The sequence below is a fragment of the [Mycobacterium] fortunisiensis genome, from assembly GCF_019050325.1.
GTDB lineage: Bacteria > Actinomycetota > Actinomycetes > Mycobacteriales > Mycobacteriaceae > Mycobacterium > Mycobacterium fortunisiensis.
Map to the genome: position 1 here is coordinate 398022 of NZ_VOMB01000016.1, position 109499 is coordinate 507520.

A 109499-nucleotide genomic window follows, 5' to 3' on the forward strand; every position below is an offset into this window, starting at 1 on the left:
CGTGGGCTTGGCCTGCTCGAGTGCCACGGAGGTGGTGACTGCCTGCGCGGAGATCAGGCTGGTGACCCGCCAGGTGGTGCCGGTCAGCGGACGGTCCGGATCGACGACCTTCTTGTCCCGCAACGTCACGGTGGCAGCGTCGGTCTGCAATGTCAGGGTGTCGCCGTCCAGTGACCAGGCCGGCTGGGCCGCGAAGAACCTCGACACCCAGGCATCCGAATCCCCGGCCGGGGGAGCGCAGGCCATCATCGTCATGGCCAACTGGGTGGCGATCCGGCCTTCGGACAGGTCAGCGGTGCCCGACCCGTGGTTACAGCCGGCGAAGGTGCTGATCTGTTTACCGTCGAAGCCGACGGTCAGTGGCCCACCGCCGGGTATCTGGTCGCCGTCGACCTGCTGTGAGACGAAAGTGCGACCGGACAGCTCAGCGGGACTGCTGCTCTCCGTACATCCCGTGGTCGCGATCACCGCGACGGCAACCGAGGTGAGAGTGATCAGACGCATGGTCCCACCGTAGATGCCGGACGCACCCGTGCCCGGGATACGCGCGATCAAGTTGGTTGACAGCCTGATTCGGTGGAATTCGGTGGACCAGGCGCGTCGCTCGGGTCCACATCGGTGAGGCCGACACAACCTGCCCCGACCGGCGTTGGATCGGCGTCGAGCGTGCGCAAATTGCTGACAATTGGCGGCGCGCCCACCGGCAGACACGCACGTTCGCGGTGCAGGGGGAGGGCGCAGGGGCTGGGCAGTAGGCTCCCCACCATGCGAGTTGGCGTTCTGGGAGCTAAGGGCAAAGTCGGCGCGACCATGGTGCACGCGGTCCAATCCGCGGAAGATCTGACGTTTTCGACCGGCGTCGACATGGGTGATCCGTTGACTCTGCTCACCGACACCAAGACCGACGTGGTGATCGACTTCACCCATCCCGACGTGGTGATGGACAACCTGAAGTTTCTCATCGACAACGGTATTCACGCCGTCGTCGGCACCACCGGATTCACCTGGGAGCGCATCGAGCAGGTGGAGTCCTGGTTGCAGGCCAAACCCGAGTCCGCGGTGCTGATCGCCCCGAACTTCGCCATCGGTGCGGTGTTGTCGATGCACTTCGCCCAGCAGGCGGCGCGGTACTTCGAATCCGTCGAGATCATCGAGCTGCACCATCCGCACAAGGCCGACGCCCCGTCGGGCACCGCGGCGCGCACCGCCAAGCTCATCGCCGAGGCGCGAAAAGGAATGCCGCCCAACCCGGATGCCACCAGCACGGGCCTGGAGGGCGCCCGCGGCGCCGACGTGGACGGTGTCCCGGTGCACTCGGTGCGGCTGGCGGGCCTGGTCGCCCATCAGGAGGTGTTGTTCGGCACGCAGGGGGAGACGTTGACGATCCGCCACGACAGCCTGGACCGGTCCTCGTTCGTGCCGGGGGTGCTGCTGGCCGTACGCAAGATCGCCGAGCGGCCGGGGTTGACCATCGGCATCGAACCGCTGCTCGATCTGTCGTGAGCGACGGCGCGCGCTCGCTGCGCATCCAACTGGTGATCGGCTTCATGTGTGTGGCGCTGATCGTCTACTTCGTGATGCTGGGCCGCGCCGCGTTCGTGTTCATCACCTCGGGCAAGCCGGCGGCGATCGGTCTCGGGCTCGCACTGCTGGTCTTCCCGCTGATCGGGATCTGGGTGCTGGTGACCACGCTGCGAGCCGGCCTGGCGCACCAGCGCCTGGCCGCACTGGCCCGCGAGCAGGGCATGGAACTCGACGTCAGCGCGCTGCCGACGCGCCCGTCGGGCCGAATCGAACGCGCGGCCGCCGACGAGCTGTTCGGCACGGTGAAGGCCGAACTGGAAGCCGATCCGGACAATTGGATTCGCTGGTACCGGTTGGCGCGTGCCTACGATTTCGCCGGTGACCGCGGCCGAGCGCGGGAAACCATGCGCACGGCGGTGCGGATGCAGGAGCAGTCGTCATGACCCGGACATTGCTGATCATCCATCACACGCCGTCACCGCACTGCCAGGAGATGTTCGAGGCGGTGATGGCCGGGGCAACCGATCCCGACATCGAGGGTGTCGAGGTGCTGCGCCGCCCGGCCTTGACGCTGTCGCCGGTCGACGCGCTCGACGCCGACGGCTACCTGATCGGAAGTCCCGTCAACCTCGGGTATCTCAGCGGTGCCGTAAAGCATGCGTTCGACCAGCTGTACTACCCGTGTCTCGATGCAACCCGGGGGCGACCCTTCGGGGCCTGGCTGCACGGAAACGAAGGCAGCGAGGGCGCGGTGCGAGCACTCGACGGAATCACCTCCGGGCTCGGTTGGGTACGGGCAGCAAAGACGGTGATCGTCTCGGGCAAGCCGACCAAGGCCGACGTGGAGGCGTGCTGGAACCTCGGCGCGACAGTGGCCGCGCAGCTGATGGAGGCGTGACGCTCGCCCACTGCGCACGGTCCTTCAGATCGCCGAGCCACTTGGTTCAACCCGCAGCAGTGAGCGGGCGAATGCGGTCGAGTTCAGCACCGCGCTCGGTGCGTGCCACATCCGCGTCGTAGCGAGCTTGGAGGTTGATCCAGAACATGTCCGAGAGGCCCAGCGCGCGGGACAGCCGTAGGCCGGTATCGGCGGTGATTGACCGGCGCCCTCGGATGACCTCGCTCAGCCGGGTCTGCGGCACGCCAATCTCCTGCGCGAGCCGGTAGGCGCTGATCCCCATCGGCGCGAGGAACTCCTCGGCGAGAATCTCGCCGGGATGGGTGGGGGCGAAGTCGGCCATTGGGTTCTCCTTTCAGTGGTAATCAGTGGTAATCGGTGAGCTCGACATCATCGGGACCGCCTTCGCGCCACGTGAAGCAGATGCGGTACTGGTCATTGACTCGGATGCTGTGCTGGCCCGCGCGGGGCGGTTGTAGCTTCTCCAGCCGATTACCCGGGGGGACGCGCAAGTCGTCGATGTTCTCCGCTGCGTCGAGAATCTGCATCTTGCGCCGCGCCGCCTTGGCAAGCTCGACGCTGATGCCTCTCGGACGCCGCAGTTCCCAGACCTTCTGGGTGTCACTGTCCCTGAACGACCGGATCATCCAGCCAATGCTAACGCGATACGTTAGTAACGTCGATCGAGAGGGGCTCGGTGAGTCCTCCGGTGAATCAGAGGCGGTCGGGCACTTCTTCGATACCGTTGGCACGGTCGGTGCTGCAGGCACGGTCGACGAAATCGATGGAGTGATGGAGGGACGTTATGCCGGGAATCGCCGATCTTGCGCTGGGAGCGGCGCCCATTGCTGGCGGGGCCCTGCTGGGCGCGGCCGCAGGCAATCTCAAACCGCCGGACGTGCGCGGCTTGATCGCCAAGGACATGGACCTGCTGGCCAAGATCCCGCCCGAGCAGACGGAGCGACGGGCCCGGTTCCAGGCCAGCATCGACCGACGCATCGATGACTTGATCGAGGCGGGGGAGCGCAGCCGTGAGATCCGCGAAGCCGCCCTGTCCTATCGGGGCAACTGGCGCGACATCCTGGTGTTCGTCTGCGCTCTGCTGTTCACGTTCATCTGGTGGAACGTCAGCCACGCCCGGCCGCACTGGACACTGACCTTCGTCGCGATGGTCATCGTCTCGGTGGCGGCAGCGATCTACGCGGGTCGCGGTGCGGCCCGCGCGATCAACACGTTCCTGCACCGCAACGACCCGTAGCAACGTTCGTCGGCGCCGCGGACTCAGCCGAGTTTGGCGCCGAAGAACTCTTCCATGGCTTCCCAGTGCCGTTTTGCGGCCGCCTCGTCGTACGGCGCGTTGTCCGGGACCGCGAAACCGTGTCCAGCCGCGTAGGTTTCGATGGTGTGCTCGACGCCGGCGGCGGTCAGCGCGTCGTCGAGGGTCTTGGCCTGCTCGGCGGTGAACGACGCGTCGCCCTGGGCGCCGCCGACATAGACCGCAGCCTGGATCTGGTCGGCGAGCAGGTGTGGGCTACCCGGATCGTCGGACGCCAGCCCGCCGCCGTGGAACGACATTGCCGCCGCGACGCGCTCGGGGACCCGCCCGGCGACCACCAGCGATGTCCGGCCGCCCATGCAGTAGCCGGTGGTGCCGAACCTTTCCCCACGGACCTCGGGCCGGGACTGCAAATAGTCGAAGAAGGCGCCGGCGTCGGCTGCCATGATCTCCGGGGTCACCTTCTGGATCATCGAGAACAACCGGGCCCGCTCGGACTTGTTGCCGAAGACCGTGGCCATCTCGAACGGCGCCCAACCGGCGTCGCGGTAGTACATATCCGGCACCAGCACGGCATAGCCGTACCCGGCGAGTTGTGTGGCCATCTGATCGAAAGTGGGACGTGCGCCGCCGGCGTCCGGATACATGACGATCCCCGGCCAGGGGCCCGCCCCCTCGGGCGTGGCGAAGGTGACCGGGCAGGTCCCGGCGGGTGTGACGATGGTGTCCTTTGTGGTCGGCATGGCTACCGTTCTACTCCGCGCCTCGACACGTAAGCTGGGCGCGTGCCGATCCAGACGCCCTACGAGGACCTGCTGCGGAAGGTGAGCGAGCACGGAGTCCCGAAATCCGATCGCACCGGCACCGGTACGCGCAGCCTGTTCGGCCATCAGATGCGTTATGACCTGGCGGCCGGCTTCCCGTTGATCACCACCAAGAAGGTGCACACCAAGTCGGTGATCTATGAGTTGCTGTGGTTTTTGCGCGGCGATTCCAACGTGCGCTGGCTGCAGGAGCGCGGTGTCACGATTTGGGACGAATGGGCTTCTGAGACAGGTGATCTCGGACCGGTTTACGGTGTGCAGTGGCGGTCGTGGCCGACACCGTCGGGCGAGCACATCGACCAGATCTCGGCTGCCCTGCAGTTGCTCAAGCACGATCCCGATTCGCGGCGCAACATCGTCTCGGCGTGGAATGTCGGTGCGATCCCGCAGATGGCGCTGCCGCCGTGTCATGCCTTTTTCCAGTTCTACGTGGCGGACGGAAAATTGTCCTGCCAGCTGTATCAGCGCAGCGCCGACCTGTTTCTCGGGGTGCCGTTCAACATTGCCAGCTACGCCCTGCTCACCCACATGATGGCCGCGCAGGCCGGTCTCGGTGTCGGGGAGTTCATCTGGACGGGCGGTGACTGCCACATCTACGACAACCATGTCGACCAGGTGGCCCTGCAACTCGGCCGCGATCCCCGTCCCTATCCGGAACTTGTTTTGGCGCAGCGTGATTCGATTTTCGATTACACGTATGAGGACATCGCGATCGTCAACTACGATCCGCACCCGGCGATCAAGGCTCCTGTCGCGGTATGACCCAGCCGCTTCGACAGCTGGCGATGATCTGGGCGCAGTCCACCTCCGGGGTCATCGGCCGGGACAACGACATTCCCTGGCATCTGCCCGAGGACCAGGCCCGGTTCAAGCAGCTCACTCTCGGGCAGACCGTGGTGATGGGCCGGTTGACGTGGGAATCGCTGCCGGCCAAGGTGCGGCCGCTGCCGGGGCGGCGCAACGTCGTCATCACCCGCAACCCCGGCTATGTGGCCGACGGCGCGGAGGTGCTGCCCGGAATCGGTGACGTGTTCCGGGGCTGGGTGATCGGCGGGGCCCAGATCTACGCGCAGGCTCTGCCGTACGCGGTGCGGTGCGAGGTGACCGAGATCGATGTCGACGTGGTTCCCCAGGCCGGGGACGCGTTGGCGCCGGTGCTCGACGACTCCTGGACCAAGACCACCGGGGAGTGGCTGACCAGTAGCTCGGGCTTGCGGTACCGGTACTGCAGCTACGTGCGGGGCAGCGCGGGCGGCTAACTGGGCCAACCGCGCTGACCGGAGATGTCGGTGCGGTGGGGCACCATGGCACGGTGGCCACTCTGACTGTTGACCAGGCCCGCCGGATCGCCGTCGCCGCGCAGGGGTTTTACGAGCGTAAGCCTCGCGGCCCGGTGACCCGTACGCACCTGCGCAGGCTGATCTCACGGATTCAGGTGCTGCAGCTGGACTCGGTGTCGGTGGCGGTGCGCGCGCACTACGCGCCGGTGTTCAGCCGCTTGGGGCCCTATGACCGCGACGTGCTGGACCGGGCGGCCTGGTCGCACAGTGCACGGTCCCCGCGGCTGCTGGTGGAGTACTGGGCACATGAGGCTGCGCTGATGGCCGTCGACGATTGGCCGTTGCTGCGCTGGCGGATGCGCGAGTACACCCACGGCCGCTGGGGCACCGAGATCGTCCGGAAGAACCCCAAGCTGGCCGAGGACATCGTGGCCGCGGTCGCCGAACTCGGCCCCTCGACCGCCGGGCAGATCGAGGCGCACCTGGAGGCCGAGCCGCGCGGACGCAAAGGGCCGTGGTGGGACCGCAGTGAGACCAAATGGGTGGCCGAGGCACTGTGGTCGTCGGGCACCTTGACGACGGCGACGCGCGTCGGCTTCGCCCGGCACTACGACCTGACCGAACGGGTGCTGCCATCGGAGGTGGTGGCCCGCGAAGTCGATGACGAGGAGGCCATCCGCGAACTGACGCTGCGGGCGGCCACCGCGCTGGGCATCGGCACCGAGGCGGACATCCGCGACTATTTCCGGCTGGCCGCCAAGCAGGTCAAACCAGCGCTGGCCAAGCTGGTGGCCGACGGGGAGCTGGAGCCGGTGGACGTCGCCGGGGTGCCGGCCTACCTGCGGGCCGGGCAGCGGGTGCCGAGCCGTGACCGTGGGACCGCGCTGCTGTGCCCGTTTGACCCACTGGTCTTCTTCCGGCCCAGGGTGCAGCGCTGGTTCGACTTTCACTACCGGATCGAGATCTACACCCCCGCGCATAAGCGCCAATACGGTTACTACGTATGGCCATTCCTGCTGGATGGCCGGCTGGTGGCGCGGGTGGACCTCAAACGCGCCGACGCCGCCCTGCAGGTGCTGGGCGCGTTCACCGAGGAGGGGCAGGACCCGGCGCGGGTGGCCCGGGCCCTGGCCGTCGAGCTTGAGACGATGGCGTCGTGGCTGGGGGCCGACGGGGTCGAGGTGGCAGACCGTGGGGACCTCGCCGGCCCGCTGCGGGCCGCGCTCACATCATGCTGAGTGTTTCGAGATGCACTGTGGTGGACGCGAACCCGTCCGTCGGTGAGGTGCGCTGGCACCACACGCCGTCCTGACGCTTCTCGGTCTGCACGACACGCCCGTCGACGTTGAACGTGACCTCCAACTCCATCGGCTGCCCGGTCTGTCCCGGGCAGGGGTGTTCCCAGACGATGGTTCTTCGGTCACTGTTCGGACCGCTGTCGAAGATCAGCTCCCAGTCGCGTTCGTTCGCGCGCTCGCGCACCAGGTCGATGACGTGGTAGCTCATGTGGTTTCCTCCTCGGTCGAATACTTCAAGGGTGGTCGAAGACGGGGTCTGGGGCCGTCCGCCGATCGGCCCACGGTGCAGGGGATTGGCATATCCGCCGATCGGGGGATACCCGGAATGGACGGAATGGTCGCTGCCCCTCGAAGCGACCATTCCGTCGGCCTCACCGACCGGCCAGCACCTGAGTGACGGTGGCCTGCAAGTCGGCGCCCTCCGGGCCGTCGATGCTCGTCTCACGGTCGAAGGTGGCCGTGCCGTCGGCGGCGATGGTGAAGTTGCCGATCTGGTCCTGCTCGCCGCCGGTGACGGTGAACACCACAGTCGTCTTGTCCGGTAAGGGTTTTGCACCGGTGTAACGAGGGTTGATCGTGTACTGGTAGCTGCAGCCGGCCGAGCCGAAGCACTTCTGCTCGGTGATGATCACGTCGACGTCGAAGTCGGCTGTGGTGGGCGGCAACACCGCCGACGGCGTCGAGGTTGACGACAGCCCGGCCCAGACCGGCGCATCGCTGGGCTTCGCCGAGACACGGTCGGGGGACACACATCCCGTAAGCAGCAACGCTGTGCCAACAGCGCACAGAGCCAGGGCATTCCGGCGCGCGGGGGCCAGGCAGGCGATTCTGCGTAGCATCGATAGACCTTCCTTGTCAGGCGGGTGGACCGGGTGGCGGGGCAGGGTCCAAGCTGTGAACCCGCCACCCGGTGTCCGGGGAACAGGACAGTAAAGACGACGGGTCCGACAAGTCGGGCTCGGGACGCGACGGCCGGTTCGTGCGGATCGTCGTCGGGTACGTCGGTCAATGCCGCCAGCGCGTCGGCCCGCAAGCGATTGCCTCGGTGACGATCTGAGCACCCTGCCCTGGCAAGGACGGTGTTTCGGCAGCGACTGTGGACGCTCCTGAACCGTCGGATCCCGGGGATTACCGCGGTGGCGGCGGTCTTCTGTGAGCGAGCCATTTCGGGAAGAGCGCAAGCCGGTCAGGATCCGCGGCAAGGCTTGGTAGGTCCACCGGTCAGGGTGGGCGGTGGGAGGGACCGCGTGTCATCGAGAGTGGCTATTCGCTGGAATAGAGAAGATCATATGCCTTCTCTGCGCAACGGCGAAGTTCTTTCTCGCCGATACCGCCGGTAGCCGCTCTCAATTGTGGATCTTTGACGTAATCGTCTACGTTCGCGAATAGCTCATCTAGGGTGTCGAATTCTTTGCTGGCGACTTGTTTCGTATCGGATTTGAAGTATTTCAGATATTCCGATTCGAATCGGTTAGCCGAAAGTTCACCGTTAACAAATCGTCTGAGTATGGGCTCGTACCCGGCTAGCATCGCTTTAACTGCTTCGCTTCTCGGCATCATCTACCACCAAGCGTTCCTTGATTCAAGATATTCCCTGCTTACCCAAGGCTAAGGAGCTACCCAGAAACGAATTCTCCTGTTTGGGATTGGACGAGTTAAGGCTATCGCTGCAAAGGTCGTGCCTGCGCACCAATTTGACGTCAATAAGGAGCCGCCGATTTCTACCTCTGGGTTGCTCGCACAGAAGATCAACCGCCCTGGTGTGGAAAACGGCGACCCGGCGCACCGGCCAGAAGCGCGCTGCCGCCCGGTCACCGACCCCCCACCACTAAGGTGAGTGCGTGGCCGAGATCGCCCCGCTGCGCGTGCAGCTGATCGCCAAGACGGAATTCCAGGCGCCACCGGAGGTGCCGTGGAGCACCGATGCCGACGGCGGGCCCGCGCTCACCGAGTTTGCCGGCCGGGCCTGTTACCAGAGTTGGTCGAAGCCGAATCCCAAGACTGCGACCAACGCGAGCTACATCCGCCACATCATCGACGTCGGGCACTTCTCGGTGCTCGAACACGCCTCGGTCACCTTCTACATCACCGGCATCTCGCGGTCGGCGACCCACGAGCTGATCCGGCACCGGCACTTCTCCTACTCGCAGCTTTCGCAGCGCTATGTCCCCGAGAACGATGCCGAGGTGGTGGTCCCGCCGGGGTTCGAAGACGATCCGGAGTTGGTGGAGATCTTCACCACGGCCGCCGACGCCAGCCGCGCCACCTACACCGAGCTGCTGGCCCGGCTGGAGGCCAAGTTCGCTGACCAACCCAACGCTGTTTTGCGTCGTAAGCAGGCCCGACAGGCCGCCCGCGCGGTGTTGCCCAACGCCACCGAAACCCGCATCGTGGTCACCGGCAACTACCGGGCTTGGCGGCACTTCATCGCGATGCGGGCCAGCGAACACGCCGATGTGGAGATCCGCCGGCTTGCCATCGCCTGTCTGCGTGAGCTCGTCGCGGCCGCCCCCGCAGTGTTCTCGGATTTCGAGATTTCCACGCTGGCGGATGGTAGTCAGGTGGCAACATCCCCTTTGGCCACGGAGGCTTGACAGAGTGGCCGGGGCACAGAGCCACGGAGGCTTGACGGAGCGGCCGGTCAACACGGCGACAAAGTTCCTATCGCCCCGGGGTAACCTTGGCGCGTGAGCACGAGCGGAATCGATGTAACAGCGCAGTTGGGCACGGTGTTGACCGCAATGGCAACCCCGTTCAAGCCCGACGGCTCGCTGGATCTCGATACCGCCGCCCGGCTGGCCACTCGCCTGATCGACTCCGGCTGCGATGGCCTGGTCCTGTCGGGCACCACCGGTGAATCACCCACCACCTCCGACGAGGAGAAAATCGCGCTGCTGCGCACCGTGCTGGAGGCGGTGGGGGACCGGGCCCGCATCATCGCCGGCGCCGGCAGCTACGACACCGCGCACAGCGTGCATCTGGCCAAGGCCTGCGCCGCCGAAGGTGCCCACGGGTTGCTGGTGGTGACGCCGTACTACTCGCGGCCGCCGCAGGCCGGTCTGCTCGCGCACTTCACCGCGGTCGCCGATGCCACCGATCTGCCGAACGTGCTCTACGACATCCCGCCGCGGTCATCCATCCCGATCGCCTGGGAAACCATTCGCACCCTGGCCGCTCATCCCAACATCGTGGCGGTCAAAGACGCCAAGGGCGATCTGCACGGGGGAGGGCAGATTCTCGCCGAGACCGGGTTGGCGTACTACTCGGGTGACGACACGCTGAACCTGCCATGGCTGGCCATGGGCGCGGTCGGATTCGTCAGCGTGTGGGGCCACCTGGCCGCCGGTCAGCTGCGAGATATGTTGACCGCGTTCAACTCTGGCGATATCGCCACCGCACGCAAAATCAACGTGTCGTTGGCCCCGCTGGCGCTGGCCCAGGCCTACCTCGGCGGGGTCACCATGTCCAAGGAAGGCCTGCGGTTGCAGGGATTTGACGCCGGTAACCCCCGGCTGCCCCAGATCCCGGCCACCCCGGCGGAGATCGAGGCGCTGGCCGCCGACATGCGTGCGGCGTCGGTGTTGCGATAGTGACCGCCGAACTCGCGCCCCCCAAGCCGCTGGCCCCCGGCGGCCTGCGAGTCACCGCACTGGGCGGGATCAGCGAAATCGGCCGCAACATGACGGTGTTTGAGCACCTCGGGCGGTTGCTCATCGTGGATTGTGGCGTGCTCTTCCCGGGGCACGACGAGCCCGGGGTCGACTTGATCCTGCCGGACCTGCGCCATGTCGAGGACCGTCTCGACGACGTCGAAGCGCTGGTGGTGACGCACGCCCATGAGGACCACATCGGGGCAATCCCGTTCCTGCTCAAGCTGCGTCCCGACATTCCGGTGGTCGGCTCCAAGTTCACTATCGCGCTGATCCGCGAGAAATGCCGCGAGCACCGCATCAAACCGGTGTTCGTCGAAGTTGCCGAGCGGCAGAGCAGCCGGCACGGCGTTTTCGAGTGCGAGTACTTCGCGGTCAACCACTCCATCCCGGGCTGCCTGGCGGTCGCCATCCACACCGGTGCCGGCACGGTGCTGCACACCGGTGACATCAAGCTCGACCAGCAGCCGCTGGACGGACGTCCTACCGACCTGCCGGGGATGTCGCGGCTCGGCGACGCGGGCGTGGACCTGTTCCTGTGCGATTCGACCAACTCCGAACATCCGGGCGTCAGCCCGTCCGAGAGTGAGGTCGGTCCGACGCTGCACCGGTTGATCCGTGGCGCCGAGGGCCGGGTGATCGTGGCCTGCTTTGCGTCGAATGTCGATCGCGTGCAGCAGATCGTCGATGCCGCGGTGGCGTTGGGGCGGCGGGTCTCGTTCGTCGGGCGCTCGATGGTGCGCAACATGGGCATCGCGCGCGAGCTGGGGTACCTGCGGGTCGCCGACAGCGACATCCTCGACATCGGTGCGGCCGAGATGATGCCGGCCGAGAAGGTCGTGCTGATCACCACCGGTACGCAGGGCGAGCCGATGGCCGCGCTGTCGCGGATGTCTCGCGGTGAGCACCGCAGCATCACGCTGACCGACGGGGACCTGATCATCCTGTCCTCGTCGCTGATCCCGGGAAACGAGGAAGCGGTCTACGGGGTGATCGACGCACTGGCCAAGATCGGTGCCCGAGTGGTCACCAATGCCCAAGCGCGCGTGCATGTTTCCGGTCACGCGTATGCGGGGGAGCTGCTGTTCCTCTATAACGGGGTGCGGCCCCGCAACGTGATGCCGGTGCACGGCACCTGGCGTCACATGCGTGCCAACGCGGCACTGGCCGCGAGCACCGGGGTGCCTCCCGAGAACATCGTGCTGGCCGAGAACGGTGTCAGCGTGGACCTGGTGGCCGGCCGAGCGTCGATCGCCGGGGCGGTGACCGTCGGCAAGATGTTCGTCGACGGGCTGATCACCGGTGACGTCGGTGACGCGACGCTGGGGGAACGCCTGATCCTGTCCTCGGGTTTCGTCGCGGTGACCGTGGTGGTGCACCGCGAGACCGGCAAGCCCGCCGCGCCGGCGCAGCTGCATTCGCGCGGATTCTCCGAGGACCCCAAGGCGCTGGAGCCGGCGGCCCGCAATGTCGAGCGGGAGCTGGAAAGCCTTGCCGCCGACAACATCACCGACCCGACCCGCATTGCCCAGGCAGTGCGACGCACCGTCGGCAAATGGGTCGGCGAAACGTATCGGCGTCAGCCGATGATCGTTCCCACCGTCATCGAGATTTAGCCCGCCAGCAGCAGGATCCCGGCCACCAACAGCCCGATGACCTTGGCGGCCTCCAGGCCCACGTAGTAGTAATGCGCGGTGGAGCGCGGCGCGTCGAGCCCGGCCAGTACCGCATCCGAGCGCTGGGTCAATTTCGGCCGCACGGCCAGCAATTGGATTGCCAGGGCGAGGATGGCCACCGCGAAGGCCACGGTGATCGGTGTCGACGGATGCTGTGTCAGCAGGATCACGAGAATGACTGCGGCAAAAAGGGATTCCACAGAGTTGAGGGCTCGGAACACCTTTCGCCCGATGCCCAGGCCGATCTGCAGGGTGACCCCGGGCGCCCGGAATTTCAGGGGTGCCTCGATGAACGAGATGGCAAGCACCATGCCCAGCCAGCAGAAGGCGACCGCCGCCGCGACCGCGAGAGTGGCGTTCATCTCATCACTCCGGCTTCCGGGCGAGCGGGCTTTGCCATCGGGGGGAACATGGCTAGAGTTTATACAACAAAGAGTTGTAAAAACTAGGGCATCCCGCCCAGGAGGTGTCGGTCCCGATGGCTGAAGACCTGGCCGGCCACGACGACGTCGAGCTGCTGCTGTGGCGTTTCTACAGCAAGGCGCTGTCCGACCCCATTCTGGCCGAGCCGTTCGCCGAGCTGCGGGCCAACGGGCTGCGCTCCCACCTCCCCGTGATGTGCGACTTCTGGGAGACCGCGCTGTTCCGCGCCGGGCTCTATCACCGCAATGCCCTGACCGTGCACCGTGAGCTGCACGCCCGGCATCCCCTCTCGGCCCGTCACTTCGTGCGGTGGCTGACCCTGTGGACCGAGACCATCGACGAACTGTACGAGGGGCCCTACGCCGAGCGGGCAAAGGCGCAGGGCGGCCGGATCGCCAAGGCGATGCACCGGCGGTTGGCCGGGGTCGACGCCGCCGAACTCGACGCCCTGGTTGCCTGCTGAACGGCGAATCGGGAGTGCCCCATCTCACAGCGGGGTAGCTGGGGAAAGTGAACCAAGACCCGCTGGATAGCATCTGTGTATCTACAGATCACGAAACTTGAGGGCTTGCGTTGACAACTGACCATCTTGACCGCTGGAACGCTCACGAGGCATCCGCGGAGGCGATGATTCCGATTATTGGCCACCTCTATCGGGACAAGGGGGTGACCATCCTCCTGCACAGCCGGTCACTGGTGAACAAGTCGGTGATCAGCATTCTGCGCACCCACCGGTTCGCTCGGCAGATCGAAGGGGAGGAGCTCTCGATCGAGCTGACCCTGCCCTTCCTGCAGGCGCTGGCCGGGATGGAGCTCGGGCCGAGCAAGATCGACCTCGGCCGGCTCGCGATGGCCTACCGGGCCGACGACCGCGGACTGAGCATCGAGGAGTTCACCGCCGAGGCACTCGCCGACGTGATCGGGGGCAACAAGGCCGAACCGCAGGGGCCGCGGGACGTCGTGCTCTACGGGTTCGGCCGGATCGGCCGGTTGGTGGCCCGCCTGCTCATCGAGAAGGTGGGCTCGGGCAACGGACTGAACCTGCGCGCCGTGGTGGTGCGCAAGGGTGGCGCCGAGGACCTGGCCAAGCGGGCGTCGCTGCTGCGCCGGGACTCGGTGCACGGGCAGTTCAACGGCACCATCAAGGTCAATCCGGAGAACAACACGATCATCGCCAACGGCAATGTGATCCGGTTCATCTACAGCGACGACCCGACCAACCTCGACTACACCGAGTACGGGATCAACAACGCGATCCTGATCGACAACACCGGCAAATGGCGCGACCGCACGGGCCTGGAGCAGCACCTGCGCCCGGGCATCGGGAAGGTGTTGCTGACCGCGCCGGGCAAGGGCGACGTGCCCAACATCGTGCACGGCGTCAACCACCTCGATCTGGACGCGTCCGAGCAGATCGTCTCGTGCGCGTCGTGCACGACGAACGCGATCGTCCCGCCGCTGAAGGCGATGGACGACGAGTTCGGCATCGTCCGCGGTCACGTGGAGACGGTGCACTCGTTCACCAACGACCAGAACCTGCTGGACAACTACCACAAGGCCGACCGTCGCGGCCGTTCCGCGCCGTTCAACCTGGTGCTGACCGAGACGGGTGCGGCCTCCGCGGTCGCCAAGGCCATGCCGGACTTCAAGGCCAAGATCACCGGTAACTCGATTCGCGTTCCCACCCCGGACGTCTCGGTGGCGATCTTGAACCTGCAATTGCAGCGGGAGGTGACCCGGGCGGAGGTGCTGGAGTACCTGCGGCGGGTGTCGCTGTCCGGGCCGTTGAGCCGCAACCTGGATTACACGGTGGCCACCGACGCGGTCTCCAGCGACTTCATCGGTTCGCGGGCCGCCTCGATCGTGGATGCCAACGCCACGATCGTCGACGGTGACACCGCGATCCTGTACCTCTGGTACGACAACGAGTTCGGCTACTCCTGCCAGGTGGTGCGCACGGTGCAGTACATCTCCGGCATCGAGTACCCGACGTATCCGCAGCTGAATGTTGAGCTGACCAGCCACGCGGTCTGATCCACGCGAAAACGTCTCGGCCGCCGCGGTTTTCCGCGGCGGCCGAAATGTTGTGGTGGTGTGGCTCAGCGCTTGTTGACGATGCCGGCATCCACCGGCAGCGTGACCCCGGTGATGTAGCGCGCCTGATCGGACACCAGCCAGGCGACCGCGTTCGCGATGTCCTCGGCCGCCAGCACCTGGACCGGCAACGCGTTGCCCATGTCGGTGGGCGTGTCGGACTCCTCGGCGACCTTTTTGAGCCAGGACCGGGTGAACTCGTTGTTGATCATCGGCGTGTCCACCCCGGTGGGGTGGATCGTGTTCACCCGGATACTGTGCGGGGCAAGGTGATTCGCGTAGGCCCGCATCAGTCCCACCACTCCGTGCTTGGCGGCGGTGTAACCCAGTGAGCCACGGTCGCCACCGCCGATGCCGATCAGGCCGGCCGCCGAGCTGATCAACACGATCGACCCACCGTCACCTTGGCCGACCATGATCGGGATGGCCGCCTCCACGGTGTTGTGTACCCCGGTCAGGTTCACGTCGATGACGTCACGCCAGCCGTCGGGACCCGACTGCATCGGTGCGATCCCGGCATTGGCGACGACGATGTCGAGCCGGCCCAGCGAGTCGACGCCGGCCTGCAGGGCGGCGCGCAGCGCGTCCTCGTCGCGGACGTCGGCGTGGCGTGCCACGATCCGGCGGCCGGTTTCCTCCACCAGCTTGACGGTCGCGGCCAGATCCTCGGGCGTGGCCAGCGGGTAGGGCACCGAGTCGATCTGGGCGCACAGATCGACCGCGATGATGTCGGCGCCGTCGGTGGCCAGGCGCAGCGCCTCGGCCCGGCCCTGGCCGCGTGCTGCGCCGGTGACGAACGCGACCTTGCCGGCCAGGGGAGTGGCGCTCATGATGGCCGCAGCTGGCCCTTGGCCGGGTCTCCCGCCACGACAGGTTGCAACATTTTGATATCGGGGGCGCCATCGAGCAGCTCTCCGACGGTGCCGAACAGCGCGCCGATCGCCGGAGCGGTGCTGTGGGTCTTGAGCGCCTCGGCGTCGGCCCACTGCTCGACGAAGACGAAGGTGCCGTCGGCCTCGTGCAGGGAATACAGCTGGCAGCCAGGCTCGTCGTGTACTGCGGCGACGGCCTTGGTGCAGGCCTCGCGCACGGCGTCGACGGACTCGGGCTTGGCCTTCATGGTGGCCACGACGACAACGGGCATGTGTGTAGAACTCCTCGATGAGTGCCGAAACTGGACGACTGTCCACCCTAGGTGATCGGCCGGCCGATTCGGTTCGTATGGCTAAGTTTCATTCGATACCGTTCTGTGACCCGTGTGGCAGATGGTGATTATGAGGCATGTGCGACTAGGCTTGCAGGCATGGCTAACAAGACCGCCGGCCGATCCGGAGCCCGTTCGAGCAGGTCGAACGCCAGCTCGCGAGGCGGTTCGCGGCGCCCGGCACCGGCGCGTTCGGGCCGGCCGGCCGCGCCGCGACGTAAGCCCGCCCGCCGCCCGCAGACCTCTTCGCCGGTGTCCGTCGCCGGTCAGAAACTGGGGCAGGGCGCCCGGGCCGGGTGGCTGATGCTGGCCAAGGGTGCCGGATCCACGGCCCGCTCGGTCGGCCGCGCCCGCGACATCGAACCCGGCCACCGCCGCGACGGCCTGGCGCTGGCGTTGCTCGGCATCGCCGTCGTCGTGGCCGCCAGCTCGTGGTTCCACGCCGCTGGGCCGGTGGGGCACTGGATCGACACCGCGCTGCGGACCCTCACCGGTGGACCGGTGGTGCTGGTTCCCGTCGTCGTCGGCGCCATCGCCGTGGTGCTGATGCGCACCGAACCCGACCCCGAATCCCGCCCCCGGCTGATCCTCGGCGGGGCCATGATCGTGCTGCCGCTGCTGGGCCTGTGGCACCTGTGGTCGGGCTCGCCGCAGGATCCCATCGCACGTCAGCACGCCGCCGGATTCGTCGGCTTCGCCATCGGTGGCCCGCTGTCGGATGGTTTGACCGAATGGATCGCCGCGCCCTTGCTGTTCATCGGCGTGCTGTTCGGGCTGCTGCTGGTCACCGGCACCACCATCCGCGAAGTGCCCGCCACGCTGCGCACCATGTTCAGCACCCGGGCGTTCCGCGATGACGACTACGACGACGAATACGACTACGACGGTGAGTACGGCGATTACGCCGACGACGATCTGTCCGACGGCTACTACGACGACGACACCGCCCGTGGCGATGCGCAGGCCCAGGCATGGCCGGCGGCGGCCATCGAAGCGCCCAAGGCGCCGACCGGCACGCCGATGGACAACTACCCGCTGCCGGAGGACGCCGACGCCCCGACCGTCCCGGAGCCCGCGGTCAAGCCGCGTCGCAAGAAGGCCGAGCCCAAACCCAAGCCCGAGGACACCCTGGTCATGGACCGGGTGGTGGAGGGGCCCTACACGCTGCCGTCGCTGGATCTGCTGATCGCCGGCGATCCGCCCAAGCTGCGCACCGCCGCCAACGACCAGATGACCGACGCCATCACCTCGGTGCTGGAGCAGTTCAAGGTCGATGCCGCCGTCACCGGCTGCACCCGCGGGCCGACCGTCACCCGCTACGAGGTCGAACTCGGACCCGGCGTCAAGGTCGAGAAGATCACCGCGCTGCACCGCAACATCGCCTACGCCGTCGCCACCGAGAGCGTGCGCATGCTGGCCCCGATCCCCGGCAAGTCCGCGGTCGGCATCGAGGTGCCCAACTCCGACCGCGAGATGGTCCGGCTGTCTGACGTGCTCACCGCGCCGTCGACGCGTCGCGACCACCACCCGTTGGTGATCGGCCTGGGCAAGGACATCGAAGGCGACTTCGTCTCGGCCAACCTGGCCAAGATGCCGCACCTGCTGGTGGCCGGTTCGACCGGCTCCGGTAAGTCCAGCTTCGTCAACTCCATGCTGGTCTCACTGCTGGCGCGGGCCACCCCGGAGGAGGTCAGGATGATCCTGATCGACCCCAAGATGGTGGAACTCACGCCGTACGAAGGCATTCCGCACCTGATCACGCCGATCATCACCGAACCGAAGAAGGCCGCCGCGGCACTGGCCTGGCTCGTCGAAGAGATGGAACAGCGCTACCAGGACATGAAGGCGTCCCGGGTCCGCCACATCGACGTGTTCAACGAGAAGGTGCGCTCCGGTGAGATCAGCACGCCGCTGGGAAGCGAGCGGGTCTACAAGCCCTACCCCTACATCCTGGCCATCGTCGACGAGCTCGCCGACCTGATGATGACCGCCCCACGTGATGTCGAAGATGCCATCGTGCGCATCACCCAGAAGGCCCGCGCCGCCGGCATCCACCTGGTGCTCGCCACCCAGCGGCCGTCGGTGGACGTCGTCACCGGTTTGATCAAGACCAACGTGCCGTCCCGGCTCGCGTTCGCGACCTCGTCGCTCACCGACAGCCGCGTCATCTTGGACCAACCGGGGGCCGAGAAGTTGATCGGCATGGGTGACGGCCTGTTCCTGCCGATGGGCGCCAACAAGCCGCTGCGCATGCAGGGCGCGTTCATCACCGACGAGGAGATCCACGCCGTCGTCGAGGCCACCAAGTCCCAGGCCGAACCGGAGTTCGTCGAAGGCGTCACTGCGGTCAAGGCCGGCGAGCGCAAGGATGTCGACCCCGACATCGGCGACGACATGGACGTCCTGCTGCAGGCCGTCGAGCTCGTGGTGTCCTCCCAGTTCGGCTCGACCTCGATGCTGCAGCGCAAACTGCGTGTCGGGTTCGCCAAGGCCGGCCGGCTGATGGACCTGATGGAGACCCGCGGCATCGTCGGCCCGTCGGAGGGCTCCAAGGCGCGGGAGGTGCTCGTCAAACCCGACGAGCTGGCCGGCACCCTGGCGCTGATCCGGGGTGGGGCCGACGCCAACGGCGCCGACGCCGACGACGCCGAGGAGTTCTGAGCTCTACCCTCCACCGCCGAAATGGCATTCCAGCAGAGTTTGTGCGAGTAGCGGCCTGCTGGAATGCCATTTCGGCGCAAAAAGGTCAGAGCGTCAACAACATTCGGGTGTTGCCCAGCGTGTTCGGTTTGACGTAGGACAGGTCGAGGAACTCGGCCACACCGGTGTCGTATGAGCGGCACATCTCCTCGTACACCTCGGCGGTCACCGGGGTGCCGTCGATCTCCTCGAAACCGTGCTTGCCGAAGAAGTCGACTTCGAAGGTCAACACGAAGATCCGGCTCAGGCGCAGCTCGCGGGCCACGTCAAGCAACTGCTCCACGAGTACATGACCGACGCCGGTGCCGCGGACCTTCGGATGCACGGCCACGGTGCGCACCTCGCCGAGATCGGCCCACAGCACGTGCAACGCGCCACACCCGACGATTTCACCGTCGAGTTCGGCCACCCAGAATTCCTGGACGGCCTCGTAGAGCGTCACCAGGTTTTTCTCCAGGAGGATCTTGCCTGCATAGACGTCGACCAGGCTTTTGATCGCCGGTACATCGGACGTGCGGGCCCGGCGCACCACGGGACGCTGGCACGGCTCGACACCACCTGGGTTCACAGGCGCAAGAGTATCCGTTTCGGCAACCGATATTCTGTTGCGGTGCCGGGCCAACCTTCTACCGATCCGGTGGTTCCGCGTGCGCGCGTGGCCAACCTCGCCAACGTGCTCACCGGGGTGCGGTTGGTACTCGTTCCGGTGTTCCTGGCTTTTCTGTTCGTCGGTGACGGCCACGAAACCGGCTGGCGGATCGCTGCTTTCGCGGTGTTCGCAGTTGCGGTGATCACCGACCATTTTGACGGGGCACTGGCCCGCAGCTACGGGATGATCACCGAATTCGGCACATTGGCCGACCCGATCGCCGACAAGGCGTTGATCGGGGCCGCGCTGATCGGCCTGTCGATGCTCGGGGACCTGCCGTGGTGGATCACGGTGGTGGTGCTGGTCCGTGAGATCGGAATCACGGTGCTGCGGTTCGCCGTGCTGCGCCACGGCGTGATCCCGGCCAGCCGCGGCGGCAAGCTCAAGACCCTGGTGCAGGCCGTGGCGATCGGGCTGTTCATCCTGCCCTTGCATGCGTGGCCGGAGGTGTGGCTCAACATCGCCTGGGTGATCATGTGGGCCGCGGTGCTGTTGACCGTGCTCACCGGCGCCGATTACGTCATCTCCGCGGTCAGGGATTCGCGTGGACGATCCGCTGCTCACTGACGGCGCCCGGGCCCTGGTCGCCGACCTGACGGTGCGTTCACAGAGCGTGGCCACCGCCGAATCGCTGACCGGCGGGCTGCTGGCGGCGACGCTGGCCGGGGTGCCGGGTGCCAGTTCCGTGCTGCAGGGCGGGCTGGTCACCTACACCGAGGACACCAAGATCTGGCTGGCCGGCGTGGCGCCGCAACTGCTCGACGCGGTGGGCCCGGTGGCCGCTCCGACTGCGCGGGCGCTCGCCGTCGGCGCGCGGCAGCGGTGCGCGGCCACCTGGGGTGTCGGCCTGACCGGCGTGGCCGGGCCGGAGCCGCACGGCGGGCACCCGGTGGGCACGGTGTTCATCGGATTGGCCGGGCCGGTCGACACCGACGTCATCGAGTTGGCGCTGTCGGGTTCGAGGTGGGACATCCGCCGCGGCGCGGTCGACGCGGCCATCGGGCGGCTACGTGCCCTGGTGGAAAACCAGTAACCGGGAACCCGACGGGGCGCCGGGGCGTTGTGCACTCAGTGGACCTGTCACAGGCCAGGCGAAGGAGGCACCCATGACGGCATTGCTGCGCGAGGTGATCGGCGACGTGTTGCGTAACGCCCGCACCGAGCAGGGGCGCACATTGCGCGAAGTGTCCGACGCGGCGCGGGTCAGCCTCGGGTACCTGTCCGAAGTGGAGCGGGGCCGCAAAGAAGCCTCCAGCGAACTGCTGAGCGCGATCTGCGATGCGCTCGACGTCCCGATGTCGCGGGTGCTCACCGATGCCGGCGAGACCATGGCCGAGCGCGAGCAGGCGCCGGCGGCCAGCGTCGCCCACATCGATGCGGCGACCAAGGTGGTCATCCCGCAGACGGTGGCGATGGCCGTCGCCTGACGGCGGCGTGCGCGACACATTTTCGGCGAAACACCCCGCGAACGCCCCCGCGGGACTGTGGCGACCTGCCCGAAACCGATAAGTTGGCATAGAGGATCACCGGTCGGCTCGACATGCCGGCCTGACCGACAAGCCCGACAGATAAGGCGGAACGAACTCATGGCCAATCCGTTCGTCAAGGCGTGGAAGTACCTGATGGCGCTGTTCAGCTCCAAGGTCGACGAATACGCCGATCCGAAGGTGCAGATCCAGCAGGCCATCGAGGACGCGCAGCGTCAGCACCAGGCGCTCACCCAGCAGGCCGCCCAGGTCATCGGCAACCAGCGGCAGTTGGAGATGCGGCTCAACCGCCAGCTCGCCGACATCGAGAAGCTGCAGGTCAACGTCCGTCAGGCGCTGACACTGGCCGATCAGGCCACGGCCTCCGGTGACGCAGCGAAGGCCACCGAGTACAACAACGCGGCCGAGGCGTTCGCGGCCCAGCTTGTCACCGCCGAGCAGAGCGTCGAGGACCTCAAGGGGCTGCACGATCAGGCGCTGCAGGCTGCCGCGCAGGCCAAGAAGGCCGTCGAACAGAACGCGATGATGCTGCAGCAGAAGATCGCCGAACGCACCAAGCTGCTCAGCCAGTTGGAGCAGGCCAAGATGCAGGAGCAGGTCAGCGCCTCGCTGCGGTCGATGAGCGAGGTGGCCGCGCCGGGCAACACCCCCAGCCTCGACGAGGTCCGCGACAAGATCGAGCGCCGCTACGCCAATGCCATCGGCCAGGCCGAGCTGGCGCAGAACTCGGTGCAGGGCCGCATGATGGAGGTCCAGCAGGCCAGTGTCCAGATGGCCGGGCATTCGCGGCTGGAGCAGATCCGCGCCTCGATGCGCGGCGATGCCCTGACCGGCGGCGACGCCTCCTCGGCCACGCCGGCCACCCCCGCCACCAACCCGGCCCCGGCCAATCCCGAAAAGCCGCTCGGCCAGTAGTGATTCGAGTGTTGTAGATCATGGCTACCAAGACCGGCCGGCCGGACACCTTCAAGTCGTTGCTGCACCATGGCGTGCAGCGCGGCATCGACACTGCGGCCGACCTGTCGGGTGCATTGACCGAGAAGCTCAGCGCCGCCGCCGATCCGCGGGCCAAGCTGCTGCGCAAGCGGCGGTGGGCGCTGCGGTTCGGGGTGTTCTTCACCCTGGCCACCGGGTTCTGGCTGTTGGTCACGGCGCTGCTGGCGTCGTGGAGCACGCCGGTCTGGGGCCTGATCATCACCGGCGCCGTGGCTGCAGGCGCGGCTTTCCCGGCGACGCTGTTCTGGCTGCGATACCGGTGGTTGCGCGCCGAGCCGCTGCCGCCGGAACGGCCTGTGGCCGGACGTCGGTTGCCGCCCTGGGGTTCTGCGGCGCGTCAGCCCATGTCGGCGTTGATGGCCTCCGAGCGCGGCATGTTCTCGCTGCTGGGCGTGTTGGAGCGGGGGCGCATGCTGCCTGCCGACGAGCTGCGGGAGCTGACCGCCGTGGCCAATCAGACGGCCCGGACGATGGCGGCCACCGCCACCGAGGTGGTCTCGATGGAACGTGCGATCAGCAGTGCCCCGCAGTCACGCCGGCACCTGGTGCCGACCATCAACGCATTCACCGCGCAGCTCAGCCAGGGTGTCCGGCAGTACAACGAAATGGTCACTGCCGCAGCGCAATTGGTATCAACGCTGAACAATGGACAGGCGGCGGCATCGCCGCTGTCGCAGCAGCGCTACCGCAACGAGCTGTCCGGGGCCACCGATCGTCTGGTGGGCTGGGCGCAGGCGTTCGACGAACTCGGGCAGCTGCGCCGCGCCTGAGCCCGCCGTCACGGCGGCGCCGCTACAGCGAGGTGCGCAGCGACGGCACCACCACGCCGGCCAGGCCGCGCAGCGTCGCCTTGAACATGTCGAGGAAGTCGAAGTAGTCCCGCCACAGGGTGATTCGGCCGTCGTGCACCTCGAAGACGCCACACACCCAGAACTGCAGGCGCAGCGGACCGAAGACCAACGCGTCGGTCCGTTCGGTCAGGACAGCAGCGCCGTCGGCGGCGATCCGGTGGATCTTCACCTCGAAGCCGGTTCGGCCCTGCATGGAGCGGAACAGTTTCATCGCGCGGCCACGCCCGTAGATGGTCGGCAGGCCGACATTCTGATAGACGAGGTTCTGCGCCAGCGCGTTCTCGGCGGTGTCGAAGTCCTGCTCCTGCAGGGCGTTGAGGAACGTCTCAACCGTCTTGACAGACGTAGCGGGGGTCTGCGTCGCGGTGGTGGATTGGTCAGACATGCCCGCAGCGTAGTGGGAAACGGCTGTGGCAAGGTAGCCCGGTGCGCGTAGCTGTGGTCGCCGGACCCGATCCCGGACATGCCTTCCCGGCCCTGGCGTTGTGCCTGAAGTTCGCCGCGGCCGGGGACACCCCGACGCTGCTGACCGGGGTGGAATGGCTCGACACCGCGCGTGCTGCGGGTATCGATGCCGTCGAGTTGGTCGGCCTCGATGCCACCGATGGGGACGACGATGCCGACGCCGGCGCCAAGATCCACCAGCGGGCCGGGCGGATGGCCCAGCTCAACGTGGCGGGACTGCGTGAACTGCGCCCTGGCCTGGTGGTCTCCGACGTGATCACGGCCTGCGGCGGGCTGGCCGCCGAGCTGATCGGGTTGCCCTGGGTGGAGCTCAGCCCGCATCCGCTGTACCTGCCGTCGAAGGGGTTGCCGCCGATCGGCAGTGGGCTGGCCCCGGGCGTCGGCATCCGGGGTCGGCTGCGGGATTCCGTCATGCGGGCGCTGACGGCCCGATCCTGGCGGGCCGGCCTGGCGCAACGGGCCGCGGTCCGGGCACAGATCGGCCTGCCTGCCCTCGACCCGGGCCCAGCGCGCCGGCTGATCGCGACCCTGCCCGCCCTGGAGGTGCCGCGCCCGGACTGGCCGGCCGAAGCGGTGCTGGTGGGGCCCCTGCACTTCGAGCCGACCGATGCGGTGCTGGCAGTGCCGCCGGGACCGGGACCGGTGGTCGTGGTGGCACCGTCCACCGCTACCACCGGGGCGCAGGGGATGGCCGAATTGGCCCTGCAGTCGCTGCGCCCGGGGGAGACGCTGCCGGCCGGTGCCCGGGTGGTGGTGTCGCGGCTGGGCGGGGCCGATGTCGAGGTGCCGCCCTGGGCGGTGGTGGGGCTGGGCCGTCAGGACGAACTCCTGTCGCACGCCGATCTGGTGATCTGTGGCGGCGGGCACGGCATGGTGTCCAAGACGCTGTTGGCCGGGGTGCCCATGGTGGTGGTGCCCGGTGGTGGGGATCAATGGGAGCTCGCCAATCGTGTTGTGCGCCAAGGCAGCGCGCAGCTGGTGCGGCCACTGTCCGGGCCGGCTCTGGCCGCGGCCGTCGGCACCGCCCTCGGCTCCTCCAGTCATCGGGCGGCCGCGCGGCGGGCCGGCGCCTCGGTGGCCGAGGTGGCAGATCCGGTACGGGTGTGCCATGACGCATTGGTCGGCGCTGGGTAGGTTGGCGGCGTGCGGCTGACGGAATTCCACGACCTGGTCGACGGCCAGTTCGGCTCGATGCGGGGCCGGTCGCTGCTCGTCGACCACATCCTCGGCGAACTCGGCGGCCGTACGGCTGCGCAGGCCATCGAGGACGGGGTGGAGCCGCGCAGTGTGTGGCGCGCGTTGTGCGCGGATTTTGACGTCCCGCGCGATCTGTGGTGAACCGCCCACCGGTGGGCTGACGGGTCTTTTCCCGGTCGCGGATTCGGCGTATACCGGAGGTATGGGTCTGGGCGACCATCCGATGCGGACACCGTTGTACGGCGTCCTGCTGGTGATCGCAGCCGTGTTGCTGTGTTGGCTGGTCGCCTCCACACTGACCGGCTGGCAGTCGGCGATCGGTTATGTGCTGGCCATCGCGGTCGGTGCGGTGGGGTTCGTGATGACGCTGCGGGATCTCGACAACTTCCCGAACTGGCGTCGCTGACGCGCCGGTGCCCGGCGTGTCCACTTGAATCGAACAGGTGTTCGTCTACTGTGGTCGTTGTTCGACCGATTTGTCGGTGCCTTGTCCTAGCGTCACGGCCAACCGATCGGAATACCGGTCAACACGACTACTTGGAGAGGCACATCATGGCGCAGCAGGCTCCTGATCGCGAAAAAGCGCTCGAACTGGCGATGGCCCAGATCGACAAGAACTTCGGTAAAGGCTCGGTGATGCGCCTCGGCGATGAGGTCCGCCAGCCGATCTCGGTGATCCCCACCGGGTCCATCTCCCTGGACGTGGCGCTCGGCATCGGCGGCCTGCCCCGCGGCCGCGTGGTCGAGATCTACGGTCCGGAATCCTCGGGTAAGACGACGGTGGCGCTGCACGCGGTGGCCAACGCCCAGGCTGCCGGCGGCATCGCGGCGTTCATCGACGCCGAGCACGCCCTGGATCCCGAATATGCCAAGAAGCTCGGGGTCGACACCGATTCACTGCTGGTCAGCCAGCCCGACACCGGTGAGCAGGCGCTGGAGATCGCCGACATGCTGGTGCGTTCGGGTGCGCTGGACATCCTGGTCATCGACTCGGTGGCGGCCCTGGTGCCCCGCGCCGAGATCGAGGGTGAGATGGGAGACAGCCACGTCGGTCTGCAGGCCCGGCTGATGAGCCAGGCGCTACGCAAGATGACCGGTGCGCTGAACAACTCGGGCACCACTGCGATCTTCATCAACCAGCTGCGCGAAAAGATCGGTGTGATGTTCGGGTGCTTCAATTACAGCACTCGAGTGCAGCTGGCCGACGGGACGACCGAGAAGATCGGCAAGATCGTCAACCAGAAGATGGACGTCGAGGTGCTGTCTTATGACCCGGTGACCGACCAGATTGTGCCCCGCAAGGTGGTCAACTGGTTCAACAACGGGCCTGCCGAGCAGTTTCTGCAGTTCACCGTCGAGAAGTCGGGCGGCAACGGCAAATCGCAGTTCGCCGCGACGTCCAACCACCTCATCCGCACTCCGGGAGGATGGTCGGAGGCCGGCGATCTCATTGCCGGCGACCGAGTGCTCGCCGCCGAGCCGCACCTGCTCAGCGATCAGCAGTTCCAAGTGGTGCTGGGCTCGTTGATGGGTGATGGAAACCTGTCGCCAAATCGGCGGGACCGCAACGGCGTTCGGTTCCGGATGGGGCACGGTGCCAAACAGGTGGACTACCTGGAGTGGAAGACCGCTCTGCTGGGCAACATCAAACACTCGACGCACGAGAACGCCAAGGGCGCGAAGTTCGTCGATTTCACCCCGCTGCCGGAGCTGGCCGAACTCCAGCGGGCGGTGTACCTGGGCGATGGCAAGAAGTTCCTTTCCGAGGAGTACCTCAAGGCGCTGACCCCGCTGGCGTTGGCCGTTTGGTACATGGACGACGGCTCCTTCTCTGTGCGGTCGAAAGGATTGCAGCAGCGCACCGAGGGTGGCAGCGGCCGCATCGAGATTTGTGTGGAGGCGATGAGCGAGGGGTCGCGGGTGCGCCTGCGTGATTATCTGCGCGACACCCACGGTTTGGATGTGCGGCTGCGCCTTTCAGGGACGGCGGGCAAGGCGATGCTGACGTTCTCGACAGCGGCATCGGCGAAGTTCCAGGAGATCGTCGCGCCCTACATGGCACCTGCCATGGAATACAAACTGCTGCCACGGTTCCGGGGTCGGAGCGGGGTTCAGTCACAGTTCGTTGAACCGACCCAGCGATTGGTCCCTGCACGGGTTCTCGATGTGCACGTGAAGCCGCACACCCGCTCTATGAATCGGTTCGACATCGAGGTTGAGGGCAACCACAACTACTTCGTGGACGGCGTCATGGTGCATAACTCGCCCGAAACAACAACGGGCGGAAAGGCTTTGAAGTTCTACGCCTCGGTCCGTCTGGATGTCCGCCGCATCGAGACGCTCAAGGACGGCACCGACGCGGTCGGTAACCGGACTCGCGTCAAGATCGTCAAGAACAAGGTCTCGCCGCCGTTCAAGCAGGCCGAGTTCGACATCTTGTACGGCCAGGGAATCAGCCGGGAGGGCTCGCTCATCGACATGGGTGTCGAGCACGGCTTCATCCGCAAGTCCGGGTCCTGGTTCACCTACGAGGGGGAGCAGCTGGGCCAGGGCAAGGAGAACGCCCGCAAGTTCCTGCTGGAGAACGTCGACGTCGCCAACGAGATCGAGAAGAAGATCAAGGAGAAGCTCGGTATCGGTGCGGTCGTGACAGCCGAGACCACTGATGACGTTCTTCCCGCCCCGGTTGACTTCTGAGCCGTCGGGTAAGCCCGAGGAAGAGCAGGCGCAGGACCCTCGTAAACGCGAGGAACAGGCCAAGAACGTCTGCCTGCGCCTGCTCACCGTGCGGGCCCGCACCCGTGCCGAGCTCACCGAGCAACTCGCCAAACGTGGATACGAAGAAGGCCTCAGCGCCCGGGTGCTCGACCGGCTCACCGACGTCGGCCTGATCGACGACGAGGACTTCGCCGAGCAGTGGGTGCGGTCCCGGCACGCCAACGCAGGAAAAGGCAAGCGCGCCTTGGCCGTCGAGCTACGCAAGAAGGGCGTCGAGGACGAGGTCATCGACGCTGCGCTGGCCGATCTGGACCCCGCGGCTGAACGGCAACGGGCCGAGCAGTTGGTCCGCGACAAGCTACGCCGTGAACGGCTCACCGACGACGACGGCGACGTCAAGGTCACCCGCCGGCTGGTGGGCATGCTGGCCCGGCGCGGCTACCACCAGTCGATGGCCTTCGACGTGGTCAAAGTCGAGCTCGCCAACGAACGTGAGCGGCGCCGGGTTTAGTTTCGATTTAGTCCCCGGTTCAGTCCCGCTGGGCGGTGAGCACTTGCGCGCCGGGAGCGCCTTCCTGCTCGACGGCTTCGGCGTCCATCGGGACCGCCCCGCGTTTGGACCGACGCAGCCGCCGTTCCAACCAGGTGGCAAACCACGACAGCGTGAAGTTCACCGCGATCATCAGCACGGCGATCACGATCAGGGCCGGCAGGTAGTTGCCGTAGGCCGATCCGATGTTGGTGCCTTGACGCACCATCTCCACGAACGTGATCTGGTACCCGATCGCGGTGTCCTTGAGGACCACCACCAGCTGGGACACCAGCACCGGCAACATCGCGGTGATCGCCTGCGGCAGCAGGATCAGCCGCATCGTCTGCCCCCACGACATGCCCAGGGAGGCAGCGGCCTCACGCTGTCCGCGCGGCAGCGAGTGCACACCGGCCCGCACGATCTCGGCGATCACGGCACCGTTGTAGAGCGTCAGACCGGTGATCACACCGGCCAGCGCGAGATGCTCGGACGGAAACGTGTTGTACAGCGCGTAGAGGAAATAGGCGAAGATCATCATGATCAGCACCGGGACTGCGCGGAAGAACTCCACGATCACCGCGCAGAGCCAGCGGACCGGCGCAATGGGTGCCAACCGCCCCACCCCGAGCGCCAAGCCCAGCACCAACGCCAACACGATCGAGATGGCTGCCGCGGTCAGCGTGCCTTCCACACCGGGCAGGACGTAGGTCCGCCACAGATCGGCGGTCAGGAACGGTTGCCACTTCTCGCTGGTGAGTTGTCCCTTGGCCGACATCCGCGAGAGCACGTAACCCAGCAGCGCCGCGGCGGCCACCACCGTCAGCACCGTCAGCACGCCGTTGCGAATCCGGGCCCGCGGGCCGGGTGCGTCGAACAGGACAGATGCGCTCATTACCTTGCCACCGCCAGTCGCTTGCCCAACCACCCGAACACCAACCCCAGCGGCAGGGTCAGGATCACGAACCCGGTCGCGAAGATGACCCCGACAGTCAACAGCGCGGCGGTGCTCTCGATCATCTCCTTCATCAACAGCGCGGCCTCAGCCACACCGATCGCCGAGGCGATCGTGGTGTTCTTCGCCAGCGCGATCAATACCGATCCGAGCGGGATGATCACCGCCCGAAAAGCCTGGGGCAGCAGGATCATCCGCAGATTCTGCCCGAAACTCAGTCCCAGGGACCGAGCCGCCTCGGCCTGCCCCAGCGGGACGGTGTTGACGCCCGACCGCACCGTCTCACAGACGAAAGATGCGGTGTAGACCGTCAACCCGAGTACGGCCAGACGAAAGTTGCTGTCGGCGATCGATGTCGGTGAATGCGGGTCCACCAGGGTGATACCCATGGTCTGGCCCACGCCGAACGAGCAGAACAGGATGATCAGCGTCAACGGCGTATTGCGGACGATGTTCACATAACCGGCGCCGAGCCAGTTCATCACCGGCGTCGGTGCCAGCCGCATGGCGGCCAGCACCGTGCCCAGGATCAGCGCACCGATCGCGGAGTACACCGTCAGCTGGATCGTGGTCCAGAAGGCCGCGAATATCTGATCGCGGTATTCGTCGAATATCCCCACGGTCGGCGCGCAGTCCCCGGCTCAGTTGCGGTCGACGGCGGGCGGTGTCGGGACGGCGATTCCGGCCGAGCCGAGGTTGCGCTCGAACGCTTCCTTCCAGGCGCCGCTGGATGCCATCTTCTCGATCGCGTCGTTGATCTTGTCGCGCATTTCGGTGTTGCCCTTTTTCAGACCGATGCCGTAGCGCTCCTCGGAGAAGGTGTCACCGACGATCTTGAAGGTGCCCGGGCTCTGCGCGGCATAACCAGCCAGAATCACCTCATCGGTGGTCACCGCGTCGATCACACCGTTCTTGAGCGCGTCGACACAGGCCGAATAGGTGTCGAACTGCTGCAGCTGCACCTTGGGGTAGGTGGTCTTGATGTTCTGCGCCGGGGTCGAACCCGACACCGAGCACAGCTTCTTGTTGTTCTCCAGCGAGGCGGCACCGGTGATGTCGTTGTTGTCGGCGCGCACCAGCAGGCTCTGGCCGGTGATCAGGTATGGCCCGGCGAAGTCGACCTTCTCCTTGCGCGCATCGGTGATCGAGTAGGTCCCCACGATGTAGTCGACCTGACCGTTCTGGATCAGCGTCTCCCGTTGCGGCGAGGGCGCTTCCTTCCACTCGATCTGGTCCTCGTCGTAACCGAGTTCCTTGGCGACGTACTTGGCCACGTCCACGTCGAATCCGGACAGCGTGCCGTCTGGCTTCTTCTGGGCCAGCCCGGGCTGGTCGTACTTGGTGCCGATGGTGATCTTGCTGCCGTCGTCACCGCCCCCACAGGCGGTCGCGGCGAAGGGCAGCGCGATGGCGAGCGCGAGGGTACCGACCAACTTGAACGGCGCGCGGGGCATGTGCGGGTTCCTTTCGAGAAAGTGTCAGTGATGGAGGATCTTGCCGAGAAAATCTTTGGCGCGGTCAGATTTCGGGTTGTCGAAGAACTCGGCGGGCGCGGAATCCTCGACGATGGCGCCGTCTGCCATGAACACCACCCGATCCGAGGCCCGGCGGGCAAAGCCCATCTCATGGGTGATGACCACCATCGTCATGCCTTCGCCGGCCAGCGAGGTCATCACCGCCAGCACTTCGTTGATCATCTCGGGATCCAGGGCGCTGGTGGGCTCGTCGAACAGCATCACCTTTGGGTTCATCGCCAACGACCGCGCGATGGCGACACGTTGCTGCTGTCCGCCGGACAGCTGGGCCGGGTACTTGTCGGCCTGGTTGCCCACCCCCACCCGCTCCAGCAGGGCCATCGCGGTCTCGGTGGCCTGGGCCTTGGATTTGCGGCGCACCTTCATCGGAGCCAGCGTGACGTTCTCCAGGATCGTCTTGTGTGCGAACAGGTTGAACGACTGGAACACCATGCCGACGTCCGACCGCAGCCGGGCCAGCTTGCGCCCTTCGGCGGGCAGTGCCTGACCGTCGATCGTGATCGTGCCGGAGTCGATGGTCTCCAGCCGGTTGATCGCGCGGCACAGCGTGGATTTGCCCGAACCCGACGGGCCCAGCACCACCACCACCTCGCCGCGGCCCACATCCAGGTTGATGTCGTTGAGCACGTGCAGGCGTCCGAAGTGTTTGTTGACCCCTGACAGTGAGATCATCGGCACGTCTGGCGGCGCCGCGGCGCTGACCTGCGGCTGCTCGCCGGGGCTTCCCATGGCAGGGAACCTTACCCAGGGAACGCCGCACCTGCCCGGATCTGATGAATCCGCCGCGCTGACGTTTTGGCCGCCTCCGTACCATTGACGTCGTGACGACGATGGTGAGCCCGGGTGCGACGGCCGAGGGTGGCGTGCGCACCTATCAGGTCCGCACCTACGGCTGCCAGATGAATGTGCATGACTCCGAGCGGCTGTCGGGACTGCTGGACGATGCCGGCTACCGGCGAGCCCCCGATGGCACCGACGCCGACATCGTGGTGTTCAACACCTGCGCGGTACGCGAGAACGCCGACAACAAGCTCTACGGCAACCTCAGCCACCTGGTGCCGCGCAAGCAGTCCGACCCGAACATGCAGATCGCCGTCGGTGGCTGCCTGGCGCAGAAGGATCGCGATTCGGTGCTGCGCCGCGCCCCGTGGGTGGATGTGGTGTTCGGTACCCACAACATCGGATCGCTGCCCACCCTGCTGGAACGGGCCCGGCACAACCGCGCCGCCCAGGTCGAGATCGTCGAGGCACTGCAGGAGTTCCCGTCCACCCTGCCCGCGACACGGGAATCCGCGTACGCGGCCTGGGTGTCGATCTCGGTGGGCTGCAACAACACCTGCACGTTCTGCATCGTGCCGTCGCTGCGCGGCAAAGAGGTCGACCGGCGACCCGGGGACATCCTGGCCGAGGTGCAGACCCTGGCCGATCAGGGTGTGCTGGAAGTCACCCTGCTGGGCCAGAATGTCAACGCCTACGGAGTGTCGTTCGCTGCGGACGAGCGCTTGCGCGAGGACCCGGCGAACTGGTCCACCCTGCCGCGCGACCGCAGTGCGTTCGCCAAGCTGCTGCGCGCCTGCGGTGACATCGACGGGTTGGAGCGGGTCCGGTTCACCTCGCCGCACCCGGCCGAGTTCACCGACGACGTGATCGAGGCGATGGCGCAGACCCCCAATGTGTGTCCGACGCTGCACATGCCGCTGCAGTCCGGTTCGGACCGCATCCTCAAGGCGATGCGCCGCTCCTACCGGTCCGACCGCTACCTGGGCATCATCGACAAGGTCCGCGCTGCGATTCCGGATGCGGCGATCACCACCGACCTCATCGTCGGCTTCCCCGGTGAGACCGAGGAGGATTTCCAGGCCACCTTGGATGTTGTCGAGAAGTCACGCTTTGCCAGTGCCTTCACGTTCCAGTACTCGATCCGGCCCGGCACCCCGGCCGCCGACATGCCCGATCAGGTGCCGAAAGCGGTTGTCAGCGAACGCTATCAGCGACTGATCGAGCTGCAGGAACGCATTTCCTGGCAGGAGAACCAGGCTCAGATCGGCCGGACGGTGGAATTGCTGGTGGCCACCGGCGAGGGCCGCAAAGACGCCAGTACCGCCCGCATGTCGGGCCGGGCCCGCGACGGCAGGCTGGTGCATTTCAGCCCCGGGGCCGACGCCGAGCAGATCCGGCCCGGCGACATCGTCACCACCACGGTGACCGGCGCCGCGCCGCACCACCTGATCGCCGACGCGCCGTTGACCGGCCACCGTCGTACCCGTGCCGGGGACGCCCACGCGGCCGGGCAGCGCCCACGCACCGGCGTGGGACTGGGGATGCCGCGGATCGGTGCGGCGGCAACCCCGCCGCCGTCAGAAGGATGTGGCTGTTGAGCAAGGAAAGCGACTTCGACCCGTTCAAGGACGACCTCGCCGCCGTCGAACGCAAGGTCACCCGGGAGTTCGACACCGGCCCCCGAGCGATGGTGGTCGCGATCCTGGTGTTCGTGGTGCTGCTGTCCTTCGTCCTGCCGCACACCGGTGCCACCAAAGGATTCGACGTCCTAGTCGGTGACGCCACCGCCGTCAACGACGGCATCTCGCTGCCCTCACGCGTGTTCACCTGGCTGGCGCTGGTGTTCTCCGTGGGGTTCTCGACGCTGGCACTGATCACCCGCCGGTGGGCGCTGGCCTGGGTGGCCCTGGCCGGTTCCGCGGTGGCCAGCGCACTGGGCATGCTTGCGGTCTGGTCGCGGCAAACCGCGGCCGGGTACCCCGGCCCCGGCATCGGCCTGATCGTCGCCTGGCTGGCGGTGATCCTGCTGACGTTCCACTGGGCCCGGGTGGTGTGGTCACGCACCGCCCTGCAACTGGCCGCCGAGGAGGACCGCCGCCGCCACGCCGCGCAGCACCAGCAGCACGGCGTGCTGGGCATGCCCGACCCCGGCGTCACCGACCCGAAACCGGACCGGCCGGACCAGATCTGACCGCGCTGCCCGGCGCTCCGGCTTATCCGCGCTTGCCCAGCGCCTCGGCCGCCGCGGTGGCCCACTGCCTCCACTGCTCGGCGTTGGCCCGCGCCTCGGCCGCGTCCTTCTCCCGACCGGCCGCCTCGGCTTTCTGGGCCTGCTTCTCGAACTGCTCGGCCCGCGCGCGGAACTGATCGGCCCGCGCCTGCGCCTCGGGGTCGACGCCGCCGGCCGGAGCGTCGCGCACCTTCTTCTCGATGGCGCGTAGCCGTCGCTCCAGATCCGCCGCGCGCTCCCGGGGCACCTTGCCGATCGCGTCCCACTTCTCGCCGATGGTGCGCAACGCCGCCCGGGCGGCGTCCAAGTCGCTGGTGTCGATCTTCTCGGCCTCGGCCAGCAGCGCTTCCTTGGCGGTGGCGTTCGCCTTGAACTCGGCGTCACGTTCGGCGTGTGCGGCGTTGCGGGCCCCGAAGAACGTGTCCTGGGCGGCCTTGAACCGGTGCCAGAGGGCGTCGTCGACGTCCTTGGCGGCGCGTCCGGCGGCCTTCCACTGGCTCAGCAGGTCGCGGAAGGCAGCGCTGGTGGGGCCCCAGTCCGTCGACCCGGACAGCTGCTCGGCCTGCTCGCAGAGCGCTTCCTTGACCTGGCGGGCGCCCACCCGGCCGCGATCCAGTTCGGCGAAGTGCGAGCCGCGGCGGCGGTTGAACATCTCACGTGCGGTCGAGTACCGCTTCCACAGCGCGTCGTCGACCTTGCGGTCGAGCCCGGTGATGGTGCGCCATTCGTCGAGGATCTCGCGAAGCCGGTCACCGGCGGCCTTCCACTGTGTGGAGTTCGCCGCCAGGTCCTCGGCCTCGACGGCGAGTGCTTCCTTGCGTGCAGTCTGAGCGGCCCGGTGCTCGTCGCGCTGGGCCCGCTCGGTGGCCGCGGCGGCGTCGGCGTGTTCCAGGATGGCCGCCAGCCGGGAGCTCAACGCGTCCACGTCGCCAAGAACGGCCGCGGTGGGCAGGCTTTCGGCCAGCGAGGCCGCTGCGGACTTGATCTTGCGGGCGTCGCCGGTACCGGTGGTGAGGCGACGTTCCAGCAACGCCACCTCGGTGTGCAGATCGTCGAAGCGCCGGCCGAAGTGGGCGAACGCCGACTCGGTGTCGCCGGCCTGCCACGACCCGATGACCCGTTCACCAGACTCGGTGATCAGCCACACCGTGCCGTCGTCATCCACCCGGCCGAAGCGGTGCGGATCGCTGCTGGGCGCCACCGCGACCACCGGGGCGACCCGGCTGGGCCGGGGGACGGGGCGGGGTGGGCCTGGCCTCGGGATGGGCCTCGGAGTGGGCTTCGGTGTGGGCCCGGAGGTGGTCGGGGGGGTCACTCCACCTGGCTCACTGGTTGTCATATCCGCTCCTCGTACTCCGCGCGGTGGTCCCGCGCATCTGCCGCGCGACGCGGCGCCCGATGCTGTCGCTTTGTCCGCTATTCAAGCAGGTCGCCCTGTGTCGTGCCCATGGCTTTAGGCTCAATGCCCCGACAAACTCGACCGGACGCCGACGGAGGTGGTGATGGAACCGACGGATCTGGCGGTCGTGGCGGCGCTCGGCGCCGCGTTGTTCATCGCCGTCGGCGACGTCATTCACCAGCATTCCGCGCAGCAGGTCACCGCCGAACCGGTCGGTCATCTGGGCCTGTTCGCCCGGCTGTTGCGGGACCGTCGCTGGTGGCTGGGCAGCCTGGTGGCCGCAGTCGGTTTCGGCCTGCAGGCGGTCGCGCTCGGGCTGGGGTCGGTGCTGCTGGTCCAGGCGTTGCTGGTGACGTCGCTGCTGTTCGCCTTGCCGATCAACGCCCGGCTGACGCACCGGCGGGTGACCCGGTGGGAATGGCTGTGGGCGGCGCTGCTGGCCGGTGCGGTCGCGGTGATCGTCAGCGTCGGCAACCCCACGGCGGGCCATGCCCGCGCCGCGCTGGAGGCCTGGACGCTGGTCATCGCGGTGCTGGGCCCGGTTCTCGTGCTGTGCCTGATCGGGTCGCGCATGTGGTCGGGGCCGGCCGGCGCGGTGCTGCTGGCGCTGGTGTCGGGAGCGCTGTGGGGCGTGTTCGCGGTGCTCACCAAGGGCGTCGTGGACCGGCTCGACGACGGACTCTGGGCGCTGTTGGCCACTCCCGAGCTGTACGTGTGGGCCGGCATCGCGGTGGCCGGCACCGCGATACAGCAGTCCGCGTTTCGTGCCGGCGCGCTCACCGCGTCCCTGCCGACGATGACGATCACCGAGCCCGTGGTGGCCGCGGTGCTGGGCGTCGTCGTGCTGGGCGAATCGATGCGACCCGGTGACGCCGGATGGCTGGTGCTGGTGGTCGCGGTGGCCGTGATGCTCGTGGCCACCGTGGCGCTGGCCCGCGGCGAAGCCGCCGACGACGAGACCGTGTCGGTGGCGCACTAAGTTTGGTGGCGTGCTGAGCGCCATCGCGATCGTCCCCGCCACTCCGGTTCTGGTGCCGGAGTTGGTGGGTGCGGCCGCGGCCGAGACGGGTGAGCTGCGCGGCGCGGTCATCGCCGCGGCGAGCGCGTTGCCGCCGCGCTGGCTGGCGATCGGGATCAGCCCTGACGACGCCGAGTTCGGCTCCGACAGCGCGGGGACGTTCGCCGGCTACGGCGTCGACGTCCCGGTGGCCCTCGGCCCCGGACCGGCCGCCGATCCGGCCGAGCTGCCGCTGTGTGCCCTGATCGCCGGCTGGATTCGGGGCCGCGCGCAACCTCAGGCCCGCGTCGACGTGCACACCTACGCCGCGTCGAACCCGGTGGGCGAGGCGCTGGACCGCGGCCGTGCGCTGCGGGCGCGGCTCGACGCATCCTCGGAGCCCGTGGGCGTGCTCGTGGTCGCCGACGGGCTCCACACGCTGGCGCCGTCGGCGCCCGGCGGCCACCTGCCCGAGTCGGTGGCCACCCAACAGGATCTCGATGACGCGCTGGCCACCGGTGACGTCGCCGCCCTGGCCGAACTGCCCGAGCCGGTTCTCGGCAGGGTGGCCTATCAGGTGTTGGCCGGCCTGGTCTGGCCCGGGCCCGGTTCGGCCCGAGAGCTCTATCGCGGCGCGCCCTACGGTGTCGGCTACTTCGTCGGTGAATGGCTGCCGTGAGCCGGCCGATTGCGATCATCGGCCCCACCGGCACCGGAAAGTCGGCTCTGGCGTTGGCGGTCGCCGAAGAAGTGGGCGGGGAGATCGTGAACGCCGACGCGATGCAGCTCTACCGCGGCATGGACATCGGCACCGCCAAGCTGCCGGTCGCCGAGCGGCGCGGCATCCCGCACCACCAGCTCGATGTCCTCGACGTCACCGAGACCGCCACGGTGGCCCGCTACCAACAGGATGCCGCCGCCGATGTCGAGGCCATCGCGGCCCGCGGTGCGGTTCCGGTGATCGTCGGCGGGTCCATGCTCTACATCCAGTCGCTGCTCGACGAATGGACTTTTCCGGCCACTGATCCGGCGGTGCGGGCCCGGTGGGAGGCCCGGCTCGCCGAGATCGGGGTGGCCGCCCTGCACGCCGAACTGACCCGGGTGGACCCGGCCGCCGGGGCGTCGATCCTGCCCACCGACGGCCGGCGCATCGTGCGGGCCCTGGAGGTCGTCGAGCTCACCGGGCAGCCGTTCGCCGCCTCGGCGCCGAGGATCGGTGCGCCCCGCTGGGATACTGTCATCATCGGATTAGATTGGGAGACAAGCCTTCTCGACCGGCGCCTGGAACAGCGTACCGACCTGATGTTCGACGACGGCCTGGTGGACGAGGTGCGTGCGTTGCTGGGCCGGGGGCTGCGCGACGGGGTCACCGCAGCCCGGGCGCTCGGCTACGCGCAGGTGCTCGCCGACCTCGACGCCGGGGGAGACGGGTCGGCGGCACGAGAACCCACGTTCATCGGCACCCGCCGCTATGTCCGCCGGCAGCGGTCCTGGTTCCGTCGCGACCACCGGGTGGTGTGGCTGGACGGGGCCGCCGACGCACTGGTGCTCGACGCGCTGCGGGCCTGGCGGCACGTATCCTGATCAGGTGATCTTCGGCTCGATCCCTTTCGCGAAGGGGCATGGCACGCAGAACGACTTCGTGGTGCTGCCCGACCTCGACGCCGCGTTGTCGCTGACCCCGGCCGCGGTGGCCGCACTGTGCGACCGCCGCCGCGGCCTGGGCGCCGACGGGATGTTGCGGGTGACGACGGCGGGCGCCGCACAGGCCGCCGGGGTGTTCGACCGGTTGCCCGACGGGGTCGCGGCCACCGACTGGTACATGGACTACCGCAACGCCGACGGGTCGATCGCGCAGATGTGCGGCAACGGCGTGCGGGTGTTCGCGCACTACCTGCGCGCCTCCGGCCTGGAATCGGCCGACGAGTTCGTGGTCGGCTCCCTGGCCGGGCCGCGTCCGGTGGTGCTGCACAGCGTCGGCGACACCACCGCCGACGTCACCGTCGAGATGGGCAAGGCCAACCGGTTCGGCACGGGCACCGCGGTGGTCGGCGGCCGCACCCTCAGCGGTATCGCCGTCGACGTGGGCAATCCGCATCTGGCCTGTGTCGGGGTCAGCGAGGACGAACTGGCCGCCCTCAACGTCGCGGCGCCGGTGTCCTTCGATGCACGGCTGTTCCCCGAGGGCGTCAACGTGGAGGTGCTGACCGCTGCAGTCGACGGGGCAGTGTCGATGCGGGTGCACGAGCGCGGCGTCGGTGAGACCCGCTCCTGCGGCACCGGCACCGTGGCGGCCACCGTGGCGGCCCTGGCACACCAGGGCGCCGACACCGGGGCCATGCGGGTGCGGATTCCCGGCGGGGAGGTCGCGGTGACGATCACCGAGTCCACCAGCTACCTGCGCGGGCCGTCGGTACTGCTGGCCCGCGGCGAGCTCTCCGAAGAGTGGTGGAACAACGTGGCCGCAGGCCATGCCTCATAAATTGGCGTGCGCGCGGCCCGATCCACGTGACACCCTGTAAGCACATATGACTCATCCAGAACATCCCGTCACCCCCAGCACCGGTGAGCTGGCCCTCGAAGACCGTGCCTCCCTGCGCCGTGTCGCGGGGCTGTCCACCGAACTCGCCGACGTCACCGAGGTCGAATACCGCCAGCTCAGGCTGGAGCGTGTGGTCCTGGTCGGGGTGTGGACCGAAGGCAGCGCCGCCGATGCCGATGCCGGCCTGGCCGAATTGGCGGCACTCGCCGAGACCGCTGGCTCGGAAGTGCTCGAAGGGCTCATCCAGCGCCGCGACAAGCCCGATCCGTCCACCTACATCGGCTCGGGCAAGGCGGCCGAGCTGCGCGAGATCGTGTTGGCCACCGGCGCCGACACGGTGATCTGTGACGGCGAGCTGTCGCCCGCACAGCTCAACTCGCTGGAGAAAGTGGTCAAGGTCAAGGTGATCGACCGCACCGCGCTGATCCTGGACATCTTCGCCCAGCACGCCACCAGCCGGGAGGGCAAGGCGCAGGTGTCGCTGGCCCAGATGGAGTACATGCTGCCCCGGCTGCGCGGCTGGGGCGAGTCGATGTCCCGTCAGGCCGGCGGCCGTGCCGGTGGCGCCGGCGGTGGCGTGGGCACCCGCGGGCCCGGCGAGACGAAGATCGAAACCGACCGCAGACGCATCCGCGAGCGGATGGCCAAGCTGCGCCGCGAAATTCGCGACATGAAGAAGATTCGCGACACCCAGCGCAGCCGGCGGTTGTCCTCAGATGCCGCCTCGGTGGCCATCGTCGGCTACACCAACGCCGGCAAATCCAGCCTGCTCAACGCACTGACCGGGGCCGGGGTGCTGGTGGAGAACGCCCTGTTCGCCACACTCGAACCCACCACGCGCCGTGGCGAACTCGACGACGGCCGGCCGTTCGTCCTGACCGATACCGTCGGCTTTGTCCGGCACCTGCCCACTCAGCTGGTCGAGGCGTTCCGGTCCACCCTGGAAGAGGTGGTAGACGCCGATCTCCTGGTGCATGTGGTGGACGGCTCCGACGCCCATCCGTTGGCTCAGATCAACGCGGTCCGCCAGGTGATCAACGAGGTGGTCGCCGAATACGACATCGCCCCGCCACCGGAGTTGTTGGTGGTCAACAAGATCGACGCGGCCACCGATCTCGGGCTGGCCTCGTTGCGACGCGCCCTGCCCGACGCGGTGTTCGTCTCGGCGCGCACCGGTGACGGGCTGGACCGGCTGCGGGCCAAGATGGGCGAGATGATCCCGCCCACCGACGCCACGGTGGACGTGACGATCCCCTACGAGCGTGGGGACCTGGTGGCGCGGGTGCACGCCGAGGGCCGGGTGGACGCCACCGAACACACTGCCGACGGCACGCGGATCAAGGCGCGGGTGCCGCTGGCGCTGGCAGCGAGCCTGAGCGAGTTCGCCACGTTCTGAGTGCCGATCAGGCGGCAGGCTTGGACTGCCGCTTCTCGTGCGTCCGATCCTTCTGCTGCTTCTGGTGTTTCGCGCGCTGCGTGTGCTTCGTCGCCTTCATCTTCATCTTCGTCTTCGCGGCGTCGTCCGCGTTGTCCTGGCTCAACGTCGTACGCGCGTTGCCGCCGACCGGATTCGCCCGCTCGCGGGCGGGATGGTCCTTGAGCCCCAGGGCTTTACGCAATGACGGGCGCTGTGGCGCGGTCGCCGGGACCTCACCTTCGTCGGAGGTGACGGCTGCCTTGGCGTCCTGTGCGGTGGAGACCCTTGTGACGGCGACCTTCTTCGTGGTGCCGACGACGGCGTCGTCGGGGGTGTCGACGGTTTCTGCGGACTCGATGGGGTCGGTCCAGCCGGGCAGCGGATCCAGGCCGGGGTTGAGCGCGGCCCGGATCCCTTCGGGAATGTCGTTGGCCAGGTCGGTGACCAACGTCACGGGATTGAAGCTCGGCAGCAACTGGAACGGGGTGGGTTTGCTGTAATCCGTTCGGGTATAGCCGGTTTCGATCAGAGTCTGCATCATCGGCGAGACCAGGTCGACCAGCGGGATCACCACCGCGGAGGTGCCGGTCGCCGCTCCGAGATCCAGCAGCGGCTGCATGATCGGCAGGGTTTTCGCCGGCAGCGTGATGTAGTACGTGTCGCCGTGTTGCTGGCAGTGGGTTGCCTCGGTGCAACTCGCTTCGGCATTCCTGATCGCGGCCTGCACCTGTTCGGGGGTGTAGCCGTAGGGCGTCGCGGTTTCCGGCTCGCCGTCGTCGGGCGCCAGATAGGTGCCGTGCACGTACTCGAAACCGGCCAGCGCGTTCACCAGCGCGAGCGGATTGAGCACCCAGGACGGGGCATCGGCCACCCCGTCGTAGGTCAGTGCGATGTCGTGGGTTTCGATGCCGGTGTCGGTCGGGGTCGGTTGACCGAAGGTCGCATCCAGGATCGGGACGGTGCCCAGGATCGCGAGCCGCTCGAAGAGCCCACCATCGGGCCGGTTCGGGTTACCGATCAACACGAACGACAGGTTGGCTTTCTGCTCGTCGGTCAGGTCTGCCAGACTGGCCTTGACGATGCTGGCCACCGTGGCGCCCTGCGAGTAACCGAAGACGGTGACGGGGTGCTCGGCGCTGGGGTTGTTGTCGCCGACGAGCTCGCTGGTCAGCCGGGTGACCCCGCTGGCCACCGAGACATTCCACTTGGCGCCCTCCAGCCCGCCCCAGCCCTCGAACGGGAACGGCCAGAACTGGGCGATGTAGGGGATCGGCACCGGCTCGCCACATTCCGCGGCCCCGCATGCTCCGCTGGTGTCCACGTAATAGGCGACGGCATTGGCCATGTAATTCTTGGAATCCGCCGGGTTCGGCGTGCCGGTCCCGGGAACGATCAGCGGCGTCACGGCGGCATTCAGCACCACCTCGGCGGTGAGCGTCGCGGTGGTGCCGACGGCCACCGACCCGGACACGGCCACGACGCCGATCAGCAGGGATCTGGCAGCGGAACGGGGTGAGAATCGCATCGGCCCGGATCTCCTTCCGCTGACGCCGGTGTCAGCGCTGAAGGGATTTTGACACCGGCCCGCGACGATCGGCGGGCAAACGGCCGAACTGGCCGCCGCGCAACGCGTTACCGGGTACGGATCACCGGTGGCTCATGCGCCCGCAACGGTGGCAACGTGTCGGTGTACTTCTCGATCTGCACCAGCACGTGGGCTCCCGTGCAGCCGTGGGCCAGAGTGGAGGTACCCACATCGTCGGTGAGCACGTTGGGGTTGCCGTGCACACACATCGCGTCGGGATCGCTCGGGTCGGCCGGATCGAACCAGGCCCCGGTCGACAGCTGCACCACCGCCGGGCGCAGCCGGTCGTCGATCACCACGCCGGCCAGGCATGCCCCGCGATCGTTGAACACCCGCACCACGTCGCCGTCGCCGAGTCCACGCGCCAGAGCGTCGTCGGGATGGATCCGGATCGGTTCGCGCCCTTGAACTTTCGATGACTGACTGGTGGCCCCACCGTCGAGTTGGCTGTGCAGACGGGTGGCCGGCTGGTTGGCCAGCAAGTGCAGCGGATAGGCCCGGGCGCGCTCGCCACCGAGCCATTCCGTCGGCTCGTACCAGCGAGGATGCCCGGCGCAGTCGGGGTAGCCGAAACCGTCGATGGTGTGCGAGAAGATCTCGATGCGGCCGCTCGGGGTGGCCAGCCGGTGCGCCGTCGGGTCGGCCCGGAAATCGGCGAGCAGCGTCAGGTCGGAGTCGGTGGGTAGCCGCAACTGCCCGGCAGTCCAGAACTCGTCGAAGCTCGGCACATCGAAATCCAGTCCAGCAGACCATTTTTCGTACATGTGCACGAGCCACTGCCGGGCCGTCCGGCCCTCGGTGAACTGGCCGCCGAACCCGAGCCGCCCGGCCAGGTCGGCGAACGTGGTGTAGTCATCTCGGGAGTCGGCGTAGGGCGGTGTCAGCGCCGGCATGGCAACCAGCAGTGGATCATTGCGCGAACCCGAGTAGTCCTCGCGCTCGTAGGCGGTGGTCGACGGCACCACGATGTCGGCGTGTTTGGCCATCGCCGTCCAATACGGGTCGTGCACCACGATGGTGTCCACCCGGGCCAGGGCCCGGCGCAGGCGCGGAATGTTCTGGTGATGGTGGAACGGGTTGCCCCCGGCCCAGTACACGCACTTGATGTCGGGGTAGCGCAGCTGCCTGCCGTTGTAATCGAATGGCTGACCGGGCCGCAGCAGCATCTCGGTGACCGCGGCGACCGGGATGAACGTCTGCACGGGGTTGGCACCCTGCGGCAGCGCCGGCAGACCGCATCGCAGCGGGGGTAGTCCGGGCTCGTTCATCGAGCCGTAGCCGTGACCGAAACCTCCTCCGGGAAGACCGATCTGGCCCAGCATCGCCGCCAGCGTCAACCCCATCCACGGGGCCTGCTCGCCGTGCCGGACCCGCTGCAGCGACCAGCTGACGGTGATCAGGGTGCGGCAGGCGGCCATCTGCCGGGCCAGTGCCGTCAGCTCGGCGACAGGCAGGCCGCTGAGCCGCGATGCCCACTGCGGTGTCTTTGCCACCCCGTCGTCCCGCCCCAGTAGATAGCGTTCGAACCGCGGGTATCCGGTGCAGTAGATGTCGAGGAAATCGAGATCCGCCAGACCCTCGGTGGCCAGCACGTAGGCCAGCGCGAGCATCACCGCCACATCGGTGCCGGGCACCGGCGCCAACCATCGGCACTCACCGTCGACGTCGTCTCGCAGCGGGCTCAACGACACGATCTGACCGCCGCGGGAACGCATCCGGCGCAGGGCGTCGCGGGCTGGATGTGTCGTGGTCCCACCGTGATTGGTGCCGGTGTTCTTCAACGCGACCCCGCCGAAAGACACCATCAGATCGGTGTGTTCGGCGATCACGTTCCAGTCAGTCGATCGTTTGAAGAGGTCGTCGTGGGTGCCCACCACCCGCGGCATGATCACCCCGGTGGCGCCCAGGCTGTAGGAGTGGCGCGAAGACGTATAGCCGCCAAGCATTTTCAGGAACCGATGCACCTGGCTCTGCGCGTGGTGGAAGCGTCCGGCGCTGGCCCAGCCATAGGAGCCGCCGTAGATCGCCTCGTTGCCGTAGGTGTCCACGACGCGGCGCAACTCGTCGGCCAGCAACTCGGTGAGTTCGTCCCAGGACACCGCGACGTACTCGTCGGCGCCCCGCTCGGTGCTCGGTCCGGGCCCGTCGCGCAGCCAGCCGCGTCGCACCGCGGGTCCCGCGATGCGCGAGCGATGCCGGATCGAGCCCGGCAGATTCCCCAGCAGCGGGGAGGGGTCGGCGTCACCGCTGGGCGGCGTGACCGAGGTGATGTCCCCGGCCGCGACATCGGCGGTGAAAGCTCCCCAGTGAGCGAGGCTCATCGCGGACTGGGGCATGGGCTGAGTTTACGGGTGACAACCCACCACCCCGGGCTGACCAACCACTGGGTTGGTATAGGTTGGCCCCAAATCCGTAACCAGTACCGGAGGTCACACCATGGGCAGTGCTGTGAAGTACGAGCGCACGTTGTTCGAGCCCGAGCACGAGTTGTTTCGCGAGTCCTACCGCGCGTTCCTGGAACGCCACGTCGCGCCGCACCACGACCAGTGGGAGAAGGACAAGATCGTCGACCGCGGCGTCTGGCTGGAGGCCGGTAAACAGGGCTTTCTCGGGATGGCGGTGCCCGAGGAGTACGGCGGCGGCGGCAACCCCGACTTCCGCTACAACACGATCGTCTGTGAGGAAACCGTGGCCGGCCGCTACAGCGGTATCGGCTTCAGCCTGCACAACGACGTCGTCGCACCGTATCTGCTGCGGCTGACCAACGAGGAGCAGAAGCAGCGCTGGCTGCCCAAGTTCTGCACCGGCGAATTGATCACCGCGATCGCCATGACCGAACCCGGCACCGGCAGCGATCTGCAGGGCATCAAGACCCGCGCGGTCCGCGACGGCGACCACTATGTGCTCAACGGCTCCAAGACCTTCATCACCAACGGCATCAACTCCGACCTGGTGATCGTGGTGGCCCAGACCGACCCGGACAAGGGAGCACTGGGCTTTTCGCTGCTGGTGGTCGAGCGCGGCATGGAGGGTTTCGAACGGGGCCGGCACCTCGACAAGATCGGCCTGGACGCCCAGGACACCGCGGAGTTGTCGTTCACCGACGTCAAGGTGCCCGTGGAGAACCTGCTCGGCGAGGAGGGGCAGGGTTTCGTCTACCTGATGCAGAACCTCCCGCAGGAACGCATCTCGATCGCCATCATGGCCGCCGCGGCGATGGAGGCGGTGCTCGAACAGACGGTGCAGTACACGAAGGAACGCAAGGCGTTCGGCAAGCCGATCGGCAGCTTCCAGAACAGCCGGTTCCTGCTGGCCGAACTGGCGACCGAGGCGACCGTGGTGCGGATGATGGTCGACGAGTTCATCCGGTTGCACCTGACCGAGGAACTCACCGTCGAGCAGGCCGCGATGGCCAAGTGGTACTCCACCGAGAAGCAGGTGGAGCTCATCGACCGCTGCCTGCAGCTGCACGGCGGGTACGGCTACATGCGTGAGTACCCGGTCGCACGGGCTTACCTCGATGCCCGCGTACAGACGATCTACGGCGGCACGACCGAGATCATGAAAGAGATCATCGGGCGCAGTTTGGGCGTCTAGCGACCCCAATTCGGTCGCCACAGCGGCCGAAATCGCCCGATTTTGGGTCAATTGACCCAGATATTGCGGCTTTTTTGGTCAAGTTCGGCCACGTTCCTTGGTTATCGTCACCTGCTGAAGCAGAGTTGTCGGGCGGGACATTTCTGAGACATCTTTTGCCGAACGAGCGGGGAGGGCGCATGACTAGGCCGGGAGCGAGGCTGAACGCGGCCGTGTGGCGGTTGGCGGTCGGCCTGCTCGCACTCGTAGTCGCTGGTTTTTGGACGTCGGCGGTGGCTTCGGCCACCCCGGAGTCGGACGCCGACGCCGCGATCACCGCTGCGTGGGAGGCCACCGGTGCCGACGGCGGTTCGCTGGGCCCGCGCCAGGGCGACGTGTATGCGGTGGGTTCGGGGTTCGTGCAGGACTTCGCTTCGGGCAAGATGTTCTTCACCCCGGCCACCGGTGCTCACTTCATGCAGGGTGCAATCCTTGAGAAGTACGAGTCGTTGGGCGGCCCGGCCGACAGCGACTTGGGATTCCCCACGATCGACGAGGGGCCCGGGCGCGCGCAGGACAGCCGCAACTCGACATTCAGTGCCCCCGACAACCCGGTGATCTTCTGGACGCCGGACAACGGCGCCCACGTGGTGCGAGGCGCCATCAACGCCGCGTGGGACAAGGTGGGCGGGTCCGCCGGGACGCTCGGTGTCCCGACCGACGACGAGTCGTTCGACGGTGACATGAGCACGCAGAAGTTCACCGGCGGCGAGATTTCCTGGAACCGCAAGACCAAGGCCTTCACCACGGTGCCGCCGGAGTTGGCCGATCAGCTCGCCGGCCTGGAGGTTCCGACCGACCCGGCGTCGGCGATCGCGGCCGCCCGCCGGGCAGCCGGCGGCCCGATGGGCCCGCTCGGCGCGAAAGACGGCGACCAGTACCCGATCGGCGGGGACGGGGTCGGACAGAACTTCGCCGGCGGCAAGATCTTCTACAGTCCGGCGACCGGCGCCAACGCCGTCACGGGGCAACTGCTCGAGAAGTACGAGAGCGTCGGCGGGCCCGAAGGCGATCTGGGTTTCCCCACCGCCAGCGAGGCGGAGGGCGGTCTGGGACCCAACAGCCGGATCAGCACCTTCGCCGCCACGGACAACCCGGTCATCTTCTGGACCCCTGATTACGGCGCGGTGATCGTGCGCGGTGCGATGAAGGCGGCCTGGGACAAGCTGGGCGGAGCCAAGGGCGAGCTGGGTGCCCCGATGGCCGATCAGACCGAAGACGGCAATGTCGTCACGCAGCGGTTCAGCGGGGGCGCGATCTCCTGGGACCGGGAGGCCAACAAGTTCACCACCGAACCGTCGAAACTCGCCTCCCAACTGAGCGGGCTTGAGGTACCCGGACTCGACCAGCCGGCCGGGGCGCCACCGGCTTCCGACGCCGGTACCGACACCGCGAAACCGTTCAGCTGGCACTGGAGTTGGTGGTGGCTGATCGCGGTGATTCCGGTGCTGCTGCTGGCCGCGCTGGTGGTCGGGGCCGCGTTGTGGCACCGGCGCCGGACCCGCGACGACGGTGGCGACTTCGAGCATGATCCGTTCGAGGACGGCTACGACGACGGCTCCTACCACGACCCGCACTACGACACACACGGCTACCGCGACGATGGTTACCGCGACGACGAGTTCGCCGACGACCGTGGCGTCGAGCCGCACGGTTACGGACCCGCCGGTGGCTATGCGGCAGGCGAAGCCACCACCGCGCGATTCACCGGGCCCGGTGAGGAATCGGTGGCCGGCGCGGAATCCCCGTACGACGGGCCCACCGACACCGCCATCCCGGTCAGCCAATGGGCCGCACCGCACGGGGCCGGTGCCGGCTACGGCGCACCGGGCGACGAGGACGAACCGCCCGAGGATTCCGCACAGTTGGTGGGTGCGGGACCGGACTTCGGTGGGCACCAGCGCGACGACGCATTCGAGGATGACGACGACTTCGACGGAGACTTCGAGGGCGACGATTTCGAGGACGACCTCGACGGCGACGATTTCGTGGACGGCGACTTCGACGACGAGGAAAACCTCGACACGCCCATCGATGCGGAGTTCGAGGAGGTCGCCGAGGGCGGCTACGTCGACTCCGTCGATGATGTCGAGGCCGAACTGGTGGACGAGCAACTGTCAGACGCCGGGGCGGCTGACGGTGCCGGCATGGGTGCCGGTGCGCCACACGCGTTCTCGGGGCTGGGCGGTCTGCCGGTGCAGAGTTTCCAGGACAACGTCGATACCGCGCCCACCCGGGTGATCACCGAGGCCGAGGCCTACAGCAGTGAGGCGCACAGCGGGCGTCACGCGGCGATCGAACTCGACGAGGTGCCCACTGTCACGGCCATCCACTTGCCGTTGGATGATCCCTACCGGGCGCCGGAGGGGTACCCGATCAAGGCGGACACCAAGTCTGGGCGGTACTGGTCGCCCGACAGCGGTGAGTACGACGATGCGGTCGCCGAGATCTGGTTCGCCAGTGAGGAGTTCGCCCGCACGAATGGATTCGTGCGAGCGGACTGAGCCCGTCAGATCTTGCGGATCACGGTGACGACCTTGCCGAGCACGGCCGCGTCGTTGCCGGGGATGGGGTCGTATGCCGGGTTGTGCGGCATGAGCCAGACCTGACCACGGGTCCGCTTGAACGTCTTGACCGTGGCTTCACCGTCGATCATCGCGGCCACGATGTCACCGTTGTCGGCCACGCTCTGCTGGCGCACCACCACCCAGTCGCCGTCGCAGATGGCGGCATCCACCATCGAGTCGCCGACGACCTTGAGCAGGAACAGCGAGCCTTCGCCGACCAGTTCGCGGGGGAGCGGGAAGACGTCCTCGACGGCTTGCTCGGCGAGGATGGGGCCACCGGCGGCGATCCGGCCGAGGACCGGGACGAAGGTCGGTTCGGGTAGCGCGTCGGAGCCGGCCACATCGGTGGACACCAGTGCGGCAGCCGTTGGATCGTCGGCTGCACGAACGTCGACGGCACGCGGCCGGTTGGCGTCACGTCGCAGATAACCCTTGCGTTCCAGGGTGCGCAACTGGTGCGCCACCGACGACGTCGAGGTCAAGCCGACCGCATCGCCGATCTCACGGATGCTGGGCGGGTAGCCGCGACTGGTGACCGAGGCGCGGATCACGTCGAGGATGGTCCGTTGCCGTTCGGTCAGTCCGCCGTCGGCGCCGCGGCGCGGACTTGTGCCGTCGGATGCGCATCCCGCCGCCCCCGCCGATCCCGCCGGGCTGTCGGTGCTGCTGCCGTCCCTGCTGCGGTCGTCGCTCATGTGGCCGAATGTAGTCGCTGATCGAACATTAATCAAACATGTGTTCGAGGTGTTTTGTCGGCGTGTCCGCGGGTGCGCCGTCGCGGCGGTGCGGTCGGGCCGTCCCCGGCGGCGGGACCCGGGTTCGGCGATCGGAACGTGTCGGTGCCCCGTTCTATCGTGTGCAACAGTTCGATCACATGTTCTATCAATCGAACACCTGAGCGAGTATGGTTCGAACACAAGAGCGAATCCGCCCTCACCGGTCTCAGCGAAAGGCAGACAGATGGCGATCATCGATATTCCCGCCGGCAGCCGTTCCCGTGCAGTTCAGGCTCCTCGGACTGTTCGGGCTGTCAGGTCCGGGCCGCGGTCGGCGGCGTCGCAGCACGCCGCCGGTGGCACCGGAACCGGCGCAGGCGCTGCGTTCGATACGCACGCCAGCGCGACGTTCGGCACGGGCGTGCCGCGTCCGGTGCGCCGGGTCCGGCGGGCCGCGCCGCGCCGGCCGGCCGGTGCCGCACCCCACTACCGGGGCACCGGAGTGCTGATGTCGCGGGCATCGCATCGGAGCCGCCCTATCACGCCATTGACCACGGTGTTGCTGGCGCTCGTCGCCGCCGGCATCACAGTCTGGCTCGGCCTGGTGGCCCAGTTCGGTGGCGTGCTGGGCGCCGAGGCGCCGACGCCCACCGAGCTCGCGGTGGTGCAGGTGAAGTCGGGGGAGAGCCTGCAGCAGGTGGCCCGGCGGGTCGCGCCGAACACCCCGGTGGCGCAGGTCGTCGAGCAGATCCGTGACCTCAACCAGCTGGAATCCGCTGCCGTCGACGCCGGACAGACACTGCTCGCGCCCGTTGGCTGAGCAGTGCGATGTCCGTTGAATCGTCCTGGCAGGCAGCCACACTGGCCGGCGCCGGCATGATCACCTACACCCCATGGGACCCGGCGGTGAGTCTGCCGAGGGCATCGCGGGTAGGCTCAAGGGCGCTCGAGCTAGTAGTCCGACGGCATGACGAAGGAGCGGTGATGCACTGTCCGTTCTGCCGTCATCCCGATTCGCGCGTCGTCGATTCCCGGGAAACCGACGAGGGACAGGCGATCCGGCGCAGGCGGTCCTGCCCCGAGTGTGGACGTCGCTTCACCACCGTGGAAACGGCCGTTCTGGCTGTGGTGAAGCGCAGCGGGGTGACCGAGCCGTTCAGCCGCGAGAAGGTCATCCGCGGTGTCCGGCGGTCCTGTCAGGGCAGGCAGGTCGATGACGACGCCCTGAACGTGCTGGCTCAGCAGGTCGAGGACGCGGTCCGCGGCCTGGGTACCCCGGAGATCCCAAGCCATGAGGTCGGATTGGCGATTCTGGGGCCGCTGCGGGAGCTGGACGAGGTCGCCTATCTGCGATTCGCCTCGGTGTACCGGTCGTTTTCGTCGGCTGAGGACTTCGAACGCGAAATCGCGGCGTTGCGGGCGCACCGTACCGACGCCGAGGCGGGTTGAGCCCGCAGTCAGTTCAGCTGCGATATGTCCAGTGTGGTGGTGCCGTCGTTGACGACGCGACCGGCGACGCGTACCCAGCCTTCAGCGTTCCACTGAGTTTCGATCACCGAACCCTTGCCTTGGATGATCGTCAGGTCGCGGCTCAGATGGTCGGTCATCCGCACAGCCGCCGACCCGGTCGCCTCATCTTCGGGGACACCCAGATGTGTGGCGAACATGCGTGACCGCAGCACACCGCCATCCTGGTCCAGCCAGGTCCACAGGTAGTGCTCGACATCGTCGTCGTAGTCGTCGGGGTCGGCGCGGAACAGTTCGTCGGTGGAGAGCACGTCGTGGATGACGAACTCTGGTGCCCATTCGGAGCGAGCACTGACCGCGGCCAGGTCCCCGGCATAGCCGACCTGCACGATCCCGGCGGGTACCTGCAGGGTGTTCACCGGCCGCCCCAGATCCCGCAGCCACCACGACGCACCCACCGTGGGATGGCCGGCGAAGGGCATCTCGGCGACCGGGGTGAAGATGTGTGCGCTGGCAGAGCTGCCGCCCGGCGCCGGAAGATCGACGAATACCGTTTCGCTGTAACCCAATTCGGTGGCGATCCGCTGCCGGTCGGCAGGTTCGACGGTGCTGTTGTCGACGACGCCGAGCGGATTGCCGTACTTGCCCTCGGAATCGGTGAACACCCGCAACACAGTGACGTCGATGGCCATAATCCGATGCTACGTCGCACCGCAGCGGTCAGGTGGCGCTGCGCTCGTCTGCGCCCATCGCGTCGAGCACGGCCACCTGGGTGTCGAGTGAGCCGCTGAGGGCCGACTCGCTCAGCCCGGTGCGCAGCAGGCTGCGGAGCCGGTCCTGGTCGTAGACGGACGGGTCGGTCGAGTCGACGAAGCGTTCCACCACCTCGACGAACCGGTCGGGATCGTCGTGGAACGGAAAATGCCCGGATCCGGCGAAGATCTCCAACCGGGAACCGGGCATTGCGGCATGCGCCAGCTGCGCGTGGCTGACGGGGATCACCGAATCACGATCGCCCCAGATCAGCTGGACGGGTACGGATTCGGTCAGATAACAGCGATCCAGCATCGTCACCACTTGGCCTCGCCAGTCGACCACGGCACGCAAGGTGCGGGCGAAGGCCGAGGAGGCCGTCGGTTCCGGCAGGTCGGCCAGGATGCGCACCATGTCCGGGATGTCGTGGCCCAGACCGGTTGCGCCCAGCACCGAGCCCGCGGCGCGGCCGATCACCTGCAGCGCCGGCAGCACCATCGGCAACCGCAGCAGGGCCAGCGCCTCGCTGCCCAGCGGCAGTGCGGCGATCCGCAGCGCCACGTTGACGTCCTTGGTGACCCCACCGGCGCCGACCAGGATGAGCCGGTCCACCAGTTGCGGGAACTGATAGGCGAATTGCATCGCGACGCCGCCGCCGAGGGAATGGCCGACGACGGTGACCCGGTCGATGTCGAGGACGCTCAGCAGGTCACGCATGCCGTTGGCGTAGGCGGCCACCGAGTAGTCCGCCCGCGGTTTGTCGGAGGCGCCGTGGCCGAGCAGATCCGGGGCGATCACCGTGAAGCGTTGCGCGAGCGTGGATTGCACGGTGTGCCAGGTGGTGGAGTTGTCACCGATACCGTGGATCAGCAGCAGCGCCGGGCCGGATCCGGCCACCCGGAAGGCGCGCCGGTAGCCGTGGATCGTGCGGAATTCGAGGGTCGGGGTCAGCTCGCGAACGGATCGCAGGTGGGGTTTGCGCTCGGTCATGTGGTCGAACCTCGCTCTCGGCCGCTCCTATGAGTGGTTGTCGCCGTTGGAGAATCCCTCGCCGAAGCCGTCTCGTCCGTCCTTGTACTTGTCGTCCTTGTATTTGTCTCCGGCCTGCTGGGCGAGGAACCGTTCGAACTCCGCGCCCAGCTCGTCGCCGCTGGGAAGTTCCTCGTCGCGTTCCAGCAGCGACCGATTCTCCTGTGCAGCAACGAACGCATCGTACTGGCGCTCCAGCCCGGTCACCACTTGAGCGACTTCGGCGCTGGCTTCGACCTGCTCGTTGATTTTGCTGTACACCTCGGCGCCGGCCTCGGACAGTTTCTCCAGCGGCAGCTGCAGCGAACCGGTCCGGGCGACCTCGGCGAGCAGTGCCTCGGCCGCCGGCGGGTACGCCGTCTGGGCCAGGTAGTGCGGGACGTGCACGGTATAGCCCACCACCTCGTGGCCGTGCTGAGCCATCCGGAACTCGAGCAGGTTGGAAACGCTTGCCGGGACCTGGACTTCGCCGACCCACGGGGTGTGGTCGGTGATCAGTTCCTTGTTGTTGGCGTGCGCGGTGAGCATGACCGGTCGGGTGTGCGGCACCGCCATCGGGATGGTGCCCAGCCCGATCACCCGCCGCACCCCGAGCTGTTCGGAGAGCAGTCGGACGGCGGTGATGAACCGCTCCCAGCGCAGGTCCGGTTCCAGGCCGGCCAACAGCAGAAACGGCGTGCCCGCGCCGTCGTGCAGCGCGTAGAGGTTCAGCTCGGGGTCCTCGTAGTTGGTGAAGTGGTCGGTCTTGAACGTCATCAACGGTCGCCGGGACCGGTAGTCCAGCAACTCGTCGATGGCGAAAGAGGCCACCAGTTCGGTCTCGAGGGTGTCTTTGAGGTGCTCAGCGGCCAGCCGGATGGCATGCCCGGCATCGGAGAATCCTTCCAGGGCATGAATCAGCACCGGGCCACGACCATCCGACGAGGACAGCTGCGGGGCCGGGAATTCCAGCTCGTACATGCCGCTCTGATCGGGCTGGTAGTGCTGCTGTTCGGGGGTGTCGCTGCTGTCAGTCATCTCGCTTCGTCTCCTCACTGCGGTAGGACGGCTGTGACGGCCTACCACCGTGCCATCTAGTGTCTCGTATACCCACGCCGCGCGTTCGGTCCGCCCCACTTGTGGCTACGAACGCGCCGGGACCGGGCCGGCATTCCGGCAGTGATCGTCGAGAACAGGCAAAATCGTTGGCAATGCGCGTGCCCCGGTTGACCAAGCTCACCGCGGCGGTGGCCCCTGGGGCCGTCGTGGTGGCGATGGCGGCGGCGTGTGTGGGGCCGGGCGCAGTCACCGGCGGGTCCGCCGGCCCCGCGCCGCAGGCGACGACCAGCCCGGAGGCCGGTGCGCTGTCGCGAGCCGGCGGCGAGACGGTGACGCCGGACCCGCGGGTCGGAGCGGTGTTTTTGGGCGACACCGCGACCCACACCTGTAGCGGCTCGGTCTTGGCAAGCACCGCGGGCGATCTCATCCTCACGGCCGCGCACTGCCTTGCCGACGGTGTGGACACCACATTCGTTCCCGGCTTCGGGGCAGGCGGCGGTGGCACCTGGCATGTCGGGACGGTCTACCTGGACCGGCGCTGGCTTGCCGAACGCGACCCGCAGGCCGACTACGCGATCGCGCAGGTGTCCGCGGATTCCGGGGTCGACGTGCTGGCCGCGGCCGGTGGCGGATTGACGCTCGGGTCTGCGCCACCGGCGGGTAGTGAGGTGACGGTGACCGGTTACCCGATGGGCGAGGGAGGCAGCCCGTCGGCCTGTCGCGGCGTCACAGACTGGTCGCCCCAAGGCTTTCCGTCGCTGGCCTGCGCGGGGCTGACCGATGGTTTCAGCGGTGCCCCGTGGGTCACCGGCTCGAAGGTGACCGGGCTGGTCGGTGGGCTCGACGGTGGAGGCTGCGACGACGACGTGTCCTACTCGCCGCGTTTCGACGCCCGCATCGCGGGGTTGTTGGCCCGGGCGGAGGCCGGCGGCCGCGGCGACGCCGCCCCGGCAACGCCGGGATCTGACTGTTAGACACGGTGCCGGGACCAGGCCGGCGCTGAGTTATCCCCAATGACGAATTCATCCACAGCCGCGCCGAGGTGGCGGCAACCGCCCTGGTGGCCTCGCGCGGGCTGACGGCGGCGGTGGGCACGGTCGGTCCATGACAACACGACCGCCATTCACCCCACAGTTCGATTTCCACCTGAGCCGCCCCGGTGCGCTGATCGCCGCGCTGCCGGCGGTGCTCGGCTTTGTTCCGCACAACAGCCTGGTCCTGGTCACCCTCGACCGCGGCGAACTGGGCTGCGTCCTGCGCGCCGACCTGGATGACGAGATGACCGACCGGGTCGAGCGGCTGGCCGAGCTTGCCGCCATGGCCGGCGCCGATGCGGTGATCGCCGTCATCGTGGATGAGGCCAGCACCGGCTGCCGGGCCTGCGATGACCGCTACGGCGAGCTGGCGTCGATCCTCGAGCTGGCGCTGTCCGCCGACGGCGTGGAACTCTATGCCGCGCACGTCGTGGACCAGGTGGCACTGGGCGGGCACTGGCACTGCGCCGACGGCTGCGGCGCGGAAGGCCAGGTCGAGGACCCGGCGGCCTCCCCACTGGCAGCAGCCGCGGTGCTCGACGGTCGCCGGCTCTACGCCAGCCGCGAGGAACTGCTGCAGGTGATCGAGCCCGATCCGGTCGCCGGCGGGTCGATGGCGCGTGAGCTGGCCACCGTGGCCGGACGGTCGGCCGCGGTGGAGCGCTCCGATGTCGATGTGCGCCGCGATGTCGAGGCGGCGATCACCGCAGCGCTACGGCTCGCCGATGGTGCCGTTCCCGACAGTGCCGAGTTGGTGCGGCTGGGCGACAGTCTCACCGATCCCAGGATCCGCGACACGTTGTACGCGCTGGCGATCGGCGGGTGTGCCGAGCCGGCCGAGTGCCTGTGGGGCCTGTTGGCCCGCAATCTGCCGGACCCGTGGCGGGTGGAAGCACTTGTCTTACTGGCTTTTTCGGCATATGCACGGGGCGACGGCCCACTGGCCGGGGTGTCGCTGGATGCCGCGCTGCGCGCGGTGCCGACACATCGGATGGCCGGCATGCTCGACACCGCGCTGCAATCGGGGATGCATCCGGAGCGGATTCGGGAGCTCGCCGTCACGGGGTACCGGTTGGCCACGCAGCTCGGCGTGCAGTTGCCGCCACGCCGGCTGTGGGGGCGCAGGGCCGGGTGAGGGCCTAGACCTTTTCGACCCGGACGGCGTGGGCCATGTGGTGGGGCAGCTCGACCTGCTCGTGCCCGGGGATCACGATCAGCACGCCGCCGTGGTCGGTGGCCTCGACGGTGACCCGGGCGTTCGGCACCACGCCGGCGTCCTTGAGCCGGCTGATGAGCTCGGTGTCGCCCTGGACGTGTTCGGTGAGTTGACGCACCACCACGGCGACCGGCAATCCGACCGGGAGCTCGGTGAGCCGGACCAGGCTGACGTCGTCGCCCCCGGTCCCGCCGACACCGAGGTCGGACAGACCCGGGATCGGATTACCGAACGGCGAGGTGGTCGGGTTGTCGAGCACCTGTACCAGGCGCCGCTCGACATCCTCGCTCATCACGTGCTCCCAGCGGCAGGCCTCGGCGTGGACGTCCTCCCACGGCAGCCCGATCACATCGACGAGCAACCGCTCGGCCAACCGATGCTTGCGCATCACCGCAACCGCCAGGGCACGGCCCTTGTCGGTCAGCTCCAGGTGCCGGTCCCCGGCGACGTGCAACAGGCCATCGCGTTCCATCCGGGACACGGTCTGGCTCACCGTCGGACCGCTCTGGTCGAGCCGTTCGGCGATACGAGCGCGCAACGGCACCACGCCCTCTTCCTCGAGGTCGTAGATAGTTCGTAGGTACATCTCGGTGGTGTCGACCAGATCGTTCATGCGCGCCTTCCCAGCCCAAACGTCAACAGACAGTCTACCGTTTCCGGCGGGTGATCTGCGGTGCATCACCGGGGCGTCGCCCATGTCGTGAAGCCCGCGAAAATGCCAGGCCACGTCCGCAAATGCGACATGCCCCGCCCGGGAAACCGGCGGGGCATGTCAGGAGGGGGACTAGCTGGCGTAGGAGCGGAGGCGGTCGGCGCGCTCGCCGTTGCGGAGCTTGGCCATCACCTCGCGCTCGATCTGGCGGACCCGCTCACGTGACAGCCCGAACAGCTTGCCGATCTGATCCAGGGTGCGCGGCTGCCCGTCGTCGAGGCCGAACCGCAGCCGGATCACCTGCTGCTCGCGCTCGTCGAGCGTGGCCAGTACGTGCCGGATGTCGGTGTGCAGCAACTCGGAGATCACGGCATTCTCGGCCGACATCGCATTCTCGTCCTCGATGAAGTCGCCCAGCGGGGCTTCCTCGTCGGTGCCGACCGGCATGTCCAGGCTCACCGGGTCCCGGCTGTGTTCCAGCAGGTCGTTGATCTTCTCGACCGGGATGCCGGATTCCTCGGCCAGTTCCTCGTCGGTGGCCTCGCGGCCCAGGTTCTGGTGCATCTCACGCTTGATCCGGGCCAGCTTGTTGACCTGCTCGACGAGGTGGACCGGCAGCCGGATGGTGCGGCTCTGGTCCGCCATCCCGCGGGTGATGGCCTGACGGATCCACCACGTGGCGTACGTCGAGAACTTGAAGCCCTTGGAGTAGTCGAACTTCTCCATCGCGCGGATAAGGCCCAGGTTGCCTTCCTGGATCAGGTCCAGCAGCGGCATACCGCGGCCGGTGTAGCGCTTGGCCAGCGACACCACCAAGCGGAGGTTGGCTTCCAGCAGATGCCGCCGCGCTGCCTCACCGTCGCGGACCACCGTGGCCAGGTCCCGCTTGCGGTTCTCGCCCAGGCGCTTCTTGGTGTTCAGCACGTGCTGGGCGTACAAGCCCGCCTCGATGCGCTTGGCGAGTTCTACTTCATCGGCGGCATTGAGCAACGCCGTTTTACCGATGCCGTTCAGATACACGCGCACGAGGTCGGCGGCAGGGCTCTGGGCGTCCAGATCACCCTCGACGCGGCTTGTGGTGGCATTTGCCATGACGGCCTCCTGATCGGCTCGAACTGTCATGACGTACAACGTCATAGGTGCCATGAGAGTTCCCGCCGATCGCCGGATTCATGCCCGTTGAGCTGCAGTTTTTCCAGGCCGACCTGAGAATGCCCTGAGAATAGCTAAAGAAGCCGCTCAGCTGGGCTCATCGCCGTCGGCCCGCGCTGCGTCCGGTTGCGGTGGCACAAACGGGTCCTGCTGTAACGCCGGCCGCTCCGCGGTGGGGAACAGTGGGATCCGCTCGCCGCGACCGGCGTAACGCCGTGGCTCCTCGGCACTTCGCGGCGGACGATCGTTGGCGATCAGCACCGCCATCCATGGCAGCGGGATCGAGACCACGATGATCGCCAGTGAGATGAGCCCGTTGTGCCAGATGTTGTAGGCGACCGCGGCGAGGATGAGCGCCGGGATGCGGAAGGACATCAATGTCAGGTACTTGCGGACACGCTGACGATGCTGCACTTCGTAGGCGGGTGCGGCCTGGGTGATGAGGACCGGGTGGGCTTCCTTGCCGAAATCGTCACCGAAATCGTCGTCGAAACTCAGCTCGTGGCTTTGTTTCATACCTCTACTGTTCCACACCTGGACCCCGTCGTGACAGGCGGATTTCCCTATGCCCCGCAGCCAGGCACAATAAAGACCATGCAGACCCAAACCATCGAGCGCCCGGACACCGACGAACGCGTCGACGATGGGACCGACGACGACAGCCCGAAGTTCTTCCATTACGTCAAGAAAAACAAGATCGCCGAAAGTGCCGTGATGGGCACGCATGTGGTCGCGCTGTGCGGTGAGGTGTTCCCGGTGACGAAGTCGGCCAAGCCCGGATCGCCGGTGTGCCCCGACTGCAAGAAGATCTACGAGCAGCTCAAGAAGTAGGTGGTCGTCCCGGCGGCTCGACAGGCTCGGGCAGCGGTGCTTCGACCGGTGCCTGGGCTCCGCCGTTCAGCGGGCTGTTGAGGGTTTTCTCCTCCAGCCACTCGCGCAGCCGACGGGCGTGGGTATCGGCCGCCGGCCATTCCTCCTGGATCGCGGCATTGAGTTCGGCGCCCAGCATGATGGCGAAGCCCAGGAAGAACGCGAACAGCAGGAACGCGATGGGTGTGGCCAGCGCGCCATACGTATATCCAGTGCTGGTGATCCAGGTCAGGTAGATCCGCAGCCCGAAAGTGGCCACCAGGAACACCACCGTGGCCAGCACCGCGCCGAGCATCAGCCGATGCGTCGGGATCGGCGCGGGCAGCGATACCCGGTACAGAATTGTCACCCCGACGAACACGGCCAGGAACAGCGCCGGGTAGTACCCGTAGTGCAGCGCGTTGTCCCAGCTGTCGGGCAGGTGTTCGGCGATCGCCCGCGGCCCCAGCGCCAGCAGCGGTGCCGCGGCGATAGCGCACACCAGCATGATCACGTAGAGGCCCAGGGCGTAGAACCGCTGCCGCACCGGATGCCGCAGCGGCGTCTGGTCGTGGGCCTCCACGATCGAGTCCACGAACGCCGACACCGCCGACGATCCCGCCCACAGCGAGATCACGAACCCCACCGACACCACCTCGCCGCGGGCACCCCGCACGATGTCTCGGATCGTCGGCTCGATGATCTCGTTGACCACGTTGGGGGAGAAGAAGCTGTTCGCCGCGTTGATCAGCTGATCCTGGATCGTCGGCAGGGTGTCGGGCCCGAACAGCGGTGCGATGTAGGCCAGGCTGCCGAGCATCCCCAGCAGCAGGGGAGGCAATGACAACGCGCACCAGAACGCCGCCTGTGCCGACTCCGAAAAGATCGAGTCGTCCCAACTCTTCGACAACGTGCGTCGAGTGATGTGCCAGACGTGGTGGCGTGATGGTGGTACTGGAAGTGGCTGGCCAGTCATGACCAGTCAAGCATTACTGACGAAACGTGCTCCTGCCCAGGCGGGTGGTTCTGCGGCGTCGGTGAGGTCGTCAGGCGTCGACCGGGCTGGTTTCCAGCACGGCTGCCAGCTCGACCAGCTTGGCTTCGTGTTCGTTGGCGTGGTGCTGGCAGAAGAGCAACTCGGCTCCCGAGGGCAGCTTGGCCCGCACCCGTGCGGCTGCACCGCAACGATCGCAACGATCGGCTCTGGTTAGCTCGGGGCTTGTCAGAGTTGCGTTCATGGCTCCTCCGTCTTCTGCTCTGCGCATCTCGGCAAAGGCGCCGTGATTGCGTATGTCTACTCTGTCAGACGTTTTGGCTTCCGGCCTTGTTCCCCTGGGGTTCACCGGTGTGTCGTGTCTCACGTGGCCGGTGTGTTGCTGGCGGGGCAAGCTGGCGGTATGCCCCGTGTCCTGGTTCACATCTGCAGCGTGGACGACTGGTCGGAGGCTCAGCGTAGCGGCGAGCTCCGACCGGAGTCCCTGGCCGGGCAGGGCTTCGTCCACCTGTCGGCGCCCGAGCAGGTGCATCTGCCGGCGAACCGGTTGTATTCGGGTCGCCGCGACCTGATGCTGCTGCACGTCGATCCGGCGAAGCTGTCGGATCCGGTGCGCTGGGAGCCAGGTGTCCCGACCGATCCCGAGGCCATGTTGTTCCCGCATCTGTACGGCCCGTTGCCGGTGAGTGCGGTGCGGGCCGCCACGAGGTACGAGCCTGACGAGGCGGGCAGGTTTGCGCCACTGCCGTCCGGCGCACCGCCTTCGTGACACGCAGCGCCGTCGTGCCCGTGGCCCGGCCGCGTCGGCCTGGACGGCGTGGGCGCCGGCCGCACCGGGATCCGGCCCGCGCTGGCCCCACCGTCGACGGTCAGATCCGCCCCGGTCATGTACGCGGAGGCATCCGAGGCCAGGAACGCCACCACGTCGGCGACCTCCTCGGGGCTGCCCACCCGGCTCAGCGGTGCACCCGGGTGGCCGCCGGGGCCGCGCTCGACGGCGAGATGCGCGATCATCGGCGTGTCGATCATGCCGGGATAGACGGTGTTGACCCGGATCCCCAACGGGCCCAACTCGATTGCCGTCACGATCTCGATGCGCTCGTACTGGCCACGCCTACGGTGCCGCGGCGATCGAGGCGCGCGCGGACTCCGCCGCCGAGGGGGTGCAGGAGTGCGCCCGGCGGGCCACCGAAACCCTGATGATTCAGGCGAATTCGTGGTATCTGAGGGCGAACATCGCAGGTAAGCCCCGGGTCCTTATGTCATTCGTGGGTGGCTTCGGCGTGTACCGGGAGATCATCACCGATGTCGCGGCGGCCGGCTACAAGGGTTTCGACATCCACCAGGCTGTGCCGGGCTGAGTTGGATCGAGCCGGCCGCCTACGCGGTGAGCAGGAGATCGCGGGTGATCTCCAGATGCCCGGTGTGCTGGGCGATGTCGTGCAGGATGTGCAGCAGCGTCCATTCCGGTGTCGCGGTGGCCAGCACGTCGGCACGGGTGGTGCCACCGCGGATCCCGTCGGCGAGATCGCGATCGCGGATGCCCTCGGTGACGGCGATCTCGACCCAGCCCGGAAGGCGTTCCCGCAGGGCAGTGAGCCGTTCGAGGAGTTCGGCCACCGGGCCGGCCGCCGTGAACTCGGCGTCGCGGTCACGGGGAATGCGTTGGCCGGCGATGAAAGACCCGCCCCAGTAATCGACCACGCCGATGCAGTGGTTGACGATGGCATAGCAACTGTTGGTGCCCGGCAGGTCCGGCCGGCGGTTGGCCAGCTCGTCGCCCAGCGCGGCGAGGATATCGGCCATCGTGGTGAAGCATTCGGACAGCACGTCCAGCAGCGCTTGGGCCAGCGGGTTGTCGGATGGCACGGGTCTCCTCGTCGCCGGAAGAATTCTGGTCAGTTCGCCGATCCGGAGAGCCGGTGCAGGATGGTCGCGGCGTCACGACTCATCGCAGCCAGCACCTCGGCGGTCCCGGGGATGTCGTCGATCAGCCCGACGTCCTCGCCGATGTGAATGGCTGCGACATCGAAATCCGCTGCGGTGACCGCACTCTGGTAATCGCGCTGTGCCTCGTCGAGTTCGGCCCGCAAGATGTCCTCGCGGCCCAGCCAGCGCCGCACGAAGTCGTTGCGCAGCGTGCGGCCGGTGTAGCCGGCCGGCCAGTGGAAGCCGCGCACGATGTCGAACACGCCGGTGCGCACGGTGTCGTCGGAGCGAGCCGCCAGCACCCGCTGCCGGGCAGCCGGCGCCACCGGTGCCTCGCGTGTCGCCCACAGTCGCGAGCCCACCAATGCGCCGTCGGCGCCCAGTGCCAGCGCCGCCGCCAGGCCGCGTCCGTCGGCGATGCCGCCGGATGCCAGCAGCAGCGTTTCCGGAGCCCGGTCGGCCACCAGGTCGGCGACCTCGGGTACCAGCGTGAAGGTGGACCGCACGCCTTTGCCGTGCCCGCCCGCCTCGCCACCCTGGGCGATGATCCCCTGCGCGCCGAGATCGATTGCGCGCCTTGCCTCATCGAGATCATTGAGCTGGACCATCAGCGGCACCCCGGCCGCGCGGATGGGCGCGGCGGACGGTGCGGGGTCACCGAACGAGACGATGACGACGGCGGGTGAGTGCGCCAGCGCTACATCCAAGAGGTGCGGTTGCTCGGCGAGTCTCCAGCCGATGAAGCCCACCCCCACCGGGGCGTCGGCCGCTGCCGCGAACTGGGCGTCCAGCCACTCGGCATCGCGGTAACCCGCACCGATCACGCCCAGGCCGCCGGCCCGGGTGACCGTCGCGGCCAGCCGGCCATCGGCGAACGTGTCCATCGGCGCCAGCGCAACCGGCACCGACAACCCGAACCGGTCAGTCAGCCGCGTGGTGAGCAATCGAGGACTAATCCAGGTAGTCGCGCAGCACCTGCGAGCGGCTGGGGTGGCGCAACTTCGACATGGTCTTCGATTCGATCTGACGGATGCGCTCACGCGTCACGCCGTAGACCTGACCGATCTCATCGAGCGTCCTGGGCTGGCCGTCGGTCAGGCCGAACCGCAGCCGGACCACACCGGCCTCGCGCTCGGACAGCGTCTCCAGCACGGACTGCAGCTGGTCCTGCAGCAGGGTGAAGCTCACCGCATCCACGGCCACCACGGCCTCGGAGTCCTCGATGAAGTCGCCGAGCTGGCTGTCACCCTCGTCGCCGATGGTCTGGTCCAGCGAGATGGGCTCACGCGCGTACTGCTGGATCTCCAGCACCTTCTCCGGCGTGATGTCCATTTCCTTGGCCAGCTCTTCGGGCGTGGGCTCGCGGCCCAGGTCCTGCAGCAGCTCGCGCTGGATGCGGCCGAGCTTGTTGATCACCTCGACCATGTGCACCGGGATACGGATGGTGCGGGCCTGGTCGGCCATGGCGCGGGTGATGGCCTGACGGATCCACCAGGTGGCGTACGTGGAGAACTTGTAGCCCTTGGTGTAGTCGAACTTCTCGACCGCACGGATCAGACCCAGGTTGCCTTCCTGGATGAGGTCGAGGAAGGCCATGCCGCGGCCGGTGTAGCGCTTGGCCAGCGAGACCACCAGGCGCAGGTTGGCTTCCAGCAGATGGTTTTTCGCGCGGTCGCCGTCGCGGCAAATCCACTGATAGTCGCGCCGCACCTGGGTGGTGAGCTTTTCGCCCTTCGCGGCGAACTCGCTCATCTTCTGGGTGGCGAACAGGCCGGCCTCGATCCGCTTGGCGAGCTCGACCTCCTCCTCGGCGTTGAGCAGGGCGACCTTGCCGATCTGCTTCAGGTAGGCGCGGACGGAGTCGGCCGAAGCGGTGAGCTCGGCGTCCTTGCGGGCCTGCCGCAGCGCTTCGGACTCTTCTTCGTCCCAGACGAAGTCGCCGGAGGCCTTGTCCTTCTCGGAGGGCTCGGGGTGCTCGTCGTCACTCTTGGCCGTCTTGGCTGCCGTCTTGGCGGGCTTGGCGTCCTTGCCTTCCTCGGCATCATCGTCTTCTTCGTCCTCGTCGGACTCTTCGATGTCCTCGTCGGTGCCGAGATCGTCGTCGAGCTCGAGGTCGGTGTCCTCGACCTCGAGGTCTTCGCCCGGTTCGGCCTCCAGATCGTCGGTGGCCTCCAGATCGTCGTTGACGTCTTCGGGTTTGGTTGCCGCGCCTTTGGCCGCCCGCTTGGCCGGGGCCTTCTTGGCGGGGGCCCGCTTCGTGGCGGTAGCACCCTCGGCCTTGGCGGCTGTGCTCTTGGCTGCCCGCTTGGCCGGGGCCTTCTTGGCGGGAGTCTTGGTAGCGGTGCGCTTCACCGGCTCGTCGGTCGCCGGGCTTGCTTTTGTCGCTGCCACGTACACCCTTTCCGTCTCACGAAATTCTCGGTGGATATGGGCATACTCCACCGAGAGCGTCTGCTATCGAATGTTGGCGTTGTCATCTGCTGGGATAGTCACCGCTATTCGGTAGGCGGCCGCCGTGGACCATTGTAACGACACTGTGGGTGTTCGCCGTGCCGAGCGGCCGTTTTCGGCGCCCCGGGCAGTCGAGCCAGCGAAGTTACCGACCGGTAGCTTGCGGGTCCGTGACTCCTGGAATCTGGCTCGCCATGGCGGCGCCGACGATCCCCGCGGTGTTGAGCAGCGCGGCCGGCACGATCGGGGTGCGGATCTTGAGCAGCGGCAGCCACTTGTCGGATTTGCGGCTGATCCCGCCGCCGGCGATGAACAGGTCCGGCCAGATCGCGTTCTCGATCGTCACCAGAACTTTGTTCACCTCCTCGCTCCACCGGGCATAGTTCCAGCCCTTGCGCTCCTTGACCGAGGATGCCGCGCGGTGCTCGGCCTCCTTGCCGTCTACCTGCAGATGGCCAAATTCGGTGTTGGGCAACAACACTCCGTTGTGGATCACCGCCGATCCGATCCCGGTGCCGAAGGTGAGCAGCACGACGACGCCGGAGTTGTCCTTGCCCGCTCCGTAATGCTCCTCGGCGAGGCCCGCGGCGTCGGCGTCGTTGAGCACGGTCACCGGTAGCCCGCCGAGTGCGCCGCCGATCACCTCGACGGCATTCACACCGATCCAGCCCTTGTCGACGTTGGCCGCGGTGCGCACGATGCCGCTGGTGACCACGCCCGGGTACGTGACGCCCACACTGCCGGTCCAGCCGAACTCCGCCACCACCGCCGCAACCGACTTCGCCACCGCTTCCGGGGTGGCCGGCTGCGGCGTGTCGAGCTTGAACCGCTCACCGATCAGCTGTCCGGTGTCGAGGTCGACGATGCCGCCCTTGATTCCACTGCCACCGACGTCGACCCCGAATCCGCGGCGCTGCGTGCCGGCGGGTGCTGGGTCTGCTGCGGGTGCGGTCATGGGCGCTCCTTTGCGGGGCAGTCGGACGAACCAAGGCGCGCTCCCACCCTAGTCGTTACGCCGCGCACCGGGGTTCAACGTTTCGCCGAAGCGACTTTTCGGCCGGAAGATGTTGCGATGGACTCGTGACCGACAACAGATTCGATGCTCCCGCATTGCGGGCGGTGGCCGAGCAACTGGCCGCCGGGGCCGCAGAGTTCGTCGCGCGTCGCCGTGCCGAGGTGTTCGGCACCGCAGCGTGTTCCGGCGGCACCCGGGTACGTGACGATGTGCGCACTGTCAGATCTAAGAGCACTCCGACCGACCCCGTCACGATCGTCGACACCGAAACCGAGCGCTGGCTACGTGAGCAGTTGGCGGTGCTGCGCCCGGGCGAGGCCGTCCTGGGTGAGGAAGAGGGCGGCGAACGTGATGGCCGGCGCGGGGTGAGTTGGGTGCTCGACCCGATCGACGGCACGGTGAACTTCGTCTACGGAATCCCGGCTTATGCGGTGTCGGTGGCCGTGCAGTACGACGGACACTCGGTGGCCGGCGCTGTGGCCGACGTGCCGGCCGGCGACGTGTATTCGGCGGCGCTGGGACAGGGGGCCGAGGTGATCCGGGACGGGGTACGGACCCGGCTGCGGTGCAGCACGGTCGACGACTTGACCATGACCTTGCTGGGCACCGGGTTCGCCTACGACCCCGACCGGCGGGCGCGGCAGGCCGCGGTGCTGGCGACGATGCTGCCGGTGGTGCGCGACGTGCGCCGGATCGGATCCTGTGCACTCGACCTGTGCATGGTGGCCGCCGGTCGGCTGGACGCCTACTACGAGGAGGGCGTGCAGGTCTGGGACTGGGCCGCGGCGGCCCTGATCGCCGCCGAGGCCGGGGCCACGGTGTGGCTGCCGACCGCTACCGGCGCCGAGGCGGTGGGGGCGGCGGCACCCGGTGTCGCCGACGTCTTGCACCGGGCGTTAGCAGATGCCGGTATGGATCTTTGACAGCAGTTCGGGGTCGGACGGTGCGGTGGCGTCGGGCCGGAGGCTGGCCAGTACCGCGTTGATGTTGTCGTTGCTGGTCAGTTCGCTGAACTCGGTGCCCAGCGCCAGGTCGACGCCGGTGTCGGGCCGGTCGTCCTGGTACAGCTCGGTGCACGGCGCGACCAGCCACAGGGCGGCCGCGGCGCCACGCCCGGTCGGGCCGAACCGGATCTGGCCCTGGCACTCCAGGCGCGTGGTGGCGTAGATGGGATCGTTGGCGGCCTCGGGTTGGGCGAAGCCCAGATCGCGCAGCGCACCGGCGATCTCGCCGGCCTGACCGCCCTGGCCGCTGGCGTTGAGCACCCGGATCTTGGTCTCGGCCAGCGGTGCCGGGGTGACCTCGATCATCGCCGAGCGGGCCACCAGCTCGCCCAGCTTGGGAGTTGCCGGGTCGGTGGCCGGCGGCGGGTTGTTGCAGACCGTGGCCTCGTGCACATCGGTGGGCTGGTTGAGCGCGATGATCCACACGATCAGCGTCACCAGCGCGAGCGCGGTGACGAGCACGATGCCGGGGACGAAACTGCGCCGACGGAAGGGGCGACCGTGTCGGTCGAAGGCGGTGCCGTCGGTGATTTGCGCGACCACACATGCACTCTAAGGGCTACCGCGTGCGCTGACGCAGCAGAGCTCAGACGGTAGTGTGATGTAAATCACACTATAACGTGTGGCAATACGGGCACGAATCATTTGGGGAATGCGTTCGACGCTGGTACAAAGCTCTGCTGCAAGGTAAGGGAGGGGACACAGACGATGGCTACCGACTACGACGCCCCGCGACGATCAGAAGCTGACGAAGTTTCCGAGGACTCGCTCGAAGAGCTCAAGGCACGGCGCAACGAGGCGCAATCCGCGGTGGTGGATGTCGACGAATCCGAGACCGCAGAGTCGTTCGAACTGCCGGGCGCAGACCTGTCCGGTGAGGAACTGTCGGTGCGGGTGGTGCCGAAGCAGGCCGACGAGTTCACCTGCTCCAGCTGCTTTCTGGTGCATCACCGCAGCCGGCTGGCGAGCGAGAAGAACGGCGTGATGATCTGCACGGACTGCGCCGCCTGACGCGGCTCAGCCGCGGCGGCCGGATTCGCGGCTCAGCCGCTACGGCCGGATTCGCGGCTCAGCCGCTACGGCCGGATTCGCGGCTCAGCCGCGGAGCGCAGCCAGAACACGATCCGGATGTCGAGAGCTGATCAGCCAGTACGGGGTGGGGTCATCCGGATCATCGAGTACCACCAGGACCATGGGGCCGATCCAGGCCCGGTGCACGACGTAGGCCGCCGGATCGAGTTGGCGGCCCAATGCGGCCGACTTGGCCGATCGCGGGACCTCGGCAGAACGGGAAATGACGCTGGTCGGCAGGTGCGCGTCGCCGATGCACAACTCGGTGTCACCGCCGCCGCGCTGCACCACCTTCACCTCGGTTTTGCTGAACCACGTCAACACCGCGGCCGCCACGCCGAACAGAAGTACGTACGGCAGCCACGCCGGGATGGCCGGCGCCGCCAGTCCGATCTCGAACGCGATCACTCCTGCCAGCACCGCAGCGGGCAGCGACCACCACCACGGCACCCACAGACGTTCCCGATAGCGAACGCTTTGGGTGGTTGCACGCGTGTCCGACACGCGGCTCAGAGTAATCTGTGACGTCGTGTCCAACACTCTGGCGGTCGTCCGATTGGACCGCGAACTACCGATGCCCACCCGGGCGCACGATGGTGATGCGGGCGTAGACCTCTACAGCGCGCAGGATGTCGAACTCGCCCCCGGGCAACGGGCGCTGGTGCCCACCGGAGTGGCCGTGGCCATCCCGCACGGAATGGTGGGGCTGGTGCATCCGCGGTCGGGTCTGGCTGCCCGGGTGGGGCTTTCGATCGTCAACAGCCCGGGCACGATCGACGCCGGCTATCGCGGTGAGATCAAGGTTTCCCTGATCAATCTGGACCCCGACACGCCGATCGTGGTCAACCGTGGCGACCGGATTGCCCAGTTGTTGGTACAGCGGGTAGAACTGCCCGAGTTGGTCGAGGTGACCTCGTTCGACGAGGCCGGCCTGGCTGACACCTCCCGTGGCGACGGTGGCCACGGTTCCTCCGGCGGACATGCGAGTTTGTGATGGCATTCGGAAAACGTAAGAACGACAAGGCAGACCAGACCGACGACGAGCTGGTCGAACCGTCGGCGCCGGCAGATGCGGCGGCGGTGCTCGACGAGCCCCGGGACGACGACGGGGATTTCGACGGCCCGTTCGATGTCGAGGACTTCGACGACCCGGCGGTGGCGGCCCAGGGGCGGCTCGATCTCGGTTCCGTACTGATCCCCATGCCCGACGGCGGGCAGGTGCAGGTCGAGCTCAACGAGGCCGGGGCGCCCAGCGCGGTCTGGGTGATGACGCCCAACGGCCGGTTCACCGTCGCCGCGTACGCCGCTCCCAAGAGCGCGGGCCTGTGGCGCGAGGTGGCCGGCGAGCTGGCCGAGTCGCTGCGCAAGGACGCCGGCTCGGTCAGCATCCAGGACGGTCCGTGGGGCCGTGAGGTGGTCGGGGTGGGCAACGGCGGCGTCGTGCGCTTCATCGGTGTCGACGGTTACCGCTGGATGGTGCGCTGTGTGGTCAACGGCGCCCCGGAAACCATCGACGCGTTGGCCGATGAGGCACGGGCCGCACTGGCTGACAGCGTGATTCGCCGCGGTGACACCCCGCTGCCGGTGCGGACGCCGCTACCGGTGCAGCTGCCCGAGCCGATGGCGGCTCAACTGCAGCAGGCGGCGCAGCAGGCCGCGATGCAGCAGGCGGCGCAGCAGCTCGCCGCGGCCGCCCAGGCCTTGCCGCAGGACCAGCCGCCGGCCGAACCGGCGGCCCGCCGCAGCGTCCAGGGCTCGGCGATGCAGCAGCTGCGCACCATCACCGGCGGCTGAGTTCAGCCCGCTTGGTTGTCACTGGCGGCCCTGTCACTGGCGGCCCTGTCACTGGTGGCACTGTCACTGGTGGCACTGTCGCCGGTCGCTTCGGCCAGCGCCGCCACGCACGCCGCCCCGAGGACACCGGTGTCCAGACCCATCTGCTCGAGGGTGACCGACCGCAGCGCCGCCTGTGGTGCCGCGGCCACCCATTCGTAGCCGACCTCGGCCGGATGCACAGGGTCGTCGGTAGCCACCGCGACACCCATGGGGACCCGCAGCCCTTCGAGTTCGGCGCCCTCGGGCGCCCGGTAGCCGGCGGCCTCTTCCATCGCATCCGGCAGGTCCGGCCACAGGCCCACCCAGGAGCGGGCCAATTCGTCGGCCAGCCACGGCGGGCTCGAGGCGCGCATCTGCGCGACGGTGGCCGCGAGGCCGTCGCGACGCAACGACTCGGCTGATTGCCGGGCCAACAGCGCGGCGGGCGCGTGCTGCGACGAACCGGTCCACGGCGGGAGCGCAGCCAGCACCGCCACCGCGCGGCTGGGATGGTCGAGGGCCCACCTGGCGGCCACAACGGCGCCGATGGACACCCCACCGACCGCGATGGGGCCGGACCGGGCAGCCTCGTCGAGGGCGTGCAGATAGCCCTTGACGAGCTTCTCCGGCGTCGGCGGCGGGGTCACAACGAGCGCGCCCGCGTCGTGCAGCGCAGCGGAGAAGGCCCGGTAGACATAGTTGTCATCGGAGCCGGTACCGGGCAGCAGAACGGTTGGGACACCGCGCAGGATGACGTTCATCACACGATCGTGCCTGCCTCGTCAAATCGTCGGCGTGGCGCCCCGCACCCCACGTGGCATTCGCCGAACAAGAGGTCTACCGTGGCCTTGGTTGGGCGGATTCACAGAGGATCCGCAGAAGGTCAGGAGAGGCCATGGCTACGGCCGAAGGGTATCTGCGCCGGCTAACGCGACGCCTGACGGAAGACCCCGAACAGCTGGATGTTGAAGAGCTCAGCGACGACGCGGCCAACACCGGCGCGCTGAAGGCGATCGACGCTCAACGCGGTCAAGAAGTGACCATGGTGGGCACCCTGCGCAGTGTCGAATGTAACGGCAAGGGGTGTTCCGGCGGCGTCAAGGCCGAGCTTTTCGACGGCACCGACACGGTGCAGCTGGTGTGGTTGGGGCAGCGCCGCATCCCGGGTATCGAATCGGGCCGCACCCTGCGGGTGCACGGTCGCGTCGGCAAGCTGGAGAACGGCGCCAAGGCGATCTACAACCCCCACTACGAAATTCAGAAGTGAGCCAGGCCGAAAACAACACCGGCGACGCACCTGCGCCCTCCGAGAGTGAACCGGCACCGGCCCGTGGCGGAGGACGCGCGGTGCTCGACCAGATGGGCGGCGCCAGCGGCCTGATCTATTCGTCGCTGCCGGTCGTGGTGTTCGTCCCGGTGTCCACGATGTTCGGGCTGATGCCGGCGATCGCGTCCGCGCTCGCGGTGGCAACCCTGATCCTGATCTGGCGGTTGGTGCGCCGCGATTCGGTGCAACCGGCGGTGTCGGGTTTTTTCGCCGTCGGGGTGAGCGCGCTCATCGCGTATCTGGTGGGGGAGTCGAAAGGCTACTTCCTCCTTGGTATCTGGAGCTCGCTGTTGTATGCCGTGCTATTTGGTGTCTCGGTGATCATCCGGCGCCCGGTGGTCGGTTACATCTGGGGCTGGGTGAACACCCACGACCGGGCCTGGCGTGACGTCCGCAAGGCGGTGCTGGCCTTCGATGTGGCCACGCTGACCTGGGTGGCGGTGTTCGCGTCGCGGTTCCTGGTCCAGCAGTACCTGTACGACTCGGACCAGACCGGTTGGCTGGGCGTCGCGCGCATCGCGATGGGCTGGCCGCTGACCGCCGTTGCCGCGCTCGTGACCTACCTGGCCATCCGCGCCGCGCAGCGTGCCGTGCACGCCCAGGAGGCGGCCCCGGCCCAGTGAGCCGGGCGGCTACCGTGGCGCCGGTCGCAGTAGCACCTCGCGCAGGTCGTCCTCGGATTCGGTGACGGCGACGAACAGCAGTTCGTCCCCGCCCTCCAGGGGCTCATCGGATTCGGGCACGATCACCCGGGCCCCGCGCAGGATCGTCACCAGGGCGGTGTCGCGGGGCAGATCCAGGCGCTTGACCGGCTTGCCGCCCCACGGGGTGTCGTCGGGCAGGGTGATCTCGACCAGATTGGCCTGTCCCTTGCGGAATTCCATCAGCCGCACCAGGTCTCCGACCGCGACGGCTTCCTCGACGAGGGAGGCCAGCATGCGCGGTGTCGACACGGCCACGTCGACGCCCCAGTTCTCGTCGAACAGCCACTCGTTGCGCGGGTCGTTGACGCGGGCCACCACCCGCGGAACCGCGAACTCGGTTTTGGCGAGCAGGCTGACCACCACGTTGACCTTGTCGTCCCCGGTGGCCGCGATCACCACGTCGAATTCCTCGAGCTTGACCGACTCCATCACGGTGAGCTCGCAGGCATCCCCGAGGACCCAGTGTGCGGCCGGGATGACGTCGACGTCGATGTGATCCGGGTTGCGTTCCAGCAGGGTCACGTCGTGGTTGCTCTCCAGCAACTCGCGGGCGATGGAGCGGCCTACCGCGCCGGCCCCGGCGATGGCGACTTTCATCGGTCGGACTCCAAGTCCTCGCTCGGCGGTAGCGCCGCGATGGCCAGCGCCTCGGCGATGTGCCCGGACACGGCCGCCGCGTAGACCTGGTCACCGGCCTGGATGACGGTCTTGGCATCGGGCAGATAGCCGCCGCCGAACCGGATGATGAAGGCCACTCGGCCGCCGGTGGCCGCTTCGAGGTCGGTGACCAGGTGTCCGGCCCAGTCCTGGTGCAGTGGGAGTTCGGCGACGCCGACGTTGCCCGAGGGGTCGCGCCACTTGGTGGTCTCGGTTTCTCTGGTCAGCACATTGAGCAGGCGGTCGGTGGTCCACGGCACGGTCGCGACGGTGGGGATACCCAGTCGCTCGTACACCGCGGCGCGCTTGGCGTCGTAGATGCGGGCCACCACGCGTTCGACGCCGAAGGTCTCGCGGGCCACCCGAGCCGAGATGATGTTCGAGTTGTCGCCCGAGGACACCGCGGCGAACGCGCCGGCCTCCTCGATCCCGGCGCGCAGCAGCACATCGCGGTCGAAGCCCATGCCGAGCACCCGTTCACCGGAGAATTCCGGAGGCAAGCGGTGGAAAGCGGTGCTGTCCCGGTCGATGACGGCGACTTCGTGGCCGATCCGGGCCAGGCTGTCCGCCAGCGACGCGCCCACTCGACCGCACCCCATGACGACTACACGCACCCGACGTTCCTTTCCGGTGGCAGAAAAGCGGTGTTGCTCTATCCGTGCACCCGGAACGCTACAGCTTTGTGACGGCTTTCTGGCTTCGGGCATAGTCTTGGCTCTCGTGTCCAAGCTTTCGACGGCAGCGCGCCGGTTGGTTCTGGGGCGGCCGTTTCGCAGCGACAAGCTCTCGCACACCCTGTTGCCCAAGCGGATCGCCCTGCCGGTGTTCGCGTCCGATGCGTTGTCGTCGGTGGCCTATGCGCCGGAGGAAATCTTTCTGGTGCTGTCGGTGGCCGGGCTGACGGCCTATTCGATGACACCGTGGATCGGTCTGGCAGTGGCCGCGGTGATGCTGATCGTGATCGCCAGTTACCGCCAGAACGTGCACGCGTATCCCTCTGGCGGTGGCGACTACGAGGTGGTGACCACCAATCTGGGTCCGTCGGCCGGTCTCACGGTGGCCAGCGCACTGCTGGTGGATTACGTGCTGACGGTGGCGGTTTCCATGTCGTCGGCGATGTCGAACATCGGTTCGGCGGTTCCCTTCGTCGCCCACCACAAGGTGCTGTTCGCGGTGGTGGCGATCCTGTTGCTGGCCGCGATGAACCTGCGTGGGCTGAGGGAGTCGGGCCGGGCGTTCGCCGTACCCACCTACGCGTTCATGATCGGCATGTATCTCATGCTGGGCTGGGGACTGTTCCAGATCTACGTGCTGGACCGTCCGTTGCGGGCCGAGTCGGCCGGGTTCGAGATGCATCCCGAACACGGCCAGGTGCTCGGCTTCGCGCTGGTGTTCCTGGTGGCCCGGGCCTTCTCCTCGGGTTCGGCCGCACTCACCGGTGTCGAGGCGATCAGCAACGGTGTGCCGGCGTTCCGGAAACCCAAGTCGCGTAACGCCGCAACCACCCTGCTGCTGGTCGGGTTGATCTCGGTGTCGCTGCTGATGGGGGTCATCCTGCTGGCCAAGGCGACGGGTGTGCAGATCGCCGAACGTCCACACGAGCAGTTGATCGGGGCACCACCGGATTACCACCAGAAGACCCTGATCGCCCAGATCGCCGATGCGGTGTTCCATGACTTCCCGGTGGGCCTCTACCTGATCGCCGGTGTCGCCGCGCTGATCCTGATGCTGGCCGCCAACACCGCGTTCAACGGCTTCCCGGTACTGGGTTCGATTCTGGCCCAGGACCGTTACCTGCCGCGGCAGCTGCACACCCGGGGTGACCGACTGGCGTTCTCCAACGGCATCCTGTTCCTGGCTTTCGCCGCGATGGCGTTTGTGGTGGCGTTCCGCGCCGAGGTGACCGCGCTGATCCAGCTCTATATCGTCGGCGTGTTCGTGTCGTTCACGTTGAGCCAGATCGGGATGGTCCGGCACTGGACCCGGTTGTTGCGTACCGAAACCGAGCCGGCGGTGCGGCAGCGCATGATGCGTTCGCGCGTCATCAACGCGGTCGGGTTGACCGCGACCGGCACCGTGCTGGTGGTCGTGGTGGTGACCAAGTTCGTCGCCGGCGCCTGGATCGCGATCCTGGCGATGGGCGCCCTGTTCGTGCTGATGAAGCTCATCCACCGGCACTACGAGACGGTGGCCCGCGAGCTGGAGAAGGAGGACGCACAAGAGGGCGACATCGTGTTGCCCAGCCGCAACCACGCGGTCGTGCTGGTCTCGAAACTCCATCTGCCGACGAAGCGGGCGATCGCCTACGCCCGCGCCACCCGACCCGACGTGCTGGAGGCGATCACGGTCAGCGTCGACGACGCGGAGACCCGCGCCCTGGTGCACCGGTGGGAGGAGAGCGACGTCAGCGTGCCGCTGAAGGTGATCGCCTCGCCCTACCGTGAGATCACCCGGCCGGTACTGGATTACGTCAAACGGGTCACCAAGGAATCACCGCGGACCGTGGTGACGGTGTTCATCCCCGAATACGTCGTGGGGCACTGGTGGGAGCAGGTGCTGCACAACCAGAGCGCGTTGCGGCTCAAGGGCAGATTGCTGTTCATGCCCAATGTGATGGTGACATCGGTTCCGTGGCAGTTGAATTCGTCGGAGCGGGTGCAGATGACCCTGCCGCCGGGTTCGGCACCCGGGGACGCGCGGCGGGGTTTCCTGGAATGAGCGATCTGACGCTGACCCTGACCACAGGCCCGGCGGCCAACGGCGGCAGTTGCGTGGCCCGCCACGACGGCCGGGTGGTGTTCGTCCGCTACGCCCTGCCCGGCGAAACGGTGCGGGCCACGGTGCGCGATCAACGCGGTTCGTATTGGCACGCCGAGGCGGTGGAGATCATCGAGGCAGCTGGGGACCGGATCGATCCGCTGTGCCCGATCGCCGGGGCGGATGGGGCCGGGTGCTGTGATCTGGCGTTCGCCGAGCCCCACGCGGCCCGCCGCCTCAAGGGTTCGGTGGTGGCCAATCAGCTGGCCCGGCTGGGTGGCTTCACGTGGCGCGACGAGGCGACGGCGGTGGCAGAACCGGTAGGCGACGGGGCGGCCCTGGGCTGGCGGACCCGGGTGCGGCTGGACACCACCGCCGACGGCCGTGCCGGATTCCACCGCTATCACAGCGCCGATCTGGTCACCGAGCTCGACTGCGGGCAGCTCCCCGCCGAGGTGACCGACGGGCTGGCGGCGATGCGGTGGACCCCGGGCGCACAGGTGCATGTGGTGCTGGACTCCGACGGTCGTCGCCACATCGTGCAATCCGGGCCCAAGACCGGTCGCGGGGCTGCCCGCCGGAACGCCACCCGCGCCGTGGAGGGGCAGTACGAAGCGGTCCAGCGCATCGGCACCCGCGAGTGGCTGCTGCCGGTGACGGCGTTCTGGCAGGCCCACCGGGACGCGGCGGCGGTCTACAGCCGGCTGGTCGCCGAGTGGGCCGGGTTGCAGCCGGGCATGACGGCATGGGATCTCTACGGCGGTGCCGGTGTCTTCGCCGCGGCACTGGCCGAGCAGGTCGGGCCCGGTGGGCGGGTGCTGACCGTCGACACCTCCCGCGCGGCGTCACGCGCTGCCCGCGCCGCACTGGCTGACCTGCAGTGGGTTTCGGTGGTCACCGACTCGGTGCGGCGCGCCCTGTCGGCCGAGTCCGGACGTCCCGACGTGGCGGTGCTCGACCCGCCGCGCACCGGTGCCGGCCGGGACGTGGTCGACGCGGTGGCGGCCGCCGACGTGCCGAGGATCATCCACATCGGTTGCGAGGCGGCGTCGTTCGCCCGTGATGTGGGGTTGTACCTGCGCCACGGCTATCAGGTGGAGGATCTGCGGGTGTTCGACTCGTTCCCCCTGACCCACCATGTGGAGTGCGTCGCGGTCCTCACTCGCTGAGGCCCCCCGGACGCCGTGTCCGACCCCGGAAAAACGCGGAAAAACGCGGAAACGCACTGGAATGTGCGGAAAAAAGGGCGGACTGGATTTTGTTTTTTTCTCGGGTATGGTCGGGTCCAACGTTGGTTTTCACCGAATTCCGGGAAGGGAGCAACGATGGCTGATAAATCTCACGGCCGGGCCATGAAAAAGTCGGCGACGACGCTCAAGGAGCGGCGGGCTGCGAAGCGCGAGAAGGAACTTGAGTCGAAGGCGATGAATCCCCGGCGCAAGCGCGTGGACCGGGGCTAGTTACTCGGCTTACTCGGCGCGTACTCGGCGACCCCTGTTTTGTTCGTCATTTCCACCCCCAATTTATTGTGGTGGAAATTCCGAGAATTTCGCTGCGTTACTTCGTCGAACTGTCATTCCGGGAACGGCTGGATATTTATTCTTGGCCGTCGGGCCCCATTGTCGGGGTGGGGAAGTGCGCGTAGGTCGTGCGGTTGCCGCCCTGGGCCCTGGACTGTTTCATCGCGGTGTCGGCCAGCGTCACCAGACCGTCGATGATCTGTTCGGTGGGCAGTGCAGTCAGTGGCCGCAGCGGGCTGCAGGCGGTACCGATACTGGCGGTCAGCCGCATCGGGGTGGTGGTGATCGCCATCCGGATGCGGTTGACCAGCGGTGAGGGATCGTTGGCCTTGAACACGTCGGCGATCAGGAATTCGCTGTCGGAGATGTGGGCCAACGGAACCTTGTGACGGACGGTCTCGCGGATCGCCTGCGCCACGGCCACCCGGGCGTGCAGCGTGCTGTGGCTGCCGTCCATATCGCTCAGCAGTGCCATGTCGTCGATCCCGACCGCCACCACCACCAGGTACTGGTCGTCGTGGCGGCTGTGAGAGCCCAGCATAGTGGCGGTGTGCATGTCGAACGCCTCCCGGTTGAGCAGACCGGTCAGCGGGTCGATCTCGCGGGGGTGCAGGAGGTGGTCGGGTTCGATCAGCTCGACGGCGATCCGGCACAGCGCCGAGGTGGTCAGGATCACCGCCAGGGCGACGACGGCGCCCGAGATCGCGAGCCAGACGTCGGTCTGAGCCACCCGCACCGCAAGGAAGGCCACCGTCGCGACCGCGGCCGCCCAGGTCAGATACAGCACGCGCTGGCTGTGCAGGAAGGCGGTGTAGGCGGTGATCAGGCTCAGCCCCGCCGAACCCAACAGGCCGATCTGCGGGTCCACCAGCAGAACACAGGTCCCTGCGATACCTGCCGTGCCGATGGACACGACGATCCACGACTGGGTGCGGCTGGGCCACTGCCGGCGCCACCACCACTGCGCCATGATCAGGCCGCCGACCGTGATGGCCACCGCGACGTACCGCAGCGCGCCACCCGGCCCCGCCGGGCTGGCCAGCATCAGTAGCGGGATCAGGCTCAGCCCGATGATGGTGGTGCCCACGGTGCGCTGCATCCGGGCGCGCTTGCCCTGGGCCGCGAGCAGGGCGGTACGCGCGTAGTACTGATCGAATGGACTCAACACGCACCCCGGGTCATCGGCTTCGGATCCACCCTACGTAATCACATGCCGGCGCAGGTCCGGGTTCGGCAATCGGACCTCGAGCGGACGGAGTTCGGTGCTTGAGCGAGTTGGACGCTCAGCCGAACACGAAGTAGCGCAGCCACAGGTAGAGCGCCGAGAGAATCACCGACAGTGCGGTCACCAACGCTCCCTTTCGGGTGAATTCCCAGAACGAGATCGGGGTTCCTGCGCGGTCGGCGATGCCGAGCATGACGACATTGGCGCTGGCGCCGATGGCGGTGAGGTTCCCCCCGAAGTCGGCGCCCAGTGCCAAGGCCCACCATAGGGCATCAGGGTGAGTCAAATCCGGCATCGAGGCGACAAGCTGAGCCACGATCGGTGCCATGGTCGCCACGTAGGGGATGTTGTCGATGATGCCCGACAGCGGCGCCGAGAGCCCGAGGATGAGCATGACCGTGAGGAGCGCGTTCCCTCCGGTTGCCTCGGTGGCCGCCCGTGCTAATGCGTCGACGGTGCCGGTCTTGACCAGCGCCCCGATCATCACGAACAGACCGGCGAAGAACAGCAGGGTTTCCCATTCCACGCCGGACAGATAGTCCGACCGTCCGAGTCCCGAGATCACGATGAGTATGCCGGCGCCGACGAGGGCCACCACCGCTGGGGCAACGTGAATCACCGAGTGCAGGATGAACCCCGCGAACACCAGACTGAGCACGACACCGCACTTGATCAGCAAGGCAGAGTCACGGATGGCCTCACGCTCCTGCAAGGCCATGACGTCGGCCACCCTGTGCGCCTCGACTCTGAACGAGCCCCGAAACAGTTGCGGCAGAATCGCGATGAATGCGACGGTCACGATGATCACGATCGGCGTCATGTGAACCAGAAAGTCGTTGAAGCTCAGATTGCCGCGGCTACCGATGATGATGTTGGGTGGGTCGCCGACGAGTGTCGCAGCGCCACCGATGTTGGACGCGAACACTTCTGCCATCAGGAATGGAACCGCGTTGATGGCCAGTCGGTCGCAGACCAGCAACGTGACCGGTGCGATCAGTAGCACGGTGGTGACGTTGTCCAGTAGCGCCGAGGCCAGCGCTGTGACCAACACCAGCAGGATCATGATTCGCAGCGGTGAACCCTTGGCCCGCTTGGCCGCCCAGATGGCGACGTATTCGAACACGCCGGTCTGGCGCAGCACACTGACGATGATCATCATGCCGAACAACAGGAAGATGACATCCCAGTCGATGCCGGTTTCGTGGGAGAAGAACGCATCTTCGTCCTCGACCACTCCGAACACCAACACCACCGCAGCACCACCGAGCGCGACCTTGGTCTTGTTGACCCGATCGCTGGCGATCAATACGTAGGCGATGACGAAGACGCCGATCGCGAATGCGGCCATCAAGGATCAGTGCCCCAGCGCGGCTTCGAGCAGCCGGGATGCCGTGATCACCCCGCGCATTTTCCCGTCTTTGAGGACGGCGACCAGCGGGCTTCGCAGTTTCGCCATCAGCGCGGCAACTTCGATGATGGTGTCGTCGGCGCGCGCGGAGGGGACATCGATCAGATGCTTGGGCAGCACCTCCCGCACCGTTTTGCCACGTAACTTCTCGGCGGTCCGATCGGCCATGGATTCGTCGAGTACGCCGGCCAGCGCCGGATCGTCCAGAACGTACTGCGGAATGATGAACCGGACTACTTCTGCGGCCGGAAGGACTGCGTGGGGCAGCCCAGACTCATCTGTCACCACGATGCCGGGTAGCCGGTGCTCGGCCAACATGTGGGCGGCGTCGAGCGCATCTGCCTCGGCGGAGACCACCGGGAATTCCTCAGCGATGTCCTCTGCTTGCACTCCAGTACCATACGACCCCGACGCGTCCCGACGCGTCCGCGGGCCGCTGTGCTGCTAGCGTTGGTGCCTGGTGTGCCGGGAAGCCTGGTCGGCGCCATTTTGTGCTGACCAGGGGAGATGTGTCGATGAATGCCGAACGTGACCGGCGCCTGCTTTCTCGTGGCTCTTGGCTGGAATGGCAACGGGTTTCGCAGTTGTTGCGTGCCGAGACCGTGGGCGGCGCGCTGTTGCTGATCTCTGCGGCGACCGCTCTGGCTTGGGCCAACTCTCCTTGGTCACAGAGCTACCACGACCTGTCGACGCTATTGATCGGCCCCGAATCGTTGCACGTGAACCTGAGCGTGTCGGACTGGGCCGCCGACGGTCTGTTGGCGATCTTCTTCTTCGTCGTCGGCGTGGAACTCAAGCGGGAGTTCGTCGCGGGAGATCTGCGGGACCCAGCCCGTGCTGCCCTCCCTATCGCGGCCGCCGTCGGCGGCATGGTGGTGCCCGCGGTGATCTTCCTCGCGATCAATCTGTCCACGGGCCATCCGGAAAACATCGGCGGGTGGGCCGTGCCGATCGCCACCGACATCGCGTTTGCGTTGGCCGTGCTGGCGGTCCTGGCCACGCACCTTCCGTCGGCGCTGCGCATTTTCTTGCTGACGCTGGCGGTCGTCGACGATCTGCTGGCGATCGTGGTCATCGCGATCTTCTACACCGACCATCTGCAACCGATACCGTTGCTGTTGGCGTTGATCCCGATCGGGTTGTATGGCGTGGCCGTGCAGCGGGGTATGCGGCAGGAGTGGGTCTTGTTGCCGTTGGCCGTGCTGGCTTGGGGGCTGATGCATGCCAGCGGGGTGCACGCCACGGTGGCCGGGGTGCTGCTCGGGTTCACGGTGCCAGTGTTGGGGCGACACGCCGGCGCCGACTATTTCGAGCATCGGGTGCGACCGCTGTCGGCCGGCGTCGCGGTGCCGACGTTCGCGTTTTTCGCCGCCGGTGTCACGGTTGGTGGCTTGTCCGGATTCGCCGATGCACTGAGTGATCCGCTGACCATCGGGGTAATCGCCGGCCTGGTACTCGGCAAACCCATCGGCGTGTTCGGAACCACCTATCTGCTGGCCAAGTTCACCAGAGCGAATCTCGATGACGACCTGGCCTGGCGTGACGTTTTCGGCGTGGCCATGCTTGCCGGCATCGGGTTCACCGTGTCGTTGCTGATCGGCGAACTCGCCTTCCACGATGACGGACCTGCCACCGACGACGTCAAGATCGCCGTGCTCGCCGGGTCGGTGATCGCTGGACTGCTCGCCTCTGTGGTCCTGGTGTCGCGCAATGCCGTTTATCGCCGGATCCACCGGTTGGAAACCCTCGACACCGACCACGATGGCGTACCCGACGTCTATCAACCTCGTCAGGATTGATTGAGTGTGCGTGCGTACACTGGCGGAATGCTTGAACAGGTCCGCGGTCCCGCTGATCTGCAGCACCTGTCACAGTCGCAGCTGTCGGATTTGGCGCAGGAAATCCGGCAGTTCCTGATCCACAAGGTCGCTGCAACCGGTGGGCATCTTGGCCCCAACCTCGGTGTCGTCGAACTCACCCTGGCGCTGCATCGGGTGTTCGATTCGCCGCACGATCCGATCATCTTCGATACCGGTCATCAGGCCTACGTGCACAAGATCCTGACCGGACGGGCGCCGGATTTCGACGCGCTGCGCTCCAAAGGCGGTCTGTCGGGGTATCCGTCGCGCAGTGAGAGCGAGCACGACTGGGTGGAGTCCAGCCACGCCAGCACGGCGTTGTCCTACGCCGACGGGCTGGCCAAGGCGTTCGAGCTGACCGGTCACCGCAACCGGCATGTGGTCGCGGTGGTGGGGGACGGCGCGCTCACCGGCGGTATGTGCTGGGAGGCACTGAACAACATCGCCACCGGCGGCCGCCCCGTGGTCATCGTGGTCAACGACAACGGCCGCAGCTACGCGCCGACGATCGGCGGCTTCGCCGATCATCTGGCCGGGCTGCGCCTGCAGCCGGCCTACGAGCGGATCTTGGAAGAGGGCCGCAAGGCCGTGCGCGGGCTGCCCATGGTCGGCGAGTTCTGCTACCAGTGCATGCACAGCATCAAGGCCGGCATCAAGGATGCGGTCGCCCCGCAGGTGATGTTCACCGACCTCGGCATCAAGTACGTCGGGCCGATCGACGGGCACGACGAGCACGCGGTGGAGAACGCGCTGCGCAACGCCCGCGGCTTCAACGCGCCGGTGATCGTGCACGTGGTGACCCGTAAGGGGATGGGCTACGCGCACGCCGAGAACGACGAGGCCGATCAGATGCACGCCTGCGGCGTCATCGACCCGGAGACCGGGTTGCCGACGAAGGCCTCGGCGCCCGGCTGGACGTCGGTGTTCTCCGACGAGCTGGTCCAGATCGGCGCCAGGCGACGTGATGTCGTGGCGATCACCGCGGCCATGCCCGGCCCCACTGGGCTGACCGCATTCCGGGATCGCTTCCCCGATCGGTTCTTCGACGTGGGGATTGCCGAACAGCACGCGATGACCTCGGCGGCCGGCCTGGCCATGGGCGGGCTGCACCCGGTGGTGGCGGTCTACTCGACGTTCCTCAACCGCGCATTCGACCAGCTGATGATGGATGTGGCGTTGCACAAGCTGCCCGTCACCCTGGTGCTGGACCGGGCCGGTGTCACCGGACCGGACGGGGCCAGCCACAACGGGGTCTGGGATCTGTCGATCCTCGGGATCGTCCCGGGTATCCGCGTGGCCGCTCCCCGCGACGGCGCGCGGCTGCGCGAGGAACTCGGCGAGGCGCTGGCCGTCAGCGACGGCCCCACCGCCATCAGGTTCCCCAAAGGTGATGTGGGCGAAGACATTCCAGCGATTCAGCGGCGCGAGGGGGTCGACGTGCTCGCGGTTCCGGCGGCCGGCCTGACCGACGACGTGCTACTGGTCGCGGTCGGTTCGTTCGCATCGATGGCCCTGGCGGTGGCCGAGCGGCTGCGCAATCAGGGCATCGGTGTCACGGTGGTGGATCCGCGTTGGGTGCTACCGGTTCCGGAGATGCTCGGCGAGCTCGCCCGCGGTCACAAACTCGTGGTCACTGTCGAGGACAACGGTGTGCACGGCGGCATCGGTTCGTCGGTGTCCGCGGCACTGCGGCACGCGGAAATCGATGTGCCCTGCCGGGATCTCGGTGTCCCGCAGGTGTTCCTGGACCACGCCTCCCGCGGGGAGGTGCTCGCCGAGAACGGTCTGACCGATCAGCACATCGCCCGTCAGATCACCGGGTGGATCGCCGCGCTCGGGGCGCCCGAGGGGGACCAGGAAGTCAGCCACCGGGTCGACTGAGCGCGCCGGCTACGTGTCGGCCGCCGCCGTGTTCAGCGCCGCGGTGAGTACCGGCACGGTCAACTCCCGCTGCCAGGGGCGCACTTTGGCCTCGATGAGGAATTCCTCCACGGCCGTCGCCACGTCGGTGACCGGTTGCCAGTCCCAGCACAGCCGGCGCACCACCTCGGGGGTGATGAGGTTCTCGGCTGGCACCGACACCCGTTGTGACAGTTCGGCCAGCCCGGCCCGGGCCGCTTCGAGCCGGGCCGCGGCCTCCGGTTTGCGCCGGGCCCAGCGGGCGGCCGGCGGCGGTCCGCTCTGGGCGTCGTTGGCCTCGGGCGGGTCGGTGTTGTCCCGGGCCCGCTCCAGCGCATCCAGCCAGATCTTCGCGCTGCGGCGCTGTTTGGCGCCGCCGAAGACCGGCAGCGCGATGAGTTCCTCGATGGTGGTGGGATACACCGTGGCGGCGTTGATGATCGCCGAGTCGGGCAGGATCCGTCCGGGTGCGATGTCGCGACCGCGGGCGATGGTGTCGCGGGTGGTCCACAGCTCGCGCACCGCGGCCAGCGCGCGCGGGTTGCGGATCTTGTGGATGCCGGAGGTGCGCCGCCAGCGGTCACGTCGGGTGGGTTGCGCCTCGTAGGTGCGTAGATGTTCGAATTCCTGTGCGGCCCAATCGGTTTTTCCCTGCTCTTCGAGGACAGCGGCGACCGCGTCGCGCAGTTCCACCAGCACCTCGACATCCAGCGCCGCGTAGTTGAGCCATTCTGGCGGCAGGGGGCGTTTGGACCAGTCGGCCGCGCCGTGACCCTTCATCAACTGCAGGCCGAGCAACCGCTGCACCATGGCGGCCAGGTTGACCCGCTCGAAACCGGCCAGCCGGCCGGCCAGTTCGGTGTCGTAGAGCCTGCCCGGGCGCAGCCCGATCTCCGACAGGCAGGGCAGGTCTTGATCGGCGGCGTGCAGCACCCATTCGTCGGTGGCCAGGGCGTCGGCCACCGGGGCCATCGCGTCGATGGGGGAGCCGCCGTGATTGACCGGATCGATGAGTGCGGTGCCCGCGCCGGACCGCCGGATCTGCACCAGGTAGGCACGGTTGGAGTAGCGGAAGCCTGACGCCCGTTCGGCGTCGATCGCGAACGGACCGCGGCCCTTCGTCAGAGATATTGCCGCCGAGGAGATCTCACCGGCGGTGACACATACCTCGGGCACCCCTTCGGCGGGTGCGAGCAGTGGGGTGGCTTCGGCCTCTGCGGGCTCGACAGCGCCGTCGTCAGGGTCTTCGGTCATCTCACGCGCGGGTGCGGGAATTCAGATCGGTGACACCGGCCGGGGGCAACCCGGCGGCGTGCTCGAGGACTTCGCAGAACGCCTCGACATGGGGTCCCAATTCCAGGTCGGTGGCGGTCCAGGAGGCGCGCAACTCCAGCTGGTGCGCGCGCGGGGGTCCGGAGATGTCGCCGTAGCGCACCGAGGTGGTGGCGGTGACGGTGCCGCCCAGTGCGGTGACGTGCTCGGTATGCGGTGCCAGGGCGTCGACGAGCCAGCTCCAGGCCACCTCCGGCAGCAGCGGGTCCACGGCTTCGGTGGAATCCAGGTCGGCCTGGATGTAGGCCACCAGGCGCATCGTCCCGTCCCAGGCCTCGGCCCCGTCGGGGTCGTGCAGCAGGATCAACCGACCGAACGCGTCGCCCTCGGAACGTTCCGGGACCACTGCGGTCTCCGGATGTCGCACCTCAGCGCCCAGCGCGTAGCTGTAGGGCGCCAGCCGCTGGGGCGGGCGTATCGGACCCAGCTCGATTTCCGGCCGCACGGTGGTGGCACTCATGGCCGCCACCGCCGTCCGGAACTGGGCCGGTTCGGCAGAGGTCACATCATTTGACGCTAGTGGATCGGGCCGACACAGTACGCAGGCGCGCCGGAGCCGCGGTGTCACGAACCGGCAACGGTTCCCCGACGGCGGGTCGTGGCACCATAGGAGCCGATGAATACCCGCCGGGAGCTGCCCGATTCCCCCTATCTCGCCGCCGTGAGCGGCCGCGTTCCGCATCGTGTGCCGGTGTGGTTCATGCGGCAGGCCGGCCGGTCGTTGCCCGAATACCGCGCGCTGCGCGCCCAGCACCGCATGCTCGAGGCCTGCTTCGACCCGGAACTGGTGTGTGAGATCACCCTGCAGCCGGTGCGCCGGCATGGGGTGGACGCGGCGATCCTGTTCTCCGACATCGTGGTGCCGCTGAAGGCTGCCGGGATCGACCTGGACATCGTGCCGGACGTGGGTCCGGTGATCGAACACCCGATCCGCGGAACGGCCGACGTCGAGGCGATGAAACCGCTTGAACCGGGACAGGTCTCGGCGATCTCGCAGGCCGTCTCGATGTTGGTGGGTGAGCTGGGGGAGGTGCCGCTGATCGGTTTCGCCGGCGCCCCGTTCACGCTGGCCTCTTACCTGGTGGAAGGTGGCCCCAGCCGTCACCACGAACGCACCAAGGCGATGATGCTCGGCGAATCGGCCACCTGGCATGCCCTGATGACCGCGCTGACCGATCTGACCATCACGTTCCTGCAGGCCCAGGTCGATGCCGGCGTCGACGCCCTGCAGGTGTTCGACTCCTGGGCCGGCACCCTGTCGCTGGCCGACTACCGGACCTACGTGCTGCCGCACACCACCAGGGTGTTCGCCGCCATGGCCGCCGCGGGCGTGCCGATGACGCATTTCGGCGTCGGCACCGCCGAGCTGCTCGGGGCCATGTCCGAGGCGCTGGGTTCCGCGCCGGCCACCATGGTGGGGGTGGACTGGCGTACCTCGCTCGTGGACGCCGCGGCCCGGGTCAAACCGGGCACCGCCCTGCAGGGCAACCTGGACCCGGTGGTGTTGCTGGCCGGCTGGCCGGTGGCCGAGCAGGCAGTGCGTCGCGTGGTCTCAGACGGTCGCGCGGCAGTGGCCGCCGGGGCGGCCGGGCATGTCTTCAACCTGGGCCACGGTGTGCTGCCGGCGACCGACCCCGGCATCATCACCGAGGCGGTGACGTTGGTGCACTCGTTGTGAGCGTGTCCTATTGCGTTGTCGGCGGGGGCATTTCGGGTCTGGTCGCGGCGTATCGGTTGCGGCTGGCGGCCGGCCCGCGAGCCTTGATCACGCTGCTCGACCCGGCCGACCGGCTCGGTGGGGTGCTGCGTACCGAACGGGTCGGGGGACAGCCGTTCGATGTGGGCGCCGAGGCGTTCGTGGTGCGCCGGCCCGAGATGCTCGATCTGCTCGCCGAGCTGGGCATGACCGGTCGGCAGCTGCGTCCCACCGGTGCGCGTCCCCTGATCTACAGCGGGGCGCGGCTGCATCAGCTGCCGCAGGGCACCCTGCAGGGCATCCCGGCCCAGGCGTCCTCGATGCTGGGGCTGGTCGACGACGAGACCGTGGCGCGCATCCTCGACGAGCGGGCGCGGCCCCTGCGGTGGAGCCCGGGCGCCGATCCGCCGGTGGCCGAGCTGGTCGGGGACCGATTCGGCCCGCAGGTGGTGACCCGGTCCGTCGATCCGTTGCTCAGCGGGGTCTATGCCGGATCGTCGGCCACGATCGGGTTGCGGTCGGCGGTCCCGTCGCTGGCCGCAGCGCTGGACCGGGGGGCACCCAGCCTCACCGACGCGGTCCGTGACGCCTTGCCCCCGCCGTCGGACGCCCCGGTGTTCGGGGCGGTCGAGGGCGGCTACACCGTGCTGCTGGAGGAGTTGCGTCGCCGGGCGGATGTGCAGTGGGCCCAGGTGGCCGCGATGCGGGTGGACCGTGGCGAGCACGGCTGGTCGGTGCTCGACGACGAAGGCGTGCGCTGGCACGCCGACGCGGTGCTGTTGGCGGTGCCCGCCCCACATCTGGGGTCGCTGGTCGAGCACGTCGCACCGCGCACGGCCGCCGCGGCCCGGCGCATCCAGGTGGCCTCGGCGGCGGTGGTGGCCCTGGCCCTGCCCGGGGGGACGCCGCTGCCGCAGCAGTCAGGGGTGCTGGTGGCCGCGGGGGAACGTCTCAACGCCAAGGCGATCACGATGTCGTCGCGCAAATGGGGCCGCCGCGGCAACGCGGAGATGGTGCGATTGTCCTTCGGCCGCTACGGCGACCGCATGGCTGCCAACACCGGCGATGACGACCTGATCGCCTGGTCGGCTCGTGACCTGAACACGCTGTTCGGCGTGACGGTGGAACCCGTCGACAGCCATGTGCACCGTTGGATCGACGCCATGCCCCAGTACGGTCCCGGCCACGGCGATCTGATCGCCGAACTGCGTGCCGGGTTGCCGCCGACACTGGCGGTGGCCGGCGGATACCTCGACGGGATCGGGGTGCCGGCGTGTGTGGGGACCGCCACCCGGGCGGCCGCGGAACTGGTCAACAGCCGCGTGGCACGATAGGCGTATGGCCAAGCTCGACTACGACGAACTGAACTCCACGATCCGCTACCTGATGTTCTCGGTGTTCGCGGTCAGCCCCGGTGAACTCGGGGAGGATCGCGCGGAGGTGACCGAAGAGGCGGCGGCGTTCTTCAAGACTGCCGAAGAGCGTGGAGTGGTCGTGCGTGGGCTGTACGACGTGGCCGGGTTGCGGGCCGACGCCGACTTCATGTTCTGGACCCACGCCGAGACCATCGAAGCCCTGCAGGCGACGTACTCGGATTTCCGTCGGACCACCGCGCTGGGCCGGATCAGCGACCCGGTGTGGAGCAGTGTCGCGCTGCACCGGCCGGCCGAGTTCAACAAGAGCCACGTCCCGGCGTTCATCGCCGGTGAGGACCCGGGCAACTACATCTGTGTGTACCCCTTCGTCCGGTCCTACGAGTGGTACCTGCTGCCCGACGAAGAGCGGCGCCGGATGCTGGCCGAACACGGCATGGCCGCCCGCGACTACAAGGATGTGCGGGCCAACACCGTCCCGGCCTTCGCGCTCGGCGACTACGAGTGGATCCTGGCTTTCGAGGCGCCCGAACTGCACCGCATCGTCGATCTGATGCGCGATCTGCGGGCCACCGACGCCCGGCGGCACACCCGCGAGGAGACCCCGTTCTTCACCGGCCCGCGGGTCAGCGTCGAGGACCTGGTCGCCAAGCTGCCGTAGTTCTGCTGGTGGTGCGCGGCTCTCGCCACCCAGTCGCTCCGTCGCCCAGTCGCCTGGCCTCACCCGGCCCGCGCCTGGCCCCACTGTCACGCCAGAGTGACTGCCGACCTCGACAGTCACGCTAGCGTGACGAACGCCTCCACGGTTCGCCCAGCTTGTCACGCTGGAGTGGCCCTCGGCCTCCAGCGCCACGCCAGCGTGACATTGGCGGCGCCGCCGTATGGCCGGCACATCTGTTGGCAGGCCTTGACCTGGGCTTTCACTCAGCGGGTCTACCCTCGCGGGCATGACTGCTCCGCAAGAATCCGATCGCTTCGAAGAGATGTACCGCGACGAGCGGACCACACACGGCCTGCCCGCCGCGACGCCGTGGGACATCGGCGGGCCGCAGCCGGTGGTGCAGCAGCTCGTCGCCCTCGGCGCCGTCACCGGTGAGGTGCTCGATCCCGGCACCGGACCGGGTCACCATGCCATTCACTATGCGTCGAAAGGCTTGTCGGCCACCGGTATCGACGCGTCACCAGCCGCCATCGAACGGGCGCGGCGCAATGCCGACGAGGCCGGGGTCTCGGTGGATTTCCAGGTGGCCGACGCAACCAGACTGGACGGGCTCGATGGCAGGTTCGACACCGTGGTCGACACCGCGTTCTACCACGTGTTCACCGACGAACCCGAGCTGAAGAAGTCCTACGCGCGGGCACTGCACCGGGCCACCAAACCCGGTGCGCGGCTGTACATGTACGAGTTCGGTGAACACAACGTCAACGGCTTCAAGATGCCGCGTTCGATGACCGTCGACGACTTCCGCGGCGTGTTGCCCGATGCCGGGTGGCAGATCACCTACCTGGGGACCACCACCTACCAGGGCAATGTCAGTGTCGAGACATTCGAGATGATGGCCGCCCGCAATCCCGACATGGCCGACGCGATGACCCCGCTGTTGGAACGGTTGCGGGTCATCGAACCGTGGTTGATCGACGGCCGGGTGCACATGCCGTTCTGGGAGGTGCACGCCACCCGCCTCGATTGATCACACCGTCTTGGGCACCAGCTTCAGTGAGATGGAATTGATGCAGTACCGCTGGTCCGTCGGGGTGGGGTAGCCCTCACCCTCGAATACGTGCCCGAGGTGGCTGTGGCAGTTGGCGCACAGCACCTCGACGCGGCGCATGCCCAGCGAGGTGTCCGACCGCAGGATCACCGCCGCCGAGTCGGCCGGGTCGAAGAACGACGGCCAGCCGCAGTGGGATTCGAACTTCTCGTTGCTGCGGAACAATTCGGCACCGCAGGCCCGGCACTCGTAGACACCTTCGGTTTTCGTGTCGGTGTACTCACCGGTGAACGGCCGCTCGGTACCGGCCCGGCGCAGCACCGCGAACTCCTCGGGGGTGAGCTTCTCGCGCCACTGGTCATCGGTCAGTTCCACGTTGGGCCCTGGGGTCGTCATGTCTCCAAATTACGTGCTGTGCGCGGTGAGGACCAGTGGCCGGTGCGCCCGGCGCTATGACCACACCAGCTCGCGGCTCGCCGCACTCGGGGACAGGCCGAACATCTCGTGACAGACGCGGTTGGCGTGTGCACTGTCGGTGAACCCGGCCGCGTGCGCGGCATCGGTGAGCGACGCCCCGTCACGCACGGCTTCCACCGCGCAGCGTAGCCGCGCCCACCGTACGTACGTCGGAAACGACTGCCCGAGCTGAAGTTTGAACAACCGTCCCAGTCGCCCGGGGGACAGCCCCACCTGCTTGGCCACGTCGGTGAGGCGCACGGCCTCGGGCAGCAGTCGGGGAACCAGCTCCACGGCGGCGAGCAGGCTGGGGTGCCAGATGTCGGGAGTTGGCCTGGTGTAGCCGGACGGTGGGGTGCCGATCAGTTCGTCGAGCAGTTGCTCCGGCGGCAACGGAGTTGTCCAACAGGGAAGTTCGTCGCCCGCGGCCACCCATTGCGCAACATCGTCACCGTCGGGTCCGGTACGGCTGAATGCGCTCGGGTCGAGGAAGATGATCACCCCGGACGCTGGGCTGAGGATGCGGATCGAGTGTTCACGTCCGGAAGGAATCACCGCGGCCGACGTCACCGCCGCCCGACCGTGCGCATCGGTCAGCTCGAAGGGATCGGCCCAGGACCGGACCACCTGGGTGGCGACGTGGTGATGTCGCTGTGCGTCCGACAGCCTGCCGGTGTAGCAGAGCGCGCCGGTGACGACGGCCAGGGCGCCCGACCAGGCAGGGTTCGCACTCATCTGGCCAATGTCTCACACAGCCGATCTGTACAAGCGGGGCCGGGGTGTGGCCGGTGACAATGGGTTACACCGATGACGACAAGGAGCTCACATGCCGGCAATGTCACAGATCGAGCGCGCATTCTGCAAGACGGCGTTGTGGCGGGGCACCGGGCAGGCTGTGCTCGGCAGCCTCCCGGTGGATCGATTGGGTCATGAGGTGCTCGAAATCGGTTCGGGCAGTGGCGATATCGCTGCCCGGCTGCGGCAGGCGCACCCGGATCTGGCGATCACCGCCACTGACTTCGACCCGGCCATGGTGCGCACCGCGGCCCGTCGGTTGCAGGCGTTCGGGGACGTGACCGTGCGTGGGGCCGACGCCACCGACCTGCCGTTCGCCGACGACTCCTTCGACTCGGTGCTGAGCTGCCTGATGCTGCACCACATCGTGGAGTGGGAGAAGGCCATCGCCGAGATCGCCCGGGTGCTGCGCCCGGGCGGCGTGTTCACCGGTTACGACCTGACCCGCACGCCGATGGCCACCGTGCTGCACCAGCTCGACCGCTCCCCGTTCCGTCTGGTCAATCCCGGGGAGCTCGACGACGTGTGCGCGCGGCACGGGCTGCAGATGCAGACCAGGACCCGGCTGGCGGGGCAGGTCATGCAGTTCAGTTCGGTCTGAGGCTCAGACCGGTTCGGCTTCCCGCCTGCGGTTCATCCACGGCGGGTCGATGCCCTCGTCGAGCCTGTCGTCCTGCTTGGCGTCCAGATAGCGGAAGTAGAGCACGCAGAACACCACCACCAGCATGAGTGACCAGCCGTAGGTGATCTTCATGTATTCCAGGAAGCGCCCGGTGGTCGGCCAGCGCCACATCAACCAGCGATCCATCGTCATGAACCCGTAGACAGCCAGCCAGGCCGGCCAGTTGCGCAGCACCGAGTTGGGCAGCACCACCGTCATCAGGAACGGGAAGAGCATCATCGAGTAGTAGCCCTGGGCCAGCGACAGCACCAGCCACGAGGCGATCAACAGCACGCCCGAAGAGGTCAGCATCCAGAACAGTTGGTCGCGCTCGCGGTAGTAGCGGTACAGCAGCCACAGGCTGATCACGGCGAGCACCACGAAGATCACCCGCAGGGTGATGATCAGCCACATCGGCAGCCCGTAGTAGACGCCGTTGCCGATGATGGCGGAGTTGAAGTAGTCGCGGGTCTGCATGATGTAGGGCAGCGTGTTGTGTACGAAGCCCATCGGGTCTGCCGACAGTGGCCAGGCCACGGCGTTGAACACGATCGGCACCGCGAACGCCGTCACCAGGGCCCGCCACTGCCGGTTGAGCAGCGGCAGCAACAGCAGGACACCGAGCAGTGGCTTGACCACCAGGGTCAGCCCGATCGCCGCACCCGCCCACCATTCATGGTTTTTCTTACCGTCCAGCAGCCAGCGGAAGAACAGCACCTCACCCAGCAGGATGCAGCCGTTGATGTTGGTGAAAACCAGTGTATTGGTGACTGATTCGGTGCAGTACATGGCCAGCAGCAGGGCCGGCAGCGCCACCGAGGTCAGGGAGAACTTGTACAGCCGCACCAGCAGGCAGGCGGCGATGATGACGGCCACCGAATTGAACGCGACGAACCAGAAGCGCGACGCGAACTCCGGCAGGAACCCGAACGGGGCCAGCAGCAGGGTGCCGCCCGGCGGGTACAGGTAGTGCGGGTCGACGAAGTTGAAATGTTCGTTGTAGATGGCCCAGTGCCGCCGGAAGTTCGACACCGCGCGGTACACCGGACCGAAGTCGTCGGTGATGTAGCCGTTGGTGGACAGCACGTAGCTGCGATGGATGATCGACAGGATCGCAACCGGCCACAGCACCGAGCGCAGCACCGTGGCGGTGCTCGGCTCCGAGGTGCGGGGGCGGAATGCGTTCACGAGACCGGAAATGATCGAATCTGGTGCGGCCACCAGCGAACCGTACACCGACGCTGTGGGCGCCCAGCGTCAGGCGGGACAGTACGTGTCGGTCTCGGGCAGTTTGCCGCTGTCGAGGTAACCGGTCAGTGGGGGCAGCGCGCACGGGGTGTAGACGCTGGCGCCGTGGCCGACGCCCTGCCACATCACCCGCCGGCTGTTGGTGCCTGCGTTGATGACGGTGGCGCCGACGGCGGCGACGCCTTCGCTGCCGACGATCGGATCGTTCTGCACGCCGAGCAGCAGCACCGGGATCTTGAGGTCCTTGGGGTCTTTGGGGGTACTGCTGCTGGGCCAGTTGAGGCATTTGACGAGGTTCAGCGCGCCGACGGTGCCGAACTGCGGATAGCGCTTGCCCCAGGCCACGACGAGTTCGCGCACCCGGTCCGGGGTGGGCCGGTTGAGCGCATCGCTGCAGGAGTTGACGAACTGGCCGTCGGTTTGGCGCAGGTTGTCGGCCTTGGTGATCAGCGCCGAGATCGGCCCGGCGTCACCGGCACGGGCCGCGGCCAGCGCGCCGGCCAGGTTGTTGGTCGCGGTCACCCGGTCCCCTTGCGGGAAGCCCAATCCGGCGACGATCGCGTCGCTGAGCGTCGCCACCGACGCCCCGCCCGGACCACGTCCGGCACGCGCGTCGGACAGCAGGGCGTCGACGGCGCCCTTCGGGTCCGGCGCCAGCGGGCAGTTGGTGGCCACGCACTGTGCGGCGAACGCGTCGAGTGCGGCCTGTTGGCCTTTGACCCGCTGCTCGGCGGCGGCCTCGGCGCCCAGCCCCAGCGGCAGGGGCGAGTCCAGGATCAGCCGGGACACCTTGTTGGGGTGCGAACCGGCATAGGCGAGCGCCACCTGGGAACCGTTGCCGATGCCCAGCAGCGCCAGCGTCGGCACATCCCAGGTGCTGCGCAGCCGTTCGAGGTCTTCGGCGGCGTGGGCGTTGTCGTATGCCGAGTCGCCCGGGGCGATGGTGTCGGTGCAACTGGTGGTTGCGGTCATGGTGACCGCGCCCAGGTTCGCCACCGGATCGTTGCCGGCCTGGAACTGGGTCTGATCCAGCATTTCCTGGCGGTCGTAGACGTCGCGGCAATCCAGCGCGCCCGACATGCCCATGCCGCGCCGGTCGACGGCGACGATGGGATGGGACTTGAGGATGTCGGTCCCCGAACGTGCCAGCCAGGCCGGCAGCTGCACCGAGGTGGGAATGTCTGAGCCGGTGGTCATCACCAGCGGCCCGGCGTCGGCCGGTGTCTGTGTGGACCGGGCCCGGACCACACCGATGTCCAGTGTGCCGGTGGCCCCGTTGATCGGGTCCAGATCGGCGTCGTAGGTGGCGCAGTCGAGGGTGACGTCGGCGGGGGGTTGGATGCCGGCGTCACCGAACACCCGCGGGGTGCAGTCCCGCCAGGACAGGTCGTTCTTGGGCGCTTCGATGCCGGGCGGCCCGGCCGGGGCCTCCGAGGTCGTCTCGGGCTGGCCCTGAGGGTGGGCGCCGGAATTGGTGGCGTAGCGCGGATCTGCGGCGAACAGTGGCGAACACGCGGTGAGCAGCCCCAATGACAGAACGGGCACGGCGACCGCTGACCTTCTCAGGGCTTTCACCAGCTGATGACGCATGCTGACCACAGTAGCGACAGTGGTGTCGCGGCTCGTCGGGCCGCGCTTCACCGGCGGACGTAGCGGGTGTACAGGTAGCCTTCGTCGTCGGTGAGCAGGTGCGCGGGCCGCATCCGGGTGCATGCCTGGCCGGGCCCGGTGGCGATGCGGCGGGCCACCCCGCCGACGAGCAGCGGGGCCACGGTCAGGCACAGCTCGTCGAGCATGTCGGTCTCGATCAGGGTGCTCAGCAGCTGCGGGCCGCCCTCGGTGAGAACTCGGAACAGCTTGCGTTCGGCCAGGATTCGCAGTGCCACCGCCGGGTTGACCAGGGTCGGGTCCGCACCGGAGGCGTCGATCACCTCGGCGACCGCGCCCAGCCGTTGCCGCGCCTCGTCGACGGTCCGGGTGGTGGTGAGGATCAGCGGCGGCACCTCGGTGCGGGTGAAGAATTTGGCCTCGTGGTCGAATGCCGCCGACGCGGTGATGACGGCGATCGGCGGCACTTCGGCTTGGCCCCGACGCTGCCGTTCCTCACGTTGGGTGATCGACAGCTGCACGCCCGAGTAGTTTTCGATCCGCACGGTCGACGCCCCCATCAGGATCACGTCGGCGCGTTGTCGCATGAGATTGAACACAGCCCGGTCGCCGGGACCACCGAGCCCACCGGACTTGCCGTCCTCGGTGGCCCCGCCGTCCAGACTGCTGATCATGTTGCCGCGCACCCAGCATCTGCGCAGGTCATCGGGATATGCGTAATAATCGGCCAGCTGTCCGTCGGCGATGGTGTCGACGTTTCCCAGCACGGTCAGCTCGGTGCCGGCGGTGTCATCGGACATGAACTGAATTGGAGCACGTCGTTACGCTGCTCGAATGCACGGGTCCAGCGGCGTCGCTCAGCTCGCCGATCGTCATCCCACCGTCACCCCGGAGCGGCTGGTCGCACAGCTGGTCCCACCGCCGACGTTCGCCGACGTCAGCTACGACAGTTACCGGCCCGATCCGGGTGAGCCCTCGCAGGCCGCCGCGGTGCAGTCCTGCCGCGATTTCTGCGAACAGGCGGCGGCTCGCCGGGCCGGCAAGAAGAAGCTGTTCGGCAAGCGTGAGGTGTTGCCGGGGGTGGGGCTGTACCTGGACGGCGGCTTCGGTGTCGGCAAGACGCACCTGTTGGCCTCGACCTATTACACGTTGTCGCAGGGCGAGTACCCGACGGCGTTCGCCACCTTCGGTGAGCTCACGCAGTTGGCCGGGGTGTTCGGCTACAACGAGTGCATCGAGCTGCTGTCCGGATACGTGGTGGTGTGCATCGACGAGTTCGAGTTGGACGACCCGGGCAACACCACGCTGATCTCGCGGCTGCTGTCGGCGCTGGTGGAGCGGGGCGTGTCGATCGCGGCGACGTCGAACACGCTGCCCGAGCAGCTCGGTGAGGGCCGGTTCGCCGCCCAGGACTTTTTGCGTGAGATCAACACGCTGGCCCAGATCTTCACCACGGTACGGATCGAGGGGCCGGACTACCGGCATCGTGATCTGCCGCCGGCGCCCGAACCGCTGTCCGACGACGAGGTGGCGCAGCGGGCCGACGGGGTGCTCGGCGCGACCCTCGACGACTTCGACGCGCTGTGTGCGCACCTGGCCACGATGCATCCGTCGCGCTATCACGCCCTGATCGAAGGTGTCACCGAGGTGTTCATCACCGGCGTGCACCCGATCGAGGATCAGAGTGTGGCGCTGCGGTTGGTGGCGTTGACCGACCGGCTGTACGACGCCGGTGTTCCGGTGCTGGCCTCGGGCACCAAGCTGGACACCATTTTCAGCCCTGAGATGGTGGCCGGCGGCTTCCGGAAGAAGTACTTGCGGGCCACCTCGCGTCTGCTGGCCCTGACCGCCGCGGCGCAGCGGACCGGCTAGCTAGAGGGGCCGGACCATCACGTAGTCGTTCTCCACGCCGGCACCGAGCTGGAAGGTCTTGGTGCCGGCGACGGTGAAGCCGTTCTTGGTGTAGAACCGCTGGGCCCGCACATTTTCCTGGTTGACCCCCAGCCACACGCAGCGGGCGCCGGATTCGGCTGCAGCCCGCAGTGTTTCGGCCATCAGGGCGGCGGCCGCGCCGCGGCCGTGGCGGGTGGGCAGCACGTAGATCTTGGACAGTTCCAGGGCGGGCCGTTGGGTGACCGCCTGCTGGACGTCGCTGTCATCGGGGACGCCGTGAATCAGCATGGCGTAACCGGTGATCGAGGGGTCGTGAGCGACCAGCACGATCCGGCCCGGATCGGCCAGGTACTCGCTGAAGCGTGCTTCCGACAGGTTCTCGTCGATGAACGCCGCGATGTTCTGTTCGGTTGCCGATGGGGGACAGGCCAACGGGAACGTCGCGGCCGCGACGGCGGCCAGGTCCGCAAGGTCGGCGGGCTGGGCCCGTTGGACTATCAAGGCAGCGGCGCGCCCGGCTGCCAGAGATTCCACTGCGCCAGGTGCTTGCCGGTTTTGGTGTCGATCAGCACGACGTTGGTGACCAGCGCGCGGTACACGTCCCAGTAGACGTCGCCGTTGACGGTGGCTCCGGGGGGCGCGTTGCGCAGGGCATCCTCGAGCCGGTTGGGCGCGTCGGTGTGCTTGGGCACGTACGCGTCGGCGTAGGGGGTGACGCCGTTGAACGTGAACGCCAGGGCCATGGCGTACGGGGTGGGCGCCTGGATGGTCGTCACCGTGACCGGTGCGCGCCACGGGCTGCCCTGGGCCCGCCACCGGGGTGAACCATTCCAGCCCCAGCCGGGCGGTACCTCACTGGCAAGCACGTCGTGCACCGTGACGTCGGCGATGATGCCGTTGTCCTCGACGCGCAGCGTTTCGCCGATCCGGCCGATCGGGGTGCCGTCGGCCGAGGCCGCCGGCGGGGCCAGGAGGACGGCGACCGCCGACACCACGGCGGTGAACATGAGTGCGAACCAGCGGGGCATGCCAGGCAGTCTCGCACAAACTGAAACGTGTTACAGACGGTTGGGTCAGGACACCCAGGGCCCCACGCCGCCTACCTTGTCGATCCGGATCCTGGTGAGCCAGCCGGGCGGGGCGTCCTTGGGTGGGAACGGGGTATCCGGTGCGGCCAAGGTTTGCGCCAGCTCCTTGAGCAGCTCCGGCGCGCCGCCCTCGACGACGCGTGCGGTGCCGGTGATCGCCAGATATGGCCGCATCGCCTTGCCGACGCTCTCCGGGTCGAGGATCGTGACGGCCACCCGCGGATCGCGGCGGATGTTGCGGACCTTCTGATGTTCGGCCAGGTGCGCGGTGACCAGTTCGTCTCCGTCGGGGGTGGATTGCATCGCCATCCAGACCAGCGTGGCTTGGGGGCTGCCGTCGGGGTTCACCGTGACGAGGGTGGCGTCGGCGCCCGCGCCGATCAACTGGCGCGCGACATCGTTGAGTTTCACCCTCGGTTCTACGGTGCGGTGGCCGGTTTCATTCCCCGGCGCCGGCCTGGTCTGTGGCCGCGAACGGTGCCAGCGCAGCGGCGAGGTCGGTCTCGAACCGCACCGGATCGGCCCCGAGCCGGTGCAGCGGGCCGTCGTCGGCCTCGGCCTCGACCAGGGCGAGCAGGATGTGTTCGGTGCCGATGTAGTTGTGGCCGAGCCGAAGTGCTTGGCGGAAGGTCAGTTCCAGTGCCTTCTTGGCGCCCGGGTTGAACGGGATCAGCGCCGGGACGGCCTCGGCAGGCGGCGGCAGGGTGATGGCGGCACGGGCGGTCTCGGCGGTGATACCCTGGCCGACAAGGAGTTTGGCGGCCAGGCCGTCGGGCTCGGCGAACAGGGCCAGCAGCAGGTGGTCGGGGGAGATCTCGTCGTTGCCTGCGGCGTGCGCGGTGTTCTGGGACACCACGATGACGTTGCGGGCCCGCGGGGTGAAGCGGCCGAATCCGGTGCTGGGGTCGAGAGTGGCCGGGTCGAAATCGGGAACTTTCGGCACGAACCGTTTCTGGGCGGCTTGTTTGGTGACGCCCATGGCCTTGCCGATGTCGGTCCAGGAGGCCCCGGAGCGGCGGGCCTGGTCGACGAAATGTCCGATCAGGTGGTCGGCGATATCGCCGAGGGCGTCGGCGGCGATGACCGCGTCGATGAGCTGCTCGAGGGGTTCGGTGTGGGCTTTCTTGATGGCACCGATGAGGTCGTCGAGGCGGACCGGGTTGGTGAGGGTGACGGGTTGGGTCATACGTCAACTCTAGGTTGACGCGAGGGCATCGTCAACCAAGAGTTGACGATGTCGGATCGGGCAAGATGACGCCGGTGAGCTTCGAAGAGCGCGTCCTGGGACTGCTGCGGCCGGTGCTGCGGCCGGTGATGCGCGTGCTGTCGTTGCGCACCATCGTCATCGTCGGTGCGCTGTCGGTCGTGGTCACCGTCATCACGCTGGGAACCTGGGTGTGGCTCGGGGTCACCAACGACCAGTACAGCCAGCTCGACCGGCGGCTGGATTCGCTGAGCAGCCTGGGTGATGTCAGCACGCTGCTCACCGCGACGAAACCGGGCTCGGCCGACGCGACCTTGCACGACGATGGCGGACTGGTGCGTACCGCCCACATCGGCGGGGTCAGTGTCTCGGTGCCGAGTGACATCGTGTTGCCGCGGCTGGAGAACGGCTACGCCAACACCACGATCGACGGCGTGGAGTACCGGGTGCGCACCTTCACGGCAGGTCCGGCGACGATCGCCCTGGGTGCACCGCTGGCGGAGACTCAGCGCCGGATCGACGAACTGCACCTGCGGGTGCTGCTGATCTGTGGCGGCGTCATCGGCAGCACCGTCGTGGTGGGCTGGATGATCTCACTGGTGATGATCACCCCGTTCCGGCTGCTGGCCCAGCAGGCGCGGGCCATCAACGCCCAGTCGAAACCTGACGAGGTGCAGGTGCGTGGTGTGCGCGAGGCCGTGGAGATCGCCGAGGCGGTCGAGGGCATGCTGGCGCGGATCGGCAATGAGCAGGAACGCACCAAGGCCGCGTTGGAATCGGCCCGCGATTTCGCCGCGGCGGCTTCTCATGAACTGCGCACCCCGCTGACCGCGATGCGCACCAACCTGGAGGTGCTGTCCACCCTGGACATGACCGCCGAGCAACGCCAGGAGGTGATCGGGGATGTCATGCGCACGCAGAGTCGTATCGAGGGCACCCTGACCGCGCTGGAGCGCTTGGCGCAGGGGGAGCTCACCACGGTCGAGGATTTCGTGCCGATGGATGTCACCGAGTTGCTCGACCGCGCTGCCCACGATGCGCTGCACACCTACCCCGGCCTGCGGGCCACCCTGATGCCCTCGCCCACGGTGTTGATGCTGGGCATGCCCGCCGGGCTGCGCCTGGTGATCGACAACGCCATCGCCAACGCCGTCAAGCACGGTGGTGCCACCGAAATCCGGCTCAGCGCAGTAAGTTCCGCCGATGACGTGCAGATCGTGGTGGACGACAACGGTTCCGGGGTGCCCGAGGTGGAGCGGGCCGAGGTGTTCGAACGGTTCGCCCGCGGATCCACCGCATCCCGTTCGGGTTCCGGGCTCGGGCTGGCCCTGGTGGCGCAGCAGGCCGAATTGCACGGTGGCACTGCGTCACTGGGGGAGAGCCCGCTCGGGGGCGCGCGGTTGCTGCTGCGGCTGCCGTTGACCCGGCCGCGGGTGGACGAGGCGCCGTTCTGAGTCAGGGGTGCGACGGCTCCCCGGTCACCTGGTGGTCGGCGTGGTTGAGCCCCTCCTGGACCAGGCGGCTCAGGTGTCCGTCGCGCAGCCGGTAGTACACCCGCCGGCCATCTTTTCGGGTGTCCACCATGCGGGCGAACCGCAGCTTGGCCAGGTGTTGACTGATCGAGGTACGGGAGGCGCCGGTGTTCTCGGCCAGCGCCGTGACGTCGGCTTCGCCCTGGGCCAACAGCCACAGCAGGTGCAGCCGCGTCCGGTCGGACAACATCCGGAACGTTTCGCTGGCGATGTCGAGCCGTGCCTGATCCGGCGTGAGGTCATGGACCAGGCTGTCCTGCGACCGTGACGAAGGGTTTCCGGGCGGTACTGCCATGGAACTCCCTTCCGGGGCGCGGCCACACATTCACTGCAACCAGTGTCGCGAGTGTAGCCAGTGCGGCCAGGCACAGGGCGGCAACGGCTTGGCCGAGCGTGGCGCCGATCCAACCGGCCACCGGGTAGGTGAGCAGAAAGCCGGCATGAGACAGCGAAAACTGTGCCGAGAAGACTTCGGAGCGGTCCCCGGCGGTGGAGTTTCGGCGCAGCAGCCGCGGCGCCGGCATGCTGACCATCGCCGTCCCCACACCCAGGGCCGGCCACAGCGCTGCCAGCGCGATCCACCCGGTGAGCCCGTTCGGTGCGGCAGCCAGGAAAAGCGCTGTCGCACTCAGCCCCGCGGCGCATGTCACTGCACCGGCGAGCATCACCGTCCGGTCCGAGGTGATCAGCAGAATTCGTGGGGCACCGAGGGCGGCCAGCAAGGACCCTCCGCCGTAGCAGGCCAATGCGACGGCCAAGCCCGTTTCTCCGGCCCCGAGCAGGTCGCCCACGTACACCACGGTGTTGACCATCACGAGCCCGGTCGCCGCGGCGACCACCAGGTTCAACGCCAGCAGCGCGCGTAAGTCGGCTGCCGACCACATGATCCGGGCCCCGCGCCAGACCCGATCCCGAAATGGTTGCGGCCGTGTCCTTTCCGGTGCTCCTGGTAGCCGTACCGAGAGGATCGCCGTGGCCGAGGACAGGAATCCGGCAACGGTTCCCAGGAACAAGGCGGGGTAGTCGAGCACGGTGAGCAGGGCCGCGGCCAGCACCGGGCTGGCCAGCGACTCCAGGTCGTAGGCCATGCGCGACAGTGACAGCGCCTGGGTGTAGGTGTGCTCGTCGCTCAGGGTCGCGGCGATCACGGACTGGAAGGCGGGCGTGAACGTGGCCGAGGCCGCTTGCAGAACGAAGACCAAAAGGTAGATCTGCCACACAGATTCGACGAATGGCAGAGCCAGGGCGACTGCGGCACGCAGCACGTCGGTGGCGATGAGCAGCGCCCGGGCCGGCACGCGTACGGTCGCCGCGGCCATCAGGGGTGCGACGAATACGTAGGCCGCCATCTTGATCGTCAGGGCTGTTCCCAGCACGGTCCCGGCGTTTCTGCCGGCCATGTCGTGGGCCAGCAGTCCAAGCGCCACGGTGAGCAGGCCGGTGCCGAGCAGCGCCACGACTTGGGCGCTGTACAGGCGTTGGAACGCAGGATCGTGCAGTGGGTGGACGCTCGTCACACCGACAGTATGTCAATTAGTGCGCAGTTGCGCACATATTGTTTGCGACTTGGTGGGGTTGGCGACCCTCAGCAGTCCTGTGCCGGCCGGGCGAGCAGTTCGTCGAGGAAACCGGCTGCCTCGCGTCCGGCGCGCTCCACATCGCCGGCGGCAATCGCCTCGATCAGTTCGTCGTGGCCGAACATCCCGCCGGGCTCGGCGCTGGCGGTCGCGACGCTGGCGGTGATCGCCTCGAGCAGGCCGCGGTAGAGCTCGATCAGGATCGGGTTGTGTGAAGCGCGCACGACGGCCAGGTGGAACTCGGTGTCGGACCGGGTGAACTGCTCATGATCGCTGGTGTCGGTGTGTGCCAGCAGGGCGCGCAGCTCGGCGAGATCCGCGTCGGTGCGCGCCGTGGCGGCCAGCCGGGCGCCTTCTACTTCGAGGCAGCGCCGCACCTGGAGCACGTCGCGCAGCTCGGACCCGCACAGCCGGCGCAGCGCCGCCGAGACCTCGCTGGTGGCTCGGACGTAGGTGCCGTCGCCCTGCCGGACTTCGAAGATGCCGTTGTGTGCCAGTGCGCGGATCGCCTCGCGCACGGTGTTGCGGCCCACGCCCAGTGCCTCGACCAGCTCGGGCTCGGTGGGAATCCGGCTGTCGACCGGCCATTCGCCGGAGGTGACCAGGGTGCGCAGCTGCTCGATGACCTGGTCGACCAGGCCCGTGCGTCGCGTTGTGGCGAGCGGCACTCAATAATCCTTTCATCCAATCATGGGATGTATGGCATCCTAGCCGGATGGGTCGGACCGCGGACAGGAAAACGCTGAACAGTTACGAGCACGAATTGGAGCTCGAGCTGGACGGCGCCGTAGAGGTCCGCCCGGCGACGATGGCGGCCGGTGGCGCGCTGCTGGTCGTGGCGGTCATCTTGACCGCACTGAACTTGCGCCCGGCGATCACCAGCATCGGACCGGTCCTCGGCGAGATGCGGGAATCGCTCGGCGCCTCGGCGGTGTGGGCCGGTGCGCTGACCACTCTGCCGGGGCTGTGCTTTGCCGCGGCGGGTCTGGCCGCGCCGTGGCTGGCGCGGCGGGTCGGATTGGGCCGGGCCATCTCGCTGGCGCTGGTGGTGCTGAGCATCGGGCTGGTCCTGCGGGTGCTCGACGGTCCGTACGTGGTGATCGGCGGGACACTGGTGGCCACCGCCGGTATCGCACTGGTCAACGTCCTCATCCCGGTGGTGATCAAGGGCTCGTTCCCGGCGCAGATCGGGCTGATGACGGGTATCTACACCGCAGCGCTGCAAGGTGGTGGGGCGCTGGGGTCGGCGATCACGCCGCCGCTGGAATCCGTGCTCGGTGGTTGGCGTGGTGCTCTCGGTTCCTGGGCCGTGGTGTCGGCCGTGGCGCTGTTGTTCTGGCTCGTCGGCGCGCGCGGAATCCGTCAGGCCGGCACGCGGGAATCGGTGGCCGACGGGTCCGGTCGGTCGCTGCTGCGCAGTCCGCTGGCCTGGACGGTCACCCTGTTCTTCGGCTGCCAGGCGTTCTTGGCCTACATCGTCATGGGGTGGTTGCCCGAGGTGTTCATCGACAGCGGGGTCGGCAAGACCGATGCCGGTCTGCTGGTGGGGTTGGTGTCGATCCTGGCCGTGCCGATCAGCCTGACGATTCCGCCACTGGCGGCCAAGCAGAAGAACCAGAGTGGCTGGATCGTGGCACTGGGCGTGATCGGGATCATCGGCATGATCGGTCTGCTCGTGGATCCTGGTGCGGCGCCGCTGGTGTGGAGTTTCTTCGTGGGGATCGGCATGAGTGTGTTCTCGCTGGCGCTCACCGTGATTGCCCTGCGGGCCCGCGATGCCGAGGACACCGCACGGCTGTCCGGCATGGTGCAGGGATTCGGTTACCTGCTGGCCGGGGTCGGTCCGTTCCTGTTCGGACTGCTGCACGACATGACCGGCAGCTGGACCGCCCCGTGGGTCATGGTGCTGGTGGTCTACCTGGTGCAGATGGTGGCGGGCGCACTGGCCGGCCGGAATCGCTACGTCTGAGCCCATCCGACTGCCTCACAACTACCACTTGTGAGGCCACAATCCTGCGGCAGCTACCGATGGCCGGTGCCGGTCACCACCATGGGTGTGGTGACCACCTACACAGCCGCCTATACGGCGCAGCGGCCGTTCCACACCGGATGGTTGGACGAATCGGACAGTGCCGGTGCGGTGTTCGTCGGCTCGGTCTTCCGGCACATCACGCCGAACTGGTTCGCCTCGGTGATGGGTACCGGCATCGTCGCGACGGCCGCCGCCACGCTGCCACTACAGCTGCCGGGCCTGCACGAATTCGCGGTGCTGGTATGGATTCTCGCCGGTGCCACGCTGGTGGTGCTGTCGGCAGCGTTTGCCACCCACTGGATTCGGTACCGTGATCAGGCGAAAGCCTATGCGGCGCACCACGTGATGGGCCAGTTCTACGGCGCTCCGGCGATGGCGCTGCTCACCGTCGGCGCGGGTGCGATGATGCTCGGGCGCGGCGTCCTCGGCCCGAGCGTGGCCGTGACGCTGGACGTGGCGCTGTGGACCGCCGGAACGGCTCTGGGCCTGGTTGTCAGCGTGTGGCTGCCGTTCGCGATGATCACCCGGGCGGATCGCCGTGACGTGGCGGTGGTGCCGGCCTGGATGATGCCGGTGGTTTCGCCGATGGTGTCGGCCTCCACCGGAGCACTGCTCCTGGCGCATCTCGGCCCCGGGCAGGCGGGAATGACGCTGCTGGTGGCCTGCTACGCCATGTTCGGACTGAGCCTGCTGGCCGGCCTGATCACCACGACGATGGTGTATTCACGGCTCATGCACGGCGGTTTCAGTGAGGTGCAGGCGATTCCGACGGTGTGGATCGTGCTGGGTGTCGTGGGGCAGTCGATCACGGCGGCGAATCTGCTGGCCGCGCATGCCGGTTCAGTCTCCTCAGATGCGGCCATGCTCTCGGCGTTGCACGCATTCGGCATCGTCTACGGCTTGGTGATGGGCGGTTTCGGGGCGTTCGTGTTCTGCCTCGCAGCGGCGCTGACGGTGCACGCGGCGCGGCGCGGATTGTCGTTCAGCCTGACCTGGTGGAGTTTCACCTTCCCGGTGGGGACCTGCGTCACGGGTGCGTCCGCGTTGGCGGCGGCCACCGGCGCGGTGGTCGTCTCCTGGCTTGCGGTGGCGTTGTACGTGCTGCTGCTCGGGGCCTGGGCGACCGTGGCCGCCAACACCATCCGCCGGATGCGCCCTCTCCTGCGCGGCTGAACCCGGTGGCACTCACGCCCGACGTTGATGCGCGGCGATATGGGCGAGGAGATCGCGGACCGCCCCGGCCGGCGGGGTGCGACCGCCTGACCAGATGGCACGCAGTTCGCGCCGCAGGTCCAGTCCGGCGACGGGCACCTCATGTAAGCGGCCGAGGGTGAGATCGTCGTCGACGGCCAGCCGGCTCATCACGGCCGGCCCGGCGCCGGCGAGAACCGCGGCGCGCATCGCGGCCGCCGAGGACAATTCGATGGCCGGCTCGGACTGGGGGCTCGACGGACCCACTGCGGCGCGCAGCGCGGCGCTGAGGGATTCCCTTGTGCCCGAGCCGGTCTCGCGTGACACCAACGCTATCTTGTTGAGCTCGGCGGGGCTGATCGGAGTGGATCGGTGGGCCCACTTGTGATCCGGAGGTACCACGGTGACCAGTTCATCGTGGGCGATCGTCCGACTGTGCAGTCCGCGTGGCGTGCCGGGGCTTTCGATGAAGCCGAGGTCGGCGGATCCGTCGAGCACCGCGGCGATCACCTGGTCGCTGTTGGCTGAGGTGAGGATGACCTGGGGTGCGGCGGCGTCCCGGCGGGCGGCCTCGGCCTGCAGCGAGACGAGCCATCTTGGCATCAGTTGCTCTGCGATGGTCAGGCTGGCCGCGACGGTGACGCGGCTGCGGCTCTCGCTGCGCATCGCGGCCAGGCCGGCATCGACCCGGTGCGCGACGTCGAGCAACTGGCCGGCCCATTCGGCGACGACGGCGCCGGCCGCGGTCAGCCGCGACCCCCGGGGGCTGCGCTGCACCAGCCGTACCCCGGTCTGGGATTCGATGGCCGCCAGCCGCGAGGACACCGCCTGCTGAGTGAGACCCAGCTCACGCCCGGCGGCGCCCAGGCTGCCGGTGCGCGCGATGGCCAGCAGCACTTCGAACGCTGCCAGCTCGGGCATCCGGGTGCTCAGCGGCATGCCCAGGATGGTAGATCGCGGTCACAAGGGCCGCTTGTGAACGGCCGGTTGGAGTATCGCGGCGGCGGTGGTGTAGCCTGGCCGACGTGACTATCGGTGTGTGTGCCGGCTATTGGCGCTTTATCGAGGCTCCGGGCGGAGCCGATAAAGCGCAGCACTAAGCACGCATCCACCCGGAGCCCAGGCAGTGACCATCGGTCGCTGCCTTTCGTCATTACAGGGCGCCGGACTTTTTCAGGTGCCCACCACCAGGAAGGCACCTGAGAAATGAATCTGGCGCAGATCGCCGACGCCCCCGCCACATCGGACCGGCGCGTCCGCAGTTTCAGCGCGATACCCAGCCCGCACGATGTGCTCACCGAATTCCCGTTGGGGCAGCGCCGCGCCGCGCGGGTGGCCCGCGACCGCGAGGAGATCGCGGACATCCTTGCCGGCCACGACGACCGGTTGCTGGTTGTGGTCGGACCCTGTTCGGTGCATGATCCGGCGGCCGCCCTGGAGTACGCGACGCGGCTGGTGAAGCTGGCCGACGAGCTCAAGGACCAACTGAAGATCGTGATGCGGGTGTACTTCGAGAAGCCGCGCACCACGATCGGCTGGAAGGGCCTGATCAACGATCCGGGCATGGACGGCACTTTCGACGTGACCCGCGGCTTGCGCGTGGCCCGTCAGCTGCTGCTCGACATCATCGACATCGGCCTGCCGGTCGGGTGTGAGTTCCTGGAGCCCACCAGCCCGCAGTACATCGCCGATGCGGTGGCCTGGGGTGCGATCGGCGCGCGGACCACCGAGTCGCAGGTGCACCGGCAGCTGGCGTCGGGTTTGTCGATGCCGGTGGGGTTCAAGAACGGTACCGACGGCAACATTCAGGTCGCCGTCGACGGAGTGAAAGCCGCTGCCGCCGAACATGTTTTCTTCGGTATGGACGATCTGGGACGTGGCGCGGTGGTGAGCACCGCGGGTAACGAGGATTGCCACGTGATCCTGCGCGGCGGCACCGACGGCCCGAACTACGGCGCCGACGCGGTGACCGAGGCGGCGGCAAAACTGGCCGGCGCGGGACTTCCCGGTCGGGTCGTGATCGACTGCAGTCACGCCAATTCCGGCAAGGACCATGTCCGTCAGGCCGCGGTGGCCGGCGAGGTGGCCCAGCTGGTGCGTGACGGGTTGCCGATCAGTGGGGTGATGCTGGAAAGCTTCCTGGTGGCCGGCGCCCAGTCACCCGAGGCGCGTCCGCTCACCTACGGGCAGTCGGTCACCGACAAGTGCATGGATTGGGACGCCACCGATCTGGTGTTGCGGGAGCTCGCCAAGCACGAGGGCTAACTACCGGTCGGCTTGCGGTACCGGCGGCTGGGGTCGCGGTCGAGCCGTGCCGGGCGATCTGGGTCGAGCTCGATCAGGACGTCGTCGCTCGCGTCGCGCGGTGCACTGAAGACGACGACGGCTGCCCCCGGCAACGGAACCCGGGAATGGTGGGCGATCATGTTAGCGGTCACCGCCCGGCGCCCGGTGGGGCTCTCGAAGGCGACGGTGACGCTGAACTGCGGGTCGTCCGCGGTCCAGCGGTCCAGGAAGTTCACGTTGCGCAGCTCGCCGGGGGACCGGACACCGTGCCGGCGCAGCGCCGCCAGTCGGTCCTGGCGGGCGCGGGTGTAGCGGATTCCGCGCCAGGCAGCGCCGGTGGCGATCGCCGCCACGGCAGTGCAGCCGATGCTTAGCAGGGCGAGGATGCCGCCGGTGGTTCCCCGCAACCAGAGTGCGGCCTCCAGTAGTCCGAAGGCCACTCCGGCCAGCGCCGTCAGGAGCGCAATCTGAGTGCCGGTGCGGTGCTGACCGAAGGTGCGGCGAGCCTCGTCGGCGAGAATATCGGTGACGATCGCGGGCGCGAACGTGGCCAGCAGCATGGCCATGAACTGCCATGGTGGCGGTGGCGGCGGATGGCTCAGCGCATGGAAACAGAACGCGGCCCAGACGGTGACCACCATCCACAAGACGAAGCTGAGCACTGCGAAAAGCCGCAGCGTTTCGGAGGGTTCGGAGACCGGCACGGTAATCCGACCGTGCTTTTCCACGGTGGAGAACCGCGGGAGTGAATATTCCCGCGAGTGCGCCTGCGGCGCGCCGTCCGCGACCATGTGGGTGCTCCTGTCTGTCGGAGTCACCAGTATCGCCGGCCCGTCGGGCCGATCGCCGGGAACGGCAGGTCGACCACGGCGATTCTCACGAATTACTCACCGCGGCAACAGGGATCGGTCAGAGACCGCCTTCGCGTCAGGTCGGTGCAGGCCCGTCGGGATCGGCCTGCCAACTGCCCGGCATCATCGGAGTGGTCGTGCCGGGACCGAAGGTGTCATCGGTCAGGGTGGTCAGCCCGGCCGGGTTGGCGATACCGGATTTCGGTGTGGTGCCGGTGAACCCGAGATCTCCGGCGGCACTGCTCGACGCGCTCGTACGGGCCGGCTCTTCGGGCGCAGGGCTACCGACATCGCCGTCGGCCGTCATGAACTCGTAGCGGTAGCCGCGATCTTTGGCGGTGCCGCCGCGGCGTTTGCGGGCCTGTGCGCGCCGGCGGTTGACAGCCGCTGCGGTCGCCGCGGACGCGGCGGACGCCCCGATGGAATCCGAGGCCGCCGCGGTGGCGCTGTGGCGCATCGTCGGGCCAAAGCCGACGCCGGGGCCACCGCCGGCGACCGCATAGATGCCGGTCTCGGCTCCGGTCGGGATCGGAGCGGGAGCAGGTGCGGGCGGCGCGGGTGCGGCCGACGGTGCGGGCGCGGCCGGGGCTCCCGCGGCCACCGTGGGTGCCGGGGAGCCGGGAGCGAGAGCGATGGCGGGGTGTTCGGCGGGTGCTGGGGCGGCGGGAGCGGGTTCCTCGACCGGTATGTCGTAATTGGGCGCGAGCCCGGCGAGCCCGGTCAGGCCGAGCAGCCCGAAGCCGCCGCCGGCTCCGGCCGCAGCGGCGTACAGCGGCGTTCCCATGAGGGCGAACACCGCCGCATAGGCGCCGAGGAAGAACACGTTCATATAGGTGCTGAACAACAATGAGGGATCGGCGAGAATCTCGCCGAGCACCTGCGGAATTCGCCAGGGCTCGAGAATGAATTCCCTGAGCTGGTCGTACATCCCGTAGAAATGCTCAGACTCCCCGGCCAGCCAGTTCCCGATCGGATCGTTTGCTTCGATCCACTCGACGAACTCCTGGTACGAACTGATCAAGTCGCTCAAGCTGAGTGACGAGGCGGTATTGGCCGCTTCCGTCTCGGCGGCGGCCTGCATCACCGTGGCCGACGCCGAACCGGCTTCCCCGACGCCCGGGAGAAGCAGCAGCGGTGCTGTCACGGCCGGTGGCGCGGATGCCACGGCCACCTCGGAGGAGGCCTGGTAGACCGTCATCGTGCCGGCGGCCTGGATCCACATCCGCATGTAATCGGCCTCGTTGACCGCAATCGGGATGGTGTTCAAGCCGAAGAAGTTGGTGGCGACGAGAACGCCGAGCGTGGTGCGGTTGGCGGCCAGTTCGGCCAGCGTCGGCATGGCGGCCAGGGCTGCGGTGTATGACGCCGCCGCGGTCTCCACCTGGGCAGCCGCGGCGGCGCTGCTCGCGCTCGCTTCGTTCAGCCAGGCCAGGTAGGGAACATGGGCGGCGGTGTAGCGGTCGGCGCTGGGCCCCTCCCACGCCTCGACCTGCACCGCGCCCATCAGTGCGCTCAATTCAGCCGCTGCCGAGGAGTACTCGGCGCTCAGTGAGCTCCAGGCCCCGGCGGCGGCCAGCAGCGGACCGGCCCCGGGGCCGCTGCTGAGCAGGGTCGAGTGCACCTCGGGCGGCACCGCCATCCACACCGGGGCGGTCACAGCGGATTCCTCGTCGAGAAGGCCGGTACGGATGACCCCGTGCCGTTGGCCAGGGGGGTGGCGATGGGGAGAATCATCGACTTTGCTCCTGGTTGAAAGGTTTGCCTAACCAAAGTTTGGCGAATTTTCGGTAGCGTAACTCAACTGATGGTGTCTGTGTAAGGCGCCTCGGCTCGACGCCCGGTCAGGGCCGGGTGATCAGCGCTGGTAGGCCGGAAGGTTCTGGGCCAGCTCGTGGAACAGGTTCTGGTTGAGACTGAAGGCCAGTTTCACCTCGTCGACCACCCGATTTATCTCGCTGTCGTCGAGGTCAAGCCCGTCGAGGGCGGCGCGGTATGCGTCCTTGTACGGCTTGGCCCGCATCGGGAATTTGTAGAACGCCAGGCCCTCGCCGTTCATGTCGAACGTGCGGTCCAAAATGCGCCCGATGGCCTGTCCGCCGGAAAGATCGCCGAGGTAGCGGGTGTAGTGGTGGGCCACCAATGCGCCGCCCCACGCCGCGTCGGCGAAACGCGCGCAATACGCACGCACCGCCGCGGAGTCGACCTCGAGATCGGCACCCGGCGCCCAGTGGGCCAGATCGGCGTCGATGGCATCGAGCCGCTCCAGCGCCGGGTCGTACACCGCACTGACCAGGGGATCGTTCTGGTGCTTGCGGACGGCGTCCTCCAGGGCCCGGTAGATCTCCCGCAGGCGCAACAGGTAGTCGATGTAGCCCTGCTCGTTGACCCGTCCATTGAGCAGCTCGGTGACAAACGAGGACTGCTCTGCCGCGTCGTGTTGGTCACTCGAATCCTGACGCATCGCCGCGGAAAGCGAACGGACGGACTCGGGCGCGACGGCGCTTGACGGCATACTCGGCTCCAATTGGTAGGCCTCAACTTTGACAGGTTGTCAGCATGATCCTGACAACCTGTCTGAAACCTAACACGGTGCCGACGGGTTCGGGAGGTTACGTCCCGTCACGCCTGCGGCGTGGCCCCCAATGCTCGCAACACGAACCGCTCGATGGTCGCCACGGGCAGGTGGCGGGGGTTGAGGCAGGCGTGCAGCAGCGACATCGTGGCGGGTTCGTCCTCGATGACGAACTGTCCGGCAGCCACTCCGGCGGTCAGGATTTCGCGCAGGACATCCTCGACCGCCAGCACGTGGTCACGGATGGCCAGCATCGTCTCGGTCGACACCGACCCGTAGAGCTGCATGCCCATCCCCATGTGGAATTCCTGGCCGGCTTCGAGCTGGTGGCGGATGTAGACCCGCAGGCGTGCCACCGGATCATCGACTTCGGACAGGGCCGCCCGCAGCCCGTCGAGGTAGCGGGTCGTCTCATGTGAGGCAAAGGCGATCACCACCGATTCCTTGTCCGGGAAGTGGTGATAGATCGCGGTCCGCCCGATGCCGGCCTCGGCGGCGAGTTTGGCCATCGTGATGGCGTCGAAGCTGTGGTCGACCATCAACGTGGCGAAAGCCTCGAAAATGCGCTGTTGGACCAGCTCGCGGTGTTCTTCGACCGATGAGGCACTGATCCTGGGCACGCCCGACTCTAACGCCCCACACAGAATCCGAACCTGGGAGTCCGCACCATGCGCGACACGACGGGTTCGCCGTAACACCTGGGCAAACACTGACGTAGCTGATAATTTCCTGCTGCACGGCATGAGGCACGGGACATTCGAGCTCCGGCCAACAGGTAGGAACCGGGGGTCCACATGGCTCGGCATCGTCGTCACCGCACACATCCGGTGGTGCACTGGCTGCGCGTCGGCGCGGTGGCCGCCGGCGTCGGCGCCGCCCTGAGTACCGGTTCGGCGATCGCATCGGCGGCTCCCTCGGAGACCGCTGGAGCCCGGACGCATGCCGACGGCGCGACCGCGACCACCGGAGCCGACGCGCATCCGGATTCGCGGCACCGTCGACACCGCGACGACACCCGGGCCACCGCCACCGACACCGACGCCGTGTCGCGGGTGCGTAACCGGCCGGTCCGGGTGCGCCGTTCGGCCGAGGAGGGCGTCGTCGCGTCGCGGCACACCCGCGTGAGCACATCCGAGGCGACCTCGCCGGAGGAGCACACCACCAAGAAAAAGCCCGCCCGCGCCACCACATCCGCGCCTCGGCCGACGCTGACCGCGGCCAGATCCGAGACCGTGACCCGGTCCGTGCCCAGCACCCCCGACGTTGAACCGGCGGCGCAGACGACCCCGATCCTGCAACCGGCTGTGCCGACCGTCGAACCGGTCCCAGCCGTGCATCCGGTGGTGCGGTCGGTGCGCGAACCCGCGCCCGCGCAGGCGGTGATTCGCCGCGCCATTCGCACCCTGGAGTCGCGACTCGGTCTGGCGCCGACCGGCATACCGTCGCCCGCGGTTCCGGTCAGCGACGTC

Annotated in this window: 119 protein-coding genes and 2 pseudogenes (2 of these 121 cut by a window edge); 61 read left to right on the forward strand and 60 right to left on the reverse strand. The window is 67.7% G+C overall.

Going from position 1 to position 109499, the window contains the following annotated elements:
* On the reverse strand, positions 1 to 504 hold the 5' portion of the coding sequence (locus FR943_RS12190) for an META domain-containing protein (protein ID WP_217157320.1). 270 nt of this gene lie to the left of the window's left edge; only the first 504 of its 774 coding nucleotides appear in the window; the start codon lies at positions 502 to 504; its stop codon lies beyond the left edge, outside the window.
* Positions 505 to 765: 261 nt separating this feature from the next.
* On the opposite strand from FR943_RS12190, the gene dapB reads away from it, so the two are divergent.
* From dapB to FR943_RS12205, 3 genes are read left to right on the forward strand one after another with little or no spacing between them, the layout of a single operon-like run.
* The gene (dapB, locus tag FR943_RS12195) at positions 766 to 1503 is read left to right on the forward strand and encodes a 4-hydroxy-tetrahydrodipicolinate reductase (RefSeq protein ID WP_217157322.1); all 738 of its coding nucleotides are present in this window, start codon (positions 766 to 768) and stop codon (positions 1501 to 1503) included.
* Positions 1500 to 1967 (forward strand): hypothetical protein, encoded by a 468-nt coding sequence (locus FR943_RS12200; RefSeq protein ID WP_217157324.1) that lies wholly within the window; start codon positions 1500 to 1502, stop codon positions 1965 to 1967. The genes dapB and FR943_RS12200 overlap by 4 nt, the downstream gene beginning before the upstream one ends.
* Complete coding sequence (locus FR943_RS12205; protein ID WP_217157326.1) at positions 1964 to 2422, forward strand: flavodoxin family protein; 459 nt, start codon at positions 1964 to 1966, stop codon at positions 2420 to 2422. Before FR943_RS12200 ends, FR943_RS12205 begins: the two co-directional genes overlap by 4 nt.
* A gap of 46 nt (positions 2423 to 2468) precedes the next feature.
* Here the strand turns inward: FR943_RS12205 and FR943_RS12210 are convergent, their stop codons facing one another.
* Positions 2469 to 2765: a HigA family addiction module antitoxin gene (locus FR943_RS12210; protein WP_217157327.1), complete on the reverse strand. Its 297-nt coding sequence runs from the start codon at positions 2763 to 2765 to the stop codon at positions 2469 to 2471.
* A 22-nt stretch (positions 2766 to 2787) separates the two neighbouring features.
* Positions 2788 to 3069: a type II toxin-antitoxin system RelE/ParE family toxin gene (locus FR943_RS12215; protein WP_217157329.1), complete on the reverse strand. Its 282-nt coding sequence runs from the start codon at positions 3067 to 3069 to the stop codon at positions 2788 to 2790.
* Positions 3070 to 3227: 158 nt separating this feature from the next.
* Between FR943_RS12215 and FR943_RS12220 the strand changes: the two genes are divergently transcribed.
* Positions 3228 to 3680: a hypothetical protein gene (locus FR943_RS12220; RefSeq protein ID WP_217157331.1), complete on the forward strand. Its 453-nt coding sequence runs from the start codon at positions 3228 to 3230 to the stop codon at positions 3678 to 3680.
* A 23-nt stretch (positions 3681 to 3703) separates the two neighbouring features.
* Here the strand turns inward: FR943_RS12220 and FR943_RS12225 are convergent, their stop codons facing one another.
* Complete coding sequence (locus FR943_RS12225; RefSeq protein WP_217157332.1) at positions 3704 to 4441, reverse strand: dienelactone hydrolase family protein; 738 nt, start codon at positions 4439 to 4441, stop codon at positions 3704 to 3706.
* A 42-nt stretch (positions 4442 to 4483) separates the two neighbouring features.
* Between FR943_RS12225 and FR943_RS12230 the strand changes: the two genes are divergently transcribed.
* The 3 genes from FR943_RS12230 to FR943_RS12240 are packed head-to-tail and all read left to right on the forward strand — an operon-like array spanning position 4484 to position 7040.
* Entirely contained in the window at positions 4484 to 5284 is an 801-nt protein-coding gene (locus tag FR943_RS12230; RefSeq protein ID WP_217157334.1) for a thymidylate synthase, read from the forward strand.
* Positions 5281 to 5781 carry a dihydrofolate reductase gene (locus FR943_RS12235; RefSeq protein WP_217157336.1) on the forward strand — a complete coding sequence of 167 codons (501 nt, stop codon included), beginning with the start codon at positions 5281 to 5283 and terminating at the stop codon, positions 5779 to 5781. The genes FR943_RS12230 and FR943_RS12235 overlap by 4 nt, the downstream gene beginning before the upstream one ends.
* A gap of 53 nt (positions 5782 to 5834) precedes the next feature.
* Positions 5835 to 7040: a winged helix-turn-helix domain-containing protein gene (locus FR943_RS12240; RefSeq protein WP_217157338.1), complete on the forward strand. Its 1206-nt coding sequence runs from the start codon at positions 5835 to 5837 to the stop codon at positions 7038 to 7040.
* On the opposite strand, the gene FR943_RS12245 is transcribed toward FR943_RS12240, so the two are convergent.
* From FR943_RS12245 to FR943_RS12255, 3 genes are all read right to left on the reverse strand, one after another.
* Entirely contained in the window at positions 7027 to 7308 is a 282-nt protein-coding gene (locus tag FR943_RS12245; protein ID WP_217157340.1) for a hypothetical protein, read from the reverse strand. The two genes, FR943_RS12240 and FR943_RS12245, sit on opposite strands and share 14 nt — an antisense overlap.
* Positions 7309 to 7471: 163 nt before the next feature.
* Complete coding sequence (locus FR943_RS12250; protein ID WP_246584972.1) at positions 7472 to 7939, reverse strand: hypothetical protein; 468 nt, start codon at positions 7937 to 7939, stop codon at positions 7472 to 7474.
* A 424-nt stretch (positions 7940 to 8363) separates the two neighbouring features.
* A complete protein-coding gene (locus FR943_RS12255) occupies positions 8364 to 8657 on the reverse strand; it encodes a colicin immunity domain-containing protein (protein ID WP_217157342.1) in 294 nt (97 codons plus the stop codon).
* A 284-nt stretch (positions 8658 to 8941) separates the two neighbouring features.
* Here FR943_RS12255 and thyX point away from each other — a divergent pair, with 284 nt between their 5' ends.
* The 3 genes from thyX to FR943_RS12270 all read left to right on the forward strand — a co-directional run bounded on the left by thyX (position 8942) and on the right by FR943_RS12270 (position 12366).
* Positions 8942 to 9694, forward strand: coding sequence for an FAD-dependent thymidylate synthase (gene thyX, locus FR943_RS12260; RefSeq protein ID WP_217157344.1), 753 nt, complete (start codon positions 8942 to 8944; stop codon positions 9692 to 9694).
* Between the two features lie 147 nt (positions 9695 to 9841).
* A complete protein-coding gene (gene dapA, locus FR943_RS12265; protein ID WP_218045668.1) occupies positions 9842 to 10690 on the forward strand; it encodes a 4-hydroxy-tetrahydrodipicolinate synthase in 849 nt (282 codons plus the stop codon).
* The gene (locus tag FR943_RS12270) at positions 10690 to 12366 is read left to right on the forward strand and encodes a ribonuclease J (protein ID WP_217157347.1); all 1677 of its coding nucleotides are present in this window, start codon (positions 10690 to 10692) and stop codon (positions 12364 to 12366) included. Before dapA ends, FR943_RS12270 begins: the two co-directional genes overlap by 1 nt.
* On the opposite strand, the gene FR943_RS12275 is transcribed toward FR943_RS12270, so the two are convergent.
* Positions 12363 to 12788: a hypothetical protein gene (locus tag FR943_RS12275; protein WP_217157349.1), complete on the reverse strand. Its 426-nt coding sequence runs from the start codon at positions 12786 to 12788 to the stop codon at positions 12363 to 12365. The two genes, FR943_RS12270 and FR943_RS12275, sit on opposite strands and share 4 nt — an antisense overlap.
* Before the next feature lie 116 nt (positions 12789 to 12904).
* On the opposite strand from FR943_RS12275, the gene FR943_RS12280 reads away from it, so the two are divergent.
* Entirely contained in the window at positions 12905 to 13312 is a 408-nt protein-coding gene (locus tag FR943_RS12280; RefSeq protein ID WP_217157351.1) for a group III truncated hemoglobin, read from the forward strand.
* A gap of 110 nt (positions 13313 to 13422) precedes the next feature.
* Positions 13423 to 14883 carry a glyceraldehyde-3-phosphate dehydrogenase gene (locus FR943_RS12285; RefSeq protein WP_217157353.1) on the forward strand — a complete coding sequence of 487 codons (1461 nt, stop codon included), beginning with the start codon at positions 13423 to 13425 and terminating at the stop codon, positions 14881 to 14883.
* Between the two features lie 65 nt (positions 14884 to 14948).
* On the opposite strand, the gene FR943_RS12290 is transcribed toward FR943_RS12285, so the two are convergent.
* Both FR943_RS12290 and FR943_RS12295 read right to left on the reverse strand, forming a co-directional pair.
* A complete protein-coding gene (locus tag FR943_RS12290; protein WP_217157355.1) occupies positions 14949 to 15773 on the reverse strand; it encodes a mycofactocin-coupled SDR family oxidoreductase in 825 nt (274 codons plus the stop codon).
* Positions 15770 to 16087: a putative quinol monooxygenase gene (locus FR943_RS12295; RefSeq protein WP_217157358.1), complete on the reverse strand. Its 318-nt coding sequence runs from the start codon at positions 16085 to 16087 to the stop codon at positions 15770 to 15772. Before FR943_RS12295 ends, FR943_RS12290 begins: the two co-directional genes overlap by 4 nt.
* Before the next feature lie 159 nt (positions 16088 to 16246).
* Here FR943_RS12295 and FR943_RS12300 point away from each other — a divergent pair, with 159 nt between their 5' ends.
* Positions 16247 to 18808 carry a DNA translocase FtsK gene (locus tag FR943_RS12300; RefSeq protein WP_217157360.1) on the forward strand — a complete coding sequence of 854 codons (2562 nt, stop codon included), beginning with the start codon at positions 16247 to 16249 and terminating at the stop codon, positions 18806 to 18808.
* Between the two features lie 85 nt (positions 18809 to 18893).
* Here FR943_RS12300 and FR943_RS12305 read toward each other — a convergent pair whose 3' ends face one another.
* Entirely contained in the window at positions 18894 to 19376 is a 483-nt protein-coding gene (locus FR943_RS12305) for an amino-acid N-acetyltransferase (protein WP_308170551.1), read from the reverse strand.
* An 81-nt stretch (positions 19377 to 19457) separates the two neighbouring features.
* Between FR943_RS12305 and pgsA the strand changes: the two genes are divergently transcribed.
* From pgsA to pspM, 5 genes are all read left to right on the forward strand, one after another.
* Entirely contained in the window at positions 19458 to 20063 is a 606-nt protein-coding gene (pgsA, locus tag FR943_RS12310; RefSeq protein WP_217157364.1) for a CDP-diacylglycerol--glycerol-3-phosphate 3-phosphatidyltransferase, read from the forward strand.
* On the forward strand, positions 20041 to 20529 hold the full coding sequence (locus FR943_RS12315; protein WP_217157370.1) for a CinA family protein: 489 nt from the start codon (positions 20041 to 20043) through the stop codon (positions 20527 to 20529). Before pgsA ends, FR943_RS12315 begins: the two co-directional genes overlap by 23 nt.
* Positions 20530 to 20602: 73 nt before the next feature.
* Complete coding sequence (gene clgR / locus FR943_RS12320; protein ID WP_217157372.1) at positions 20603 to 20923, forward strand: transcriptional regulator ClgR; 321 nt, start codon at positions 20603 to 20605, stop codon at positions 20921 to 20923.
* Between the two features lie 159 nt (positions 20924 to 21082).
* Complete coding sequence (gene pspA / locus FR943_RS12325) at positions 21083 to 21898, forward strand: PspA/IM30 family protein (protein ID WP_217157374.1); 816 nt, start codon at positions 21083 to 21085, stop codon at positions 21896 to 21898.
* Between the two features lie 20 nt (positions 21899 to 21918).
* Positions 21919 to 22749 carry a phage shock envelope stress response protein PspM gene (pspM, locus tag FR943_RS12330; RefSeq protein WP_217157381.1) on the forward strand — a complete coding sequence of 277 codons (831 nt, stop codon included), beginning with the start codon at positions 21919 to 21921 and terminating at the stop codon, positions 22747 to 22749.
* 22 nt (positions 22750 to 22771) lie between these two features.
* Here pspM and FR943_RS12335 read toward each other — a convergent pair whose 3' ends face one another.
* Positions 22772 to 23215, reverse strand: a complete 444-nt coding sequence (locus tag FR943_RS12335) for a limonene-1,2-epoxide hydrolase family protein (protein WP_217157384.1) — start codon at positions 23213 to 23215, stop codon at positions 22772 to 22774.
* Positions 23216 to 23256: 41 nt separating this feature from the next.
* Between FR943_RS12335 and FR943_RS12340 the strand changes: the two genes are divergently transcribed.
* From FR943_RS12340 to recX, 6 genes and pseudogenes are all read left to right on the forward strand, one after another.
* On the forward strand, positions 23257 to 24429 hold the full coding sequence (locus tag FR943_RS12340; RefSeq protein ID WP_217157386.1) for a glycosyltransferase: 1173 nt from the start codon (positions 23257 to 23259) through the stop codon (positions 24427 to 24429).
* A 9-nt stretch (positions 24430 to 24438) separates the two neighbouring features.
* On the forward strand, positions 24439 to 24633 hold the full coding sequence (locus tag FR943_RS12345; RefSeq protein ID WP_217157388.1) for a DUF3046 domain-containing protein: 195 nt from the start codon (positions 24439 to 24441) through the stop codon (positions 24631 to 24633).
* 61 nt (positions 24634 to 24694) lie between these two features.
* Positions 24695 to 24898 (forward strand): hypothetical protein, encoded by a 204-nt coding sequence (locus tag FR943_RS12350; protein ID WP_217157390.1) that lies wholly within the window; start codon positions 24695 to 24697, stop codon positions 24896 to 24898.
* Between the two features lie 146 nt (positions 24899 to 25044).
* A pseudogene (recA, locus tag FR943_RS12355) lies at positions 25045 to 26514 on the forward strand (recombinase RecA); the annotation flags it as partial.
* Between the two features lie 171 nt (positions 26515 to 26685).
* Positions 26686 to 27189: an intein-containing protein gene (locus tag FR943_RS26865; protein ID WP_372448137.1), complete on the forward strand. Its 504-nt coding sequence runs from the start codon at positions 26686 to 26688 to the stop codon at positions 27187 to 27189.
* A complete protein-coding gene (recX, locus tag FR943_RS12360) occupies positions 27158 to 27721 on the forward strand; it encodes a recombination regulator RecX (RefSeq protein ID WP_217157394.1) in 564 nt (187 codons plus the stop codon). The genes FR943_RS26865 and recX overlap by 32 nt, the downstream gene beginning before the upstream one ends.
* Positions 27722 to 27740: 19 nt before the next feature.
* On the opposite strand, the gene FR943_RS12365 is transcribed toward recX, so the two are convergent.
* The 4 genes from FR943_RS12365 to FR943_RS12380 are packed head-to-tail and all read right to left on the reverse strand — an operon-like array spanning position 27741 to position 30901.
* Positions 27741 to 28634 (reverse strand): amino acid ABC transporter permease, encoded by an 894-nt coding sequence (locus FR943_RS12365; RefSeq protein ID WP_217157396.1) that lies wholly within the window; start codon positions 28632 to 28634, stop codon positions 27741 to 27743.
* Entirely contained in the window at positions 28634 to 29314 is a 681-nt protein-coding gene (locus FR943_RS12370; RefSeq protein WP_217157398.1) for an amino acid ABC transporter permease, read from the reverse strand. Before FR943_RS12370 ends, FR943_RS12365 begins: the two co-directional genes overlap by 1 nt.
* A 21-nt stretch (positions 29315 to 29335) precedes the next feature.
* Entirely contained in the window at positions 29336 to 30148 is an 813-nt protein-coding gene (locus tag FR943_RS12375) for a glutamate ABC transporter substrate-binding protein (RefSeq protein ID WP_217157400.1), read from the reverse strand.
* Between the two features lie 24 nt (positions 30149 to 30172).
* Positions 30173 to 30901, reverse strand: a complete 729-nt coding sequence (locus tag FR943_RS12380) for an amino acid ABC transporter ATP-binding protein (protein WP_217158193.1) — start codon at positions 30899 to 30901, stop codon at positions 30173 to 30175.
* Between the two features lie 158 nt (positions 30902 to 31059).
* On the opposite strand from FR943_RS12380, the gene miaB reads away from it, so the two are divergent.
* Together miaB and FR943_RS12390 are read left to right on the forward strand one after the other, a co-directional pair.
* Positions 31060 to 32607 (forward strand): tRNA (N6-isopentenyl adenosine(37)-C2)-methylthiotransferase MiaB, encoded by a 1548-nt coding sequence (gene miaB, locus FR943_RS12385; protein ID WP_217158194.1) that lies wholly within the window; start codon positions 31060 to 31062, stop codon positions 32605 to 32607.
* Complete coding sequence (locus FR943_RS12390) at positions 32595 to 33200, forward strand: Rv2732c family membrane protein (protein ID WP_217157402.1); 606 nt, start codon at positions 32595 to 32597, stop codon at positions 33198 to 33200. The genes miaB and FR943_RS12390 overlap by 13 nt, the downstream gene beginning before the upstream one ends.
* Before the next feature lie 22 nt (positions 33201 to 33222).
* On the opposite strand, the gene FR943_RS12395 is transcribed toward FR943_RS12390, so the two are convergent.
* A complete protein-coding gene (locus FR943_RS12395; RefSeq protein WP_217157404.1) occupies positions 33223 to 34578 on the reverse strand; it encodes a DUF349 domain-containing protein in 1356 nt (451 codons plus the stop codon).
* Positions 34579 to 34741: 163 nt separating this feature from the next.
* Here FR943_RS12395 and FR943_RS12400 point away from each other — a divergent pair, with 163 nt between their 5' ends.
* The 5 genes from FR943_RS12400 to hflX are packed head-to-tail and all read left to right on the forward strand — an operon-like array spanning position 34742 to position 39573.
* The gene (locus FR943_RS12400) at positions 34742 to 35617 is read left to right on the forward strand and encodes a DMT family transporter (RefSeq protein WP_217157406.1); all 876 of its coding nucleotides are present in this window, start codon (positions 34742 to 34744) and stop codon (positions 35615 to 35617) included.
* Positions 35618 to 35627: 10 nt separating this feature from the next.
* Complete coding sequence (locus tag FR943_RS12405; protein ID WP_217157408.1) at positions 35628 to 36314, forward strand: class III extradiol ring-cleavage dioxygenase family protein; 687 nt, start codon at positions 35628 to 35630, stop codon at positions 36312 to 36314.
* Positions 36311 to 37219, forward strand: coding sequence for a tRNA (adenosine(37)-N6)-dimethylallyltransferase MiaA (miaA, locus tag FR943_RS12410; protein ID WP_308170531.1), 909 nt, complete (start codon positions 36311 to 36313; stop codon positions 37217 to 37219). Before FR943_RS12405 ends, miaA begins: the two co-directional genes overlap by 4 nt.
* Positions 37220 to 37238: 19 nt before the next feature.
* On the forward strand, positions 37239 to 38117 hold the full coding sequence (dapF, locus tag FR943_RS12415) for a diaminopimelate epimerase (protein ID WP_217158196.1): 879 nt from the start codon (positions 37239 to 37241) through the stop codon (positions 38115 to 38117).
* 46 nt (positions 38118 to 38163) lie between these two features.
* Entirely contained in the window at positions 38164 to 39573 is a 1410-nt protein-coding gene (hflX, locus tag FR943_RS12420; protein WP_217157417.1) for a GTPase HflX, read from the forward strand.
* 7 nt (positions 39574 to 39580) lie between these two features.
* Here the strand turns inward: hflX and FR943_RS12425 are convergent, their stop codons facing one another.
* Positions 39581 to 41119 (reverse strand): PE-PPE domain-containing protein, encoded by a 1539-nt coding sequence (locus tag FR943_RS12425; RefSeq protein WP_217157419.1) that lies wholly within the window; start codon positions 41117 to 41119, stop codon positions 39581 to 39583.
* Positions 41120 to 41226: 107 nt separating this feature from the next.
* The gene (locus FR943_RS12430) at positions 41227 to 43515 is read right to left on the reverse strand and encodes a molybdopterin-dependent oxidoreductase (RefSeq protein ID WP_217157421.1); all 2289 of its coding nucleotides are present in this window, start codon (positions 43513 to 43515) and stop codon (positions 41227 to 41229) included.
* A gap of 100 nt (positions 43516 to 43615) precedes the next feature.
* Here FR943_RS12430 and FR943_RS12435 point away from each other — a divergent pair, with 100 nt between their 5' ends.
* Both FR943_RS12435 and FR943_RS12440 read left to right on the forward strand, forming a co-directional pair.
* Entirely contained in the window at positions 43616 to 44776 is a 1161-nt protein-coding gene (locus FR943_RS12435; protein WP_217157423.1) for an acyl-CoA dehydrogenase family protein, read from the forward strand.
* Positions 44777 to 44955: 179 nt separating this feature from the next.
* On the forward strand, positions 44956 to 47319 hold the full coding sequence (locus FR943_RS12440) for an LGFP repeat-containing protein (protein WP_217157425.1): 2364 nt from the start codon (positions 44956 to 44958) through the stop codon (positions 47317 to 47319).
* Positions 47320 to 47324: 5 nt separating this feature from the next.
* On the opposite strand, the gene lexA is transcribed toward FR943_RS12440, so the two are convergent.
* Positions 47325 to 48077, reverse strand: a complete 753-nt coding sequence (gene lexA / locus FR943_RS12445; RefSeq protein ID WP_217157427.1) for a transcriptional repressor LexA — start codon at positions 48075 to 48077, stop codon at positions 47325 to 47327.
* Positions 48078 to 48342: 265 nt separating this feature from the next.
* Between lexA and FR943_RS26400 the strand changes: the two genes are divergently transcribed.
* The gene (locus FR943_RS26400) at positions 48343 to 48918 is read left to right on the forward strand and encodes a LysM peptidoglycan-binding domain-containing protein (protein ID WP_246584973.1); all 576 of its coding nucleotides are present in this window, start codon (positions 48343 to 48345) and stop codon (positions 48916 to 48918) included.
* A gap of 164 nt (positions 48919 to 49082) precedes the next feature.
* Positions 49083 to 49547 (forward strand): transcriptional regulator NrdR, encoded by a 465-nt coding sequence (gene nrdR, locus FR943_RS12455; protein ID WP_217157429.1) that lies wholly within the window; start codon positions 49083 to 49085, stop codon positions 49545 to 49547.
* A gap of 8 nt (positions 49548 to 49555) precedes the next feature.
* On the opposite strand, the gene FR943_RS12460 is transcribed toward nrdR, so the two are convergent.
* The 3 genes from FR943_RS12460 to FR943_RS12470 are packed head-to-tail and all read right to left on the reverse strand — an operon-like array spanning position 49556 to position 52364.
* On the reverse strand, positions 49556 to 50257 hold the full coding sequence (locus tag FR943_RS12460) for a PhzF family protein (RefSeq protein ID WP_217157431.1): 702 nt from the start codon (positions 50255 to 50257) through the stop codon (positions 49556 to 49558).
* Positions 50258 to 50285: 28 nt separating this feature from the next.
* Positions 50286 to 51308 carry an alpha/beta fold hydrolase gene (locus tag FR943_RS12465; RefSeq protein ID WP_217157434.1) on the reverse strand — a complete coding sequence of 341 codons (1023 nt, stop codon included), beginning with the start codon at positions 51306 to 51308 and terminating at the stop codon, positions 50286 to 50288.
* A gap of 27 nt (positions 51309 to 51335) precedes the next feature.
* A complete protein-coding gene (locus FR943_RS12470; protein ID WP_217157436.1) occupies positions 51336 to 52364 on the reverse strand; it encodes a proteasome assembly chaperone family protein in 1029 nt (342 codons plus the stop codon).
* A 173-nt stretch (positions 52365 to 52537) separates the two neighbouring features.
* Here FR943_RS12470 and FR943_RS12475 point away from each other — a divergent pair, with 173 nt between their 5' ends.
* Positions 52538 to 53359 (forward strand): trypsin-like serine peptidase, encoded by an 822-nt coding sequence (locus tag FR943_RS12475; RefSeq protein WP_217157438.1) that lies wholly within the window; start codon positions 52538 to 52540, stop codon positions 53357 to 53359.
* A 130-nt stretch (positions 53360 to 53489) separates the two neighbouring features.
* Positions 53490 to 54554 (forward strand): DUF4192 domain-containing protein, encoded by a 1065-nt coding sequence (locus tag FR943_RS12480; RefSeq protein WP_217157440.1) that lies wholly within the window; start codon positions 53490 to 53492, stop codon positions 54552 to 54554.
* 4 nt (positions 54555 to 54558) lie between these two features.
* Here the strand turns inward: FR943_RS12480 and FR943_RS12485 are convergent, their stop codons facing one another.
* From FR943_RS12485 to FR943_RS12495, 3 genes are all read right to left on the reverse strand, one after another.
* On the reverse strand, positions 54559 to 55248 hold the full coding sequence (locus tag FR943_RS12485; protein WP_217157442.1) for an iron-dependent transcriptional repressor DtxR: 690 nt from the start codon (positions 55246 to 55248) through the stop codon (positions 54559 to 54561).
* Positions 55249 to 55419: 171 nt separating this feature from the next.
* On the reverse strand, positions 55420 to 56409 hold the full coding sequence (locus FR943_RS12490) for a sigma-70 family RNA polymerase sigma factor (RefSeq protein ID WP_275957449.1): 990 nt from the start codon (positions 56407 to 56409) through the stop codon (positions 55420 to 55422).
* Positions 56410 to 56526: 117 nt separating this feature from the next.
* Complete coding sequence (locus FR943_RS12495; protein ID WP_217157445.1) at positions 56527 to 56955, reverse strand: DUF3099 domain-containing protein; 429 nt, start codon at positions 56953 to 56955, stop codon at positions 56527 to 56529.
* Between the two features lie 78 nt (positions 56956 to 57033).
* On the opposite strand from FR943_RS12495, the gene FR943_RS12500 reads away from it, so the two are divergent.
* A complete protein-coding gene (locus tag FR943_RS12500; RefSeq protein ID WP_217157447.1) occupies positions 57034 to 57270 on the forward strand; it encodes a DUF3039 domain-containing protein in 237 nt (78 codons plus the stop codon).
* Here the strand turns inward: FR943_RS12500 and FR943_RS12505 are convergent.
* On the reverse strand, positions 57260 to 58264 hold the full coding sequence (locus FR943_RS12505; protein WP_217157449.1) for a YihY/virulence factor BrkB family protein: 1005 nt from the start codon (positions 58262 to 58264) through the stop codon (positions 57260 to 57262). The two genes, FR943_RS12500 and FR943_RS12505, sit on opposite strands and share 11 nt — an antisense overlap.
* Positions 58265 to 58334: 70 nt before the next feature.
* Positions 58335 to 58526, reverse strand: coding sequence for a DUF7455 domain-containing protein (locus FR943_RS12510; protein ID WP_217157451.1), 192 nt, complete (start codon positions 58524 to 58526; stop codon positions 58335 to 58337).
* A gap of 159 nt (positions 58527 to 58685) precedes the next feature.
* Between FR943_RS12510 and FR943_RS12515 the strand changes: the two genes are divergently transcribed.
* Complete coding sequence (locus FR943_RS12515) at positions 58686 to 59051, forward strand: DUF952 domain-containing protein (protein WP_217157453.1); 366 nt, start codon at positions 58686 to 58688, stop codon at positions 59049 to 59051.
* A 143-nt stretch (positions 59052 to 59194) separates the two neighbouring features.
* On the opposite strand, the pseudogene FR943_RS26660 reads toward FR943_RS12515, so the two are convergent.
* From FR943_RS26660 to ppgK, 5 genes and pseudogenes are all read right to left on the reverse strand, one after another.
* Positions 59195 to 59311, reverse strand: a pseudogene (locus FR943_RS26660) (3-alpha-hydroxysteroid dehydrogenase); the annotation flags it as partial.
* 351 nt (positions 59312 to 59662) lie between these two features.
* Positions 59663 to 60151: a DinB family protein gene (locus FR943_RS12530; protein ID WP_308170532.1), complete on the reverse strand. Its 489-nt coding sequence runs from the start codon at positions 60149 to 60151 to the stop codon at positions 59663 to 59665.
* Between the two features lie 29 nt (positions 60152 to 60180).
* A complete protein-coding gene (locus FR943_RS12535; RefSeq protein WP_217158207.1) occupies positions 60181 to 61095 on the reverse strand; it encodes an NAD(P)H-dependent flavin oxidoreductase in 915 nt (304 codons plus the stop codon).
* A 67-nt stretch (positions 61096 to 61162) separates the two neighbouring features.
* Positions 61163 to 62602, reverse strand: coding sequence for an RNA polymerase sigma factor (locus FR943_RS12540; RefSeq protein ID WP_217157455.1), 1440 nt, complete (start codon positions 62600 to 62602; stop codon positions 61163 to 61165).
* 205 nt (positions 62603 to 62807) lie between these two features.
* Positions 62808 to 63617 (reverse strand): polyphosphate--glucose phosphotransferase, encoded by an 810-nt coding sequence (gene ppgK / locus FR943_RS12545; protein ID WP_217157457.1) that lies wholly within the window; start codon positions 63615 to 63617, stop codon positions 62808 to 62810.
* 125 nt (positions 63618 to 63742) lie between these two features.
* On the opposite strand from ppgK, the gene FR943_RS12550 reads away from it, so the two are divergent.
* The gene (locus FR943_RS12550; RefSeq protein WP_217157459.1) at positions 63743 to 64600 is read left to right on the forward strand and encodes an inositol monophosphatase family protein; all 858 of its coding nucleotides are present in this window, start codon (positions 63743 to 63745) and stop codon (positions 64598 to 64600) included.
* Here the strand turns inward: FR943_RS12550 and cei are convergent.
* A complete protein-coding gene (gene cei, locus FR943_RS12555; RefSeq protein WP_217157461.1) occupies positions 64574 to 65224 on the reverse strand; it encodes an envelope integrity protein Cei in 651 nt (216 codons plus the stop codon). The genes FR943_RS12550 and cei overlap by 27 nt on opposite strands.
* Before the next feature lie 165 nt (positions 65225 to 65389).
* Here cei and FR943_RS12560 point away from each other — a divergent pair, with 165 nt between their 5' ends.
* On the forward strand, positions 65390 to 65692 hold the full coding sequence (locus FR943_RS12560) for a DUF4193 domain-containing protein (RefSeq protein WP_003880601.1): 303 nt from the start codon (positions 65390 to 65392) through the stop codon (positions 65690 to 65692).
* 84 nt (positions 65693 to 65776) lie between these two features.
* On the opposite strand, the gene FR943_RS12565 is transcribed toward FR943_RS12560, so the two are convergent.
* Positions 65777 to 66256, reverse strand: a complete 480-nt coding sequence (locus tag FR943_RS12565; RefSeq protein WP_217157463.1) for a DUF3093 domain-containing protein — start codon at positions 66254 to 66256, stop codon at positions 65777 to 65779.
* 25 nt (positions 66257 to 66281) lie between these two features.
* On the opposite strand from FR943_RS12565, the gene dut reads away from it, so the two are divergent.
* Together dut and FR943_RS12575 are read left to right on the forward strand one after the other, a co-directional pair.
* Complete coding sequence (gene dut, locus FR943_RS12570; RefSeq protein ID WP_217157465.1) at positions 66282 to 66746, forward strand: dUTP diphosphatase; 465 nt, start codon at positions 66282 to 66284, stop codon at positions 66744 to 66746.
* Positions 66743 to 67546, forward strand: coding sequence for a DUF3710 domain-containing protein (locus FR943_RS12575; protein WP_372448119.1), 804 nt, complete (start codon positions 66743 to 66745; stop codon positions 67544 to 67546). Before dut ends, FR943_RS12575 begins: the two co-directional genes overlap by 4 nt.
* A gap of 2 nt (positions 67547 to 67548) precedes the next feature.
* Here the strand turns inward: FR943_RS12575 and FR943_RS12580 are convergent, their stop codons facing one another.
* Positions 67549 to 68328: an alpha/beta fold hydrolase gene (locus tag FR943_RS12580; protein ID WP_217157469.1), complete on the reverse strand. Its 780-nt coding sequence runs from the start codon at positions 68326 to 68328 to the stop codon at positions 67549 to 67551.
* Positions 68329 to 68462: 134 nt separating this feature from the next.
* On the opposite strand from FR943_RS12580, the gene FR943_RS12585 reads away from it, so the two are divergent.
* Complete coding sequence (locus tag FR943_RS12585) at positions 68463 to 68834, forward strand: OB-fold nucleic acid binding domain-containing protein (protein WP_217157471.1); 372 nt, start codon at positions 68463 to 68465, stop codon at positions 68832 to 68834.
* An 80-nt stretch (positions 68835 to 68914) separates the two neighbouring features.
* Positions 68915 to 69517, forward strand: coding sequence for a DUF3159 domain-containing protein (locus FR943_RS12590; protein WP_308170552.1), 603 nt, complete (start codon positions 68915 to 68917; stop codon positions 69515 to 69517).
* 9 nt (positions 69518 to 69526) lie between these two features.
* Here FR943_RS12590 and FR943_RS12595 read toward each other — a convergent pair whose 3' ends face one another.
* Positions 69527 to 70195 (reverse strand): potassium channel family protein, encoded by a 669-nt coding sequence (locus FR943_RS12595; protein WP_217157473.1) that lies wholly within the window; start codon positions 70193 to 70195, stop codon positions 69527 to 69529.
* On the reverse strand, positions 70192 to 70869 hold the full coding sequence (locus tag FR943_RS12600) for a potassium channel family protein (protein WP_217157475.1): 678 nt from the start codon (positions 70867 to 70869) through the stop codon (positions 70192 to 70194). The genes FR943_RS12595 and FR943_RS12600 overlap by 4 nt, the downstream gene beginning before the upstream one ends.
* 97 nt (positions 70870 to 70966) lie before the next feature.
* Between FR943_RS12600 and FR943_RS12605 the strand changes: the two genes are divergently transcribed.
* The 3 genes from FR943_RS12605 (at position 70967) to FR943_RS26665 (ending at position 74472) form a co-directional block, all read left to right on the forward strand.
* On the forward strand, positions 70967 to 72973 hold the full coding sequence (locus FR943_RS12605) for an APC family permease (RefSeq protein ID WP_218045554.1): 2007 nt from the start codon (positions 70967 to 70969) through the stop codon (positions 72971 to 72973).
* Positions 72970 to 74181, forward strand: a complete 1212-nt coding sequence (locus FR943_RS12610; protein WP_217157479.1) for a class I SAM-dependent RNA methyltransferase — start codon at positions 72970 to 72972, stop codon at positions 74179 to 74181. The genes FR943_RS12605 and FR943_RS12610 overlap by 4 nt, the downstream gene beginning before the upstream one ends.
* A 156-nt stretch (positions 74182 to 74337) precedes the next feature.
* Positions 74338 to 74472, forward strand: coding sequence for a hypothetical protein (locus tag FR943_RS26665; RefSeq protein ID WP_275957450.1), 135 nt, complete (start codon positions 74338 to 74340; stop codon positions 74470 to 74472).
* A 136-nt stretch (positions 74473 to 74608) separates the two neighbouring features.
* On the opposite strand, the gene FR943_RS12615 is transcribed toward FR943_RS26665, so the two are convergent.
* From FR943_RS12615 to FR943_RS12625, 3 genes are all read right to left on the reverse strand, one after another.
* Positions 74609 to 75700, reverse strand: a complete 1092-nt coding sequence (locus FR943_RS12615) for a GGDEF domain-containing protein (RefSeq protein WP_372448120.1) — start codon at positions 75698 to 75700, stop codon at positions 74609 to 74611.
* A gap of 115 nt (positions 75701 to 75815) precedes the next feature.
* Complete coding sequence (locus FR943_RS12620) at positions 75816 to 77105, reverse strand: ArsB/NhaD family transporter (RefSeq protein ID WP_217157483.1); 1290 nt, start codon at positions 77103 to 77105, stop codon at positions 75816 to 75818.
* A gap of 6 nt (positions 77106 to 77111) precedes the next feature.
* Complete coding sequence (locus tag FR943_RS12625; protein WP_217157484.1) at positions 77112 to 77555, reverse strand: CBS domain-containing protein; 444 nt, start codon at positions 77553 to 77555, stop codon at positions 77112 to 77114.
* Positions 77556 to 77680: 125 nt separating this feature from the next.
* Between FR943_RS12625 and nhaA the strand changes: the two genes are divergently transcribed.
* Together nhaA and dxs are read left to right on the forward strand one after the other, a co-directional pair.
* Complete coding sequence (gene nhaA / locus FR943_RS12630; protein ID WP_217157486.1) at positions 77681 to 78964, forward strand: Na+/H+ antiporter NhaA; 1284 nt, start codon at positions 77681 to 77683, stop codon at positions 78962 to 78964.
* Between the two features lie 27 nt (positions 78965 to 78991).
* Positions 78992 to 80905: a 1-deoxy-D-xylulose-5-phosphate synthase gene (gene dxs, locus FR943_RS12635; RefSeq protein ID WP_217157488.1), complete on the forward strand. Its 1914-nt coding sequence runs from the start codon at positions 78992 to 78994 to the stop codon at positions 80903 to 80905.
* Between the two features lie 9 nt (positions 80906 to 80914).
* On the opposite strand, the gene FR943_RS12640 is transcribed toward dxs, so the two are convergent.
* A complete protein-coding gene (locus FR943_RS12640; RefSeq protein WP_217157492.1) occupies positions 80915 to 82177 on the reverse strand; it encodes an HRDC domain-containing protein in 1263 nt (420 codons plus the stop codon).
* A gap of 1 nt (position 82178) precedes the next feature.
* Positions 82179 to 82760, reverse strand: a complete 582-nt coding sequence (locus FR943_RS12645; protein ID WP_217157494.1) for a DUF3000 domain-containing protein — start codon at positions 82758 to 82760, stop codon at positions 82179 to 82181.
* Positions 82761 to 82871: 111 nt separating this feature from the next.
* On the opposite strand from FR943_RS12645, the gene hemE reads away from it, so the two are divergent.
* The 4 genes from hemE (at position 82872) to FR943_RS12665 (ending at position 87015) form a co-directional block, all read left to right on the forward strand.
* Complete coding sequence (hemE, locus tag FR943_RS12650) at positions 82872 to 83933, forward strand: uroporphyrinogen decarboxylase (RefSeq protein WP_217157495.1); 1062 nt, start codon at positions 82872 to 82874, stop codon at positions 83931 to 83933.
* Entirely contained in the window at positions 83930 to 85285 is a 1356-nt protein-coding gene (locus tag FR943_RS12655; protein ID WP_217157497.1) for a protoporphyrinogen oxidase, read from the forward strand. The genes hemE and FR943_RS12655 overlap by 4 nt, the downstream gene beginning before the upstream one ends.
* Positions 85286 to 85289: 4 nt before the next feature.
* Positions 85290 to 85985 carry a hydrogen peroxide-dependent heme synthase gene (gene hemQ, locus FR943_RS12660; protein WP_217157499.1) on the forward strand — a complete coding sequence of 232 codons (696 nt, stop codon included), beginning with the start codon at positions 85290 to 85292 and terminating at the stop codon, positions 85983 to 85985.
* A gap of 286 nt (positions 85986 to 86271) precedes the next feature.
* Positions 86272 to 87015 carry a class I SAM-dependent methyltransferase gene (locus tag FR943_RS12665; protein WP_217157502.1) on the forward strand — a complete coding sequence of 248 codons (744 nt, stop codon included), beginning with the start codon at positions 86272 to 86274 and terminating at the stop codon, positions 87013 to 87015.
* On the opposite strand, the gene msrB is transcribed toward FR943_RS12665, so the two are convergent.
* Together msrB and FR943_RS12675 are read right to left on the reverse strand one after the other, a co-directional pair.
* Positions 87016 to 87432 carry a peptide-methionine (R)-S-oxide reductase MsrB gene (msrB, locus tag FR943_RS12670; protein WP_217157503.1) on the reverse strand — a complete coding sequence of 139 codons (417 nt, stop codon included), beginning with the start codon at positions 87430 to 87432 and terminating at the stop codon, positions 87016 to 87018.
* Between the two features lie 54 nt (positions 87433 to 87486).
* Positions 87487 to 88227, reverse strand: coding sequence for a helix-turn-helix transcriptional regulator (locus FR943_RS12675; protein ID WP_217157505.1), 741 nt, complete (start codon positions 88225 to 88227; stop codon positions 87487 to 87489).
* Between the two features lie 91 nt (positions 88228 to 88318).
* Between FR943_RS12675 and FR943_RS12680 the strand changes: the two genes are divergently transcribed.
* Positions 88319 to 88888, forward strand: coding sequence for a class I SAM-dependent methyltransferase (locus tag FR943_RS12680; protein WP_217157507.1), 570 nt, complete (start codon positions 88319 to 88321; stop codon positions 88886 to 88888).
* A 3-nt stretch (positions 88889 to 88891) separates the two neighbouring features.
* Here the strand turns inward: FR943_RS12680 and aftC are convergent, their stop codons facing one another.
* Genes aftC through FR943_RS12695 form a run of 3 tightly spaced genes read right to left on the reverse strand, consistent with a single transcriptional unit; the run spans position 88892 to position 92604 of the window.
* The gene (aftC, locus tag FR943_RS12685; protein WP_217157509.1) at positions 88892 to 90184 is read right to left on the reverse strand and encodes an arabinofuranan 3-O-arabinosyltransferase; all 1293 of its coding nucleotides are present in this window, start codon (positions 90182 to 90184) and stop codon (positions 88892 to 88894) included.
* A gap of 21 nt (positions 90185 to 90205) precedes the next feature.
* Positions 90206 to 91786, reverse strand: coding sequence for an alpha/beta hydrolase (locus tag FR943_RS12690; RefSeq protein ID WP_217157510.1), 1581 nt, complete (start codon positions 91784 to 91786; stop codon positions 90206 to 90208).
* Between the two features lie 47 nt (positions 91787 to 91833).
* On the reverse strand, positions 91834 to 92604 hold the full coding sequence (locus tag FR943_RS12695; protein ID WP_217157512.1) for a pyrimidine reductase family protein: 771 nt from the start codon (positions 92602 to 92604) through the stop codon (positions 91834 to 91836).
* A 34-nt stretch (positions 92605 to 92638) separates the two neighbouring features.
* Between FR943_RS12695 and zapE the strand changes: the two genes are divergently transcribed.
* On the forward strand, positions 92639 to 93676 hold the full coding sequence (gene zapE / locus FR943_RS12700) for a cell division protein ZapE (protein ID WP_217157514.1): 1038 nt from the start codon (positions 92639 to 92641) through the stop codon (positions 93674 to 93676).
* Here the strand turns inward: zapE and FR943_RS12705 are convergent, their stop codons facing one another.
* From FR943_RS12705 to FR943_RS12720, 4 genes are read right to left on the reverse strand one after another with little or no spacing between them, the layout of a single operon-like run.
* Positions 93677 to 94231 carry a GNAT family N-acetyltransferase gene (locus FR943_RS12705; protein WP_372448122.1) on the reverse strand — a complete coding sequence of 185 codons (555 nt, stop codon included), beginning with the start codon at positions 94229 to 94231 and terminating at the stop codon, positions 93677 to 93679. It lies immediately after the preceding gene.
* On the reverse strand, positions 94195 to 94725 hold the full coding sequence (locus FR943_RS12710; RefSeq protein ID WP_217157516.1) for a hypothetical protein: 531 nt from the start codon (positions 94723 to 94725) through the stop codon (positions 94195 to 94197). The genes FR943_RS12705 and FR943_RS12710 overlap by 37 nt, the downstream gene beginning before the upstream one ends.
* A 45-nt stretch (positions 94726 to 94770) precedes the next feature.
* The gene (locus FR943_RS12715; protein ID WP_217157518.1) at positions 94771 to 95196 is read right to left on the reverse strand and encodes a PPOX class F420-dependent oxidoreductase; all 426 of its coding nucleotides are present in this window, start codon (positions 95194 to 95196) and stop codon (positions 94771 to 94773) included.
* A gap of 28 nt (positions 95197 to 95224) precedes the next feature.
* Positions 95225 to 95971 (reverse strand): Clp protease N-terminal domain-containing protein, encoded by a 747-nt coding sequence (locus FR943_RS12720; RefSeq protein WP_217157521.1) that lies wholly within the window; start codon positions 95969 to 95971, stop codon positions 95225 to 95227.
* A 128-nt stretch (positions 95972 to 96099) separates the two neighbouring features.
* Between FR943_RS12720 and FR943_RS12725 the strand changes: the two genes are divergently transcribed.
* Complete coding sequence (locus FR943_RS12725; protein WP_217158213.1) at positions 96100 to 97443, forward strand: sensor histidine kinase; 1344 nt, start codon at positions 96100 to 96102, stop codon at positions 97441 to 97443.
* A gap of 1 nt (position 97444) precedes the next feature.
* Here FR943_RS12725 and FR943_RS12730 read toward each other — a convergent pair whose 3' ends face one another.
* From FR943_RS12730 to FR943_RS12740, 3 genes are all read right to left on the reverse strand, one after another.
* Complete coding sequence (locus FR943_RS12730; protein ID WP_217157523.1) at positions 97445 to 97816, reverse strand: ArsR/SmtB family transcription factor; 372 nt, start codon at positions 97814 to 97816, stop codon at positions 97445 to 97447.
* The gene (locus FR943_RS12735; protein ID WP_308170534.1) at positions 97761 to 99038 is read right to left on the reverse strand and encodes an MFS transporter; all 1278 of its coding nucleotides are present in this window, start codon (positions 99036 to 99038) and stop codon (positions 97761 to 97763) included. Before FR943_RS12735 ends, FR943_RS12730 begins: the two co-directional genes overlap by 56 nt.
* 68 nt (positions 99039 to 99106) lie before the next feature.
* Positions 99107 to 99766 carry a FadR/GntR family transcriptional regulator gene (locus tag FR943_RS12740; RefSeq protein WP_217157525.1) on the reverse strand — a complete coding sequence of 220 codons (660 nt, stop codon included), beginning with the start codon at positions 99764 to 99766 and terminating at the stop codon, positions 99107 to 99109.
* Positions 99767 to 99813: 47 nt separating this feature from the next.
* Between FR943_RS12740 and FR943_RS12745 the strand changes: the two genes are divergently transcribed.
* Entirely contained in the window at positions 99814 to 101067 is a 1254-nt protein-coding gene (locus tag FR943_RS12745) for a CynX/NimT family MFS transporter (RefSeq protein WP_217157528.1), read from the forward strand.
* Between the two features lie 81 nt (positions 101068 to 101148).
* On the forward strand, positions 101149 to 102303 hold the full coding sequence (locus tag FR943_RS12750; RefSeq protein ID WP_217158216.1) for a TDT family transporter: 1155 nt from the start codon (positions 101149 to 101151) through the stop codon (positions 102301 to 102303).
* Positions 102304 to 102315: 12 nt separating this feature from the next.
* Here FR943_RS12750 and FR943_RS12755 read toward each other — a convergent pair whose 3' ends face one another.
* Positions 102316 to 103260 carry a LysR family transcriptional regulator gene (locus FR943_RS12755; RefSeq protein ID WP_217157530.1) on the reverse strand — a complete coding sequence of 315 codons (945 nt, stop codon included), beginning with the start codon at positions 103258 to 103260 and terminating at the stop codon, positions 102316 to 102318.
* A 267-nt stretch (positions 103261 to 103527) separates the two neighbouring features.
* Between FR943_RS12755 and FR943_RS12760 the strand changes: the two genes are divergently transcribed.
* The gene (locus FR943_RS12760) at positions 103528 to 104586 is read left to right on the forward strand and encodes a 3-deoxy-7-phosphoheptulonate synthase (protein WP_217157532.1); all 1059 of its coding nucleotides are present in this window, start codon (positions 103528 to 103530) and stop codon (positions 104584 to 104586) included.
* Here the strand turns inward: FR943_RS12760 and FR943_RS12765 are convergent.
* The 4 genes from FR943_RS12765 to FR943_RS12780 form a co-directional block, all read right to left on the reverse strand.
* On the reverse strand, positions 104583 to 105398 hold the full coding sequence (locus FR943_RS12765) for a hypothetical protein (RefSeq protein ID WP_217157534.1): 816 nt from the start codon (positions 105396 to 105398) through the stop codon (positions 104583 to 104585). The two genes, FR943_RS12760 and FR943_RS12765, sit on opposite strands and share 4 nt — an antisense overlap.
* Before the next feature lie 136 nt (positions 105399 to 105534).
* Entirely contained in the window at positions 105535 to 107115 is a 1581-nt protein-coding gene (locus tag FR943_RS12770; protein ID WP_217157536.1) for a PPE family protein, read from the reverse strand.
* Positions 107116 to 107313: 198 nt separating this feature from the next.
* Complete coding sequence (locus FR943_RS12775; protein ID WP_217157538.1) at positions 107314 to 107970, reverse strand: biliverdin-producing heme oxygenase; 657 nt, start codon at positions 107968 to 107970, stop codon at positions 107314 to 107316.
* A 107-nt stretch (positions 107971 to 108077) separates the two neighbouring features.
* Positions 108078 to 108650, reverse strand: a complete 573-nt coding sequence (locus tag FR943_RS12780; RefSeq protein ID WP_217157540.1) for a TetR/AcrR family transcriptional regulator — start codon at positions 108648 to 108650, stop codon at positions 108078 to 108080.
* Between the two features lie 174 nt (positions 108651 to 108824).
* Between FR943_RS12780 and FR943_RS12785 the strand changes: the two genes are divergently transcribed.
* On the forward strand, positions 108825 to 109499 hold the 5' portion of the coding sequence (locus FR943_RS12785; protein ID WP_217157542.1) for a M4 family metallopeptidase. Its footprint extends 1764 nt past the window's final position; 675 of the gene's 2439 nt are visible here — the first part of the coding sequence; the start codon lies at positions 108825 to 108827; its stop codon lies beyond the right edge, outside the window.

What these genes read in the sequence shown, in the direction of transcription:
- dapB (WP_217157322.1), top strand. Translation starts at nt 766, where the DNA reads ATGCGAGTTGGCGTTCTGGGAGCTAAGGGCAAAGTCGGCGCGACCATG.
- FR943_RS12205 (WP_217157326.1), top strand. Translation starts at nt 1,964, where the DNA reads ATGACCCGGACATTGCTGATCATCCATCACACGCCGTCACCGCACTGC.
- FR943_RS12210 (WP_217157327.1), bottom strand. Translation starts at nt 2,765, where the DNA reads ATGGCCGACTTCGCCCCCACCCATCCCGGCGAGATTCTCGCCGAGGAG.
- FR943_RS12215 (WP_217157329.1), bottom strand. Translation starts at nt 3,069, where the DNA reads ATGATCCGGTCGTTCAGGGACAGTGACACCCAGAAGGTCTGGGAACTG.
- FR943_RS12220 (WP_217157331.1), top strand. Translation starts at nt 3,228, where the DNA reads ATGCCGGGAATCGCCGATCTTGCGCTGGGAGCGGCGCCCATTGCTGGC.
- FR943_RS12225 (WP_217157332.1), bottom strand. Translation starts at nt 4,441, where the DNA reads ATGCCGACCACAAAGGACACCATCGTCACACCCGCCGGGACCTGCCCG.
- FR943_RS12235 (WP_217157336.1), top strand. Translation starts at nt 5,281, where the DNA reads ATGACCCAGCCGCTTCGACAGCTGGCGATGATCTGGGCGCAGTCCACC.
- FR943_RS12245 (WP_217157340.1), bottom strand. Translation starts at nt 7,308, where the DNA reads ATGAGCTACCACGTCATCGACCTGGTGCGCGAGCGCGCGAACGAACGC.
- FR943_RS12250 (WP_246584972.1), bottom strand. Translation starts at nt 7,939, where the DNA reads ATGCTACGCAGAATCGCCTGCCTGGCCCCCGCGCGCCGGAATGCCCTG.
- FR943_RS12255 (WP_217157342.1), bottom strand. Translation starts at nt 8,657, where the DNA reads ATGCCGAGAAGCGAAGCAGTTAAAGCGATGCTAGCCGGGTACGAGCCC.
- dapA (WP_218045668.1), top strand. Translation starts at nt 9,842, where the DNA reads ATGGCAACCCCGTTCAAGCCCGACGGCTCGCTGGATCTCGATACCGCC.
- FR943_RS12275 (WP_217157349.1), bottom strand. Translation starts at nt 12,788, where the DNA reads ATGAACGCCACTCTCGCGGTCGCGGCGGCGGTCGCCTTCTGCTGGCTG.
- FR943_RS12280 (WP_217157351.1), top strand. Translation starts at nt 12,905, where the DNA reads ATGGCTGAAGACCTGGCCGGCCACGACGACGTCGAGCTGCTGCTGTGG.
- FR943_RS12290 (WP_217157355.1), bottom strand. Translation starts at nt 15,773, where the DNA reads ATGAGCGCCACTCCCCTGGCCGGCAAGGTCGCGTTCGTCACCGGCGCA.
- FR943_RS12295 (WP_217157358.1), bottom strand. Translation starts at nt 16,087, where the DNA reads ATGCCCGTTGTCGTCGTGGCCACCATGAAGGCCAAGCCCGAGTCCGTC.
- FR943_RS12300 (WP_217157360.1), top strand. Translation starts at nt 16,247, where the DNA reads ATGGCTAACAAGACCGCCGGCCGATCCGGAGCCCGTTCGAGCAGGTCG.
- clgR (WP_217157372.1), top strand. Translation starts at nt 20,603, where the DNA reads ATGACGGCATTGCTGCGCGAGGTGATCGGCGACGTGTTGCGTAACGCC.
- pspA (WP_217157374.1), top strand. Translation starts at nt 21,083, where the DNA reads ATGGCCAATCCGTTCGTCAAGGCGTGGAAGTACCTGATGGCGCTGTTC.
- pspM (WP_217157381.1), top strand. Translation starts at nt 21,919, where the DNA reads ATGGCTACCAAGACCGGCCGGCCGGACACCTTCAAGTCGTTGCTGCAC.
- FR943_RS12335 (WP_217157384.1), bottom strand. Translation starts at nt 23,215, where the DNA reads ATGTCTGACCAATCCACCACCGCGACGCAGACCCCCGCTACGTCTGTC.
- FR943_RS12350 (WP_217157390.1), top strand. Translation starts at nt 24,695, where the DNA reads ATGGGTCTGGGCGACCATCCGATGCGGACACCGTTGTACGGCGTCCTG.
- FR943_RS26865 (WP_372448137.1), top strand. Translation starts at nt 26,686, where the DNA reads ATGAATCGGTTCGACATCGAGGTTGAGGGCAACCACAACTACTTCGTG.
- recX (WP_217157394.1), top strand. Translation starts at nt 27,158, where the DNA reads ATGACGTTCTTCCCGCCCCGGTTGACTTCTGAGCCGTCGGGTAAGCCC.
- FR943_RS12365 (WP_217157396.1), bottom strand. Translation starts at nt 28,634, where the DNA reads ATGAGCGCATCTGTCCTGTTCGACGCACCCGGCCCGCGGGCCCGGATT.
- FR943_RS12375 (WP_217157400.1), bottom strand. Translation starts at nt 30,148, where the DNA reads ATGCCCCGCGCGCCGTTCAAGTTGGTCGGTACCCTCGCGCTCGCCATC.
- FR943_RS12380 (WP_217158193.1), bottom strand. Translation starts at nt 30,901, where the DNA reads ATGATCTCACTGTCAGGGGTCAACAAACACTTCGGACGCCTGCACGTG.
- miaB (WP_217158194.1), top strand. Translation starts at nt 31,060, where the DNA reads ATGGTGAGCCCGGGTGCGACGGCCGAGGGTGGCGTGCGCACCTATCAG.
- FR943_RS12390 (WP_217157402.1), top strand. Translation starts at nt 32,595, where the DNA reads ATGTGGCTGTTGAGCAAGGAAAGCGACTTCGACCCGTTCAAGGACGAC.
- FR943_RS12395 (WP_217157404.1), bottom strand. Translation starts at nt 34,578, where the DNA reads ATGACAACCAGTGAGCCAGGTGGAGTGACCCCCCCGACCACCTCCGGG.
- FR943_RS12400 (WP_217157406.1), top strand. Translation starts at nt 34,742, where the DNA reads ATGGAACCGACGGATCTGGCGGTCGTGGCGGCGCTCGGCGCCGCGTTG.
- hflX (WP_217157417.1), top strand. Translation starts at nt 38,164, where the DNA reads ATGACTCATCCAGAACATCCCGTCACCCCCAGCACCGGTGAGCTGGCC.
- FR943_RS12425 (WP_217157419.1), bottom strand. Translation starts at nt 41,119, where the DNA reads ATGCGATTCTCACCCCGTTCCGCTGCCAGATCCCTGCTGATCGGCGTC.
- FR943_RS12430 (WP_217157421.1), bottom strand. Translation starts at nt 43,515, where the DNA reads ATGCCCCAGTCCGCGATGAGCCTCGCTCACTGGGGAGCTTTCACCGCC.
- FR943_RS12435 (WP_217157423.1), top strand. Translation starts at nt 43,616, where the DNA reads ATGGGCAGTGCTGTGAAGTACGAGCGCACGTTGTTCGAGCCCGAGCAC.
- FR943_RS12440 (WP_217157425.1), top strand. Translation starts at nt 44,956, where the DNA reads ATGACTAGGCCGGGAGCGAGGCTGAACGCGGCCGTGTGGCGGTTGGCG.
- lexA (WP_217157427.1), bottom strand. Translation starts at nt 48,077, where the DNA reads ATGAGCGACGACCGCAGCAGGGACGGCAGCAGCACCGACAGCCCGGCG.
- FR943_RS26400 (WP_246584973.1), top strand. Translation starts at nt 48,343, where the DNA reads ATGGCGATCATCGATATTCCCGCCGGCAGCCGTTCCCGTGCAGTTCAG.
- nrdR (WP_217157429.1), top strand. Translation starts at nt 49,083, where the DNA reads ATGCACTGTCCGTTCTGCCGTCATCCCGATTCGCGCGTCGTCGATTCC.
- FR943_RS12460 (WP_217157431.1), bottom strand. Translation starts at nt 50,257, where the DNA reads ATGGCCATCGACGTCACTGTGTTGCGGGTGTTCACCGATTCCGAGGGC.
- FR943_RS12465 (WP_217157434.1), bottom strand. Translation starts at nt 51,308, where the DNA reads ATGACCGAGCGCAAACCCCACCTGCGATCCGTTCGCGAGCTGACCCCG.
- FR943_RS12470 (WP_217157436.1), bottom strand. Translation starts at nt 52,364, where the DNA reads ATGACTGACAGCAGCGACACCCCCGAACAGCAGCACTACCAGCCCGAT.
- FR943_RS12475 (WP_217157438.1), top strand. Translation starts at nt 52,538, where the DNA reads ATGCGCGTGCCCCGGTTGACCAAGCTCACCGCGGCGGTGGCCCCTGGG.
- FR943_RS12480 (WP_217157440.1), top strand. Translation starts at nt 53,490, where the DNA reads ATGACAACACGACCGCCATTCACCCCACAGTTCGATTTCCACCTGAGC.
- FR943_RS12485 (WP_217157442.1), bottom strand. Translation starts at nt 55,248, where the DNA reads ATGAACGATCTGGTCGACACCACCGAGATGTACCTACGAACTATCTAC.
- FR943_RS12490 (WP_275957449.1), bottom strand. Translation starts at nt 56,409, where the DNA reads ATGACAGTTCGAGCCGATCAGGAGGCCGTCATGGCAAATGCCACCACA.
- FR943_RS12495 (WP_217157445.1), bottom strand. Translation starts at nt 56,955, where the DNA reads ATGAAACAAAGCCACGAGCTGAGTTTCGACGACGATTTCGGTGACGAT.
- FR943_RS12500 (WP_217157447.1), top strand. Translation starts at nt 57,034, where the DNA reads ATGCAGACCCAAACCATCGAGCGCCCGGACACCGACGAACGCGTCGAC.
- FR943_RS12505 (WP_217157449.1), bottom strand. Translation starts at nt 58,264, where the DNA reads ATGACTGGCCAGCCACTTCCAGTACCACCATCACGCCACCACGTCTGG.
- FR943_RS12510 (WP_217157451.1), bottom strand. Translation starts at nt 58,526, where the DNA reads ATGAACGCAACTCTGACAAGCCCCGAGCTAACCAGAGCCGATCGTTGC.
- FR943_RS12515 (WP_217157453.1), top strand. Translation starts at nt 58,686, where the DNA reads ATGCCCCGTGTCCTGGTTCACATCTGCAGCGTGGACGACTGGTCGGAG.
- FR943_RS12535 (WP_217158207.1), bottom strand. Translation starts at nt 61,095, where the DNA reads ATGGACACGTTCGCCGATGGCCGGCTGGCCGCGACGGTCACCCGGGCC.
- ppgK (WP_217157457.1), bottom strand. Translation starts at nt 63,617, where the DNA reads ATGACCGCACCCGCAGCAGACCCAGCACCCGCCGGCACGCAGCGCCGC.
- FR943_RS12560 (WP_003880601.1), top strand. Translation starts at nt 65,390, where the DNA reads ATGGCTACCGACTACGACGCCCCGCGACGATCAGAAGCTGACGAAGTT.
- FR943_RS12580 (WP_217157469.1), bottom strand. Translation starts at nt 68,328, where the DNA reads ATGAACGTCATCCTGCGCGGTGTCCCAACCGTTCTGCTGCCCGGTACC.
- FR943_RS12585 (WP_217157471.1), top strand. Translation starts at nt 68,463, where the DNA reads ATGGCTACGGCCGAAGGGTATCTGCGCCGGCTAACGCGACGCCTGACG.
- FR943_RS12595 (WP_217157473.1), bottom strand. Translation starts at nt 70,195, where the DNA reads ATGAAAGTCGCCATCGCCGGGGCCGGCGCGGTAGGCCGCTCCATCGCC.
- FR943_RS12610 (WP_217157479.1), top strand. Translation starts at nt 72,970, where the DNA reads ATGAGCGATCTGACGCTGACCCTGACCACAGGCCCGGCGGCCAACGGC.
- FR943_RS26665 (WP_275957450.1), top strand. Translation starts at nt 74,338, where the DNA reads ATGGCTGATAAATCTCACGGCCGGGCCATGAAAAAGTCGGCGACGACG.
- FR943_RS12620 (WP_217157483.1), bottom strand. Translation starts at nt 77,105, where the DNA reads ATGGCCGCATTCGCGATCGGCGTCTTCGTCATCGCCTACGTATTGATC.
- nhaA (WP_217157486.1), top strand. Translation starts at nt 77,681, where the DNA reads ATGAATGCCGAACGTGACCGGCGCCTGCTTTCTCGTGGCTCTTGGCTG.
- dxs (WP_217157488.1), top strand. Translation starts at nt 78,992, where the DNA reads ATGCTTGAACAGGTCCGCGGTCCCGCTGATCTGCAGCACCTGTCACAG.
- FR943_RS12640 (WP_217157492.1), bottom strand. Translation starts at nt 82,177, where the DNA reads ATGACCGAAGACCCTGACGACGGCGCTGTCGAGCCCGCAGAGGCCGAA.
- hemE (WP_217157495.1), top strand. Translation starts at nt 82,872, where the DNA reads ATGAATACCCGCCGGGAGCTGCCCGATTCCCCCTATCTCGCCGCCGTG.
- hemQ (WP_217157499.1), top strand. Translation starts at nt 85,290, where the DNA reads ATGGCCAAGCTCGACTACGACGAACTGAACTCCACGATCCGCTACCTG.
- FR943_RS12665 (WP_217157502.1), top strand. Translation starts at nt 86,272, where the DNA reads ATGACTGCTCCGCAAGAATCCGATCGCTTCGAAGAGATGTACCGCGAC.
- msrB (WP_217157503.1), bottom strand. Translation starts at nt 87,432, where the DNA reads ATGACGACCCCAGGGCCCAACGTGGAACTGACCGATGACCAGTGGCGC.
- FR943_RS12675 (WP_217157505.1), bottom strand. Translation starts at nt 88,227, where the DNA reads ATGAGTGCGAACCCTGCCTGGTCGGGCGCCCTGGCCGTCGTCACCGGC.
- FR943_RS12680 (WP_217157507.1), top strand. Translation starts at nt 88,319, where the DNA reads ATGCCGGCAATGTCACAGATCGAGCGCGCATTCTGCAAGACGGCGTTG.
- FR943_RS12690 (WP_217157510.1), bottom strand. Translation starts at nt 91,786, where the DNA reads ATGCGTCATCAGCTGGTGAAAGCCCTGAGAAGGTCAGCGGTCGCCGTG.
- FR943_RS12695 (WP_217157512.1), bottom strand. Translation starts at nt 92,604, where the DNA reads ATGTCCGATGACACCGCCGGCACCGAGCTGACCGTGCTGGGAAACGTC.
- zapE (WP_217157514.1), top strand. Translation starts at nt 92,639, where the DNA reads ATGCACGGGTCCAGCGGCGTCGCTCAGCTCGCCGATCGTCATCCCACC.
- FR943_RS12710 (WP_217157516.1), bottom strand. Translation starts at nt 94,725, where the DNA reads ATGCCCCGCTGGTTCGCACTCATGTTCACCGCCGTGGTGTCGGCGGTC.
- FR943_RS12720 (WP_217157521.1), bottom strand. Translation starts at nt 95,971, where the DNA reads ATGACCCAACCCGTCACCCTCACCAACCCGGTCCGCCTCGACGACCTC.
- FR943_RS12725 (WP_217158213.1), top strand. Translation starts at nt 96,100, where the DNA reads ATGCGCGTGCTGTCGTTGCGCACCATCGTCATCGTCGGTGCGCTGTCG.
- FR943_RS12730 (WP_217157523.1), bottom strand. Translation starts at nt 97,816, where the DNA reads ATGGCAGTACCGCCCGGAAACCCTTCGTCACGGTCGCAGGACAGCCTG.
- FR943_RS12745 (WP_217157528.1), top strand. Translation starts at nt 99,814, where the DNA reads ATGGGTCGGACCGCGGACAGGAAAACGCTGAACAGTTACGAGCACGAA.
- FR943_RS12750 (WP_217158216.1), top strand. Translation starts at nt 101,149, where the DNA reads ATGGGTGTGGTGACCACCTACACAGCCGCCTATACGGCGCAGCGGCCG.
- FR943_RS12755 (WP_217157530.1), bottom strand. Translation starts at nt 103,260, where the DNA reads ATGCCGCTGAGCACCCGGATGCCCGAGCTGGCAGCGTTCGAAGTGCTG.
- FR943_RS12760 (WP_217157532.1), top strand. Translation starts at nt 103,528, where the DNA reads ATGAATCTGGCGCAGATCGCCGACGCCCCCGCCACATCGGACCGGCGC.
- FR943_RS12765 (WP_217157534.1), bottom strand. Translation starts at nt 105,398, where the DNA reads ATGGTCGCGGACGGCGCGCCGCAGGCGCACTCGCGGGAATATTCACTC.
- FR943_RS12775 (WP_217157538.1), bottom strand. Translation starts at nt 107,970, where the DNA reads ATGCCGTCAAGCGCCGTCGCGCCCGAGTCCGTCCGTTCGCTTTCCGCG.